The 113604-nt window shown below is 70.2% G+C and carries 104 protein-coding genes and 3 pseudogenes (1 of these 107 only partly in view); 48 read left to right on the top strand and 59 right to left on the bottom strand.

The window, feature by feature from the left end; genetic code table 11:
- Positions 1-258: the end of a TetR/AcrR family transcriptional regulator gene (locus OG504_RS48415; protein ID WP_405995533.1), read on the top strand. 264 nt of this gene lie to the left of the window's left edge; the window shows 258 of its 522 coding nt (coding positions 265-522); its start codon lies off the left edge, out of view; the stop codon is at positions 256-258.
- Positions 259-271: 13 nt separating this feature from the next.
- Here the strand turns inward: OG504_RS48415 and OG504_RS48410 are convergent, their stop codons facing one another.
- Positions 272-1066, bottom strand: coding sequence for a VOC family protein (locus OG504_RS48410; RefSeq protein WP_405995532.1), 795 nt, complete (start codon positions 1064-1066; stop codon positions 272-274).
- A gap of 121 nt (positions 1067-1187) precedes the next feature.
- On the opposite strand from OG504_RS48410, the gene OG504_RS48405 reads away from it, so the two are divergent.
- The 4 genes from OG504_RS48405 (at position 1188) to OG504_RS48390 (ending at position 5917) form a co-directional block, all read left to right on the top strand.
- Positions 1188-2198: a zinc-binding alcohol dehydrogenase family protein gene (locus OG504_RS48405; RefSeq protein ID WP_405996611.1), complete on the top strand. Its 1011-nt coding sequence runs from the start codon at positions 1188-1190 to the stop codon at positions 2196-2198.
- A 294-nt stretch (positions 2199-2492) separates the two neighbouring features.
- A complete protein-coding gene (locus OG504_RS48400) occupies positions 2493-3938 on the top strand; it encodes a family 2B encapsulin nanocompartment shell protein (RefSeq protein WP_405995531.1) in 1446 nt (481 codons plus the stop codon).
- Positions 3939-3954: 16 nt separating this feature from the next.
- Complete coding sequence (locus OG504_RS48395) at positions 3955-4992, top strand: family 2 encapsulin nanocompartment cargo protein terpene cyclase (RefSeq protein WP_405995530.1); 1038 nt, start codon at positions 3955-3957, stop codon at positions 4990-4992.
- Between the two features lie 49 nt (positions 4993-5041).
- Positions 5042-5917, top strand: coding sequence for a geranyl diphosphate 2-C-methyltransferase (locus tag OG504_RS48390; RefSeq protein WP_405995529.1), 876 nt, complete (start codon positions 5042-5044; stop codon positions 5915-5917).
- A 3-nt stretch (positions 5918-5920) separates the two neighbouring features.
- On the opposite strand, the gene OG504_RS48385 is transcribed toward OG504_RS48390, so the two are convergent.
- Positions 5921-6349 (bottom strand): STAS domain-containing protein, encoded by a 429-nt coding sequence (locus OG504_RS48385; RefSeq protein ID WP_405995528.1) that lies wholly within the window; start codon positions 6347-6349, stop codon positions 5921-5923.
- A gap of 232 nt (positions 6350-6581) precedes the next feature.
- Here OG504_RS48385 and OG504_RS48380 point away from each other — a divergent pair, with 232 nt between their 5' ends.
- The 5 genes and pseudogenes from OG504_RS48380 (at position 6582) to OG504_RS48360 (ending at position 12356) form a co-directional block, all read left to right on the top strand.
- Entirely contained in the window at positions 6582-7256 is a 675-nt protein-coding gene (locus tag OG504_RS48380) for a response regulator transcription factor (RefSeq protein WP_405995527.1), read from the top strand.
- A gap of 8 nt (positions 7257-7264) precedes the next feature.
- Positions 7265-8929 carry an ATP-binding protein gene (locus tag OG504_RS48375; protein ID WP_405995526.1) on the top strand — a complete coding sequence of 555 codons (1665 nt, stop codon included), beginning with the start codon at positions 7265-7267 and terminating at the stop codon, positions 8927-8929.
- A gap of 275 nt (positions 8930-9204) precedes the next feature.
- Positions 9205-9648 carry a nuclear transport factor 2 family protein gene (locus OG504_RS48370; protein ID WP_405995525.1) on the top strand — a complete coding sequence of 148 codons (444 nt, stop codon included), beginning with the start codon at positions 9205-9207 and terminating at the stop codon, positions 9646-9648.
- Positions 9649-9769: 121 nt separating this feature from the next.
- Positions 9770-11199: pseudogene (locus tag OG504_RS48365) on the top strand (IS1380 family transposase).
- Positions 11200-11444: 245 nt separating this feature from the next.
- A complete protein-coding gene (locus tag OG504_RS48360; RefSeq protein ID WP_405995524.1) occupies positions 11445-12356 on the top strand; it encodes an SGNH/GDSL hydrolase family protein in 912 nt (303 codons plus the stop codon).
- Here OG504_RS48360 and OG504_RS48355 read toward each other — a convergent pair.
- The 9 genes from OG504_RS48355 to OG504_RS48315 form a co-directional block, all read right to left on the bottom strand.
- Positions 12313-12987 carry a TetR/AcrR family transcriptional regulator gene (locus OG504_RS48355; RefSeq protein WP_405995523.1) on the bottom strand — a complete coding sequence of 225 codons (675 nt, stop codon included), beginning with the start codon at positions 12985-12987 and terminating at the stop codon, positions 12313-12315. The genes OG504_RS48360 and OG504_RS48355 overlap by 44 nt on opposite strands.
- Entirely contained in the window at positions 12984-14990 is a 2007-nt protein-coding gene (locus tag OG504_RS48350) for a CocE/NonD family hydrolase (protein WP_405995522.1), read from the bottom strand. Before OG504_RS48350 ends, OG504_RS48355 begins: the two co-directional genes overlap by 4 nt.
- Positions 14987-16717, bottom strand: coding sequence for a dipeptide ABC transporter ATP-binding protein (locus OG504_RS48345; RefSeq protein ID WP_405995521.1), 1731 nt, complete (start codon positions 16715-16717; stop codon positions 14987-14989). The genes OG504_RS48350 and OG504_RS48345 overlap by 4 nt, the downstream gene beginning before the upstream one ends.
- Positions 16717-17604, bottom strand: a complete 888-nt coding sequence (locus OG504_RS48340) for an ABC transporter permease (RefSeq protein WP_033280774.1) — start codon at positions 17602-17604, stop codon at positions 16717-16719. The genes OG504_RS48345 and OG504_RS48340 overlap by 1 nt, the downstream gene beginning before the upstream one ends.
- Entirely contained in the window at positions 17601-18557 is a 957-nt protein-coding gene (locus OG504_RS48335) for an ABC transporter permease (RefSeq protein WP_405995520.1), read from the bottom strand. The genes OG504_RS48340 and OG504_RS48335 overlap by 4 nt, the downstream gene beginning before the upstream one ends.
- A 2-nt stretch (positions 18558-18559) precedes the next feature.
- Positions 18560-20143, bottom strand: a complete 1584-nt coding sequence (locus OG504_RS48330; protein WP_405995519.1) for an ABC transporter substrate-binding protein — start codon at positions 20141-20143, stop codon at positions 18560-18562.
- A gap of 211 nt (positions 20144-20354) precedes the next feature.
- Positions 20355-21113, bottom strand: a complete 759-nt coding sequence (locus OG504_RS48325; protein WP_405995518.1) for an ABC transporter permease — start codon at positions 21111-21113, stop codon at positions 20355-20357.
- Positions 21110-21919 (bottom strand): class I SAM-dependent methyltransferase, encoded by an 810-nt coding sequence (locus tag OG504_RS48320; RefSeq protein WP_405995517.1) that lies wholly within the window; start codon positions 21917-21919, stop codon positions 21110-21112. The genes OG504_RS48325 and OG504_RS48320 overlap by 4 nt, the downstream gene beginning before the upstream one ends.
- The gene (locus tag OG504_RS48315; RefSeq protein ID WP_405995516.1) at positions 21916-22950 is read right to left on the bottom strand and encodes an ABC transporter substrate-binding protein; all 1035 of its coding nucleotides are present in this window, start codon (positions 22948-22950) and stop codon (positions 21916-21918) included. The genes OG504_RS48320 and OG504_RS48315 overlap by 4 nt, the downstream gene beginning before the upstream one ends.
- A gap of 158 nt (positions 22951-23108) precedes the next feature.
- On the opposite strand from OG504_RS48315, the gene OG504_RS48310 reads away from it, so the two are divergent.
- Both OG504_RS48310 and OG504_RS48305 read left to right on the top strand, forming a co-directional pair.
- Positions 23109-23867, top strand: a complete 759-nt coding sequence (locus tag OG504_RS48310; RefSeq protein WP_405995515.1) for an ABC transporter ATP-binding protein — start codon at positions 23109-23111, stop codon at positions 23865-23867.
- Positions 23864-24295 (top strand): CoA transferase, encoded by a 432-nt coding sequence (locus tag OG504_RS48305; protein WP_405996610.1) that lies wholly within the window; start codon positions 23864-23866, stop codon positions 24293-24295. Before OG504_RS48310 ends, OG504_RS48305 begins: the two co-directional genes overlap by 4 nt.
- A 319-nt stretch (positions 24296-24614) precedes the next feature.
- On the opposite strand, the gene OG504_RS48300 is transcribed toward OG504_RS48305, so the two are convergent.
- Positions 24615-25118: a VOC family protein gene (locus OG504_RS48300; RefSeq protein WP_405995514.1), complete on the bottom strand. Its 504-nt coding sequence runs from the start codon at positions 25116-25118 to the stop codon at positions 24615-24617.
- Between the two features lie 121 nt (positions 25119-25239).
- Here OG504_RS48300 and OG504_RS48295 point away from each other — a divergent pair, with 121 nt between their 5' ends.
- From OG504_RS48295 to OG504_RS48285, 3 genes are all read left to right on the top strand, one after another.
- A complete protein-coding gene (locus OG504_RS48295; protein WP_405995513.1) occupies positions 25240-26448 on the top strand; it encodes an epoxide hydrolase family protein in 1209 nt (402 codons plus the stop codon).
- 114 nt (positions 26449-26562) lie between these two features.
- On the top strand, positions 26563-27216 hold the full coding sequence (locus tag OG504_RS48290) for a ClpP family protease (RefSeq protein WP_390162704.1): 654 nt from the start codon (positions 26563-26565) through the stop codon (positions 27214-27216).
- Between the two features lies 1 nt (position 27217).
- Entirely contained in the window at positions 27218-27820 is a 603-nt protein-coding gene (locus tag OG504_RS48285; protein WP_366492331.1) for an ATP-dependent Clp protease proteolytic subunit, read from the top strand.
- A gap of 9 nt (positions 27821-27829) precedes the next feature.
- Here OG504_RS48285 and OG504_RS48280 read toward each other — a convergent pair whose 3' ends face one another.
- Positions 27830-28222, bottom strand: coding sequence for a helix-turn-helix transcriptional regulator (locus tag OG504_RS48280; RefSeq protein WP_366430607.1), 393 nt, complete (start codon positions 28220-28222; stop codon positions 27830-27832).
- Between the two features lie 88 nt (positions 28223-28310).
- On the opposite strand from OG504_RS48280, the gene OG504_RS48275 reads away from it, so the two are divergent.
- Positions 28311-29090, top strand: a complete 780-nt coding sequence (locus OG504_RS48275; protein WP_405995512.1) for a class I SAM-dependent methyltransferase — start codon at positions 28311-28313, stop codon at positions 29088-29090.
- Positions 29091-29094: 4 nt separating this feature from the next.
- On the opposite strand, the gene OG504_RS48270 is transcribed toward OG504_RS48275, so the two are convergent.
- Positions 29095-29556: an ATP-binding protein gene (locus tag OG504_RS48270; protein ID WP_366492329.1), complete on the bottom strand. Its 462-nt coding sequence runs from the start codon at positions 29554-29556 to the stop codon at positions 29095-29097.
- A gap of 83 nt (positions 29557-29639) precedes the next feature.
- Entirely contained in the window at positions 29640-30887 is a 1248-nt protein-coding gene (locus OG504_RS48265) for a DUF6777 domain-containing protein (protein ID WP_405995511.1), read from the bottom strand.
- A 161-nt stretch (positions 30888-31048) separates the two neighbouring features.
- Between OG504_RS48265 and OG504_RS48260 the strand changes: the two genes are divergently transcribed.
- Both OG504_RS48260 and OG504_RS48255 read left to right on the top strand, forming a co-directional pair.
- Positions 31049-32338 (top strand): streptophobe family protein, encoded by a 1290-nt coding sequence (locus OG504_RS48260; RefSeq protein ID WP_405995510.1) that lies wholly within the window; start codon positions 31049-31051, stop codon positions 32336-32338.
- 31 nt (positions 32339-32369) lie between these two features.
- Entirely contained in the window at positions 32370-32798 is a 429-nt protein-coding gene (locus OG504_RS48255; RefSeq protein WP_405995509.1) for a nuclear transport factor 2 family protein, read from the top strand.
- A gap of 51 nt (positions 32799-32849) precedes the next feature.
- Here OG504_RS48255 and OG504_RS48250 read toward each other — a convergent pair whose 3' ends face one another.
- The 4 genes from OG504_RS48250 to OG504_RS48235 form a co-directional block, all read right to left on the bottom strand.
- Positions 32850-33833 (bottom strand): serine/threonine-protein kinase, encoded by a 984-nt coding sequence (locus OG504_RS48250; RefSeq protein ID WP_405995508.1) that lies wholly within the window; start codon positions 33831-33833, stop codon positions 32850-32852.
- The gene (locus tag OG504_RS48245) at positions 33823-34368 is read right to left on the bottom strand and encodes a hypothetical protein (protein WP_405996609.1); all 546 of its coding nucleotides are present in this window, start codon (positions 34366-34368) and stop codon (positions 33823-33825) included. The genes OG504_RS48250 and OG504_RS48245 overlap by 11 nt, the downstream gene beginning before the upstream one ends.
- A 17-nt stretch (positions 34369-34385) precedes the next feature.
- Positions 34386-36728 carry an FHA domain-containing protein gene (locus tag OG504_RS48240; protein WP_405995507.1) on the bottom strand — a complete coding sequence of 781 codons (2343 nt, stop codon included), beginning with the start codon at positions 36726-36728 and terminating at the stop codon, positions 34386-34388.
- A gap of 70 nt (positions 36729-36798) precedes the next feature.
- Positions 36799-37209, bottom strand: a complete 411-nt coding sequence (locus tag OG504_RS48235; protein WP_365306119.1) for a hypothetical protein — start codon at positions 37207-37209, stop codon at positions 36799-36801.
- A gap of 388 nt (positions 37210-37597) precedes the next feature.
- On the opposite strand from OG504_RS48235, the gene OG504_RS48230 reads away from it, so the two are divergent.
- Positions 37598-37981: a nuclear transport factor 2 family protein gene (locus OG504_RS48230; protein WP_405995506.1), complete on the top strand. Its 384-nt coding sequence runs from the start codon at positions 37598-37600 to the stop codon at positions 37979-37981.
- A 75-nt stretch (positions 37982-38056) separates the two neighbouring features.
- Positions 38057-38344, top strand: a complete 288-nt coding sequence (locus OG504_RS48225; RefSeq protein WP_405995505.1) for a DUF1905 domain-containing protein — start codon at positions 38057-38059, stop codon at positions 38342-38344.
- Here the strand turns inward: OG504_RS48225 and OG504_RS48220 are convergent.
- A complete protein-coding gene (locus tag OG504_RS48220) occupies positions 38334-39260 on the bottom strand; it encodes an AraC family transcriptional regulator (protein ID WP_405995504.1) in 927 nt (308 codons plus the stop codon). The genes OG504_RS48225 and OG504_RS48220 overlap by 11 nt on opposite strands.
- Positions 39261-39365: 105 nt before the next feature.
- Here OG504_RS48220 and OG504_RS48215 point away from each other — a divergent pair, with 105 nt between their 5' ends.
- Positions 39366-40349 (top strand): oxidoreductase, encoded by a 984-nt coding sequence (locus tag OG504_RS48215; RefSeq protein WP_405995503.1) that lies wholly within the window; start codon positions 39366-39368, stop codon positions 40347-40349.
- 23 nt (positions 40350-40372) lie between these two features.
- Here the strand turns inward: OG504_RS48215 and mgrA are convergent, their stop codons facing one another.
- Positions 40373-41365: an L-glyceraldehyde 3-phosphate reductase gene (mgrA, locus tag OG504_RS48210; RefSeq protein ID WP_405995502.1), complete on the bottom strand. Its 993-nt coding sequence runs from the start codon at positions 41363-41365 to the stop codon at positions 40373-40375.
- 126 nt (positions 41366-41491) lie between these two features.
- Between mgrA and OG504_RS48205 the strand changes: the two genes are divergently transcribed.
- Both OG504_RS48205 and OG504_RS48200 read left to right on the top strand, forming a co-directional pair.
- Positions 41492-42382, top strand: coding sequence for a LysR substrate-binding domain-containing protein (locus OG504_RS48205; RefSeq protein ID WP_405995501.1), 891 nt, complete (start codon positions 41492-41494; stop codon positions 42380-42382).
- Between the two features lie 27 nt (positions 42383-42409).
- Entirely contained in the window at positions 42410-42925 is a 516-nt protein-coding gene (locus tag OG504_RS48200; RefSeq protein WP_405995500.1) for a DinB family protein, read from the top strand.
- Here OG504_RS48200 and OG504_RS48195 read toward each other — a convergent pair.
- A complete protein-coding gene (locus tag OG504_RS48195; RefSeq protein WP_405995499.1) occupies positions 42907-43977 on the bottom strand; it encodes an adenosine deaminase in 1071 nt (356 codons plus the stop codon). The two genes, OG504_RS48200 and OG504_RS48195, sit on opposite strands and share 19 nt — an antisense overlap.
- Before the next feature lie 55 nt (positions 43978-44032).
- The gene (locus OG504_RS48190) at positions 44033-44428 is read right to left on the bottom strand and encodes a VOC family protein (RefSeq protein ID WP_405995498.1); all 396 of its coding nucleotides are present in this window, start codon (positions 44426-44428) and stop codon (positions 44033-44035) included.
- 615 nt (positions 44429-45043) lie between these two features.
- On the opposite strand from OG504_RS48190, the gene OG504_RS48185 reads away from it, so the two are divergent.
- On the top strand, positions 45044-45913 hold the full coding sequence (locus OG504_RS48185; RefSeq protein WP_405995497.1) for a putative RNA methyltransferase: 870 nt from the start codon (positions 45044-45046) through the stop codon (positions 45911-45913).
- A gap of 158 nt (positions 45914-46071) precedes the next feature.
- Positions 46072-46785 (top strand): histone-like nucleoid-structuring protein Lsr2, encoded by a 714-nt coding sequence (locus OG504_RS48180; protein ID WP_405995496.1) that lies wholly within the window; start codon positions 46072-46074, stop codon positions 46783-46785.
- 93 nt (positions 46786-46878) lie between these two features.
- Here OG504_RS48180 and OG504_RS48175 read toward each other — a convergent pair whose 3' ends face one another.
- Together OG504_RS48175 and OG504_RS48170 are read right to left on the bottom strand one after the other, a co-directional pair.
- Positions 46879-47820, bottom strand: coding sequence for a MerR family transcriptional regulator (locus OG504_RS48175; RefSeq protein ID WP_405995495.1), 942 nt, complete (start codon positions 47818-47820; stop codon positions 46879-46881).
- 87 nt (positions 47821-47907) lie between these two features.
- A complete protein-coding gene (locus tag OG504_RS48170; protein WP_019057139.1) occupies positions 47908-48279 on the bottom strand; it encodes a BlaI/MecI/CopY family transcriptional regulator in 372 nt (123 codons plus the stop codon).
- A 238-nt stretch (positions 48280-48517) separates the two neighbouring features.
- Here OG504_RS48170 and OG504_RS48165 point away from each other — a divergent pair, with 238 nt between their 5' ends.
- The 3 genes from OG504_RS48165 (at position 48518) to OG504_RS48155 (ending at position 50972) form a co-directional block, all read left to right on the top strand.
- Entirely contained in the window at positions 48518-49597 is a 1080-nt protein-coding gene (locus OG504_RS48165; protein WP_405995494.1) for a sodium-dependent transporter, read from the top strand.
- 118 nt (positions 49598-49715) lie between these two features.
- Positions 49716-50426 (top strand): dienelactone hydrolase family protein, encoded by a 711-nt coding sequence (locus OG504_RS48160; RefSeq protein WP_405995493.1) that lies wholly within the window; start codon positions 49716-49718, stop codon positions 50424-50426.
- A gap of 87 nt (positions 50427-50513) precedes the next feature.
- Complete coding sequence (locus OG504_RS48155; protein ID WP_405995492.1) at positions 50514-50972, top strand: pyridoxamine 5'-phosphate oxidase family protein; 459 nt, start codon at positions 50514-50516, stop codon at positions 50970-50972.
- Positions 50973-51008: 36 nt separating this feature from the next.
- Here OG504_RS48155 and OG504_RS48150 read toward each other — a convergent pair whose 3' ends face one another.
- The 9 genes and pseudogenes from OG504_RS48150 to OG504_RS48110 form a co-directional block, all read right to left on the bottom strand.
- On the bottom strand, positions 51009-51914 hold the full coding sequence (locus OG504_RS48150; protein WP_405995491.1) for an aldo/keto reductase: 906 nt from the start codon (positions 51912-51914) through the stop codon (positions 51009-51011).
- A 42-nt stretch (positions 51915-51956) separates the two neighbouring features.
- Entirely contained in the window at positions 51957-53321 is a 1365-nt protein-coding gene (locus tag OG504_RS48145; RefSeq protein ID WP_405995490.1) for an RICIN domain-containing protein, read from the bottom strand.
- 135 nt (positions 53322-53456) lie between these two features.
- Positions 53457-54512: an NAD-dependent epimerase/dehydratase family protein gene (locus tag OG504_RS48140; protein ID WP_405995489.1), complete on the bottom strand. Its 1056-nt coding sequence runs from the start codon at positions 54510-54512 to the stop codon at positions 53457-53459.
- Between the two features lie 83 nt (positions 54513-54595).
- Positions 54596-55228 carry an SRPBCC family protein gene (locus OG504_RS48135; protein ID WP_405995488.1) on the bottom strand — a complete coding sequence of 211 codons (633 nt, stop codon included), beginning with the start codon at positions 55226-55228 and terminating at the stop codon, positions 54596-54598.
- Positions 55225-55599 (bottom strand): helix-turn-helix transcriptional regulator, encoded by a 375-nt coding sequence (locus tag OG504_RS48130; protein WP_033280734.1) that lies wholly within the window; start codon positions 55597-55599, stop codon positions 55225-55227. Before OG504_RS48130 ends, OG504_RS48135 begins: the two co-directional genes overlap by 4 nt.
- Positions 55600-55658: 59 nt before the next feature.
- A pseudogene (locus tag OG504_RS48125) lies at positions 55659-56990 on the bottom strand (aldehyde dehydrogenase family protein); the annotation flags it as partial.
- 103 nt (positions 56991-57093) lie between these two features.
- Entirely contained in the window at positions 57094-58290 is a 1197-nt protein-coding gene (locus tag OG504_RS48120) for an RNA polymerase sigma factor (RefSeq protein WP_405995487.1), read from the bottom strand.
- Entirely contained in the window at positions 58290-58646 is a 357-nt protein-coding gene (locus tag OG504_RS48115) for a YciI family protein (RefSeq protein ID WP_405995486.1), read from the bottom strand. Before OG504_RS48115 ends, OG504_RS48120 begins: the two co-directional genes overlap by 1 nt.
- Before the next feature lie 72 nt (positions 58647-58718).
- Entirely contained in the window at positions 58719-59207 is a 489-nt protein-coding gene (locus OG504_RS48110; RefSeq protein WP_405995485.1) for a MarR family winged helix-turn-helix transcriptional regulator, read from the bottom strand.
- A gap of 110 nt (positions 59208-59317) precedes the next feature.
- Here OG504_RS48110 and OG504_RS48105 point away from each other — a divergent pair, with 110 nt between their 5' ends.
- The 4 genes from OG504_RS48105 (at position 59318) to OG504_RS48090 (ending at position 64754) form a co-directional block, all read left to right on the top strand.
- A complete protein-coding gene (locus tag OG504_RS48105; protein WP_405995484.1) occupies positions 59318-60400 on the top strand; it encodes a substrate-binding domain-containing protein in 1083 nt (360 codons plus the stop codon).
- Between the two features lie 213 nt (positions 60401-60613).
- Positions 60614-62311, top strand: a complete 1698-nt coding sequence (locus tag OG504_RS48100; protein WP_405995483.1) for a purine-cytosine permease family protein — start codon at positions 60614-60616, stop codon at positions 62309-62311.
- A gap of 91 nt (positions 62312-62402) precedes the next feature.
- Entirely contained in the window at positions 62403-63434 is a 1032-nt protein-coding gene (locus OG504_RS48095) for an acyl-CoA dehydrogenase family protein (protein WP_405995482.1), read from the top strand.
- Between the two features lie 87 nt (positions 63435-63521).
- Positions 63522-64754, top strand: a complete 1233-nt coding sequence (locus OG504_RS48090) for a GNAT family N-acetyltransferase (RefSeq protein ID WP_405995481.1) — start codon at positions 63522-63524, stop codon at positions 64752-64754.
- Between the two features lie 86 nt (positions 64755-64840).
- Here the strand turns inward: OG504_RS48090 and OG504_RS48085 are convergent, their stop codons facing one another.
- The 6 genes from OG504_RS48085 to OG504_RS48060 form a co-directional block, all read right to left on the bottom strand.
- Complete coding sequence (locus OG504_RS48085) at positions 64841-65983, bottom strand: LLM class flavin-dependent oxidoreductase (protein ID WP_405995480.1); 1143 nt, start codon at positions 65981-65983, stop codon at positions 64841-64843.
- Between the two features lie 35 nt (positions 65984-66018).
- The gene (locus OG504_RS48080; protein ID WP_405995479.1) at positions 66019-67215 is read right to left on the bottom strand and encodes an SfnB family sulfur acquisition oxidoreductase; all 1197 of its coding nucleotides are present in this window, start codon (positions 67213-67215) and stop codon (positions 66019-66021) included.
- A 5-nt stretch (positions 67216-67220) separates the two neighbouring features.
- Positions 67221-67775: an NADPH-dependent FMN reductase gene (ssuE, locus tag OG504_RS48075; RefSeq protein WP_200709625.1), complete on the bottom strand. Its 555-nt coding sequence runs from the start codon at positions 67773-67775 to the stop codon at positions 67221-67223.
- Positions 67776-67836: 61 nt separating this feature from the next.
- Positions 67837-69054: an acyl-CoA dehydrogenase family protein gene (locus OG504_RS48070; protein ID WP_405995478.1), complete on the bottom strand. Its 1218-nt coding sequence runs from the start codon at positions 69052-69054 to the stop codon at positions 67837-67839.
- Between the two features lie 29 nt (positions 69055-69083).
- On the bottom strand, positions 69084-70205 hold the full coding sequence (sfnG, locus tag OG504_RS48065; protein WP_405995477.1) for a dimethylsulfone monooxygenase SfnG: 1122 nt from the start codon (positions 70203-70205) through the stop codon (positions 69084-69086).
- A 130-nt stretch (positions 70206-70335) separates the two neighbouring features.
- Positions 70336-70413 carry a putative leader peptide gene (locus tag OG504_RS48060; protein ID WP_351520955.1) on the bottom strand — a complete coding sequence of 26 codons (78 nt, stop codon included), beginning with the start codon at positions 70411-70413 and terminating at the stop codon, positions 70336-70338.
- Between the two features lie 143 nt (positions 70414-70556).
- Between OG504_RS48060 and OG504_RS48055 the strand changes: the two genes are divergently transcribed.
- Positions 70557-71468, top strand: a complete 912-nt coding sequence (locus OG504_RS48055) for a LysR family transcriptional regulator (RefSeq protein WP_390162628.1) — start codon at positions 70557-70559, stop codon at positions 71466-71468.
- Positions 71469-71524: 56 nt separating this feature from the next.
- On the opposite strand, the gene OG504_RS48050 is transcribed toward OG504_RS48055, so the two are convergent.
- Positions 71525-71713, bottom strand: a complete 189-nt coding sequence (locus OG504_RS48050; protein ID WP_033280720.1) for a hypothetical protein — start codon at positions 71711-71713, stop codon at positions 71525-71527.
- A 190-nt stretch (positions 71714-71903) separates the two neighbouring features.
- Here OG504_RS48050 and OG504_RS48045 point away from each other — a divergent pair, with 190 nt between their 5' ends.
- Positions 71904-73280 (top strand): cryptochrome/photolyase family protein, encoded by a 1377-nt coding sequence (locus tag OG504_RS48045; protein WP_405995476.1) that lies wholly within the window; start codon positions 71904-71906, stop codon positions 73278-73280.
- Between the two features lie 9 nt (positions 73281-73289).
- Here OG504_RS48045 and OG504_RS48040 read toward each other — a convergent pair whose 3' ends face one another.
- Positions 73290-74279 carry a MerR family transcriptional regulator gene (locus OG504_RS48040; protein WP_405995475.1) on the bottom strand — a complete coding sequence of 330 codons (990 nt, stop codon included), beginning with the start codon at positions 74277-74279 and terminating at the stop codon, positions 73290-73292.
- A gap of 102 nt (positions 74280-74381) precedes the next feature.
- On the opposite strand from OG504_RS48040, the gene OG504_RS48035 reads away from it, so the two are divergent.
- Both OG504_RS48035 and OG504_RS48030 read left to right on the top strand, forming a co-directional pair.
- Positions 74382-74984, top strand: coding sequence for a sigma-70 family RNA polymerase sigma factor (locus OG504_RS48035; protein ID WP_405995474.1), 603 nt, complete (start codon positions 74382-74384; stop codon positions 74982-74984).
- A 90-nt stretch (positions 74985-75074) separates the two neighbouring features.
- Positions 75075-75515, top strand: a complete 441-nt coding sequence (locus OG504_RS48030) for an SPW repeat protein (RefSeq protein WP_398994788.1) — start codon at positions 75075-75077, stop codon at positions 75513-75515.
- 52 nt (positions 75516-75567) lie between these two features.
- On the opposite strand, the gene OG504_RS48025 is transcribed toward OG504_RS48030, so the two are convergent.
- Both OG504_RS48025 and OG504_RS48020 read right to left on the bottom strand, forming a co-directional pair.
- The gene (locus OG504_RS48025) at positions 75568-76338 is read right to left on the bottom strand and encodes an ArsR/SmtB family transcription factor (protein ID WP_405995473.1); all 771 of its coding nucleotides are present in this window, start codon (positions 76336-76338) and stop codon (positions 75568-75570) included.
- A gap of 102 nt (positions 76339-76440) precedes the next feature.
- The gene (locus OG504_RS48020; RefSeq protein ID WP_405995472.1) at positions 76441-77217 is read right to left on the bottom strand and encodes a phosphotransferase; all 777 of its coding nucleotides are present in this window, start codon (positions 77215-77217) and stop codon (positions 76441-76443) included.
- A gap of 231 nt (positions 77218-77448) precedes the next feature.
- On the opposite strand from OG504_RS48020, the gene OG504_RS48015 reads away from it, so the two are divergent.
- Positions 77449-77625: a hypothetical protein gene (locus OG504_RS48015; RefSeq protein ID WP_405995471.1), complete on the top strand. Its 177-nt coding sequence runs from the start codon at positions 77449-77451 to the stop codon at positions 77623-77625.
- Positions 77626-77636: 11 nt separating this feature from the next.
- Here OG504_RS48015 and OG504_RS48010 read toward each other — a convergent pair whose 3' ends face one another.
- On the bottom strand, positions 77637-79106 hold the full coding sequence (locus OG504_RS48010) for an APC family permease (protein ID WP_405995470.1): 1470 nt from the start codon (positions 79104-79106) through the stop codon (positions 77637-77639).
- A gap of 127 nt (positions 79107-79233) precedes the next feature.
- Between OG504_RS48010 and OG504_RS48005 the strand changes: the two genes are divergently transcribed.
- Together OG504_RS48005 and OG504_RS48000 are read left to right on the top strand one after the other, a co-directional pair.
- Positions 79234-80418, top strand: a complete 1185-nt coding sequence (locus OG504_RS48005; RefSeq protein WP_405995469.1) for an ROK family protein — start codon at positions 79234-79236, stop codon at positions 80416-80418.
- A gap of 102 nt (positions 80419-80520) precedes the next feature.
- Positions 80521-83247 carry a glycosyl hydrolase 2 galactose-binding domain-containing protein gene (locus tag OG504_RS48000; protein WP_405996608.1) on the top strand — a complete coding sequence of 909 codons (2727 nt, stop codon included), beginning with the start codon at positions 80521-80523 and terminating at the stop codon, positions 83245-83247.
- A 49-nt stretch (positions 83248-83296) separates the two neighbouring features.
- On the opposite strand, the gene OG504_RS47995 is transcribed toward OG504_RS48000, so the two are convergent.
- Positions 83297-84727 (bottom strand): hydrolase, encoded by a 1431-nt coding sequence (locus tag OG504_RS47995; protein WP_405995468.1) that lies wholly within the window; start codon positions 84725-84727, stop codon positions 83297-83299.
- Positions 84728-84958: 231 nt separating this feature from the next.
- Here OG504_RS47995 and OG504_RS47990 point away from each other — a divergent pair, with 231 nt between their 5' ends.
- Positions 84959-85222 (top strand): GlsB/YeaQ/YmgE family stress response membrane protein, encoded by a 264-nt coding sequence (locus OG504_RS47990; RefSeq protein WP_019057177.1) that lies wholly within the window; start codon positions 84959-84961, stop codon positions 85220-85222.
- 228 nt (positions 85223-85450) lie between these two features.
- Here the strand turns inward: OG504_RS47990 and OG504_RS47985 are convergent, their stop codons facing one another.
- From OG504_RS47985 to OG504_RS47975, 3 genes are read right to left on the bottom strand one after another with little or no spacing between them, the layout of a single operon-like run.
- Positions 85451-86398: an NAD-dependent epimerase/dehydratase family protein gene (locus OG504_RS47985; RefSeq protein ID WP_405995467.1), complete on the bottom strand. Its 948-nt coding sequence runs from the start codon at positions 86396-86398 to the stop codon at positions 85451-85453.
- 57 nt (positions 86399-86455) lie between these two features.
- On the bottom strand, positions 86456-87232 hold the full coding sequence (locus tag OG504_RS47980) for a GNAT family N-acetyltransferase (protein ID WP_405995466.1): 777 nt from the start codon (positions 87230-87232) through the stop codon (positions 86456-86458).
- Positions 87233-87272: 40 nt separating this feature from the next.
- Positions 87273-87656, bottom strand: coding sequence for a MerR family transcriptional regulator (locus OG504_RS47975; protein WP_405995465.1), 384 nt, complete (start codon positions 87654-87656; stop codon positions 87273-87275).
- 76 nt (positions 87657-87732) lie between these two features.
- On the opposite strand from OG504_RS47975, the gene OG504_RS47970 reads away from it, so the two are divergent.
- Positions 87733-88947, top strand: a complete 1215-nt coding sequence (locus tag OG504_RS47970) for an MFS transporter (protein WP_405995464.1) — start codon at positions 87733-87735, stop codon at positions 88945-88947.
- An 85-nt stretch (positions 88948-89032) separates the two neighbouring features.
- Here OG504_RS47970 and OG504_RS47965 read toward each other — a convergent pair whose 3' ends face one another.
- On the bottom strand, positions 89033-89932 hold the full coding sequence (locus tag OG504_RS47965) for an SDR family oxidoreductase (RefSeq protein WP_405995463.1): 900 nt from the start codon (positions 89930-89932) through the stop codon (positions 89033-89035).
- A gap of 192 nt (positions 89933-90124) precedes the next feature.
- Between OG504_RS47965 and OG504_RS47960 the strand changes: the two genes are divergently transcribed.
- The gene (locus tag OG504_RS47960) at positions 90125-91036 is read left to right on the top strand and encodes a LysR family transcriptional regulator (RefSeq protein WP_405995462.1); all 912 of its coding nucleotides are present in this window, start codon (positions 90125-90127) and stop codon (positions 91034-91036) included.
- Between the two features lie 182 nt (positions 91037-91218).
- On the opposite strand, the gene OG504_RS47955 is transcribed toward OG504_RS47960, so the two are convergent.
- The gene (locus tag OG504_RS47955; RefSeq protein ID WP_405995461.1) at positions 91219-91890 is read right to left on the bottom strand and encodes a chaplin; all 672 of its coding nucleotides are present in this window, start codon (positions 91888-91890) and stop codon (positions 91219-91221) included.
- A gap of 333 nt (positions 91891-92223) precedes the next feature.
- Between OG504_RS47955 and OG504_RS47950 the strand changes: the two genes are divergently transcribed.
- Entirely contained in the window at positions 92224-93810 is a 1587-nt protein-coding gene (locus tag OG504_RS47950; RefSeq protein WP_405995460.1) for an alpha/beta hydrolase, read from the top strand.
- Between the two features lie 9 nt (positions 93811-93819).
- Here OG504_RS47950 and asnB read toward each other — a convergent pair whose 3' ends face one another.
- Both asnB and OG504_RS47940 read right to left on the bottom strand, forming a co-directional pair.
- Positions 93820-95661 (bottom strand): asparagine synthase (glutamine-hydrolyzing), encoded by a 1842-nt coding sequence (gene asnB, locus OG504_RS47945; RefSeq protein WP_405995459.1) that lies wholly within the window; start codon positions 95659-95661, stop codon positions 93820-93822.
- A 289-nt stretch (positions 95662-95950) separates the two neighbouring features.
- Positions 95951-97213 (bottom strand): arginine deiminase, encoded by a 1263-nt coding sequence (locus OG504_RS47940; RefSeq protein ID WP_405995458.1) that lies wholly within the window; start codon positions 97211-97213, stop codon positions 95951-95953.
- 229 nt (positions 97214-97442) lie between these two features.
- On the opposite strand from OG504_RS47940, the gene OG504_RS47935 reads away from it, so the two are divergent.
- Entirely contained in the window at positions 97443-98543 is a 1101-nt protein-coding gene (locus OG504_RS47935) for a chemotaxis protein (protein ID WP_405995457.1), read from the top strand.
- Between the two features lie 94 nt (positions 98544-98637).
- The gene (locus OG504_RS47930; protein ID WP_405995456.1) at positions 98638-99663 is read left to right on the top strand and encodes a Gfo/Idh/MocA family protein; all 1026 of its coding nucleotides are present in this window, start codon (positions 98638-98640) and stop codon (positions 99661-99663) included.
- On the opposite strand, the gene OG504_RS47925 is transcribed toward OG504_RS47930, so the two are convergent.
- Positions 99653-101680, bottom strand: coding sequence for a phosphocholine-specific phospholipase C (locus OG504_RS47925; protein WP_405995455.1), 2028 nt, complete (start codon positions 101678-101680; stop codon positions 99653-99655). The two genes, OG504_RS47930 and OG504_RS47925, sit on opposite strands and share 11 nt — an antisense overlap.
- A gap of 139 nt (positions 101681-101819) precedes the next feature.
- Positions 101820-102233: an SsgA family sporulation/cell division regulator gene (locus OG504_RS47920; RefSeq protein WP_405995454.1), complete on the bottom strand. Its 414-nt coding sequence runs from the start codon at positions 102231-102233 to the stop codon at positions 101820-101822.
- A 252-nt stretch (positions 102234-102485) separates the two neighbouring features.
- Between OG504_RS47920 and OG504_RS47915 the strand changes: the two genes are divergently transcribed.
- Positions 102486-103646, top strand: a complete 1161-nt coding sequence (locus OG504_RS47915) for an MFS transporter (protein ID WP_405996607.1) — start codon at positions 102486-102488, stop codon at positions 103644-103646.
- 183 nt (positions 103647-103829) lie between these two features.
- Here OG504_RS47915 and OG504_RS47910 read toward each other — a convergent pair.
- Positions 103830-104750, bottom strand: a pseudogene (locus OG504_RS47910) (LysR family transcriptional regulator); the annotation flags it as partial.
- 71 nt (positions 104751-104821) lie between these two features.
- Between OG504_RS47910 and OG504_RS47905 the strand changes: the two are divergent.
- On the top strand, positions 104822-105709 hold the full coding sequence (locus OG504_RS47905) for an SDR family NAD(P)-dependent oxidoreductase (RefSeq protein ID WP_405995453.1): 888 nt from the start codon (positions 104822-104824) through the stop codon (positions 105707-105709).
- 42 nt (positions 105710-105751) lie between these two features.
- Here the strand turns inward: OG504_RS47905 and murJ are convergent, their stop codons facing one another.
- Positions 105752-107320, bottom strand: coding sequence for a murein biosynthesis integral membrane protein MurJ (gene murJ, locus OG504_RS47900; protein WP_405996606.1), 1569 nt, complete (start codon positions 107318-107320; stop codon positions 105752-105754).
- A gap of 230 nt (positions 107321-107550) precedes the next feature.
- A complete protein-coding gene (locus OG504_RS47895; RefSeq protein WP_405995452.1) occupies positions 107551-109824 on the bottom strand; it encodes a M4 family metallopeptidase in 2274 nt (757 codons plus the stop codon).
- A 546-nt stretch (positions 109825-110370) separates the two neighbouring features.
- On the opposite strand from OG504_RS47895, the gene OG504_RS47890 reads away from it, so the two are divergent.
- Positions 110371-111798, top strand: coding sequence for a PP2C family protein-serine/threonine phosphatase (locus tag OG504_RS47890; RefSeq protein ID WP_405995451.1), 1428 nt, complete (start codon positions 110371-110373; stop codon positions 111796-111798).
- Positions 111799-111864: 66 nt separating this feature from the next.
- Here the strand turns inward: OG504_RS47890 and OG504_RS47885 are convergent, their stop codons facing one another.
- Positions 111865-113373, bottom strand: coding sequence for a hypothetical protein (locus OG504_RS47885; RefSeq protein ID WP_405995450.1), 1509 nt, complete (start codon positions 113371-113373; stop codon positions 111865-111867).
- Between the last annotated feature and the right edge of the window lie 231 nt (positions 113374-113604).

Here is a 113604-nt window from a genome sequence, read left to right as displayed (position 1 = left end):
GCCCTCGACGACCCGGCGGACAGCGGTGTGTACGAGGCACTCGTGCGCCACTTCGGCGACTACACGCTGGCCCTCATGGCCGACGGCCACCACTCGGGACTCCCCGAGGCCAACCGTCACGTGATAGCGCAGTTCATGGCGCGCGGCTTCGCCGGAGCCATCCGGGCCTGGCTCGACGACCCGTCCGTCACGAAGGAAGACCTGGTCGACGCGGCCGTGGCCTGCGCTCCCGCCTGGTGGGCGGCCGACGGGAGCTGATGAACGGCCTCGGCTAGACGTCCGTGCTCGTCGGGAGGTCACCCTTGGTCGTGGTCACGTCGATCACCGTGAACGCGGCGCCCTGCGGATCGCTCAGCGCCGCGAACCGCCCGAAGGGACTGTCCATCGGGCCGAAGCGCACGATCCCGCCCAGCTCGGTGGCCTTGGCGACGGCCTCGTCGCAGTCCGGGACGGTGAAGTACACGTTGACGTACGACGGCACCTCGGGCGGGAACTCGTCACCCATCTTCATCCGGCCCAGCACCGTGTCGTCGCCGACGTTGTACATCCGGTAGTCCATGTCACCGCCGTCCATCTGCTTCTGCGCGTACGGGAAGACCGCCGCGAAGAACGCGTCCGCCTTCGCCGGCTCGCGTGTGAAGACCTCGGCCCAGGCGTAGGCGCCGGGCACGCCCACAGCCTCGAAGCCCTCGTGGGCGCCGCCCTGCCAGACGCCGAAGACGGCGCCGCTGGGCTCACTGGCCAGGCACATCGTGCCGAAGTCGCCGACCTTCATCGGCTCCATCAGCACCTGCCCGCCGTTCTCCCGGATCTTCGCCGCGGTGGCCGCCGCGTCCGGTGACGCGAGGTACAGGCACCACTGCGACTGACCCTCCGCTCCGGGCATCGGCGGTACGACGGCCGCGACCGCCTTGTCGTCGACGAAGGCCTGGGTGTAGTTGCCGTACTCCGACGACGCGTCGCCGAAGGTCCAGCCGAGGACCTCGCCGTAGAAGCGCTTGGCCCCCTCGACGTCGCTGAACATCGCGTCGGCCCAACAAGGGGTTCCCTCAGGTCGTACGGCCATGATCGCGGCCCTCTCCGGTAGGTCGGGTTGTCCGAATTCTCACGCTAGTCACCCGGAGAGCAGGGCGCGCGCCGAACGCCGCGGTCCGTTCCACACTGGACGTATGGCGGATACGACGACGATGCGCGCGTGGGCCGTGACCGAGCCGGGCCCCGTCGAGGAAGGCGTTCTCCGATGGGTGGAGAAGCCGGTGCCGGTACCTGGGGATGACGAACTGCTCGTGCACGTGCGCGCGTGCGGGGTGTGCCGCACCGATCTGCACGTCACCGAGGGGGATCTCCCGGTGCACCGCCCGGGGGTGACTCCGGGGCACGAGGTCGTCGGGGTGGTAGCGGGCTTCGGGGCCGGGGTGAGCGGCTTCGCGGTCGGCGACCGGGTGGGCGTCGCATGGCTGCGGCATACCGACGGCACGTGCGCGTACTGCCTGCGCGGGGCCGAGAACCTGTGCCCGCGCTCCGAGTACACCGGCTGGGACGCCGACGGCGGCTACGCGGAGTACACGACCGTACCGGCCGCGTTCGCCCACCGACTCCCCGCCGGCCTCGACGACGTGGCCCTGGCACCACTGCTCTGCGCCGGGATCATCGGCTACCGCGCGCTGCGCCGGGCCGCACTCCCGCCGGGCGGCCGACTCGGTCTCTACGGCTTCGGGGGCAGCGCCCATCTGTGCGCCCAGGTGGCGCTCGCCGAGGGCGCCACCGTGCATGTGCTGACCCGGGGCAAGGCGGCGCAGCGGCTCGCACTGGAACTGGGGGCGGCCTCGGCGCGCGACGCGTACGAGGCGCCGCCGGAGCCGTTGGACAGCGCGATCCTGTTCGCGCCGGTCGGCGATCTCGTGCCCGTGGCGCTACGGGCACTCGACCGGGGCGGAGTCCTCGCGGTCGCGGGCATCCACCTCAGCGACACACCGCCCCTGGACTACGAGCACGAGCTGTTCTACGAGAAGGAGTTGCGCAGCGTCACCTCCAACACCCGTGAGGACGCAAGGGAGTTCCTCGATGTGGCCGCCCGGCACGACGTGCGCGCGACCACCCACACCTATCCGCTCTCGCGGGCCGCGGACGCCCTGACGGATCTGAAGGCAGGTCGGTTCGACGGGGCCGCGGTGCTGGTGAACGACATCAACGGGTAGGCAGTGCGCGGAGTTTCACGTGTGGATGACCTCAATAGGGAGGCGGCGCACGGGATTTCATGGGTGGACGACCCCACCAGGTAGGCGGCGCACGGGATTTCGCGCGGGTGAGGCGTGTTCGCGCTCCGCGCGCCGGGGCGCGGGAAGGATCTCTGCCTCGCCCCGCCTCGATCGACGGTTTACACACTCCAGGACGTGAAGCCGCCCCCTGCGCGCGGTTACCGGTCCTGGGCAGGACTGTTTGGCTTGTACACCGACGACGCGCTCACCCCTGTTCACCTCCCGGGAGGGAATGTGTCCACTCCGGAAAGCGCCCACGGACCCGCCACCGACGAACCCGACCCCGCGACCGCCGGCAACGGCCGACAACCCACCAGTCTCAGCACCCTGGCGGCCCGCCAGCTCGCCACGACCACCAAGTCCGAACCGCAGATGCAGGCCATCACCTCACGATGGCTGCTGAAGATGCTGCCCTGGGTGGACGTGCGGGGCGGTGCCTACCGGGTCAACCGGCGGCTCCAGCTCAGTGTCGGCCGCGGCCGGGTCCAGTTCGAGCAGAACGGCGCCGACGACATCAAGGTCATCCCCGAGACGCTCACCGAACTGCCGGTGCTGCGCGGGTACCCCGACACGGAGGTCCTGCGGGAGATCGCGGGCCGGTTCCGGGTCCGGGAGGTGCGGGCCGGCCAGATCCTCTTCGAGGCCGGACAGCCCGTCACCGAGGCCTACTTGGTCGCGCACGGCCGCTTCACCCGCTTCACCGCCGGCAAGTACGACGACGAGGAGGTCCTCGGTGTCGTCACCGACGGTGACCAGATGGGGGACGAGGCGATAGGGCAGTCCGACCCCCTGTGGCTGAGTTCCGTGCGCGCCGAGACCGCGGGCGTCCTGCTCGTGCTGCCCTGGGACGTCGTGGCCGAATTCACCGACCGCGTACCGTCGTTGGCCGCGCATCTGGAGGCGTACGCCGAGCGGCAGCGGCTGCCGATGAACCGCAAGGGCGAGGCCGACGTCCCGATCCAGGCCGGTCATGTGGGCGAGCCGACGCTGCCCGGCGGCTTCGTGGACTACGAACTCGCCCCGCGCGAGTACGAGTTGTCGCTCACCCAGACCGTGCTGCGGGTGCACACCCGGGTCGCCGACCTCTACAACGACCCGATGGACCAGACCCAGCAGCAACTGAGGCTCACCATCGAGGAGATCCGCGAGCGGCAGGAGTGGGAGCTGGTCAACAACCGGGAGTTCGGGCTGTTGCACAGCGTCGACTACACCCAGCGCATCAGCACCTTCACCGGCCCGCCGACCCCGGACGACCTCGACGAACTCCTCGCGATGCGGCGCAAGACGCGGCTCTTCCTGGCCCACCCGAAGGCGATCTCGGCCTTCTTCCGGCAGTGCAACCGGCGCGGTCTGGTGCCCGGCACGGTGAACGTCGAGGGGCACGAGATCCCCGCCTGGCGCGGTGTCCCGTTCTTCCCGTGCGGCAAGATCCCGATCACCCCGCAGCACACCAGCAGCATCATCGCGCTGCGCACCGGGGAGGCCGACCAGGGTGTCGTCGGGCTGTTCCAGACGGGCATCCCCGAGGAGTTCCAGCCCGGTCTGAACGTGCGCTTCATGGGCATCGACCCGGCCGCGATCATCCGCTATCTCGTCACTGCCTACTACTCGATGGCCATCCTGGTCCCCGACGCGGCGGGGATCCTCGAGAACGTCCAGATCGGCCGGACCGCCGAATGACGGCCTGGAGCACCTCATGACCACATCCCTTTCGCTGCCCGGCCCGCCGAACCTGGCCGGCGCCGTACGAGCCCGGCGCACCGGCGCGATCCCCGGCCTCAAGTACCAGCCCGTGGCCCCCGCCGACCCCGAGAAGGCCGCGGAGATCGACCGCAGACTGGAGACCTGGGCCCGCGAACTCGATCTGTTCCCCGCCGCGTGGGACGGGGACTTCGCCGGGTTCCAGTTCGGCCGGGCCGTGGTGCTCCAGCACCCGGGGGCGCTCGGCCTCGAACGGCTCACCGTCGCGGGCAAGTTGCTGCTCGCCGAGAACATCGTCGACAACTGCTATTGCGAGGAGGACGAGGGCAAGGGCGGCTCGCACCGCGGCCTGGGCGGACGGCTGATCTTCGGACAGTCGGCGCTCGACCCGTTCCACTCCACCCCCGAGTACGAGGAGGAGTGGCGGCACGGCGTACAGGCGGACGGCCCTCGGCGCTCGTACCACTTCGCGCTCAAGGACTACGCCCTCCTCGCCACCCCCAGCCAGACCGACCGGTTCGTGCACGACATCGCCCGGCTCCATCTCGGCTATCTCGCCGAGGCCGCCTGGGCCGAGACCCGGTACAAGCCGCGTGTCTGGGAGTACCTGGTGATGCGGCAGTTCAACAACTTCCGCCCCTGTCTGTCGATCGTGGACGCGGTCGACGGCTACGAACTGCCCGAGCCGGTCTACGCCCGGCCCGAGATCCAGCGGGTGACTGCCCTGGCCTGCAACGCCACGACGATCGTCAACGACCTCTACTCCTTCACCAAGGAGCTGTCCGAACCCGACCACCTCAACCTGCCGCAGGTCGTCGCGGCCAACGACCGGCGCGGGCTGAAGGCGGCCTATCTGAAGTCGGTCGAGATCCACAACCGGATCATGGACGCCTTCGAGGAGGAGTCCGCGGTGCTGTCCGCCGCCTCGCCGCTGGTCGAACGCTACACCCAGGGCCTGGCCGCCTGGGTGGCCGGCAACCACGAGTGGCACGCCACCAACAGTCACCGGTACCACCTTCCCAACTACTGGTAGCAGAACGATCCCTGACATCACGTCAGACGTACGACGCTAGGAGTCACCGTTGACCACTGCCGACGCCGGCCCCACCACAGCCCCGGTGCCGACCCAGTCCACGTACCAGAACCGTGTCGCGGACTACTGGAACGCCGAAGAGAACCCGGTCAACCTCGACCTCGGACAGATCGACGACCTGTACCACCACCACTACGGAATCGGCGAGGCCGACGAGTCCGTGCTCGACGAACCCGACCCCGTCCGGCGCCGTGAGCGGCTGACCGCCGAACTGCACCGCCTGGAGCACGCGCAGGCCGAACTCCTCGCCTCCCACCTCGGTCAACTCACCCCGGAGGACCGGGTGTTCGACGCAGGCTGCGGTCGCGGCGGCGGCAGCGTGGTGGCGCATCTGCGGTACGGCTGCCGGGCCGACGGGGTCACGATCTCCGCCAAGCAGGCCGAGTTCGCCAACGCACAGGCACGCAAGCGGGGCATCGACGGCAAGGTGCGCCACCACCACCGGAACATGCTCGACACCGGCTTCCCGACAGGTGAGTTCGCCGCGTCCTGGAACAACGAGTCCACGATGTATGCGGAGTTGGACCTGCTGTTCGCCGAGCACGCCCGGCTGCTGCGCCGCGGCGGACGCTATGTGGTGATCACCGGCTGCTACAACGACACCTACGGCCGGGCCTCGCGCGAGGTGTCCCTCATCAACGCCCACTACATCTGCGACATCCACCCCAGGTCGGAGTACTTCCGGGCGATGGCCCGCAACCGCCTGGTGCCCGTCCACGTCCAGGACCTCACCGAGGACACGATCCCCTACTGGGCGCTGCGCAAGCAGGCCGACCATCTGGTCACGGGGATCGAGGACACCTTCCTCGACGCCTACCGCAACGGCAGCTTCCAGTATCTGCTGATCGCGGCCGACCGGGTCTGAGTCTCAGCGCCCGGCGATCCTGGAGGCCGCCTCCGGGAGGCCGGGCGCCGGGTCCAGCACGTCCAGCGTGCCGTGCGCCCGCAACAGGCGCACGGTACGCGGGGCACACACCACGGCGAACCCCGCCTCACGCTCCAGCACACGGCGGCGGAACCGCAGCACCAGGTTGAGCCCGGTGGAGTCGATGAACGTGGTGCGGCGCAGATCGACGACGTAGGCGGGCGCGCGCAGAGCCACCACCGAGTCCAGCCACTCGCGCAGCGGGGTCGCGGTCGCGAGGTCGACGTCGCCGTGCAGGTCGACGACCAACAGGCCGTCCCGCGCGCCCAGCAGGGCGTGTTCGCCGGGTGCGGGCCAGGCCGGGGTGGGCATCGGCTCCAGGTCGTTCTCGTACGACAGGGCGTTCTCGTACAACAGGCTGTGCTCGTGCAAGGTGTTCCGTCCCCGTTCCGTGCCGTCCGCGCGCGGGCGCGCGATCCGGCGCGGGTCCGTGCGGCGGCTTCGACATCCCCGCACCGCACGAGCCCGCGCCGGAACTCCCCCCGAGCGGCTCCCCCTTGAACCGTGGGTACCAACTGTTCTACCTTCGCCACATGGTCGGGGCATCAACGCCCGCTCATCAGCGACACAACGAGCGGGCAGCAGTTGGGCCAGGTGATCCGGAATGCGTCCGCACCTCGCCCTGATCGAGGACGAACCCGATTTCGCACTGATGTGCCGTTCCTATCTGGAACGCGAGGGATTCACCGTCACCTGGGCCATGGACGCCCGCGCCGGCAAGTCCGTCCTCCACGAGAGCCGCGTCGATCTCGCCGTACTCGATCTGGGCCTGCCGGACGGCAGCGGCCTGGAACTCCTGCGGGCACTGCGGTCCACCAGCCGCCTCCCGGTCATCGTGATCACCGGCCGGGGCGCCGAGGCCGACCGGGTCGCGGGACTGGAGATCGGCGCCGACGACTACCTGGTCAAGCCGTTCTCGCAACGGGAGTTGGTGGCCCGCATCCGGGCCGTACTGCGCAGATCCCAACCACCGGAGGTCCCGGCTGTGTTGCAGATCGGCTCGCTGCGCATCGACACGGCGGCCCGCCAGGCGTCCGCCGACGGCATCTTCCTGACGCTACGGCCCAAGGAGTACGCCCTGCTGGAGATGCTCGGGGAAGCACCCGGCCGGGTGTTCTCCACGGAGCAGGTGCTGGAACGCATCTGGGGCGCGTCCTGGCAGCAGCCCGCGACCGTGATCGAGCATGTGTACCGCCTGCGCGGCAAGCTCGCGGCACTCCCCGCGCCCGCACCCCGGATCACCACGGTCCGCGGCTACGGCTACCGCCTCGACCCCTGAGAGCCGCCATGCCGCCCCTCGCCACCCCGGACTTCCGGCTCCTCTTCGACTCGGCGCTGTCCCCACTGCTGGTGCTCAGCCCCGACTTCACGATCGTCGAAGTCAACCGCGCGTACCTCGCCGCCACCCGTACGAGTCGCACGATTGTCGGGCAGCGCGTCTTCGACGTCTTCCCCGACAACCCGGACGATCCATCGGCCGACGGGGTCGCCAATCTGCGCCGCTCGCTGGAGTCGGTGGTGGCGACGGGCCGCAAGGACACGATGGCCCTGCAGCGCTACGACATCCCCGGCGGCGAGGCGGGCACCTTCGCCGAGCGGTACTGGAGCCCCGTCAACTCCCCCGTCCTGGACGCAGAAGGACGCGTCACGCACATCATCCACCGGGTCGAGGACGTCACCGACTTCGTGCATCTGCGCCACGTCGGCCGGGAACAGGAACGCGCGGCAGCCGAGGCCCAGATGCGGGCGGAGGGCATGGAGATCGACCTGTTCGTCCGGGCCCGGGAGATCCGCGAGGTCAACGAGCAGCTGAGCCGCGCCAACGCCGAACTGGACGCGGCCGGGCGACAGTTGAGGGAGGAGCAACGGGCCAAGGACCGGTTCATCGCCACGCTGTCGCACGAGCTGCGCAACCCCCTCGCCGCCGCGACAGCGGCCGTAGAACTGCTCGCGCTGGATCTGCCGGACGGCGGCCATCCCGCACTGCCGGTCCTGGAACGGCAGTTGGGCACGCTGGTCCGGATGAGCAACGATCTCCTGGACGGGACAAGGGCGTTGACCGGGCGCCTGGAGCTGGTGCCCGAGCGGGTCGACGTGCGGTCCGTGGTCGAGAGCGCGTGCGCCGACATCCGGAGCCTGTTCGGACACGAGGAGCGCACCCTCCAACTCACCTTGCCCGACAAACCTGTTGTGGTCGACGGCGACCGGCTGCGGCTGACGCAAGTACTGACGAACCTGCTGTCCAACGCGCTCAAGTACACCCCGCCCGGCGGACGGACGGAGGTCCACCTCGCGACAGCGGAGGGACAGGCACGGCTCACCGTCCGGGACGACGGCATAGGTTTCCAACCCGCCCAGGCCGAGGACCTGTTCGGCGTGTTCACCCGCGCGGCCCCGGCCGGCCCCAACACACCCGAGGGGCTTGGCCTGGGGCTCGCGGTCGCCCGCACGGTGGTCGAGCTGCACGGCGGCCGGATCAGCGCGCACAGCGAAGGACCCGGCAAGGGAGCGGAGTTCACCGTGCTCCTCCCGCAGGCCGACGCAACGACCCCGGACCCGCTACGACCGTCCGCGCCCCGACGTGCCCGGCGCCAACTGGCCATCCTGATCGTCGAGGACAACACCGACCTGGCCGCGACCTACCGCACCCTGCTGGAGCGGCAGGGCCACCACGTCACGGCCGTCCACACCGGCGCCGACGCGCTCACCGCGACCGAGTCCGACGTCTTCGACGTGGTCCTGTGCGATCTGGGCCTGCCCGACACCGACGGCTACACGGTGGCCCGTACGGTACGCGCCCGCCCGCACGGCACCCGGCCGCGCCTGATCGCGGTCTCCGGGTTCAGTCAGGGCACCGACCGCTCGCTGTCCCGGGCGGCCGGCTTCGACGCCCATCTCGCCAAACCGCTCCCGCTGACCGATCTGCTGGAGTTCCTGGAGAGTCCCGAATAGTCGGGCGTTCCAGCCTCGGGCTTTCACGAGCGGTGCCGTCTACCGCTTGCTCAGAGACGCGAGAAGTACTCCTGAGCTGCAACGATGAGACCTGTGGAGGGTCCTGGCCGTTGCTGTCGAAGGAGCACTTCCCAGGTGAAGACCGCATGTCCGCGTCCAGCGCCACGGGTGGAATCGGACGGGTGGGGTGCTGCTGGTCGGGACAGTCCGCAGTACGGGCCCGCATCAGGCGATAATGATCGTCAGCTGCCTGTGCGTATCACTTGGGGGGTCTTGTGAGTCTGAGTCCGCGCGAGGTGTTTCTCCGGCTTGTTCATGGGGTCGCCGACGGGAACTCAAGCGAGTTGCCTGACTTGTATGGCGAGGTCACCGATGTCCGGCATCCGATGGCAACCCCGGAGTCCGAGCCGTTGACGAGTCGGCGTGCGCTCCGGGAGCACTTCACGGTGCCGCCGCAAGTTCGGGAGTCCTTGCCGAAGAGGAGTGTCGTCGATGTCGTCGTTCACGAGACCGCCGATCCTGAAGTGATCGTCGCCGAGTTCGCCTACGAGTTCACGTTGCCGGACGACTCCATGGCCAAGGTTCCCTGCATCTTCGTCATGCGTGTGCGGGACGGTCAGATCATCGAGTCACGCGACTACATCGACCCGATCCGTACGTACACGGCACGCGGGGATCTCGACCGCCTCATCGCGTCGTTGCGCAAGGGCGTTTCCTGACCTCGCGCTCTCACGTGGCAGAGCGTCCGGTAGGTGATCAGAAACGCGGAGAGCGCTCCTGACCTGCAACGACGGGACTCGTCCAGGGTCCAGGTCGTCGCGTGGAAGAAGCGCTCTCCAGGTGAAGAAGCGTATCGGGTCCTACCCGCGTGTCCGTACCGAAGGCGGTGGTCGCGGGGTGGTCTCCCAGGCCGGCGGTGTGCTGCTGGTGGAGACGATCCGCAAGGGCGGCCCGGACAGGACGATATCGGCGGCGTCGGCGCCGTGGCGCGGGGCGCGGGGCGCGGGGCGCGGGGCGCGGGGCGCGGGGCGCGGGGCGCGGGGCGCGGGCGGTGCATGATCCGGGCAAGGTCCTGCTTGATGTGGCGCTCGCGGTCGCGCTGGGCGGGGACTGCCTGGCGGATGTGGGCATGCTTCGGGCCGAGCCTGCGGTGTTTGGGCCGGTGGCCTCCGATCCGACGGTGTCCCGGTTGACCGACACCCTCGCGTCGGGCGGGGATCGGGCCCTGACGGCGATCCGTACTGCCCGGGCCGAAGTACGTGAACACGTCCGGACGTTGGCCGGTCAGGCCGCTCCGGATGCCGACGGTCAGGTGACCGCGGACCTGGACGGGGTACTCGTCATCGCACACTCCGAGAAGCAGGATGCGGCCACGACCTGGAAGAAGACCTTCGGACACCACCCGCTGACGGGGTTCGTCGACCACGGCCGGGGCGAGTCCGGCGAACCCGTGGCCGGTCTGCTGCGGCCGGGCAACGCGGGGAGCAACACCGCGGCAGATCACATCGAAGCGGCCGGACTCGCCCTGTGGCAGCTGCCGAAGAAGTACCGCCGTGGACGGCGGACGCTCATCCGCACCGACTCGGGCGGGGGCACCCACGAGTTCGTCAACTGGCTGTCCGCACGCGGCCGGTGGCTGTCCTACCTACCCGGTCGGCATGACCATCACCGACGCCATCCATCAGACCGTCTTGAAGGTTCCCGCCTCGGCCTGGACGATGGCCGTCGAACCCGGCGGCCGGATCCGCGACGGCGCCCGGGTGGCCGAACTCGACGGAGACTGCCTGAAAGGCCGGCCCGAAGGGATGCGGCTGATCGTCCGCAGGGAACGCCCGCACCCCGGCGCCCAGCTGCGCCTCACCGACGCCGACGGCATGCGCTTGACCTGCTTCGCCACCAACACCAAGAACGTCCCGATCGTCGCGCCGGAACTGCGTCACCGCCGGCGCGCCCGTGCCGAGGACCGCATCCGCGCCGCCCGCGCCACCGGCCTGCGCAATCTCCCGCTTCATGACATGGCGCAGAACCGGATCCGGCTGGAGATCGTCCAGATCGCCCTGGACCTGCTCGCCTGGATGCCGATGCTCGCCCTGACCGGCAAGCCCCGTCTCCGGGAGCCCCGCCGCATCCGGTTGCGGCTGTTCTCCACCGCCGCCCAGTTGGTCACCACCGGCCGCCGGCGCATCCTCCGACTCGCCCACCACCGGCCATGGAGCGGTGTGATCGCTGAGGCCCTGACCCGCCTCGAAGCCCTACCGAACCCCGGCTGACCAGCGCGTTCCCTTCCCTGCGAGCAGCACCACCCCGCCGGAGCCGTGGAACCCGGCGCCCACCCGACGCGACAGCCGGACCCTCGCGCTGCCCACCATCAGCCCAACACGCCGAAACGGCACGCCAGTTGCACCGACGACCCGTCATGAAATGTCGAGGCCAGTTGGTCGGGCGTCTTCCTCCCGCCGCTCGGCTGTGCTTGCCTGAGGGGCCGTTTTCCGGTGCCCGGGGCGGGAGTTGGCGTATGCGGAAGCCGTGGATCGTGGGTGTGGTGCTGGCCGCGGTGCTGCTCGGCGCGTGCACGGATCCGGCGTCCGGGCCGGAGGTCGCGCCGCCCACCCCCTCCGTGCCGACGACCACACGCCAGCAGGCGCCGGTCTCGCCGAGCGGTACCCCGGTGAAGTCGGCGCCCAGCGTGCTGTATCTCGGGGACTCCCTCGCCATGGAGAGCCAGAAGGTGCTCGGATCGGAACTACGCGGCGAGTTGGACGCGGCGTACACGAGCGCCCCGTACTCCGGGACCACGCCGTGCGACTACCTGGAGGGCACCAAGAAGGGTTCGCTGGTCCCGGACGCGGAGAAGGCGGCCGTGCTGGTGCGCGCCCTGCACCCGGACTTCGTGGTGCTGCAGTTCTGGGGCAACGCGTGGGGCTATACGCCCTGCATGGACGGGATCACGTACGACGCCGACCGGGAGACGTACTTCGACCGGTACGCGGCCGACCTCAGGAAGCTCACCGCGCAGATCGCGAGCGCCGGGGGCGCCCAACGGCCCACGCTCGTCTGGGTGTTGCAGGGCCCCGACCCGATCACACCCGAGCGCGTCCGGAACGTGAACGCGCTCTACGAGTCCCAGGCCAGGACCGCGGGCGACCTCGTCGCCGACGCGGGCAGCACCGTGAGCCGCGCCGGAGCCCGCTACACCTGGACCCAGTACCTCCCCTGCACCGCCTACGAACGCGCCCACCCGGACTACTGCACCCAGCCGGGCAACGGCCGCACCGCCCTGCACCTCGACTCGGACTATCTGCACTTCTGCCTGGCGCCGACGACCTCGACGCCCAGGCCGTGCCCGGTCCCCTCCCCCGGCATTCTGCGGATCGCCCGGGAGATCACTCGGGTGATCGGCGCCCAGACCCCAGTTCCGTCTCGATGAGCCGGTTGAGGTGCCGGCGGGCGTCCTGGGTGCTCAACGGGGGTGCCTGGCGCAGGCGTTGCAGGGCGAGGCCGTCGGCGAGGGCGGCGAAGCGGACCGTGAAGCCGTCGAGGTCGTCGGCGTCGAACTCGCCGTCGGTGACGCCCCGTTGGGCCAGTGCGCGGATCTGCTGGTGCCAGGTCTCGTAACGGTGGGCCTGGCCGCCGCTGAAGGCCTCGTCGGTGCCCTGTTCGCCCGCGTTCCAGTAGTCGAACCACATCCGCCAGTGCCGGTCGGTGTCCTCGGTGAACAGCGCGTCGACGAGCAGCCGCAGCGCCTCGGCGCCGCTCGTCGCCTGCTCGGCCGCCTCGCTCAACTCGGCGTAGTAGCGCTCGATATGGAGGACCATCGCCTCGGAGAGAATCTCCTGCACGCTGCCGAAGTGGTACGTGACGGTGCCGACGGAGACCCCGGCCGCCGCCGCCACGTCCCGGACGCCGACCGAGGCGTAACCGCGTTCCGCTATCAACGGGACGGCCGCCTCGACGATGAGCCGGCGGCGCACCTCGGTGGGCTGCCGGGTGCGGTCGGCGGCGGCGACGGCGCGGCGCGGGGACTTCGCGGCCGGCTGAGGCTGCTTGGCGGCCGTCATCCCGACGTCCTCGGGGTGGTGCGGTGCCATGCTCGCTCGGCCACTGTCTCTCCGTTCGCCCGTGCTTCGACGCGACTGTCCATGACGAAGTCCGCGGCCGTGGCGCGCAGCTCCGTCCGCGCCATGATCTCAGCGTCGTAGTCGTCCCCGCGGCGCAAGCGGATCCGCCACTCCGACACGGCGTGCGCGGACAGCGGGTCGTCGCCACGGATGCGGTACGTCTCCCGAGCGCTCTCCTCGTAGCGCAGGCCGTCCGGATACGTCCGCGATCCCCCGTAGTTGGGGTCGACCTCCAGCGTCCACTCCCCCTTGGCCACGTCGTGCGTGACGAGTCGCTCGGGAGTCGGCTCGGCGGGCCGGTCGTACGTCACGTCGAGCGGTACGGCCTGTTCGGGCTCCTCGAAACGGATCTCCGGCTCAACTCCCGCTCCCCGAACGGGCAGTTGTACGGCGCTCTCGGCCGGGACGACCCTCAACCCGCCGCGCTCTCCGTGCGGCCAGGCCCACGGCCAGTAGGTGTCGGAGACGGCGAGGCGGATGCGGTGGCCCGGCGGGACGGCGTAGCCGATGCCGGTCAGTTCCAACTCGACGTCCTCGTACGTCCCCGGTGTCCACTCGACGGCCCGGTCGCGGCCGTGCCTGCTCAGCAGGTTGAGCACGCCTCGGGTGACGAGCGTGGACGAGCCGTCCGGGGCGACGTCGCACAGCCGGGCGATGACATGGGCGCGCGGGGTGCTGCTGTCGAGGCGGAGCCGGACGCGCGGGCGGCCGAGGATCTCGACGCGTTCGGTGAGCGGTTCGGAGTCGAAGCAGACCGAACGGCCGTCCTCCTCGCGCTGGTCCGGCGGCAGGTCGCTCGCGTTGCCGAAGGGGAAGAAGCGTCCGGCGTCGAGTCCGGTGTGCTGCGGCGAGCGTACGAGGACGGGCTCCGCACTTGCGCCGAGGGGACGTGAGTCCCAACTGACCTTCTCGCTCGGCCACTTGGCGTCACCCACCCAACGGCCGGGCAGCACGTCGTACGACGTCGCCGGCGGGACCGGGTCGGTGATCCAGGCCCTCAGCAGGGGCTCCGCCATGGCTCCCGTGTCGATGCCCTTGAGGTGCTGGTCCCACCAGCGCAGGGTCTCCTGGAGGAAGCCGATCGCCGGGCCGGGAGGCAGTCCCCGGTCGGGGTACTGGTGCGACCACGGGCCGACGATGCCGCGGACTCGATCCTCGGGCAGGTGCTCGACGAGCCGCAACACGGCGTCCCGGTACGGGTCGTTCCAGCCGCCGACCGCGAGGACGGCCGCGTCGATCGCGGAGTAGTCCTCGCAGACGCTGCCGTGCTTCCAGTACTCGTCGCGCTGTTGGTGTTCGAGCCAGGTGTGGAGGAAGGGTTCGAGGGCGTCGAGGCGCTCGCGCCACATCGGCACCCAGCGGTCCGAGCCGACGCTCGCCGGGTCCGGCGGGCGGGACGCGAAGGCGAGCATGGTGCCGGCCCAGGCGAGCATGTCGATGCCGAGGACGGCGCCGCCCGTGTAGTGGACGTCGTTGTCGTACCGGTCGTCGGTCGAGCAGACGGTGACGATCGCCTTGAGGGGCTCGGGGGCGAGCGCTGCGATCTGCAGGGAGTTGAAGCCGCCCCACGAAATACCGAACATGCCGACCTTGCCGGTGCACCAGGACTGCGCGGCAAGCCAGTTGACGACGTCGACGCCGTCGGCGAGTTCCTGCGCGTCGTACTCGTCGCCGGGCAGGCCCTCGCTGTCGCCGTGGCCCCGGATGTCGACGCGGACGGAGGCGTAACCGTGTCCGGCGTACCAGGGGTGGCGCTGGGCATCGCGCGGTGCGGTCCAGTCGCTCTTGCGGTACGGGAGGTATTCGAGCAGCGCGGGCACGGGCTCCGACTCGGCGTCATCGGGCCGCCAGATGCGGGCGTGCAGCCGGGTCCTTCCGTCCCGGGTGGGGATCCAGACGTCCTCGCGGACGACCCGGCGCTCGAACTGCTCGCGGTACTTCACAAAGCTCCTTCCGCCACGGGGGCGTTGAGGGGACGCCAGCGACGGACGCGGTGGCCGTCGTCGCCCTGGTCGGTCCAGATGTCGTCCCCGTCCACCGCGTCGGCCCAGTCGGCGGTGCCGTCGACGTAGGGCTGAGCGTCGGGGTCGGGTTCGAGGGCGGCGGCCATGAGTTGGCGGGTGTAGGGGTGCTGGGGGTCGGCGAACACGGCTTCCGTCGGGCCCTCTTCGACGACGACTCCGTGGCGCAGGACGACAACCCGGTCCGCGATGCCTCGTACGACGGCCAGGTCGTGGCTGATGAACAGGCAGGCCAGGTCGCGTTCGCGCCGCAGGTCGTCGAGGAGCCGAAGGACGTCCGCCTGGACCGACACATCCAGGGCGGTGGTGATCTCGTCGGCGATGAGGACGTCCGGTTCGCCCGCCAACGCCCGTGCGATGCCTATGCGTTGGCGCTGGCCGCCGGAGAGTTGCGCGGGCAGTCGGTCGGCCAGGGCCGGGTCCAGGCGTACGTCGGCGATGAGTTGGCGGGCCCGCTCGGCGGCCTCCGTCCGGTCGGTCACCGTGCCGAAGAAGCGCAGGGGGTGGCGGACCGCGTCGCCCACGGAGCGGCGGGGGTTGAGCGAGGTGTCGGCGTTCTGGAAGACGAGCTGCACCCGGCGCCGCAGGGACAGCGGGCGTTGCTGCGCCGGGCGGGCCAGGTCGCCGTCCGCGTGCTTCATCGTGCCGCCGGACGGGGTGCGCAGTCCGGCCAGGGACCACGCGAGGGTGGACTTGCCGCTGCCCGACTCGCCCACCAGGGCGAGGACTTCGCCGCGCCGGACGTCGAAGGAGACGCCGTGCACGGCACGGGTGCTGCCGTAGTCGATGGTGACGTCCTGCGCGGAGACGGCGACGGGGGCGTCGGCGGGGACTTCCGCCCTGGGCCTGACCTCCCGCTCCCCCGTCTCTCCGACGACGGCGAGCCCGATGTCGTCGAGGCGCGGCACGCTCGCCAACAGGCGCTTGGTGTACGGGTCTTGGGGCTGGGCGAACAGCTGCCTCGTGGGCGCCGACTCCACCACGCGACCCGACCGCAGGACGGTCACCTCGTCGGCCATGTGCGCGACGACGCCGAGGTCGTGGCTCACCAGCACTGCGGCCAGGCCGAGTTCGTCGCGCAGGGCGGCGATCAGGTCGAGGACGCTGCGCTGGGTGACGACGTCCAGGCCGGTGGTCGGCTCGTCGAGGACCAGGACCTTGGGGCGGGCCGCGATGGCCATGGCGATGGCGACGCGTTGTTGCTGGCCGCCGGAGAGTTCGTGCGGGTAGCGGCGGGCCAACTCCGCCGGGTGCGGCAGCCGGACCTGTTCGAGGAGTTCCACTACGGGCACGTCGCCGCCCGCCTCGGCGATCTGCCGTCCGATGCGCATGGAGGGGGTGAGGGCGTGGCCGGCGTTCTGGCCGACCATGGCGACCGTTCCGCCGCGCAGCCTTCGCAACTCCCGTGCGGGCAGGGCGAAGACGTCGGCTCCGGACACCTGGACCGAGCCCCCGGTGATCCGGGAACCGTGGCGCAGGTGCCCGAGGAGGGTCGCGGCGATGGTCGACTTGCCGCTGCCGGACTCACCGACGAGGGCGTGGGTCTGCCCCTCGGCGACGTCCAGCGACACCTCGTGCACGACGGGCACGTCCTGGCCGCCCGAACGGTAGGCCACGGAGAGGGAGTTGACGGACACGATCGAGGCCATCAGGAGCCCTCCCTGATCCGGTCGACGCCCCACGCCTTGGACAGGCCGTCGGCCGCGAGGTTGAGCCCGACCACGAGCGTGGCCAGGGCGATGATGGGGGCGAGGCTGGCCATCGGGACGACGGTGATGGCGGTGCGGTTCTCCGCAACCATCAGGCCCCAGTCCGGAGTCGGCGGGTCGGCGCCGAAGCCGAGGAAGGACAGCGAGGAGATCAGCAGCACGACCCAGGAGGCCCGCATCGCGAACTCCACGCACACCACGTCCGTGATGTTCGGCAGGATCTCCCGGCGCAGGATCGACCAGGTGCTCTCGCCGCGGGCGCGGGCCGCGGTCACGTAGTCGGCCGGGACCACCGCGAGGGCGGCGCCGCGCACGACGCGGACGACCTGCGGGACGTAGGTGATCGCGACGGCGAGGACGATGACCGCCGGGCCGGTGCCGAGGGCGGTCACGACGACGAGCAGCGCCAGCACGGACGGGATGGACAGGATCGCGTCCAGGACCCGGCCCAGTACGTCGTCGAACCAGCCGCCGCGCAGGGCCGCCGCGCAGCCGATGACCGTGCCGAGGGCGACGGTCAGCAGGGTCGCGGTCACGGAGATACCGAGGGCGTACCGGCCGCCGTAGAGGACGCGGGCCAGGACGTCGCGGCCGTACTGGTCGGTGCCGGCCCAGTGGCTCCAACTCGGGCCGAGCAGCGCGTGGTTGGCGTCGTTGGCGATCGGGTCGTAGGAGGTGAGGAGGGGGGCGAGCAGCGCGATCAGGACGTGTACGGCGACGATCGCGAGGCCGACGAGCGCGGTGCGGGAACTGCTCACGGTGCGCCAGGCGCGGACGGTGCGGGCGCCTCGTACGGTGGTCGGCGCGGCGGTGTCGAGCGTGGTCATCGGGTCCTCCCTCGGGTGCGGAGCCTGGGGTTCAGGGCCATGGTGGCCAGGTCGGCCGCGAGGTTGCAGACGACGTAGACGACCGCGCTGATGAGGGCGATGGCCTGGATGGTGGGCAGGTCCCGGTTCTGCACCGAGGAGAGCATCAGCTTGCCGATGCCCGGGTAGTTGAAGACGTTCTCGACCACGGCGACCCCGCCGACCAGCCAGGCGACGTTGAGCGCGATGACGTGCAGCGTGGGCAACAGGGCGCTGGGCAGGGCGTGTCGGGTGACGACCCGCCAGGTGGAGAGGCCCTTGAGGCGGGCGGTGGTGACGTACTCGGTGGCCATCACGTCGATGACCGAGGTGCGGGCCATGCGGACGATGTACGCGGCCATCACCACAGCGAGGGCGAGCGCGGGAAGCCATACGGCGGGCAGGAGTTGGGAGACGCCGGCGTCGGGGCCGTAGAGGACGACCGCCGGGAACCACGGGAGGGCGACCGAGAAGCACAGGACGAGGACGGTGGCCACGACGAACTCGGGGACGCTCATGCCGACGAGGCTGACGGTGGAGATGACGTGGTCGGGCCAGCGGTCGCGGTAGAGGCCGGCGAGGATGCCGAGGACGATCGAGCCGGTGACCGCGAAGAGGACGGTGACGACGGCGATCAGCGCGGAGTTGCCGAGATACATGGACACTTCGCCGCCGACGGCCTTGCCGGTGACGAGGGAAGTGCCGAAGTCGCCGTGGAGCGCACCCCACACCCAGTGGCCGTACCGCTCCCAGGCGGGCTGGTCGAGGTTGAGCTTGGTGCGCAGGGCAGCCACGGCGTCCGGGGTCGCGTCCTTGCCGAGGATCTGGGTGGCGACGTCGCCGGGCAGCGCCTGGACGGCGAGGAAGACGAGGACGGAGGAGAGGAAGAGGGTGCCGACTGCCGCCGCGATACGGCGGGTTATGAAGGAGAGCATGGTCAGGCTCCCTTCAGGCCGATGTTGAGGTAGTCGAACTCGAAGCCGTGCTCGGCGTATCCGCGCACCTTGCGGGAGATGCCGACGAGCCGGTCGGCGAACATCGGGGTCATCGCCCCGCCCTTCTCGATCACCAACGTCTGCGCCTCGCCGTACAGTTCGCGTCTCTTGGTGTCGTCGATCTCGGCACGGGCCCTGTCGAGCACCGCGTCGAATTCCTTGTCGGACCAGGCGGTCTCGTTGTAGGAGGAGCCGCTGCGGAAGATCTGCGTGAAGAGCTGGTCGACGGGCCGGCCGGTGAACCAGTAGGTCGCCATCAGCGGCTTCTTCATCCAGATCTGCGTGTAGTACGAGTCCGCGGAAGCCGTCTTGACCTTGATCCGGATACCGGCGCGCTTCGCCGAGTCCTGGTAGGCGAGCGCCATCGGCGTGAACAGCGGGTCGTAGGAGGAGGTGTAGAGGTCCATCGCCAGACCCTCGTGGCCCGCCTGCTTCAGCAGGTACTTCGCCTTCTCCGGGTCGTGCTTCGGGTGCGCGGAGATGTACGCGGGGTCGCTCGGCGGCACGGGGTTGTCCCAGCCGGCGGTACCCGCCCCCTGGAGGGCGACCTTGACCACGTGCTCGGGGTCGTAGGCGAGCTTCATCGCCTGGCGGACGCGGACGTCGGTGAAGGGCTTCTCGGTGGTGAGCATCGGGAGGACGTACCACTGGGCGTTCTTCACGCGGGCGATGGTGGCGCGGTCGGAGGCAGCGACGACGCGGGCGGTCGCGAAGTCGAGGTTGGTCTGTGACAGCAGGTCAACCTGGCCTGCCAGCAAGGCGTTTGAGCGGGCCGACATGTCGGCGACCGAGTAGAAGGCGATCGCGTCGAGGACGGGCCGGCCTGCGAAGTGGTCCTTGTTCGCGGTGACGCGGCCGGGACCCGCCGGTGCGAACGACTCCAGCTTGAAGGGGCCGGTGCCGATGCCGGTGCGACCGATCGACTTCGCGCTGCCGTCGGGGATGACGTAGCAGTTGTAGTGCGTCAGCAGGCTCGGGAACTCGGCGTTCGGGCTCTTCAGCGGGACGACGAGGGTGTGGGCGTCGGGCGTGCCCAGCTTCGCGGGGTCGATGAGCGGGGCGAGGACGGCGGCCTGCGGGGACGCCGTCGCCTTGTCGAGGATGTGGCGCAGCGTGTAGGCGGCGTCGGCGGAGGTGAAGGCGCGGCCGTTGTGGAAGGCGACGCCCTTGCGGAGGCGGAAGGTCCAGGTGCGGGCCTTGGCGTCGGTCTCCCAGGACTCGGCGAGGTCGGGGGCCAGCTCACCGTTCGCGGCGACGCGGACGAGCCGGTTGTAGAGGGCGCCCAGGTACTCGTACGCGGACAGCGAGCCGGCCGGGTCGAGGGTCTCGGCGTCGGAGGCGGGCGGCCGGGCGATGCGCAGGGTGCCGCCGCGGTCGGGGGCGCCCTTCTCTGCGGCGACCGGCAGGACGGGGGCGGCCTCCGCCCCACTGCAGCCGGTCAGCAGCCAGGACCCGCCGAGCGCGGCGGCCGAGGCGACGCCCGCGGCGAGCACCGACCGGCGGCCCGGGTGGTGGATGTCGGACATGTACCGACCGTCCTTGTCGCTATTCGTTCAGCCGAACGATTGAGTGAAGTTGGTGAACGATAACGAGGGGATGGTTTCCCGCCAACCCTTTGGGCCCGGAAATTAACGTCCGAAACGCACTGGTTACGCGGAGGGGGCGTGCGAGGGGTTACGGAAACGGGCGGCGCGAGGGTGCGGGGACGGACCGTGCGATTGCTCCGAGGTCGGTCGCTCAGCCGGTGATCTCGCGGGCCCAGGGCAGCAGCACCCGCTCCATGACGACGACGGCGTAGAAGAGCAGCACGCTCATCGCGCTGAGCAACGCCATCGCGGCGAAAGCGAGGGGCGTGTCGGCGTTGCCGCCGGAGGCGACGATGACGTAGCCGAGGCCCTGGTCGCCGCCTGCGAACTCGCCGACGACCGCGCCGACGACGGCCAGGGTGACGCCGAGGCGCAGGCCGGTGAAGACCTGGGGCAGGGCCCAGGGGATGCGGAGTTTGCGGTAGGTCTGCCAGCGGGAGGCGGTGAGGGAGTGGGCCAGTTCCGTCAGTTCCAGGGGGACCGAGGTCAGCCCGGCCATGGTCGACACGACGACGGGGAACCAGGCGAGCAGGGCCACCATGAACACCTTCGGGGCGGTCCCGAAGCCGAGCCAGACCACGAGGAGCGGTGCCACCGCGATCTTGGGTACGGCGTTGACGGCGACCAGGAGCGGCATGACCGCGCGTTCCACGCCATGGGACGCGGTGAGCAGGACGGCGGTCGCGAGTCCGGCGCCCACGGCCACGCCGAAGCCGACGGCCGTCTCGGTGAACGTCTGCCAGGTCTGCCGGAGCAGATAGCCGGGCAGCCGGTCGAAGGCGCGGACGACGTCGGGCGGTGACGGCAGCAGGAACGGCCGGATACCGAAGGCGACGGTCGCCAGCCACCACCCGGCCAGGGCGCACCCGGCCGCCAGGACCGGTGGTCCCGCCGCCAGGACGCGTCTCACGCGGCGGGCCTGCGGCCGATGGTCGAGTAGGTGAAGTGGCCGCGCACCAGAAGTCGAGGATCGGCCACCAGCCGGTCCAGTTCGTCGAGTTGGGCCTCCGTCATGCCGGCCGCCAGGAAGTCCTCCCGCGCCTGTGCGATGTTCGCGCCGATCAGCAGCGCGCCCGGGCTACCGCCCGGCCAGGACCGGGCCTCGATCACGGTGTCCACGTCGGTCAGGCCCGCCTCCAGCATGGCGGCGGGCACCCGGCCCGCCCAGGTGGGGTCGTTGCCGTGCGCGGGCAGGACGCTCTCGACGAGCAACTCGTGGTAGCGGTCGACCAGTTGGGCCGCCTCCGGGGTCGGGGCCGCGAGCACCAGCTTGCGGAAGGTCGTCTCGAAGTCCTCCACCACCAGCGCGCCACCGGGTGCGAGCGCCGCCGCGAGCCGTCGGAGAATGGCCTCCCGTCCGGGCAGGTGCAGCAGCACCAGCCGGGCGTGGATCACGTCCCAGGGCCCGTCCGGCACCGGTTCGCTCTCCAGGTCGTGCACGAGCACGTCGTACGGCGGACTCGGCGGCAGGTGACGGGTGTTGACGTCGGTGGCGAGCACCCGCCCGGTCGGTCCCGTCGCGCGGGCGAGCCAGTCGGCGATGCTGCCGCCCCCGGCGCCGGTCTCCAGACAGCGCAGGCCGGTCAGGTCGCCGAGGGAGGTCAGTCGCGAGATCGTGAACTCGTCGAGGATCGCGGGGAGTTGGCCGTGGCGGTCGACAGCCTCGGGGTGGTCGTTGTCGAAGACGTACGGGAGCGGGGTCTCCAAGTCCGTCAACTCCCCTTCATGGCAGCGAAGTCGACGACATCCTGCGGGGTCATCCCGGGCTGGATGACCCCGGCGTTCTGGAGGCTGGTGATGGCCCGTTGCATCCGTGCCTCGGTGATCAGGCCGATCGACGACTCGCCCTCGGCCGTCACGGATGGTGTCATCAGCTTGATCTCCGCGGTCGCTGCCGTGGCGTCCGTCTCCGGGTGCTTGGCGTGCAGCAACTTCCCGGCCTCGTCGGGGTGTTGGATCGTGTACTTCAGCCCCTTGAGCAGCGCGGTGCGGAAGCGCTTGACCAGGTCCGGTTTCTTCGCGGCGATGGCCGCCGTGGTGACGGTGGCGTTGCCGTAGAGGTCGGGCAGGTAGGTGCTGTAGGGGAACACCACGACGTGCTTCGACCTGGCCTGCACGGTGGCCTTCTCGATCGTGGGCCGGCCGATCAGGAACGTGCTGAGCGCGTCGGCCTTTCCGCTCGCGAGGGCCGGGCCCAACTGGACGGGCTGGACGGCGATCCATCGGATCCCGGCGGAGTCGATGCCGGCGAGCTTGGCGTAGCCGGGGAAGAGCAACTGGTTCACGGAGTTCGCGGCGGCCGCGATCCGCTTGCCCTTGAGATCCTTCGGAGTCGTGATCCCCGAACCCTGCATCGCCATGATGGAGACGAGGGTCCGCTGGTGGATGGCGAGTACGGCACGGAAGTCGCGGTAGGCCGTGGAGTTCTTGGCACCCGCGGAAATCATCGCGCCCGTGAAGTCCAAACTTGCGAACTGCGCATTTCCGGAGGCAAGGACCTTGAGGTTCTCACCGGTGGCCTTTCCGAGTTCGATCTTCACGTCGATTCCGGCCTGCCGGAAATAGCCTTTCTGCTCGGCCACCCAGGCGAAGGCGTCCCGCCCCGCCGCACCGAAGGCGGTGACGTAGGTGATGTGATCCTTGGCCGAACTCGTGCCCTTGGACGAGGAGTTGGAGTCACAGGCAACGGCGGCCAGGAGCGTGACCGCCGCACAGAACACCGTCGCCGTACGGTATGAGCGGATCATGCGACCTCCCCTGAGGGGGGGAATGGGTGAGGGGGACGGCGGCACTTGACGGAGCTTTATCGCCGGGGTCGCGATCCGGAAAATCGTACGCGAGCATGTCACAATCCAGCAGAGCGATTTTCGGTACTCCGCGCACGGCGGCCGACGGGAGTCGACGCGTGATCGAATTACGGGGCGTGTCCAAGGAGTTCGCGCACCGGCGAGGCTCCGTCGAAGCGCTTCACGGCATCGATCTGGAGGCGGCCGACGGCGAGTTCGTGGCGATCGTCGGGCGGTCCGGTTGCGGGAAGTCGACCTTGCTGCGGCTGATCGCCGGGCTGGTGCCGCCGACGCGGGGCGAGGTGCTGATGGGCGGCCGGGCCGTCACCGGTCCGCGCCGCGACTGCGCCGTCCTCTTCCAGCGCCCGGCGCTGCTGCCGTGGCGGTCGGTGCTGGACAACGTGCTGCTGCCTGCGGAGATCTCGGGGAACCGGAAGAACGGCTCGCGCGAACTGGCGCTGGGGCTGATCGAGACGATGGGCCTCGACGGCTTCCAGCGACGCCTGCCGCACGAGTTGTCCGGCGGGATGCAGCAGCGGGTGGCGCTGTGCCGGTCGCTCATGCTGCGCCCCCGGGTGCTCTTGATGGACGAGCCGTTCTCCGCGCTCGACGCGCTCACCCGGGACGAGCTGTGCGCCGAGTTGCAGCGGACACATCGCGAGCATCCGTCCACCGTCGTCCTCGTCACGCACTCCGTGGACGAGGCGGTCCTGCTCGCCGATCGGGTGGTCGTCCTCACGCCCCGGCCCGGCCGGATCCGTACGGTCCTCGACATCACCCTGCCCCGGCCGCGCACCCGCTCCGAGGCCGGCCAGGCGGAGCAACTGGCGCGGCGGGCGGCCGAGTTGCACGCGCTGCTGCTGGACAGCGAGAGCTGATCCCACCGGGCCACGACTTCATCCACGCGGAGGCCAACGTCGGCTCCCGCAGCTCCTACCTCGACCTCACCACGGAGGCCGGACGGCAGCGGGGCCACCGGCTCCTCGCGGAGACCGACGTGGTGGTGAACAACCACCGCGGCGACAGACTCGAAGCCCTCGGCCTCGACCCCGCCGCCCGCGCCCGGCAGTACCCGGGCATCGTCTGCGTCTCGGTCACCTGCTACGGGGCCACCGGCCCCTGGGCCGGGCGCGGCGGCTCCGACATGAACGGCTCGGCGGCCTCCGGACTCATGACCGTCGAAGGCACCCCCGAAGCCCCCCGCCTCCCGGTCACCGGCATGATCAACGACTTCATCACCGGGTACATGGGAGCGGTCGGCGCCACGGCCGCCCTGCTCAAGCGCGCCACCGAGGGCGGCTCCTGACCCGTCACGGTCAACCTGACGAGAACCGCGATGTGATACCAGGACCTCGGCCTCGTCGGCCCGGCGGCGGCCGGCAGCGACGAGGAACACTCCCTGCGCGAACCGGGTGCCTACGACGCGCCCAGCCCCCTCGGCGACATCCACAGGCTGGCACCACCGGTCCGGTTCTCCCGGACACCGCCCGCCTGGCCCACCCCGGTCCTGGTGCCCCGGGGATCGAGCGGGCCCCGGTGGCTTCCCTGAGCCGGAGCCCGCTCCCCGCGATCACCCGTCACCCGTCACCCGTCACCCGTCACCCGTCACCTGTCCGGTCCGGCCGTCACTCCCCCGCGAAGGCCTTCTCCAGCGCGGCGAGGTCGAACTTGCTCATCGCCATGAAGGACTCCGTCGCGCGGGCGACCTTCGCGGGGTCCGGGTCGGTGATCATCTCGATGAGCCGGCTGGGGACGACCTGCCAGGACACGCCGAACTTGTCCTTGAGCCAGCCGCAGGGGCCCGGCTCGCCTCCGTCGGTGAGCTTGGTCCAGTAGTAGTCGATGTCCTCCTGGTTCTCGCACGGGATCTGGAAGGAGATCGCCTCGGTGAACTTGAACTCGGGGCCGCCGTTCAGCCCGACGAACTTCTGGCCGAAGGCCGTGAACTCCACGGTGAGCACCGTGCCGGCCGGCAGCGGGGCGCCCTCGCCGTAGTGGCTGATGCGGCCGATGCTGGAGTTCTTGAAGATCGACACGTAGTGGTGGGCGGCTTCCTCGGCCCGGCCGTCGAACCAGAGACACGTGGTGAATCCGTCGGTGGGTGCGTCGGTGGTCATGAGCTCCTCCATGGGCTCCGGGTGCATCGAACACGGTCATCTGTATCGACCGCCGCCCGCCACGAAACTCATCGGTCGGACGGCCGGATAGTCCGGGTGGCCGCACCCCCGCCCGCAACTAGGCTCGGATTCCATGACGTCCTCGCAGGCAGACAGCGTTCAGCCGTTCCGTATCGACATCCCGCAAGCCGACCTCGACGACCTCCACACCCGCCTGGACCGCACCCGCTGGCCCGACGACCTGCCCGGCACCGGCTGGGCGTACGGCGTACCGGCCGGCTACCTGCGGGAACTGGTCCGGTACTGGCGGCACACGTACGACTGGCGCGCGGCCGAGGCGGAGCTGAACGCGTGGCCGCAGTTCACGACCACCATCGACGGGTCGAACGTCCATTTCGCGCACATCCGCTCCCCCGAACCGCACGCCACCCCGCTGATCATCACGCACGGCTGGCCGGGCTCGATCGTCGAATTCGTGGACGTCGTGGGCCTGTTGACCGATCCGGCGGCTCACGGCGGCGACCCCGCCGACGCCTTCCACGTGGTGGTCCCCAGCATCCCGGGCTTCGGGCTGTCGGGGCCGCCGGCCGACACGGGCTGGGAGGCGGGCCGGATCGCCGACGCCTGGGCCGAGTTGATGCACCGGCTCGGCTACGAGCGGTTCGGCGCGCAGGGCGGCGACTGGGGTTCGGTGATCTCCCGCGAGCTGGGCCGCGCCCACCCCGACCGGGTCATCGGCGTCCACCTCAACCTGCTGCCGGGCGCGCAGGCACTCACCGAGCCCACCGCAGAGGAACTCGCCGAACTCGGCCCGGAGGAGCGGGCGGACGCGCTTGAGTCCTGGCGCCGCTGGACCGCCTGGTCGCGCGAGGGCACCGGATACGCCGTCCTCCACGCCACCCGCCCACAGACCCTGGCGTACGGCCTCACGGACTCGCCGGTCGGTCAACTCGCCTGGATCGTCGAGAAGTTCAGGGAGTGGACCGACTCGGAGGAGCTGCCCGAGGAGGCCGTGGACCGGGACCGGCTGCTCACGAACGTGATGCTGTACTGGCTGACGGGGACGGCCGGTTCGGCCGCCCGCATCTACTACGAGCGGGCCCACGCCACCGGCGCGAGGGCCGCAGCGCCCACCCTCCCCTCCACCGCCCCCACGGCGCTCGCCGTCTTCCCGGCCGAGATCCAGATCCCGCTCCGCCACAAGGCCGAGCGCACCGAGAACATCGTCCGCTGGACCAGGCTCGACCGGGGCGGCCACTTCGCCGCGATGGAGGAACCGGACCTGCTGGCAGCGGACGTACGGGCGTTCTTCCGGCAGCTGCGCGAAAAGGACGCCGGCTGATCCGTCTGCTCACGGCGAATCTGCTGAAAGCCTAGAAACCCCCAGGCCGGGGCGTTGTCGGCCGACAGTGGAGACAGGTCACGACACTCTCGACACCCTCGACAAGGAGTGCCCATGTCTCCACTCACGGCCGGTTTCGCACCGGCCCTCATGCCACGCGCCGAGGAGCTCGACACCCCGTCCACCCACTTCGACGACCACCTCGCCGCCCAACTGCTCGGCCAGCGCATCGTGTTCCTCGGTACGCAGGTCGACGAGGTCTCCGCGAACCGGATCTGCGCCCAGTTGCTGCTCCTGTCCGCGGAGGACCCGCGCACGGACATCAGCCTGTACATCAACAGTCCCGGCGGCTCGGTGACGGCGGGCCTCGCGATCTACGACACGATGCAGCTGATCCCGAACGACGTCGCCACGCTGACGATGGGCTTCGCGGCGAGCATGGGCCAGTTCCTGCTCAGCGTCGGCACCCACGGCAAGCGCTACGCCCTCCCCCACGCCCGGGTCATGATGCACCAGCCGTCGGCGGGCATCGGCGGCACCACCGCCGACATCGAGATCCAGGCGGAGAACCTGGACTTCACGAAGAAGACCATCGAACGACTGACCGCCCAGCACACGGGCCAGAGCGAGGAGACCATCTCCCGCGACGGCGACCGCGACCGCTGGTTCACGGCCGAACAGGCCAAGGAGTACGGCATGGTGGACCGGGTCGTCGCATCGCTGGACGATGTGCGCCCGGCCGCCTCCAAGCGACGGATGGGGCTCTGACATGGGGACGTACACGATTCCGAACGTCGTCGAACGGACCCCGAACGGCGAGCGTTCGTACGACGTGTTCAGCCGGCTGCTGTCCGAGCGGATCATCTTCCTCGGCACCGACATCGACGACGGCGTCGCCAACGTCGTCATCGCGCAACTCCTCCATCTGGAGTCGTCGTCCCCGGAGAGCGAGATCGCGATCTACATCAACTCGCCCGGCGGATCGTTCACTTCACTGATGGCGATCTACGACACGATGACGTACGTACAGGCCCCGATCTCGACGTTCTGCGTCGGTCAGGCCGCGTCGACGGCGGCCGTGCTGCTGGCCGGCGGAGACCCCGGACGGCGGTTCGTCCTGGAGCACGCGCGCGTGCTGCTCGGCCAGCCGGCGAGCGGCGGGCAGCGTGGCATGGTCTCCGATCTCGCCCTCCAGGCGAAGGAGATGGTGCGGATCCGCTCCCAGGTGGAGGAGGTGCTGTCGCGGCACACCCACCACGACATTCCCACGCTGCGCGCCGACATGGACCGCGACAAGGTGTTCACCGCGCCGGAGGCCGTGGCGTACGGCCTGGCCGACGAGGTGGTCAGCCGACGCCTCGGCCCGCTCTGAGCGGCGCCGTCAGGCGGCGACCAGACTGAGCTGCCCGTTGTACGGCGAAGTGACCCTGCCCTGACGCCTGTTGCGGTGCCGGCCGAGTTCGTCCCCGGCCAGCGACAGCAGGTCGCCGAGGTCGAGACCGAGGGCGTGGGCGGCGGCCGCGATGACCTCCGAGGAGGCCTCCTTGCGGCCCCGCTCCACCTCCGAGAGATACGGCATGGAGATCCGGGCGGCGTCGGCCACATCCTTCAACGTGCGTTCCTGGGCGAGGCGTTCGCGGCGTAGGACGTCACCGACCAGGTCGCGCCACAGAGGCTCCTTGGGCGCGGGAACCTGTGGCTCCGGCAGGTGAGGGGCCGGCTCGTGCGGGCGCAGCGGAATCACGCGGGCTTGGTTCGGCGCTTGGTTGCTCACCCCCTCAGACTAAAAGCCGTGGACGTGAGGGCAAGGGATCAGCATTCTGCCCTGGGGGGAATCGCCGATACGAAAGGGTGCCGGAACGGTGCTGCGCGACACATTCGACGGAGCTGCGGAGCGCTACGACCGGGCCCGCCCCCGGTATCCGCGCCCTCTGGTCGACGAACTGGCCCGTACGGCGGACCTCGGCCCGAACAGCCGGGTCCTGGAGATCGCCCCCGGCACCGGTCAACTCACCGTCCCGCTCGCCGAGTTCGGCTGCCGGCTGACCGCCGTGGAACTGGGGCCGTCGCTCGCGGCGGTGGCCCGGCGCAATCTGAGCGCGTTCCCGCGGGTCGACGTACAGGTCGCGGACTTCGAGCTGTGGGAGGTGCCGGACGAGCCGTTCGACCTGGTGGTGATCGCGACGGCGTACCACTGGTTCGATCCTGGAAGGTTCCTCGCGAAGGTGGCGTCCGCGCTCCACCCCGGCGGGCACCTCGCGGTCGTCACCACCCACCATGTGGCGGGCGGCACCCAGGACTTCTTCGACCGGATGCAGGAGTGCTACGAACGCTGGGACCCGGCCACCCCGCCCGGCTTCCGGAGCCCCACCGAGGACGAAACGGCAACGGAAACCGGGGAGTTCGAGCACTCCGAGCACTTCGAGGACGTCACGGTGTGGCGCGGGGCGCAGGAGATCACGTACACGACCGACGAGTACCTCGACGTCGTGCTCACGTACTCGAACCATCTCGCGATGGACGAGCCCTCGCGCCAGGGCCTGCTGACCTGTCTCCGGGAGCTGCTGGAGACGCGGTACGGCGGCCGGGTCACCAAGCGGTACCTGCACGAGCTGATCACGGCCACCCGGAGCGGGGTGTAAGGGCCTAGCGGTCCTCGCCGTTCAGGTACACCACGGCGCGCACCCGCTTGCCGACCGGTACCCGTTCGACGCTCACCTGCGCGGCCAGGGCGTGGACTATCTCCAGGCCGTGCCGTCCGATGCGCTCGGGGTCCCGGGCGAACAGCCGGGGCAGGGCGACGCTGCTGTCGCAGACGGACACCGTCACCGAGGTGTCCGTGCCCTCCAGCTCCAGGATGTACGGCCCGTTGCTGTGGCGATCCGCGTTGGTGACCAACTCACTCACCACCAGCAGCAGTTCACCGTCGGACTGGTCGTCGATCGTGGCGCACCACTCGGTTCTGAGCTGTTCCAGGAACTGGTGGGTGAAGTGCCGGGCCGCTGAGATGCAGCCCGGTTCGCCGGTGTAGTGCGCCGCCCGCCTCAGCGGTTCCACGGGCACGTCGAAACGAGTCGGTATCACTACCCCGTCCCGGTGGTCGATCATGCGTGTCTCTCTCGGAAGGCGGCACTGCCGGTGGCTGTCGTACCAGTGCTCGTACCCAGCCCCACGCCCGGCAGTCCCCCCGATCAGAGTGACGGTGAAATCGACCCCGGCGAAACCGGCGCGCTGAAGCTGGACGACGAGGTCGTGGTCGTGTCGGAAGCCGGCGATTCGGGTGGGGAGGACGAGGCCGAGGAGGCGGAAGAGGCGTCCGACGACGCTGTCGACGGCGGCTCGGAGGACGGGGACTCCGAACTCGGCGACGAGGAGGACGGCGAGGACGGTGCGCTCGACGTCGGCGGGCACGGACTGGTGGACGTGCCGGGCGTTCCCGGCGTACCGGGGGCCGTGGAGGCGCACGCCGACGGGGAGTCGGAGGACGGCGAGGTCGGCGGGGACACGGTGACCGAGGGGCTGGCCGGGTTCACCGGCGCCGGGGTCTTGTGGTCGTGCTTGCCCGTGTCGCCGTGGTGGCGGCCGAACCAGTGGTGGTTGTCGGGGTCGTAGATCACGAAGATGTTGATGATCTGGGGTGCGGGGGTGACCACGACGACGTTCTGCGGGCGGTACGAGGACCAGGTGTCGCCGGTGCGCTTGGGGGTGGTCTGCTGGGCGACGGGCGGCGACAGCGGGTTGCCGCAGGCGCAGCGGACGCGGGGCACGCCGTGGTTGTCGACGAGGACCGCGGTGCCTGCCTGGAGGACGGCCTGGTAGCTGGTGGCGGCGCCGTCGCGGTAGCCGTGGTTGGTGACGCGGGTGTCCATGCGCAGTTGTACGGGGGTGAGCGAGCGCAGGTAGGCGGGGACTCCGGCGGGCTGGACGCCGGCGACGGACGCGAACGCGGTGTTCTTCGCCGGGGCTGCCCGGAGGGCCTTGATCTGCTTCTCGACGTCACAGCTGGAGACGTTCTGGGTGCCGCCGTAGAGACCGGGGGCGCCGCCGTCGACGCCGCGCACCGCGTTCACCGGTTCCGAGGCGGTGGGGGACGCGGAGACGGGCGGGGCGGAGCTCTCGGTGGCGCTGGACTCGGTGAACGGGTCGGGCCCGGTCTTGGCCGCGGCCTGGAGGAAGACCTCGCCCTTGCTCGCGGTGTTGCTCGAACCGCCGTCGGACCGGGTGAAGACGAGACCCAGAACCACGGCGGCCACCACGACGGCCGTGAGGATCGCGACCCGCGGCACCGACTTCCACCAGGGCCTGTGCGGCTCCGGCGCCCCGGCACCACCGCTGCCCGAGGGCTGCGAGGGCGGGCCCGAAGGCGGCTGGGAGGGTCCCGACAGCGGGCCGGAGGGCGGTCCGGTGGGGCGGCCTGAAGACGGAGGTTCGACGCTCACGAGCTCTTCTTCCCGACGCGGGTGACAGCGGCACTCGTACCGATTTACGCCGCTTTATCCACAACGAACCCATTGTGTGCTCCGGTCATGGTCCGCCCGCAAGCCGACGCGGACGGCCCTCCCGGCGGGCGCGCTCCCCGGCCGCTGCTTAGCGTGACCATGTGACCCCCCGAACCCCCTCTGACCAGGCAGTAGCCCGCCACGGCTGGCTCCAGGCGCTCGGCACGGTGCTGGCAGGAGCACTCAGCATGGGCCTGGTGTCCGCGCTGGGCCTGTGGGCGGCGGGCGCGGCGGACCTCCCGGACGGCGCGTTCCCCCGGGTCGTCACGGCCACGGTGGTGACGGCGGTGGGCGGCACGCTCAAACTCACCGGCAACGCGGGCTCCCTGGCCGACACCAAGGCAGGCCTGACGGTCATCCCCCTCTCGGTGACACTGACCGGCGCCCTGACGACCGCAGCGGGTTTCCTACGGCCCCTGCGGCACCGCGCGGTCGCCTCGGCGGCGGAACTGGCCGGCTGGGCCGCCCGCATCGCCGTCCTGTGGCTGCTCGCCCTGATCGGACTGGCCCTGGGCGCGCGCCAGAAGTTCTCGATCTCCCTGGGCACCGGAACCCTGGGCGACATCGGCGACCTGCTCGGCACGTCTCCCGAGGTCGGCTTCGAGGCGGACATAGCACAGACAGTGCTGTTCGGCCTGCTGTGGCTGGCAGGAGTCCTGGTCCTGGCCCTCCTGGTGTCACCGGGCGCCCCCCTCCCCGCCCGCCTCCTCCGCTTCCACGCGTCGGTACGCCCGGCGGCATTCGCGGTGGTGGCCCTGCTCCTCACCTACGTGACACTCGGCGTCGTCCTGGCGCTCGTCGTAGCGGCGACACGCGGCGAAGCCGCCCAGACCTTCGCGCTCATCCTCCTGGGCATGCCGAACCTGGTCTGGCTGGCCCTCACCATCGGCCTGGGCGTCACCTGGAACGGCCGTGTCGACGGCCCCTTCGGTCTCCCCGTCCCCCGCCTCCTGAACGAGGTCCTGCGCACCCCGGACGTCTCCACCCTGAACCTGCGCTCGCTCGCCGCCCACGACAGCGGCGTGTGGTGGCTCCTGGCCGTGAACGCGGCCCTGCTCCTCGCCACCGCGTTCCTGATGGCCGCCCGCTCCCCGGCCCACGTACGCGCCTGGCAACACGCCCTCCACCTGGCCATCGCCTTCGCCCTCGCGGTCCTCATGATCTGCCTGATCGGACGGATCTCGGCCCACTACGGCCTCTCCCTCCTAGGCATCGGCGACGTGGGCGGCGGCCTGTCGGGGGACCTGTTCCTGAAGCCCGAGTTGTGGTCGGCGGTGGGGTTGGCCGCGCTGTGGGGGTTGGTGGCGGGGTTCCTGGGCGCGTTGTTGGCGAAGCCGGTCCACCGACGGGGCGAGGTCGAAATCCCCGCGCAGCCGCAACGCCAGGCATGAGAGTGTGCGCCCACCCAAAGGAAGGGCAGACATGGCATTGCCACTCGAAGACCGCCTGGCCATAACGGAGTTGATCGCACTTCACGGCCACCTCGTCGACGAGGGCGAACTCGACCGCCTGAACGAGGTGTTCACCCCGGACGTCGAGTACGACCTCACCGACTTCGGCCAGGGCACACTCACCGGCCTCACCCAACTCACGGACGCGTCCCTCACGTTGGGCGCCGCGAACCCCGTCGCGCACCACGTGACGAACGTGGTGATCGAGGAACTGCCCGACGACCGAATCCAGGCGCGATCGAAGGGCCTGGGCATCAGAACGGACGGCTCGTGCGGATCGGTGACGTATGTGGACACGGTGGTGCGGGTGGGGGTGGGTTGGCGGATCGCGCGACGAAGGATCACGGCGCGGCGGGTACCCCTGAACGGCCTGACGCCGGGGACCACAGCGCCCCTCTAGGGGCGCGGGGAACTGCGCGACCAGCCACAAGGCACCCGCAGACGAAACACCTCAGTCACGCCGCCTGAACACCGGCTCCGCCCACCGAGGCGGCGCAGGAGGCCCCTCATCCCGCCCCCGAGCCACCGCCACCCGCCGGTCCACCTCAGTCGCCGCATGCCCGGCCTCACCCCCGCGCAACTCCGTGACAAACGCAAGACAAGACTCGTACCGATCATCAGGACTCTTCGCCAACGCCCTCGCGAAAACCCCGTCAACATGCCCCGGAAGATCACCCCGGGCCTCGCTGACCGCCGGAGGCATGTCGTACTGGTGCGCCCACAACAGCGCCATGTCGTCGTCACGACGGAACGGCGGCCGCCCCGCCAGGGTCTCGTAGACGACGCACGCCAGCCCGTACACATCGCACCGCCCGTCCACCGGCCGCCCCGAGATCTGCTCGGGAGCCACATAGTCGAGCGTGCCGACGAACTGCCCCACGGTCGTGAACCCGGTCAGGGACAGCGACTTCTTCGTCAGACCGAAGTCGGTGAGGTACACGTGCTCGGGATGATCGCTGTCGGTTCCGCGGGCCACCAGGATGTTCCCGGGCTTCACATCCCGGTGGACCAGCCCGTGTTCGTGGGCCGCGTCCAGCGCGGACGCGACCTGCGTGGCGATGCGTACGGCCGTCGGGAGCGTCAACGGGCCCTCCCGGTCCAGGAGATGACGCAGGTCGCTGCCGGCGACGTAGCGCATCGCGATGTACAGGACGCCGTCCGTCTCGCCCGCCTCGAAGACGGGGACGATGTGCGGGTGGTCGATCGCGGCGGCAACCCGGGACTCGTGGGTGAAGCGTTTGCGGAAGGTGTCGTTGCGGGCGAGTTCCGGGGCGAGGAGCTTGAGGGCGACCGTGCGGTCGAGGCGGAGGTCGTGGGCGCGGTAGACGACCGCCATGCCGCCGCGGCCGATCTCGTCCTCGATGCGGTACCCGGCGATCTGCTGCCCGATCAGTTCGGAGGGGCGGCCGGAGAAGAGGCTCGCGTCACGGACCATCGGGGCTCACGACCTGGGTGGGGGCGTGGCCGGGGTCGGCCGGTTCGGCGCGGGGTCCGTCGTCGGAGGCGTAGGTGCTGAGGCGGGTGCCGTCGCCGTACACCCAGCGCTCGTGGTCGGAGTCGTAGAGCCAGACGGATTCGCCGTCGACGACCACGCCGATCCGCAGGCCCTTGGTGCGGGCCTGGAAGGTGGCGCCGTCCAGGCCGCCGCCCACGAGGTCCTCCACCGCGCTGCGGTAGCGGGCGAGTGCCTGTTCGGCGCGGGCGAGCAGCGGGCGTGGGTCGGCGGTGCGGGTCAGTGGGCCGCCCGCCGCCGGCGGGTCCTGGGAGACGGAGATCAGATGGCGGCCGTCGACCCAGGCGGACCAGCCGTTGGAGCACAGGGCGTGGGCCCAGTCGCCGCGCCGTTCCAGCAGCTGCACCGGGAGCAGCGCGTCCAGCGGCACGGTGGGGCGGGCGGGGTCCGGGGCCTCCCAGGCGGGCATCCCGTGCTCGGGGACGACGTGCGTGGGCCGGAAGCCGGGGGGCGGGATCGTCATCGTGGCGGCCCCTATTTCCGCATCACTGCGGGTTCGTGCCGCCGCAGCAGCCGGGAGACCAGGAATCCGAAGAGCAGCGACAGCACGACCAGCATGCCCATGTTGAGGAGCCACACCCCGGCCGAGTGCCGGAACATCGGGTCGCCGGTCAGTTCGCCCGGCACGATCCGGGCCAGCCCGATGGTGCCGGCCATCCCGCCGAGCGCCCACCGGGAGGGCACCAGCCAGGACAGCTGTTCCAGGCCGGGTACGCCGTGCAGCTTCAACAGGGCGCCGCAGAACACCACTTGGACGATGGCGAGCAGCACCAGCAGCGGCATCGTCACCTCCTCCTTGCGCACCATCGCGGAGACCAGCAGCCCGAGCATCATCGCGGTGAAGGCCAACAGGGCGACGGCCACGGTGATTTCGATCAAGGGTGGCATCAACACCCCTTTGCCACCTGGCGCGTTGAGGTCGACGCCGAAGAGCCCGACCAGGGTGAGTACCACGGCCTGTGCCACGGTGATCGCGCCCAGGACGACGACCTTGGAGAGCAGGTAAGCCGATCTGGAGAGGCCGACGGCTCTCTCGCGCCGGTAGATCGCGCGTTCCTTGACGAGTTCGCGCACGGCGTTGGCCGCGCCGGTGAGCACGCCGCCGACACAGAGGATGAGCAGCGCGTTCATCGCCGTCTCCCGGGTCAGCTCGCTCCCGGCAAGCGCGCGGGCCATCGCGCCCATGACGAACGGCAGCGCGATCATGATGACGAGGAACGTGCGGTCGGCGGCGAGGGCCGCCGTGTACCGGCGGACCAGGGTGCCGAGTTGAGCGCTACGGCTGCGCGGCCGGGGCGGCGGCGGGGCCGCGGCGACCGCACCCGAGCCCAACTGGTGGGGTTGCGCGGTCGAGTTGACGATGTACTGGCGCTGGAAGGGCGAGTCCCTGAACTCCCCCGCCCAGTCCCGCTCCTGGTCCCGTTCGAACGCCTCGAAGGCCTCCGGCCAGTGCTCGAAGCCGAAGTAGGCGAGGGCGTCGTCGGGCGGCCCGTAGTAGGCGACCTTGCCGCCGGGCGCGAGCACCAGCAGCCGGTCGCACACGTCGAGGCTGAGGACGCTGTGGGTGACGACGATGACGGTACGACCGTCGTCGGCGAGGCCGCGCAGCATGTGCATCACCGAGCGGTCCATGCCGGGGTCGAGTCCGGAGGTCGGCTCGTCGAGGAAGAGCAGCGAGGGTTTGGTCAGCAGTTCCAGGGCCACGCTGACCCGCTTGCGCTGGCCGCCGGAGAGGCTGTGCACGGGCTGCGTTGCCCGCTGTTCGAGGCCGAGTTCCCGTACGACCTCCTCGACCCTGGCCTGGCGTTCGGCCTTGGCGGTGTCCTGGGGGAAACGGAGTTCGGCCGCGTAGGACAGGGCGCTGTGCACGGTGAGTTGGGCGTGCAGGATGTCGTCCTGTGGGACCAGGCCGATGCGCTGGCGGAGTTCGGCGTAGTCGCGGTAGAGGTCGCGGCCGTCGTAGAGGACGGTGCCGCGGTCGGCGGGGCGCTGGCCGGTGAGCGCGTTCAGGAGGGTGGATTTTCCGGCGCCGCTGGGTCCGACGACGGCGAGCAGACATTTCTCGCCGACCGGGAACGACACCTGGTCGAGAAGAATCTTGCGGCCTCGGTCGACAGCGACCGTGAGGTCCTGTACGTCGAGGGAGACCTCGCCGGTGTCGACGTACTCCTGCAGCTGGTCGCCGACGAGACAGAACGCGGAGTGTCCGATGCCGACGATGTCACCCGGTCCGACCGGGGCGCGGGCGACGGGCTGGCCGTTGAGGTAGGTGCCGTTGTGGCTGCCGAGGTCGACGATCTCGTACGTCCCGTCCGGCATGGCCCGTAGCTCGGCGTGACGGCGGGAGACGATCAGGTCGTCGACGACGAGGTCGTTGTCGCCGGCCCGGCCGATGCGGACCGTACGGCTGGGCAGCGGTCGTACGGTGGTCGGCTGCCGGAAAGTGCCGGTGAAGGCGGGCATGGACACCGCCGAGGGGCGTTCCGGGGCCGGGGCGGGGCGGTCGGCCAGGGTGACGCACGGGCCGTCGGCCGGGTTGCCGAAGCGGATCACGCTGCCGGGGCCGACGCCCCACTCCTGGACGCGGCGGCCGTCGGCGTAGGTGCCGTTCGTGCTGTGCTCGTCCTCCAGCGTCCAGTGGTCGGCGTCGGGCCGCAGGATCGCGTGGTGCCAGGAGACGCGGGCGTCGTCGATGACGATGTCGCTGAGGGGATCGCGGCCGACGTGGTAGTCGCGGCCCGGGGTCATGACCGTGGAGCCCGATTCCGTCTCCAGGAGGAGTTCGGGCGCGGTCGGCACGTTCGGCCGCTCTGACATGCCCCGAATTCTACCGATTCGTTCACCCGTGCGCCCGGTCAGCGGTCAGGGGGGCGATGGCCGACACGTGTCAGGCGACGGGGACGACCAGTGCCGGAACGGTCCGCTGCATCCGGAGGGCGTCGACCGACTCGGCAAGAAGTTCGTACTCGGTGGTCTCGTCGCTGATGGCGATCTGAACCAGCCGTCCGGCCGCCAACTCGTAGGCCACCTGCTCCTGTTGACCCACGTCACGCGACCAGGTGCGTAACGCGCGGGGCACGTCGGGGGCCGTGTCCGAAACCGGTACCAGGGCACCCCGGGGGAAGCGCGGGTTCTCCGGTTGCGGGTCCAGCCGGTCGGCCATCCACACCGCGCGGTCCCGTAACCACCACAAGGCGAGCGCCAGGGTCGGCGCACGGTAGGTTCCCAGAGGCACCCCGACGCGCTGTCCGTCGCAGGTACCGTACGCGGTGACATGGCACAGGAATTCGTCGTGCACGATCACTCCCCCGTCGCGTGTCGATTGCCGGTCGGGCCTCGCTTTCCATGCGGCTCTGATGGCGGCTCGGGTGGCTCAGTTGGTGCGCACGATGGCGGATTTGCCTCGTGAAGCTATGCCCTAGCATTCAGGAAGTTATGCCCTAGCAGACGAGTATGTTCACTCCTGAAACACTGTCACCACGACTTTTTAGCCACTCTCTTGGCATATTCACAGCCTTAGTTGGCCGAAAAGCTTCGGAGCCCGTTCCGTGGTGTTCTCCCGCCGTCATTACCCGAGGGGTAATCGACGCCTTCCGCGCGCCCCGGCAGGGTGGAGTCACCGGGCCGGCAGGCAGCTGATCCGGTCCCTGACCAGTACGAACGACCTCGCTGGAGGCTGATTCACCATGTCCGTGAACACCGACCGATACGAGAGTGCCGTCGCCCGCTACTTCGAGGCCTGGAACGCGGGCGAACCGGAGGCGCTGGCGAAGGCGGTCGCCGCCGCCTGGTCCGTCGAGGGTACGTACACCGACCCGCTGGCGGCAGTCACCGGCCACACGGAGATCGCGGGGCTGATCGCCGGGGCACACAAGCAGTTCCCCGGGTTCGCCTTCCGTCCGCTGGGCGCAGTCGACGGACATCACAACACCGTGCGCTTCTCCTGGGAGTTGGTGAGCGAGGCCGACGGCTCGGCGCCCGTCGCCGGGTTCGACGTGATCACGCTGGACGGGGACGGCCGTATCCGCTCCGTGCTCGGTTTCCTCGACCGGGTGCCCGCAGGGGCCTGAGAGCCGGCGTTCGCGATGAGTTTTCCCGCTCGGGGTGGTCTCTTGTACGACAGGCCATCCCGAGCGGAGGACATCATGAGTACCGGCACCCCGTTGAACGAGGAATTCACCGCCGAATTGATCAAAAGCCCGCAGGACGGCGGCTGGACCTATCTTGTCTGGCCCGAGTCCGTCGCGTTCTTCGGCACCCGCGGTCTGGTCAAGGTCCGCGGCACGGTCGACGGACACCCTTTCCGCAGTTCGTTCATGGCTCTCGGGGACGGCACCCACAAACTCCCCGTGAAAGCCGATCTTCGAAAAGCCATCGGCAAAGGCGAGGGCGACCAGGTCACCGTGTGCCTCGAAGAACGGCTCAGCTCCTAGCCAGGGCTTCCTCGCGGTATCGTCGCGGCGCCACCCCGACCGCCCGTTTGAAGGCGTTGCTGAAGGCACTCTCGGAGGTGTAGCCGACGGAACGGGCGAGCGCGCCGACCGGGGCTGCGTCCTGGCGCAGGGCCCGGGCCGCGAGGTTCATGCGCCAGTTCAGCAGGTAGGTCAGGGGCGGCACACCGGCCGCCTCCTTGAACCGTACGGCGAACGTCGTGCGGGACATCGCGGCCGCCCGGGCCAGCTCCTCCAACTGCCAGGGGTGGGCCGGGTCGCCGTGCATCAGGCGCAGCGCGGGGGCGAGGCGTTCGTCGGCGAGGGCGCGCAGCCAGCCGGGCGGCAGCCCGTCCGAGTCGGTCAGACAGACCCGCAGCACCTGCACGAACATCAGCTGCGCGAGCTGCGCCGAGACGAACTCGACCCCGGCCCGGCGCGTGCGCATCTCGGCCGCCAACTGCCCGATGAGCCACCGCAGTACACCCGCCTCGGGCGAGTCGGCCCGCACGTGGACGAGCTCCGGCAGCGCCCGTCGCAGCAGATCGCCGCGGTCGCGGCTCAGGTCGATGTGCCCGGACACGCAGGCGACGTCCACCGCGTCGCCCTGCCCGAGCCGGCCCATCCGGGTCGCCGGGTCCATGACGACGTCCGCGGAGTCGGTCGGCGCGACGCCGGGCCGGCTGCACAGGGTGTACGGCTTGCCGCCGTCGGAGATCACGACGTCCCCCTCGACGAGGCGCAGGGGTTCGCCGCCGTCGCGGACCAGCAGACAACCGCCCTGCACCACCGCGTTGACCTTCAGCCGGTCGCGTCCACGCAGTTCGATGGCCCAGTCGCCGCCGGCCGTGAAGCCACCGGAGAACACGCTGCGGGCATCGGCGACGGCGAGGGCGTCGGACAGGGGATCCACGGTCATGTTCGAACTATCACGCAAGTTATACGGATTCTCAAGTATTCATCGTACGGATCGGTCGACCTACGGTGGTCTCAACAGCTCAAGCTGATGAGGGAGAGAGCAGACATGACCACCGCACAGCAGCCCCTGAATTCCGGCTTCGGCGCCGCGTCCACCGCCGAGGAGGTGATCAAGGGCGTCGACCTGACCGGCAAGGTCGCGATCATCACCGGCGGCTACTCCGGCATCGGCCTGGAGACGGCCCGCGTGCTGCACGGCGCCGGGGCGCAGCTCGTCGTACCGGCGAGGGACGTGGAGCGGGCCAGGACGGCGCTCGCGGTCCTCCCCGGGACCGAGGTCGAGTACATGGACCTGCTGGACCCGGCGTCCATCGACGCCTTCGCGGAGAAGTTCCTGGCCTCCGGGCGTCCGCTGCACCTCCTGGTGAACAACGCCGGGATCATGGCGACCCCGCTGGCGCGGGACGCTCGCGGCTACGAGTCGCAGTTCGCCGCCAACCACCTCGGGCACTTCCAGCTGACCACCAAGGTGTGGCCCGCGCTGGTCGCGGCGGACGGCGCGCGGGTCGTCGTGCTGTCGTCGCGGGGAATCCGCTTCGCCGGCGTCGACTTCGACGACCTGCAGTTCGAGCACCGGAAGTACGAGCCGTTCCTCGCCTACGGCCAGTCGAAGACGGCCAACGCGCTGTTCGCCGTGGAGGTCGACCGGCGCGGACAGGCGCAGGGCATCCGCGCGTTCGCCGTGCACCCGGGCCTGATCGTCGACACCGGGCTGGTCAAGCACCTCGACCCGGCGGCGCTCCAGGCCGCGGGGGCGCTCGACAGCGAGGGCAAGCCCATCCGTGACCCCGAGCGCCAGATGAAGACCGTGCAGCAGGGCGCGGCCACCAGCGTCTGGTGCGCGACCAGCCCGCAGCTCGACGGTCTCGGCGGGGTCTACTGCGAGAACGTCGACATCAGCCCGCTGCTCGCCCCTGAGGACGAAGCCGCCTGGGCCGGCGGGGACACCACCCCCGGGGTGCTGTCCCGCGCCGTGGACCCGGAGGCGGCGGCCCGGCTCTGGGAGGTCAGCGAGCGGCTCACGGCCTGACGGCCGTAAGAACGGTCTGTCGTCTACGGCCTGACGATCGCGTCGATGCGGGCCAGCTCGTCGGCGTCGAAGTCCAGGTTGCGGGTCGCCGCGACGCTGTCCTCGAGCTGCTGCGGGCTGCTCGCACCGACCAGCGCGGAGGTCACCCGGCCACCGCGCAGCACCCAGGCGAGGGCGAGCTGGGCGAGGGTCTGACCGCGCCCCTTGGCGATGTCGTCGAGGGCGCGGAGCTGACCGACCAGGTCCTCGGTGACCGCGTCCGAGTTCAGGAACGGGCTGTCGCTCGCCGCCCGGGAACCCTCCGGGATGCCGTCGAGGTAGCGGGAGCTGAGCAGCCCCTGCTCCAACGGCGAGAAGACGATCGACCCGACCTGGAGCTCGTCGAGGGCGTCGAGCAGGCCCTCGTCCTCGGGGCGGCGGTCCAGCATCGAGTAGCGCGGCTGGTGGATGAGGAGCGGGGTGCCCAGCTCGCCCAGGATGCGGGCGGCCTCCCGGGTCTGCTCCGCCGAGTAGTTGGAGATGCCGACGTAGAGCGCCTTGCCCTGCTGGACCGCGGAGTGCAGGGCGCCCATCGTCTCCTCGAGGGGAGTCTCCGGGTCGGGGCGGTGCGAGTAGAAGATGTCGACGTAGTCCAGGCCCATGCGGCTGAGGCTCTGGTCCAGCGAGGACAGCACGTACTTGCGCGAACCCCACTCGCCGTACGGGCCGGGCCACATCAGATAGCCGGCCTTGGTGGAGATCACCAGCTCGTCGCGGTACGACCCGAAGTCCGCCTTCAGCGCCTCGCCGAGGGCGGACTCAGCGGCGCCGGGCGGCGGGCCGTAGTTGTTGGCCAGGTCGAAGTGGGTGACGCCGAGGTCGAAGGCGCGGCGCAGGATGGCGCGCTGGGTGTCGACCGGGCGGTCGGGCCCGAAGTTGTGCCACAGGCCGAGCGAGATCGCGGGCAGCTTCAGACCGCTGCGTCCGGTGCGCCGGTAGGGCAGGTCCGCGTAGCGGTCGGGGTGTGCGGTGTACAACGCGACTCCAGAGGGGTTGGCACACGGGATACCGGTTCCAGGGAACCACCACCCACTCTGTCGTGACCTGCGGGCAGTGGTCCAACAGAAGAATCCGATGGAATTCAGCGGCTACGCTTCTCAATCATGGAACTGCGTCATCTCCAGCATTTCATCGCCGTCGCCGAGGACCACCACTTCACCCGCGCGGCCGAGCGGCTGATGGTGTCCCAGTCGGGCCTGTCGGCCTCGATCCGCGCCCTGGAACGGGAGTTGCAGACCCCGCTGTTCGTCCGCACCACCCGCCGGGTCACGCTCACGGAGGCCGGCCGGGCCCTCCTCGGCGAGGCGGAACGCATTCTGGCGCAGGTCCGCTCGGCGCACGAGGCGGTGGCCGCGGTGCAGGGCGTCCTGCGCGGCACGCTGTCACTGGGCACCGAGCAGTGCATCGCCGGGGTGCATGTGGCGGGCCTGCTCGCCGCGTTCCGGCGCCTGCATCCCGACGTGGAGATCCGGCTGCGGCAGGCGGGCTCCGGCGCGCTGGCGGAGGAGGTCGCGGCCGGACGCCTCGACCTGGCGTTCGCCTACCGGACCCAGGCGGACACCGACCAGCTCCGCTCCGTATCGCTGACCAGCGAGCCGATGACCGTGCTGTGCCATCCCAGCCACCGGCTCGCGGAGACCGGCGCGGCGGTGACTCCGGACGACCTCGGCGGCGAGGTCTTCGTCGACTTCCACCCGGACTGGGCCTCGCGCCGCACCACGGACGCCGTCTTCGCCGCGGCGGGCGTACGGCGGACGGTCGCGCTGGAGGTCAACGACGTGCACAGCCTCCTCGACCTGATCGACGAGAACCTCGGCATCGCGGTGGTCCCCCAGCACTTCCGTCACAAGCGCGAGCCCCTCACCGCGCTCCCCCTCAAGGGCACCGGCGAGGAGGTCTACGAGACGGTGGCGCTGCTCCCGCCCCCGCAGGCCACCAGCCCAGCGGCCCGCGCCCTGATGACGCTCCTGGAAACCGGCACTCCGGCCGCATGACGGACACCGATGCGCGATGGTGGTCGTATGCATGCCAACGACATCCTCATTGACGCGTACGGCCGCATCCAGGAAGAAGTCCATGCCGCGGTCGACGGTCTCACCCCTGACCAACTGCACGCCCGCCTGACCCCCGACGCCAACTCCATCGCCTGGCTGATCTGGCACCTCACCCGCGTCCAGGACGACCATGTCGCCGACGCCGCGGGACTCGACCAGGTGTGGCTGACCCAGGGCTGGGAGAAGCGCTTCGGCCTCGACCTGCCGGCCAGGGACACGGGCTACGGCCACACCGCCGCGAAGGTCGGCAAGGTGCGCGTCGAGTCGGCCGGGCAGCTGACCGGGTATTACGACGCCGTGCACGACCAGACGCTGGCGTACCTGCGCGGCCTGACGGCGAAGGACTACGACCGGATCGTGGACGAGCGCTGGGACCCGCCGGTCACCCTGGGCGTACGACTGGTCAGCGTCCTGTCCGACGATCTGGAGCACGTCGGACAGGCCGCGTATGCGCGCGGGCTGCTTCAGAGCGCGGAGGCGTAACCCGGCAGGACGACGTCCTCGATGAGGACCTTGCGCTCGTCGTACGGGATGAACGCGCTCTTCAGGGCGTTCACCGTGACCGTGCGCAGGTCCTCGACCGTCCAGCCCGCCTCGTCCACCAGAAGGGACATCTCGCGCGTCATCGTCGTACCGGACACCAGTCGGTTGTCGGTGTTGAGGGTGACGCGGAAGCCTAGGTCCTTGAGGGCGGTGATGGGGTGCTCGGCGATCGAAGTGGCCGCGCCCGTCTGGAGGTTGGAGGTCGGGCACATCTCCAGGGCGATACGGCGGTCACGGACCCAGCCGGCCAGGCGGCCGAGCTTGCCGTCGACGATGTCCTCGGTGATGCGGACGCCGTGGCCGATGCGCTGGGCGCCGCACACCTGGAGGGCCTGGTGGATGCTGGGCAGTCCGTGCGCCTCACCGGCGTGGATCGTGAACGGCACGCTCTCGCGGCGCAGGTGCTCGAACGCGGCGAGGTGGTCGGCGGGCGGGAAGCCGTCCTCGGCACCGGCGATGTCGAAGCCGACGACACCGGCGTCCCGGAAGGCCACCGCGAGGTCGGCGGCCTCGCCGACCCGGTCGAACATCCGCATCCCGCACAGCAGCGTCCGCACCTGGACCGGCGTTCCGGCCGCGGCGGCCTTGGCCATACCGGCCGCGAGCCCCTCCTGGACGGTCTCGACGACCTCGCTGAGCGTGAGTTCGCCGTTGGTGTTCAACTCGGGCGCGTAGCGCACCTCGCCGTAGACGACACCGTCGGCCGCGAGGTCGAGCACGTACTCCTCGGCGGTCCGCAGCAGGCCCTCGCGGCTCTGCATCACGGCGAGGGTGTGCTCGAAGGTGGCGATGTAGCGCACCAGGTCACCGGAGTTGGCGGCGTCGAAGTACCAGGCGGCCAGTTCGTCCGGGTCGGTGGTGGGCAGCGAGTGCCCGACCGCCTCCGCGAGCTCCACGACGGTGGCGGGGCGCAGACCGCCGTCGAGGTGGTCGTGCAGCACGGCCTTGGGGAGCCGGCGAAGAGTGTCGGCTTCTATGCGCGTAGATGACATGTGCGGTGGTTCCTCGGTCGTCGTTCGGTGAGCGGGAGGGCAGGCGCTACGGGGGTCAGGCGGCGGGCTGGAGGAGGTCCCAGCGGTTTCCGTACAGATCCTGGAACACGGCGACGGAACCGTACGGCTCGTGCCGCGGCTCCTCCAGGAAGGTCACGCCTGCGGCGAGCATACGGGCATGATCGCGGGCGAAGTCCTCGGTGTGGAGAAAGAACCCGACACGGCCGCCGGTCTGGTCACCGACCCGGGCACCCTGACCCTCCCCCTTGGCACGGGCGAGCAGCAGGCCGGTCCCGGAGACGTCCGCACCGGGCGGCGTCACGACGACCCAGCGGGACCCGTCGGGCCGGGGCGCGTCCTCGACGAGGCGGAAGCCGAGGGCTTCCGTGTAGAAGCGGATCGCCTCGTCGTAGTCGTCGACGACGAGGGTGACCAGGGCGATACGGCTCATCGGGGGTCTCCGTGCGGGTTCCGGTCGGTGGGATTGACGTGGGATTGACGGGTGAGGTTATACGTAAAACTTCACTCGCGCCAGTCGGATTCGGAGGGGGTTGAGGAAGGGGTGGGGAGGCGAGGCTTTTGGGGTGTCGGGAAGGTGGGGGCGGCTGAGCGAATCGGCAGGTCAGCAGGGTGCCACGTGGGTTTGGAGGGCTCGGCGGGCACGCGGGGCGGATGCGCGGGGTCCATGGCGGGCGGGAGACACTAGGTGGGCACGGTCTCGCCCGAGAGGGGCGTGGGGCCGATGCGTGGGGTCTGCGGGTCTGCGGGTCTGCGGGTCATGACCGATACCGGCCAAGGGTCGGTTGCCTCGGCCGCGGCTCCTGACGTCGGCGACCCGAGCGGCTTCGCCGATGCTCGTAGACTCACGGCGTGGCATTCACGAGCACCCCGCACTGCTTCCTGTAACCGGAAGGCGTTGAGGGCGAGGCCGGACGGCGTCGCCCTCCTTGGTGTGCCTGCTGCGTGAGCCGCATTTCCGGCGCTGCCCGTTCCTGTTCGAGGCAGTGACGTTCCGAGCGCGCGTAAAGGCACAGTCCCTTCCCCTCGCCCTTGCCAGGAGCGCCTCGTGCCTACGTCGTTTCCCCCTGCCCTCGATCTGTCCCTCGACCTGCTGCGCTGCCCGACGTGCCACACGCGCGGCCTGTACCGTGACCGCGGCGCGTTGCGCTGTCCGGCGGGTCACACCTTCGACATCGCCCGCCACGGCTACGCCGGCCTGTTGACGGGCGCCCGCGCCACCAGCGGCGACGACGCGGCCATGACCCAGGCCCGGGAACGGTTTCTGTCGACCGACGCGTACGCGCCCATCCGTAAAGCAGTTGCCCGGCTGGTGGCCGGCTCCGCGCCTGAGCAGGCCACGGTTGTGGACGTCGGGTGCGGTACGGGCTACTACCTGGCCGGCGTGCTCGATCAGTTGCCCGGCGCCCGCGGTCTGGGGCTGGACACGTCGGTGCGTGCGTTGCGCTCGGCGGCGCGTGCCCATGAACGGGCCGCCGCAGTGGCCTGGGACGTCTTCCGTCCCTTCCCGCTGGCCGACGGAGTGGCCGAGGTCGTGTTGGACGTGTTCGCCCCGCGCAACCCGGTCGAGTTCCACCGAGTACTGCGCCCGACCGGCCGATTGATCGTGGTCCGACCGACCAGGCGACACCTGGCCGAACTGCGCGGCCGCGTGTCGGCGATGGTCACGATCGACCCGGCCAAGGAACAACGCCTGCACCGGGCACTGGATCCCTACTTCGAATCCGCCGTCACCGAAGAGGTCGCGTACACCGCGCCCTTGACCAGGCAGGAGGCCCTCGACCTGGTCGGGATGACGCCGAGCGCACGCCACTTGAGCCGTCTGGACCTGAACAATGCCGGCCCCTTGCCCGACCACGTCACCGTCTCCGTGCTGGCCACCGCCTACCGGCCTCGGTGCCGACAAGCAGGCGCATGAGCCTGTTGATCCCTGGAGAGATGGGCCACGCCAGACGTTCCGGCCCTGGCCGGCAACGCGAAACTCCTTCCGCGTCCGTCATTGTCAGTGGTCCCGCCTACGGTTCTGGGTGAGCGTGCTCCGCGTGAGGGCGCATCCCGCCGGAGGGGAGATCACACGTGAGCGATATTCCGATGCACGAGGCAGGAGACGTACGAACGGCCTGGGGTCGGATCACCGCCTGGCTTGAGCGGAACGACCCGGAAGCGTTCGCCGCGCTCGGCGGCCCGGGTAGCCCGACAGCCATTGACGAAGCCGAGCTGCGCATGGGTCTGGAGCTGCCAGGGGAGATGCGGCAGTGGCTGCTGACGACCGACCTCGATGCCGGCAGGCAACCCGACGCTCGATCATGTCTGGTGGCGCTGGGGTGCGAGGCAGTCGTCCCCAGCGGCCATCTCCTTCTGGGACTGACAGACATCCAACGGGTCTACCTCAGCCAGATGGGCTTGGAGGAGATGCAGCCGTCCGAAGACCCCGACCATCCGTTCTGGCGTCGTGAGTGGGTGCCTGTCGCCGCGGAGCGCGACGGTCTCTACGGAACGTTCCTGGACACGCTCAGCGGAACCGTCGGAACGTGGGCTGAAGCACACGGTCCCGAGGAGGGCGTATACGCCTCGTTGTTCGCTTTCCTCCAAGAGACAGCGGACCAGCTGGAAGAGGTCTCCTCGGGAGACTGGAGAGGCCCCGGCAGGTCTGCTGGACTCCGTAAGCTCGATCCCCGTCCGGAAGACGAGCCGATACGCCTCTGGGCACGCGCCAACGGTTGTCTCGTAAATGATCGTGGTCGTATCCCTCGGAGCGTCCGTGAGGCCTACGAGGCATCACAGAGGTGAGCACCGGCCCGGTCTGCGGGCCGACCGCAGCGACTCCAGGTGCCGCTCGGCAAGGACGCGACGCGCAGCCGCTGTTGCAGTCGCACTGGGTGGCTATGCGGCAGCACGGTCATTTCGCAGGGCCCGGATGAGCCAGGGGTACGCCGGGATCAGGTTCGGTACCAGCTGCCAGCCGTTGACGATCCACACCAGCCGCCAGTATCGGTCCGCCCGGGGATCGTGTGCTTCTTCGAACTGCCGGGCCATCCAGTCCCGGAATTCCGCGTCAGGGGTACGCGCGAACACCTCGGCGAAGCGGTGCACGAGGTCGTCGATGACGGGAGCGCCCCCGTCGTCGAGCGGGTCGATGCCCGACTCCATGGCATCGGCCACCTTCTGACGGGTGAACTCCATCAGTTCCTCGCCTACCTCGCTCTCGATGTCGAGCGTGCGTCCGGTGGCCTGGCGTACGGCAGTCCGGCGCATCCGGGCCCGGAAGTCCTCGTCGCCGATCAGCTCCACGAGTTCCACCCAAGCGGTGACCTGCTCGCTGGAGGGATCGTCAGGGAGGTCGGGCGTGGCAGCGCGAACCATGGCCGCCGCGGCCGGGTCGGCATCCGCTGTGCCGAAGGTGCCCTCCACGAAATCGTCGATCAACCGCCGGCGTTCCTCGCCGGACAACTGCGTGAGCCTGTGCACGAGCTTGATCTCCTCGGGATCGGACCCGTATCCGGCCACGGCTCGCAGAACGCTCCGACGCAGTTGCAGCACCCGGATCTGGACGTCCATGGCGTCGGCGTGCGCGGCGGCGACTTCCGCCACCGAGATCTCACGGTCCAGCACCCGTTGAATCGTGGCGAGGTCCATGCCCAACTCGCGCAGTGTGCGCAGGAGTTCCAGACGAAGCAGTGCGTCGAGGTCGTAGAGCCGATAACCGGCAGGGCTTCGGGTGGTCGGCGCCACCACTCCCGAGTCGGAGTAGAACCGGATGGTCCGCACGGACAGGCCGGTCCGCCGGGAGAGTTCCCCGATCGAGTAGCGGGTCGTGGCGTCCATGTCCCCCACTCTGCAGTCTCCAGTCACTGGAGACTCAAGGCCGTTCCCCGCCGTCCTCGACCGAGGCGCCTTCCGAGATGCCGGACTTCACGCCTCCCCGGATTCCAACAGGTCCCGCAACACCCGCTCGTCATCAGGACTGAGCTGGGCGACGAACCGGGCCAGCACCGTCTCCCGGTCCCCGTCCCGGTCGAGTTCCGTATGCATCCGCCGCGCGGTGAGCCCCTGCGCGTCCTGCACCGGAAAGTACGCGTACCCGCGCCCCTGCCGCCGCCGCTCCACCACGCCCTTGTCGTGCAGCCGGGTCAGGATCGTCGTCACCGTGGTGCGGGCCAGACCCGTGTCGAGGCTCAGCTGCACCTCGCCGGGGGTCTGCGGGTCGCCGGCGGCCCAGAGGGCGGCCATGACGGTGGCCTCCAGCTCACCCGCCGGTCGGCGTTCGTCCTTCTCGTCGGCCATGGGAACGATCCTCACCCCGTCTTCGTCTACAGTTCAGTAGACCGTCTACAGAATTGTAGTCACTCGGGTGCCGTCTCGTCACCGCGCCCGTGTGTCCGCTTCCGCCCGCCCATTATGGAAGGACCGTCGACGATGACCGCAGGGCTTCACTCACTCACCCCCTCTCGCGTGTCGGCGAGCTTCCACGCGATACCGGCGCTCCGTCTCCGCCCAGGTCCTACGACGGAAGAGCGCCACGATGTGTCCCCAGTCATCCAGGATCCCCGCCGGGTTCCCCTCCGTACCCCGCCTGCTCGCTCTGCTCCGCCGCCACCTGGGCCGAGCCGTCGCCGTGACGTACCTGGCGGCGGCGGTGCTGCCAGGGCCCGGCCTGTGGCTCCGGCACCCGCACGCGACGGGCATCGCCGAACTGTCCCTGCGCACACCCCAGTTACTCCTCGCCCTCGTCCTGTTCGGCGCCGGCCTCCAGGTCCCGCTGCGCGAACTGCGGCTGCTTCTACGGCGTCCAGCCGCCCTGCTCGCGGGCCTCGCCCTGCACATCCTGGTGCCGCTGCTGATCGTCCCCGGGGTGGCCCTCGCGCTGCGGCTGTCGCCGGACCACGACGGCGGCAGCGGGATGATCGCCGCGATGATCCTCGTCGTCGCCATGCCGGTGGCCGCGGGGGCGACGGTGTGGACCGCGAAGGGGGACGGCGACCAGCCCACGGCGGTGGGCCTGGTGCTCGCCTCCACTCTCGTCAGCCCGTTGACCGTCCCGCTCACCCTGGCCGTCCTGTGCCCGCTGCTCCAGGGCGACTACGCGGGCAGACTCGCCGTCGCCGCCCACTCGGCCGGGGACGCCTTCGCCCTCACCTCGGTCGTCCTGCCGTGCGCGGCGGGCATCCTGTGCCGCCTCGCCCTGCCCTCACGCGCACGGGACGGACTCATCGGCGTGGCCGTCCCCGCCGCGCTCCCGGGTTCACTGCTGCTGACGTACGTCAACGCGAGCGGGGTGCTCGGCCCCTTCGTGCGCCACCCGCGCCCGGTGCTCCTCCTGGCCGCGCTCGGTGTCGCCGCGACGGTGTGCGGCCTGTCCTTCGCCCTGGGCCGGGTGGCCGCGCGGGCACTGCGCCTCGACGCCCGGGCCGGTGCCTCGGTGACGCTGGCCTGCGGGATGAACAACAGCAGCGCGAGTGCCGTGCTGATCACGACGACCCTGCCCGACCGCCCGCACGTCCTGCTGCCGGTGCTGGCGTACGGGCTGCTGCAGAAGGTGGCCGCCGGACGGGTGGTCCGCATAGGACAGGAACCGAACCCCGCGACGGCCTCCGCGCAATAGCGGGATCGAGGGGCCGAAGCGCCCTCCGGACCCGGCCGTGGCAGGCTGGAGATCACGTCGGGTCCCGCCCCGACGGCGCCACCCCCAACCGAGCACTGCTGTACAGGAGTTGAGCCCCATGTCCTCCGAGCTGCCGAAGTCGACCGGAGCCCCGGCCCACCAGAACGTCACCTTCCCCAGCGCCGGGGGCACCGCCCACGGCTATCTCGCGCTGCCGCCGTCCGGGAGCGGACCGGGCGTGATCGTCATCCAGGAGTGGTGGGGCCTGACCGACCACATCGCCGACGTGGCCGACCGCCTCGCCCAGGAGGGCTTCGTCGCGTTCGCCCCCGACCTCTACGGCGGGAACGTGGCGCACGAGAGCGACGAGGCTCTGCGCATGATGCTGGCCCTTCCGGTCGCCCGCGGTGTCGAACTGCTCTCCGGCGCGGTCGACCACCTGCTGTCCCTGCCCGAGGTCACCTCGGACACGGTCGGCGCGGTCGGCTTCTGCATGGGCGGCGGCTTCGTCCTCTACCTCGCCGCGGCCGACCCCCGGGTCAGCGCGGCGGTCCCCTTCTACGGCGTGATCCAGGGCGAACTCCCCGACTTCTCCGGCCTGAAGGCACAAATCCAGGGCCACTACGGCGAGTTGGACGAGAGCATCCCGGTCTCCGGCCTCGACGCCCTGGCCAAGCACATCCAGGAACAGTCCGGCATCACCCCGGACCTGCGCCTCTACCCGGCCAACCACGCCTTCTTCAACGACGGCCGCCCGGTCTACGACGCCGACTCCGCCACCCGCGCCTGGTCGAGCACGGTGCCGTTCCTGCACGAGCAACTGGGCTGACGCCCCGACGTCCCCGACGCCCTCGGGCCAAAGTCCTACGCCCCTGGCCCGAGGTGCCGCGCGGGCGACGCCGGTAGCGTCCCGAGCATGAAGGTCACCGTGCCGCCCCGAAGTCCCGACGAGCGCAGGCGTGACGTACTGGCCCGGCTGGGGCGGGAGTTGGACATCTGGGTGGCCTCGGCGGATGCCGACGGGGTGCCGTGTCTGGTGCCGTTGTGGTTCGTCTGGGACGGGCGGTCGGTCTGGCTCTCCACCCGGGCCACGAACCCCACGGGCCGCAATCTCACCGACGGGCGGCGGACCCGGCTGGCGTTCGCGGACACCCGGGACGTCGTGCTCATCGACGGCGAGGCAGCCGCCTTCACCGCCCAGGACGTCCCGGCCGCCGCGGCTGAGGCCTTCAACGGAAAGTACGGCTGGGATCCCCGTGAGGACCGCGCGGCCTACTCCTTCTTCCGGGTCCGGCCGCTCGCCGTCCAGGCGTGGCACGAGCAGCGCGAGCTGCCCCAGCGTCATCTCATGCGGGACGGGATCTGGGTGGTCTGAGCCCCGCTGCAGCCCCCGCCGCGACCCCGCTGTCGCTCAACCCGCCTTCCTGTGCAGCTCGTTGAGCCGGACCAGTTCGTCCTCGGTCAGCCGGATCGCGCCCGTGGCCACGTTCTCGGTGAGGTGGTCGGGGTTGCCCGTGCCCGGGATCGCGAGGACGTGCGGGCCCTGGGCGAGGGACCAGGCGAGGCGGATCTGGGCGGGGCTGGCGTCGTGAGCGTTCGCGACGGCCAGTACCTCGTCGTCGTGGGCGGTGGTCGCGCCCTGCGGCCCGGCCTCGCCCGCGATGGCGAAGAACGGGACGAAGGCGATGCCCTGTTCCCCGCAGATCCGCAGCATCTCGTCGGTGTCGGGGCTGGACGAGTCGAGCCCGAACCGGTTCTGCACACTCACCACCGGCGCGATCGCCTGCGCCTCGGCCAGATGGCGCGGCTCGACGTCGGAGATCGCGAGGTGCCGGACCAGTCCCTCCTCGCGGAGTTCGGCGAGGGCCCCGAAGTGCTCGGCGATCGAGTCCTGTCGCATCCGGCGGAGGTAGACCACGTCGAGGTGGTCGCGCCCCAACTGCCGCAGGTTCTCCTCGACATGGCCGCGCAGGTCGTCCGGGCGGGCCGAAGTGCCCCACTCCCCCGAGTAGTTCCGGAAGGGTCCGACCTTGGTGGCGATCACCAGGTCGTCGGCGTAGGGGGCGAGTGCGGAGTTGATGAGTTCGTTGGCGGACCGCAGGGACGAGAAGTAGAAGGCGGCCGTGTCGATGTGGTTCACACCGAGCTCGATCGCCCTGCGCAGCACGGCGATCGACCGGTCGCGGTCGCTCGGTGTCCCGAGGTTGAAGGCTGCGCTGCCCGTCAACCGCATCGCGCCGAAACCGATGCGGTTGACGGTCAGGTCGCCGAGTTGCCAGGTGCCCGCGGCGGCCGCGGTGATCTTCTCAGAGGTCATCAGCGGAGTTTCGCACACGTCCGCCGAAGGACCGACCGCACTTTACGGATACGTGTAGCTGTTCAGGGAGTTGACCGCGGCGGCCGGGTCACCGAGGTCGTAGCGGTCCACGGCAAGGAAGTTGGGCTTCTTGCGGGCGGCCGGCTGGCAGAACCGCTGGGCCCGGTCGAGGACCTTGGTGTTGTCGGTCTGCGCCGTCCCGGCGATGGTGGCATCGCGGAAGTGGTTCATGACGAACAGCGGCCGGAACGCCGAATAGGTCTGCGTCAGTGGGACGTTGAGGTCGCTGCCGTACCAACGGCTGTAGCAGGACCAGTCGGAGGAGCTCGCGCCGGAACCCATGGACCAGTAGTTCTCGACGGTCCAGTCCCGCTGGTACATCACGCCGAAGCTGTCCCGGGTCAGTCCGGCGGACTCGTCGGAGGCGCGGCTGTGGTCGGTGAAGATCAGCAGGCGGTGGTTGGCGGCGATCAGGTCGGCCATCTTCGGCCAGCCGTTCTGCCGCACTCCGGTCTGGTCGGGGCGGTACAGCACGTCGTACAGGCCGTTGACGCGGGCGAGTTCGCTGCGCAGGACGCCCGGGTCGACGTAGTCCTCCAGGAAGACGGTGACGAACTGGTCGGGGTGCGCCTTGAGGAAGTCGACCATGCGCTGGAGGTCGACGTTCAGGGCGACCGGGCTGCTGACCAGGGTGCAGCTGTCGTGGCAGAGGATCGCGCCGTCGGAGGTCTGGTGGATGTCCAGCATGAACCCCCGTACGCCGTCGGAGAGTTGCTGGTTGATGCCCCGGGACTGGTTCGGGAAGAAGTTCACGAAGGGTGGGGCGAAACCGCCGTCGACCCCGTTGGCGTAGGCGTTGTGTGCGGTGAGGAACGTGACCTGGTCCAGGGTGCGTTGGTCCTGGGCCGGCATCGGGTTGGTGGGTGACGTGATCGGCGTGAGGTACCAGGAGGCGAGTCCGCCGGAGGAGCCGACGGCCAGCTGGGCCGGGTAGTTGGCGCCGGAGGGCTTGGCGCCGACGGTCAAGTAGCTTTCCGCGCCCGGGACTTTGAGCGTGTACTGCTCGCCGCCGGTCGGGGTGATCTGCCAGGCGGCGTCGGCGCTCGTGCACGCGACGGTCTTCGCCGTGCTGCCCGAGCGGCCCAGACAGCTGCCGGCCGTGTCGGTGCTCTCCAGGACGTACGACGATCCGCTCGTCCGGAGGTTCCACTGCTGGTGGTCCTCGTTGCCCTTGGGGTTGTGCTGTTCCACCGCTCCCCCCTTGTCGGCCGCGTCGAGCCCGGTCGTGGCGCTCTGGACGTAGTAGGTGCCCGGAGCGGGGACCGCGTCGGCGGCTCCGGCCGGTGGAGCGACGATCGCCGCCGACAGCGCGGCGGCGACTGCCAGCAGGGCGTGGGGGGTTCGCATGGGTGCCCTTCGGGTTCGAGTGTGGTCAGGCTCATGACACCGAAAAGGTGATCGGCCACACCCAAGCGCCTGTGGTCTGAACCAGTCAAGAGGGGTGACCCGTCGGTGGGGTGAACGACGAAGGGCGAGACACGATCACCCCGATTTCCTCAACTCCCGCCAGGCCAGGTGGTGATCGAGGAGGGTCTCCTCCAACGGCCGGTAGTCGATGCCCAGTTCCTTCACACCGCGCCGGTTGTCGACGGGGAACCTGATCCCGAGGTGCTTGCGGATGTAGTCCTGGGTGAGCCCGAACGCCGGGCCCAGGACGCGCACCGGCCAGTGCGGCAGGCCGTGCCGGGGCAGCCGGTGATCGCGCGGGTGGTGCTGCCGCAGGGCGCGTGACATGTCGAGGAAGGACGCCATCCGGGCGGCCGCGACGATGTAACGGCCGTGCGCGTCGGGGTTCTCCGCCGCCGCGATGTGCGCGCTCGCGACGTCCCGCACGTCGGCGACGGTGAAGCTGAAGTCGGGTGCCCCGTAGAAGAAGTAGCCCTTGAAGAGCTCGTCGAGGAGGAACAGGCTGCCGGAGTCGGAGGCCGGGGTGAGTGAAGGGCCCAGGATCAGACCGGGGTTGACGGACACCATGCGCCAGCGGTTCTGCGCCTGTTGCGCGTCCCAGGCGGCGCGTTCGGCGACCGTCTTCGCGTAGTGGTACGGGTTGTTCTCGACCGTGCTGGTGGTGTTGAAGTAGTCCTCGGAGAGCGTCTCGTCCTTCATCGCCAGGACGTCCACGTAGTCGCCGAAGATCGCGCCGACCGTCGAGGTGAACACCAACTTCTCGACGCCGGGCGTGCGTTCGATGCCGGCGAGGACGTTGCGGGTGCCGGCGAGCGCCGGCTCGACGACGTCCTTCTGACCGTCCTTGATCTTCTCCGGCATCAGGAACGGCGAGGCCACATGGAAGACGACCCGGCAGCCGTCCATCGCCGCGTCGAAGGAGCCCTCCGCCAGCAGGTCGGCCTCGAACAGCCCCAGCGCGCCCGGGAATTGCTCCCCCATGGCCCGCAGCGGCGCGACCTTCGCCTCGTTGCCGAGGGAGCGCACGGTGGTGTGCACCCGGTAGCCGCGCTCCAGCAACTGCCGGACCAGATGGCTGCCGACGAAGCCGCTCCCGCCGGTCACCAACACCGTCTCGCCGCCGACACTCATCCCTGGCTCCGATCACCGTGGCGTCCAGCGCGCACGCTACAACGGTGATCGGTGTCAGGTCAGCGCTTCGGTCGCTACGACTCTCAACTCCCGGCCCCCGTATAGGCGGCGGTGGTCCGGTCGGCCGCCTCGCGGGCCGCCGACTCGTCCTCGCCGCTCGCCACGTTCGCCGCGAACCACGCCTCGCTGCTCAAGGTGACGAAGCGGCGTCCCTCCTCGGACCCCAGCCAGGCCATGGCGTCCTCGGGCTTCACGGAAGCCTGGCCCGACAGATTGCCGTCCAGCCCCAGAAGGATCGAGTCCCAGCCGACACCGACCGCGCCGGGCCCGAACTCGGCCCACTTCGTGTCGTCGACATGGGCGATGTGCTCCAACTCGAAGCGCGTCCCGTCGCCCTCGGGCGTCAACCTCAGCTCGATCCAGCTCACTTCACCGCCGAACTCCCAGGTCGCGAAGAAGGAGTTGGGCGGGTCGCAGCGCTCGACGGTGCCGCCCGCGTTGCCCTGCAGCTGATACTTCCCGCCCACGTGCAGCTCTCCGGTGACCGGCAGGAACCAGCGCGGGATGCGCTCGGGGTTGGTGCAGGCGTCCCAGACGTCCTCGACCGGTGAGCCGTAGGACTGGCCGATGGTGATCACGCGGGCCTCGCCGGCCTGGAAGTCGCGTCGGCCGACCGTGCGGCTCACGGAGTTGATCTGGTGGGTCACGTCGATCATGGGGTGCTCCTCGACTCTTCGGGGCTGTCGTCGTCGGACTCGCGGAGCCGGCGCTCGCGCTTGCCCCGGGCCAACTCGGTTGCCAGGGCGTCCAGATGAGGGGTCCAGTAGCGGCGGAACCGGTCGAGCCAGGCGTCGATGTCCCGCAGCGGCCCGGAGTCGACCGCGTAGAGGCGCCGGGTGCCGTCCGGCCGTACCGTCGCGAATCCGTTCTCCCGCAGCACCTTCAGATGCTGGGAGACAGCGGGCTGCGTTATCCCGAACTCGCGCCGGACGACGTCGCTGACCGTGCCGGCGGGCTGCTCGCCCTCGGCGAGCAGCTCCAGGATGCGGCGGCGCACGGGGTCTCCGAGCACATCGAAAGCGTGCATGTACCCAAAAGTATCACCGGCCGCTTATATAAGCGACCGGTGATAGAGGAGACTGCCCGTCAGACGAGCGGCTTCTCCAGCAGGGCCTTGCGGTGGCTGAACGTCTCGATGGAGTAGCGGCCGTGATAGTTGCCCATGCCGCTCTCGCCGACCCCACCGAAGGGCAGGTCGGAGACGGTGAGGTGGGCGAGCGGGAGGCCGTAGCCGATGGCGCCCGAGGAGGTCTCGGCGGCGATGCGGGCGCGGGTGTCGTCGGAGTCCGTGAAGACGTACAGGGCGAGGGGCTTGTCGCGGTCGGTGATGAAGGTGATCGCCGCGTCGAGGTCGGGGACGGTGACGATCGGCAGGATCGGGCCGAAGATCTCCTCCGCCATGACGGGCGCCTTCGGGTCCACGTCGGCGAGGACGGTCGGCGCGATGTACTTGTCGCTCCGGTCGCTGCGCCCGCCGACGACGACCCGGCCGGAGTCGAGCAGTCCGGCGAGCCGGTCGAAGTGCCGTTCGTTGACGATCCGGCCGTACTCGCCGGAGGTCTGCGGGTCGGCGCCGTAGACCTTCTCGACCGCGCTCACGAGGAGGGGTTCGAGCGCGGCGGCGGTCTCCGGGTCGGTCAGGACGTAGTCGGGGGCGACGCAGGTCTGACCGGCGTTGAGGAACTTGCCGCGTGCCAACCGGTCGGCCACGACGGCGAGATCGGCGTCGCGGTCGACGAACGCCGGTGATTTGCCGCCGAGTTCGAGGGCGACCGGGGTCAAGTGCTCGGCGGCGGCGCGCAGGACGATACGGCCGACGGCGCCGTTGCCGGTGTAGAAGATGTGGTCGAAGTGCTCGGCGAGCAGGGCCGTGGTCTCGGGGATGCCGCCTTCCACGACGGCGACCGCGTCGGTGTCGAGGTAGGCGGGCAGCAGCCGGGCGATGGCGGCGGAGGTGGCCGGGGCCATCTCGCTGGGCTTGACGACCACCGCGTCACCGGAGGCGAGCGCGCCGACGACCGGGGTCAGCAGCAGTTGGAGCGGATAGTTCCAGGGCGCGATCACGAGGACGACGCCGAGCGGGTCGTACTGCGTCCAGGCCGTCGCGTCCGTGCCGAGGTGGGCCGGTACGGGGGCGGACTCGGGGCGCAGCCATTCCTCGAGGTGGTCGAGGGTGTGGTCGATCTCGCGGACCGTGAAGCCGATCTCGGTGCGCTGGGACTCGGCGGCGCTCTTGCCGAGGTCGGCGTGGAGGGCGGCGGCGAGGTCGTCGCCGTGCTCCGTGAGCAGGTCGCGCAGGCGGCGCAGCTGGGTGGTGCGCCACTCGACGGGCTTGGTACGGCCGGTACGGAAGGTGGCGCGCAGCCGGGCCACGATGTCGGCGGGCTGCTCGGGGCTGGACTGGTTCACGGTGCCTCGCTGCTGGTGCGTGGGGGTTCTCGACGGTCAGGTGTATATAGCAACCATTCATACACCAGGAAAAATTCCGGTGCAGTCATGGTCGCCCTCCGCCTCGCGGCTGTCACATCCGGACGAGCTCCCGGCGCCGGCGTTCCAGGTAGCCGCGCTCGGCCGCGCTCCCGGTGCGCGCGATGGCCGCCTCGTACGCCTCGACCGCCTCGGTCTGGCGACCGAGCCGACGCAGCAGATCGGCGCGGACGGCGTGCAGGACGTGGTACTCGCCGAGATCCAGCGCGTCCACGAGGTCGAGGGCCTTGCGCGGACCGTCGACCTCGGCGACGGCGACGGCCCGGTTCAGGGCGACGACCGGACTCGGGGCGACGGCCGTCAACTGGTCGTAGAGCTGAAGGATCTGTCCCCAGTCCGTCGCGTCGGCGCTCGGGGCATCACTGTGTACGGCGTTGATCGCGGCCTGGATCTGGTACGGCCCGGGGTTGTTGAGCCGCAGGCACCGCCGTACGAGTGACTGGCCGTCGGCGATCAGCTCGCCGTCCCACCGCTCGCGGTCCTGCTCGGGCAGCGGCACCAGCTCACCGTCCGGGCCCTCCCGCGCGGCCCGGCGCGACTCGATGAGCAGCATCAGCGCGAGCAGACCGGTGACCTCGGGCTCGTCCGGCATCAGTTCGGAGAGGAGGCAGCCGAGGCGCAGGGCTTCGGCGCACAGTTCGGGCGAGTCCGTGTAGCCCTCGTTGAAGATCAGGTAGACGACGGCGAGGACGCCCCCCAGCCGGTCGGGAAGGTCGGCGTCGCGTGGCACCCGGTACGGGATCCTCGCGTCGCGGATCTTGGCCTTGGCGCGGACGAGGCGCTGGGCCATCGTCGGTTCCGGCACCAGGAAGGCGCTGGCGATCCGGGCGGTGGTGAGGCCACCGAGCAGGCGCAGGGTGAGCCCGACCTGGGCCTGGGTGGCGAGCGCCGGGTGGCAGCAGGTGAAGATCAGGCGGAGCCGGTCGTCGCGCACGGGTCCCTCCTCGGCGGGCGCGTCGGACGCGTACAGCAGGGCGGCCTCGGTGTGGCGGGCCTCCCGGGAGGCCTCGCGGCGCAGCCGGTCGACGGCGCGGTTGCGGGCGGTCGTGATGATCCACCCAGCCGGGCTCGGCGGCACACCGGCCTCCGGCCACTTCTGTACGGCCGTGGTGAAGGCGTCCTGGACCGCTTCCTCGGCGAGGTCGATGTCGCCGAGGAAGCGGACCAGGACCGAGACCGCCCGCCCGTACTCGGCACGGAAGACGGCCTCGATGTCGGTGTCGAACGGCATCAGTCCTCGGCCGTGTTCATGAAGGGCCGCACCTCGACGGGCAGAGTGGTGGCCCAGGTCGCCCGCTTCCCCCACTCCAGGGCCGCATCCAGATCGTCCGCCTTGATCAGGCACAGCCCGCCCAGATACTCCTTGCCCTCGGCGAACGGCCCGTCGGTGATCAGCACGTCGCCGTCCTTGGGCCGCAGCACGGTGGCCGTCTCCGGCCCGTGCAGCCCACCGGCGAAGACCCAGGCCCCGGCGGCCTGCAGTTCGTCGTGGAAGATCTCCAGCTTGCGGCCGATCTCCGCCAGCTCCTCGGGCGAGGGCATCTGTCCGTCGGTCGGGGTGATCACGCTGAGCAGGTAATGCTGCATGACGTCCTCCAGGGCGTAGGGGGTTCTCTCACCTCCTACACGAACGTCATGGTGCCCGATCGACACCTCGCCTCAGGAAACCGGCAGGATTTTCTCCGCGGGTCCGTCCGCGACCTCGTCCCCGATGGCCTCCGCAGGGTCCTGGTCGAGCGCCGCCGTAAGCCGGGCCAGCAGTCGTACGAGATCCCCCTGGTCCTCGATCGCGCCGAGAAGCCGTGTCTGATCTGTGAGCAGACGGTGGGCCGCACGCTGGTGGAGAGCACGGCCGCGGCCGGTGAGGTGGAGCAGGACGCGGCGGCGGTCGGAGCTGTCGGGGCGGCGGTAGACCAGGTTGTCGGCGACCATCCGGTCCACCAGTTTGGTGAGGCTCGGCGCCGGCATCAGCACCTGGTCGGCGATCTCGGTCATCGGGTGGCCCTTGCCGTCGGCGATGACCGACAGGACGCGCCACTGTTCGAGCGAGCAGTTCTCCTCGGACAGGACGGCGGTCATGCGCAGGCCCAGCCGCCGCTCGGCGTGGCTCAGCAGGTGGGCGAGGGCCGGCGACGGTACGGACGACATTGCCGCTGTCCTTCCGGTAGGTCTACTGTGCGGTTCAGATTACGAGCCTCTGCGAGGGCGCCGGGGCCGGCCCGGCTTCCGTGCCCTCATGCCCTCACGGAGGTGGTCTGGTGCATCCCCTGCCGCCCGGGCGGATCAGCGGCCCGGTCAAGACGTTGGTCGTGGCCCTGGTCGTACCTCTGCGGGGTCCTGCGGGCGTCTTCGGCCCGTCCTGCGAACTGGCCGCACAGCTCGCCGTGGAGGAACTCAACGCCACCGGCGGGGTGTTGGGCCGCGAGGTCCGCCTGATCGTGGTGGACGGCGGCGCGCCGGCGGAGCAAGTGGCCGCCGAGGTCGAGATGTTGGTGTCGATGCGCGCGGTCGACGCCGTGGTCGGCTGGCACACCTCGGCGGTCCGCAAGGCGCTGGTGCCGCGTATCGCGGGCCGGGTGCCGTACGTCTACACCGCGCAGTACGAGGGCGGCGAGCGCACGCCGGGCGTGTTCCTGACCGGCGAGACCGACGCGGCCCAACTCCTGCCCGCCATGCGGCTGTTGGCGGAGGAGACCGGCGTACGGCGCTGGTGCACGGTCGGCAACGACTACGTGTGGCCGAGAGTGACCGCCCGGGCCGCGCGCCGCTACGCCCGGGACTGCGGCGGCCGGGTGCAGGGCGAGGCGTTCGTGCCGCTGGGGACGTACGAGTTCGGGCCGGTGCTGCGCCGGATCGAGCGCTGCGAGGCGGACGCCGTCCTGATGCTGCTGGTCGGGGACGACGCGGCGCGCTTCAACCGGGCGTTCGCCGAGCGCGGGTTGCATCAGCGGTGTCTGCGGCTGAGCACGCACATGGACGAGAACATCCTGCTGGCCACCGGCGCGGAGGCGACCGAGGGACTGTGGGCCGCGGCCGGTTACTTCGAGACCCTCGCCACCGCCGAAAGCCTTGATTTCAGCGGGCGTTACGCGGCCCGCTTCGGCGTGGAGGCACCCGTCGTGGGCAGTCTCGGCGAGTCGTGTTTCGAAGGCGTACGACTGCTCGCGGCCCTGGCCGAGCAGACACGGTCGCTCGATGTGGGCGCCATGTGCACGGTCGACGGCACCGTCTCGTACGAGGGCCCTCGGGGTGTACTGCGTCTGCACGGCAATCACCTCCGCCAACGGCTGTACCTGGCGCGGGCGGACGCCTTCGACTTCGACATCGTCGCCCAACTCTGACCTTCCCACCTGCTCGGATCGAGACTACCTTCCCCTAAAAATAGTTTCCACAGGAAGCATCAATTGAATCTACGCGCGTCGCGAAAAGAATTTTGAAAGGCTTCCTCATTTAAAGGAGGCGAAACGAACGGGAAACAATTCGGCGTGACTCTTCCGTGCAACTCCCCCGGGCCGTCCGGGAGATGACCCACACCCGTGGAAGAGGGAAGCGTCGTGACGGAGATCGTCGACAAAGAGGCGCCGGCAACGGCTGCCGGACGGACCTACAACGACTGGGCGAAGAACGACACGCTGGAGGACTACTCGCTGCGCTACGCGCCGAAGTCCTTCCGCCGCTGGACGCCCTACGTGGTGGCCACCACCGCCCTGGGCGGCATCGCGTACCTCGCCGACTTCGCCATCGGCGGCTCCATCGCCATCTCGAACGGCTTCTCCAGCGCCATGGTGGCGATCCTGGCGGCGGCGGTGACGATCTTCCTGACCGGCATCCCGATCTCGTACTACTCCGCCAAGTACTCCATCGACATGGACCTGTTGACCCGGGGCGCCGGTTTCGGCTACCTCGGCTCGACCCTCACGTCGGTCATCTACGCCAGCTTCACCTTCATCTTCTTCGCCCTGGAGGGCTCGATCATGGCGCAGGCATTGGACCTGGGCCTCCATATCCCCCTCGCCGTCGGCTACTTGATCTGCTCGCTGATCATCCTGCCGCTGGTGATCTACGGGATGACCGCACTCTCCAAGATGCAGGTGTGGACGCAGCCGGTGTGGCTGGTGCTGATGGTCGCGCCGTTCGTGTCCATCGCGATCCAAGAGCCCGGCAAGTTCTCGGAGTTCACGCATTTCGCGGGCAACTCCCCCACCGGTTCCAGCATCAGCATGCTCGGTGTCGGCGCGGGTGCGGGTGTCGCACTGTCGTTGATCGCGCAGATCGGTGAGCAGGTCGACTACCTGCGCTTCATGCCCGACAAGACGCCCGAGAACGCCAAGAAGTGGTGGGGCGCGGTGCTTTCGGCCGGCCCGGGCTGGGTCGTCCTCGGTGCGGCGAAGCAGATGGGCGGCGCGTTCCTCGCCTTCTACATCGCCGGCAGCGTGGGCCTGGCCAAGGCCAACGAGCCCATCCAGCAGTACGTGCACGGCTTCAAGACCTTCGCCGCCCCGGTCGCCCTGGGCCTCGCCACGTTCTTCGTGATCCTGTCCCAGGTGAAGATCAACTCGACGAACGCGTACTCCGGTTCGCTGTCCTGGTCGAACTTCTTCTCCCGCCTGACACACCGTCACCCGGGCCGCGTGGTCTACATCTTCCTCAACGTCGGCATCGCCCTGGCTCTGATGGAGGGCGGCGTCTTCGGCTTCCTCAACACTGTGCTCGGCTTCTACTCCAACGTGGCCATCGCCTGGATCGGCGCGGTCGTCGCCGACCTCGTCATCAACAAGCCGCTCAAACTCAGCCCCTCCTACATCGAGTTCAAGCGCGCCCACCTGTACAACTTCAACCCGGTCGGCTTCGGCTCGATGCTCATCGCGTCGGCGGTCTCCATCGCCGCGTACTACAACGCGTTCGGCGACTACGCCAAGGCCTACTCCCCCTTCATCGCCCTGTTCCTGGCGATGGTCCTCTCCCCCCTGTTCGCGTACCTCACCAAGGGCAAGTACTACATCGCCCGCCTCGACGACCTGGAGGAGCCGCTGCTCGACGCGGACGGACTCCCCTCGGCCGTCATCCTCAACTGCACTGTCTGCACGACGGACTTCGAGCGTCCCGACGTGGCGAACTGCCCCTTCCACTCCGGCCCGATCTGCTCCCTGTGCTGCAGCCTGGAGAAGGACTGCCACGACTCCTGCAAGAGTGCCCCCGGCGCCACGGGCCCGGTCGACCTGGCGATGCCCGCCGTCCGCTCGGCGGACTGACCCCCGCGCTCCCACGGCTCCGGCCCGCGTCCCACGACACGGGCCGGAGCGTCGCGCGTGCCCGGGCCGCCCGATCGGCAGAATCTCCCGCATGACCTCCCACCTCCTCGCCTCCCGCGCCCGACACCTCGCGGACGACCTCCTCGCTCCGCACGCCGAACAGGTCGACCAGGAGGGCGTCCCGGCAAGCCACATCGAGGCGATCAAACAGTCCGGTGTGCTGGGCGTGAGCGCCCCCGTGGCCTACGGCGGCTCGGCGGCACCGGCCGCGGTGGCCCGGGAGACGGCGGAGATCCTGGCGGGTGCATGCTGCTCGACGTGGTTCGTGCAGACGCAGCACCACACACCGGTACTGACCCTGACGAAGACCGAACTTCCGGTGCGGGAACGCCTGTTGGGCCCACTCGCACGAGGCGAGCTGATGTCCGGGGTGGCCTACGCACACCTGCGGGCGTACCCCCGGATCCCGGTACGGGTGACGCGGGAACGGGGCGGCTGGCGCTTCGACGGAACCGTGTCCTGGTACACGGGCTGGGGCCTGAACGACGTCATGCTGCTCGCGGGGGTGACGGACGCGGACGAGGCGCTGTTCGCGTTCACGGAGGCGCGGGAACAGGAGGGGCTACGGCCGTCCGCCCCGATGCGCTTGGCGGCACTCACCGCGTCCCGCACGGTGTCGCTGGAGCTGGACGGCCTGTGGCTGCCGGAGGACGCGGTGGCCTCGCGGACGCCGTACGCGGAATGGGCGAAGGGCGACCGGCCCAGATCGACGAACGCGTCACCGGCGGTCTTCGGCGTCGCGGAGGCGGCCCTCGCGCTGCTGGACGAGGACACGTCCGGCCCGATCCGCACGCGTCTCGACAACGTACGCAAGCAGGCCTACGCCCTGGCCGAACACCCCGTACCTCATGAGCACTTGGAGGAGCGGCTGTCGCTCCGGACGCAGGCGTACGAGGTGCTCATGACGGCCACCACTGCTGCGGTGGTGGCCGGAGGCGGCAGGTCACTGTCGTTGACGAACAGGGCCCAACGCCTCGCACGGGAGGCCCTGTTCCTCCTCGTTCAGGGTCAGACGGCAGAGTCGAGAAGGGTTCACCTGAAGGCACTGGCCGACCGGCCGTAATTCGCTTGACCTGCTCCCGGGGCAACGCTGCACTGGGGCAAGACACCACGGGTGGTGGTGCCGGTATCCGGAGAGGCAGCGGCAGCGATGGAGATCCGTCCCACGACCGACGAGGATCTTGACGTCTTCGTCAACACGGTCCATGCCGCGTTCGGGCTCTTCCCGGAGACCCCGGTCGAGGGTGGTGGGCTGTGGTGGTCGGCGCTCGAGATGGACCGCTGTCTGCTCGCCCTGACGGCGGACGGGCGGCCCGTCGGCACCGCGGCCACGTACCCCTTCGAACTCACCCTGCCCGGCGAGACCCTCGTCCCTGCCCCCGGGGTGACCGCCGTCGGCGTCCTGCCCTCGCACCGGCGCCAGGGCGTGCTCAGCGCGATGATGCGGCATCAGCTCACCGAACTGCGGGCCCGTGGAGAGATCCTCTCCGTGCTGCTGGCCTCCGAGGCCACGATCTACGGCAGGTTCGGCTACGGACCGGCGACCTACACGGCACGGCTCACGGTGCCGCGCCACAAGGCCGACCTCTCCGTTCCCCGGGCGCGCGGAGTGGCCGACGCACCAGCCGCCGTCGCGGACGACGGCTCGGTCGAGGTACTGCGTCGTGCCGAGTGCGGCGAGATCCTGGAAGAGGTCTACGACCGGTACCGCCGCGCCCAGCCCGGCGCGTTGTCCCGGCCGCACCGCTGGTGGGCCCTGCGCGCGGGACAGCCCCCGATCTCGCCGGCGCCGCGCTACATCGCCCTCCACCGGGACGCGGACGGCGTGCCGGACGGATACGCCAGCTACTCGATCGCGGAGGGCAAGACCCTGACGGTCGACGAGACCATCGCCACCGACGACGCCGTGTTCACGGCCCTGGCCCGGTTCGTGCTCGGCCACGACCTCGTCTCCCAGCTCGTGTTCAAGCACGTCCCGCCCCAGCACCCCCTGCGTTGGCAGCTCACGGACTTCCGCGCCGGTGAGGTGAGCGGCGACATGGACTGGCTCTGGGTGCGGCTCCTGGACGTACCGCGTGCACTGACCGCGCGCGGCTGGTCCACGGACGGAGAACTCGTCCTCGCCGTCGACGACCCGTTCCTGGACGACCACGGCCGCTACCTGCTGACCGTCCGGGACGGCAAGGCCGACTGCGTGCCGACGGGCCGGGAGCCCGACCTGTCCCTGGACGTGTGCGACCTGGGCTCCGTCTACCTCGGCGGCACCGACCCGAGCACGCTCGTGCGGGCCGGCCACATCCGGGCCCACCGCCCGGGCGCGGCCGCACTGGCCGACGCCCTCTTCCGCACCGACCGCTCCCCGCACTGCCTGCACTGGTTCTGAGCACGCGCCCGCCGACCCCGCAACGACGCTCAAGGGGCGCGGAGTTGGGCCGTAGGCCGCGGGCACCCGCACTCAACCGGCACCCGTCAACTGGCGAACGGCACCTGTGCCGCGGAAGCCTTCCGCTCACCGACAGGGTGCTGCCACACCCCGTCCGCCGCGAGCCTCGGCAGCACGCCCTCCCCGAACCAGTACGCCTCCTCCAGATGCGGATACCCGGACAGCACGAACTCCTCGATGCCCAGCGCCGCGTACTCCTTGATCCGCTCGGCGACCTCCTCGTGGCTGCCGACCAGCGCCGTCCCCGCTCCACCCCGGACGAGCCCGATCCCGGCCCACAGATTGGGATGGATCTCCAGCCCGTCCCGGCTCCCGCCGTGCAGCGCCAGCATCCGCTGCTGCCCCTCGGACTCGCTCCGCGCGAGCCCGGCCTGTACGGAGTTCACGGTCTCGGAGTCGAACCCTTCGAGCAACCGGTTCGCCTCGGCCCACGCCTCCGCGGACGTGTCACGCGTGATGACGTGCAGCCGGATGCCGAAGCGGAGCGTCCGGCCCTGCTTCGCAGCCAACCCCCTGATCCACGCGATCTTCTCGGCGACCTGAGCAGGCGGCTCGCCCCAAGTGAGGTACACGTCAACGTACTTGGCGGCGATCTCCCCCGCGATCGGCGACGATCCCCCGAAGTACACCTCGGGCACCGGGTCGGGCAGCCGCGCCAACTTCGCTTCCTCGACGCGCAGATGCTCACCGGCCAGATCGACGGTCTTCCCGTCCCACAACTGCCGTACGATCTCCAGGAATTCGCCGGTACGGCGGTACCGGTCGTCCTTGTCGAGGAAGTCGCCGTAGGCCCGCTGCTCGTGGCTCTCGCCGCCGGTGACGACGTTGAGGAGCAGGCGTCCGCCGGTCTGCCGCTGGAACGTGGACGCCATCTGCGCGGCGAGCGTCGGCGAGACGAAGCCGGGGCGGAAGGCGACCAGGAACTTCAGGCGTTCGGTGTTCTGGCTGACCATCGCGGTGGTGAGCCACGCGTCCTCGCACCAGGCGCCGGTGGGCGTGAGGGCACCCACGAAGCCGAGGTCCTCCGCCGCGCGGGCGATCTGGCTCAGGTAGGCGACCGTCGGCGGCCGGTCCCGTCCGGAGGCGGTGGCGGGGGTGCCGTGACCGCCGCCCACGACATGGCGGCTGTCCCCGTTGGTGGGGAGGAACCAGTGGAAGGTGAGAGACACGTGGGGGCTCCTGTCTGGACTGTCCTGCAGGTGAGTTAGAGGAGGCCGTGGCGGGGTGGCCTGGTGCCGTTCAGCACGTAGCGGCCGATGTGCTGGATCTTCCAGCGCGCCGGATCGTGCAGAGTGTGGGTGCGGGCGTCGCGCCAATGCCGGTGCAGGTTCAGGGAGTTGAGGGCGGAGCGGGTACCCGAGACCTCGAACAGCGCACCCGCCACCTCCACGGCCGTCTGCGCCGCGTGCACCTTGGCCGCCGCCACCGCGATGGAGGCCTCGGCGGCCGAATCGTCGTTCAGGTTGGCGCGTGCCACGTCCACGGCCTTGGCCGCCTGGATCAGCAGAGCCTCGGACGCCCTTACCTGGATGGCGAGTTCACCGAACCGCTGGATCAGCAGCGGGTCCTCGGCGGCGGTCTCGACCCCGCTCTCGAACCAGGGGCGGCTCTTCGTCCGGACGAACTCGGCGGCCTCGGCCAGCGCTCCCCCGGCGATCCCGGCGTCGATGGCCGCGTGCAGCAACTGGGCCACAGCGCCGTGGAGTTGGGGTCCCCCGAAGGTGAGGTGGTGCGGCAGGACCCGGTCGGCGGGGACGGCGACCGCCTCCAGCCGGACCGTGCCGCTGGCCGTCGTACGCTGGCCCATTCCGTCCCAGTCGTCGACGACCGTGACGCCCTCGGCGTCGCTCGGGACGTACGCGACATGGAGGTTGTCGTCCTCGGTGCGGGCGAGGACGGGGATCCAGTCGGCGAAGAGGGCACCGGTGGAGTAGTGCTTGACGCCGGTCAGTCGGTAGGAGCCGTTGGGTTGGAGTGTCAGGCGGGTGCGGATGTCCTGGACGTGTTTGGTGCCGGCCTCGGACTGGGCGTTGCCGAAGCGGCGGCCTGCCAGCAGCTCGGCGAAGAAGAACTTCTGCTGGTCCGGGGTCCCCTGACGGCGGATCACATTGACGTAGGCGAAGTGGCTCTGCGGGATCTGGGCGAGGCTGCCGTCGGCCGAACCGAGCAGGCGGAAGATCTCGGCGAGGGTCTCCGCGCTCACGTCGGCGCCGCCGTACTCGGCGGGCACGGTGACGGCGAGCAGTCCGGAGCCGGAGAGACGGTCCAACTCGGCGCGCGGGAGCCTGCGTTCGGTGTCGCGTGCCGAGGCCCCGGCCCGGAACTCGTCGGCGAGCGCGGCGGCGAGGGCGAGGGCCTCGGCGTCGTCCCCGATCACATGGGCGGTCGCCCGGTCGGTCATGATGGTCAGCTCGCCGCGGCCAGCAGCGGGGTGCGGCCGAGGGCCGCCGAGAACTGGTCCACCACCTGGGTGAGCGCCTCGGTGGTGGCCGGGGCCACGGTGAGCGAGCCGTCCTCGTGGGCGGTGATGTCCTTGTCGAGGGTGAACCAGCCCTGGACTATGTGGGCCGCGCCCATGGAGTTCAGCACCGGGCGGAGCGCGTAGTCGATGGCGAGCACATGTGCGGTGGACCCACCGGTGGCGAGCGGCAGCACGGTCTTGCCGGTGAGGGCGTACTGCGGGAGCAGGTCGAGCAACGCCTTGAGGACTCCGGAGTAGGAGGCCTTGTAGACGGGGGTGCCTACGACCACTCCGTCGGCGCGGGCGAAGAGTTCGGTGGCCTCGACGATGGCCGGGTGGCGGAAGTCCGCGCCGAGCAGGGCCTCGGCGGGGATGGTGCGCACGTCGAGCGGGATCACCTCGTGGCCCTGGGCGATCAGCCGCTTGTCCAGGTGCCGTAGAAGGCGGTTGGTGCGGGAGGAGACGGAGGGGCTGCCGGAGACGGACAGGACGGTGGCCATGGGTCCTCTTTCGGGGAGGCGGGGCGCCCGCTCGACTGGCGGGCGCCCCGGGGCAGTTCGGTCAGGAGTACCAGGTGGGTTCGGGCAGTTCGCCATCGAGGACCCAGCGGCCGACCTCGCGCCGCTTGTAGGCGACGGGGTCGTGCAGGGTGTGGGTGCGGACGTTGCGCCAGAACCGGTCGAGGCCCTCCGAGGTGGCGGTAGAGCGGGCGCCGGTGACCTCGAAGATGCGGTTGCCGATCTCCAGGGCGACATCAGTGGCGCGTGCCTTGACGGCGGCCACCCGTACCTCGAAGTCGCCGCGCGTCTTCTCGGTGACGGCGTCGGGGTCGTCGTGCAGTCGCTGTCCCTCTGCGGCGACGGTGTCGGCGAGGGCCTCGACCGCCCAGAGCTTCGCGGTGAGGTCGCCGTAGGTGTCGATGACGTAGGGCTCGTCGACGGCGCGTTCGTAGCCGCCGTGGAGCCAGGAGCGGGCCTTGGTGCGGGTGTAGGTCGCGGCCGTCTCCAGGGCGCCGGCGGCGATGCCCAAGTAGAAGTTGACGAAGACGAGTTGGATGGTGGGGACGTTGAGCGTGTTGTAGGTGCGCGGCCGGAATTCCTTGTCGACGTAACCGGCCGCCGAGGACCACGGGGTACGGACGCCGTCGAGGATGACGCCCCCGCTCTCGGTGAGGCGCTGGCCGATGTTGTCCCAGTCGTCGAGGAAGGTCAGGCCCTCGCTGTCGGAGGGGACGATCGCGAAGACGTGCTGGTCGGTGCCTTCCAGGACGCCTTCGAGGACGGTGACGTCGGAGACCTTGCTGCCGGTGGAGAAGGACTTGCGGCCGGTGAAGACGAGGTCGTCGCCGTCCTCGGTGACGGTGACGTCCTTGTCGCGGGGGTTGACGGCGCCGCCGAAGAACCAGCGGTTGCGGGCGGCCTCGGCCTCGACGTGCTCCCACTGTTCGCGGGTGCCGACGAGACGGGCGGCCCAGTTCCACAGGTAGTGGTAGCCGAGGAGCTGGCCGATGGAGCCGTCGGCCTTGGCGATCTCGCGGACGACGCGGTAGGCGGTGGGCCAGTCCTGGCCTCCGCCGCCGTGCTCCGTGGGGCCGAGCAGGGTGACGAGGCCGGAGTCCTTGAGGAGTTGGACCTCGGCGTACGGGGTGGCGCCGGCCCGGTCGCGGGCGGCGGCGTCGGTGTCGAGGAGGGCGGCGACCTCGACGGCGCGGGCGATCCAGTCCTGGGCGGACTGCGGGGCCGGGCGGGTCTGCCAGTCGGCGGGCGTGACAGTGCTCATGCGCGTGACCTCTTTCGCAGTGGGGGCGATCAGGCGTGCACGGAGACCGACTCGGCCTCACTGTCCGGGAGTTGGGTTTCCAGTTCACGCACCAGCGGCAGCACCCGCTTGCCGAAGTACTCCACCTCCTCGTGGTAGTGCAGGAAGCCGAGCAGGAGAAGGTCGACTCCCAACTTCTTGTAGGCGACGATCCGTTCGGCGATCTGCTCCGGGGTCCCGATGAGTCCCGTACGGAAGCCGTCGTTGTACTGCACGAGGTCCTCGAACGTGGAGTCCTGCCACATGCCCTTGCCGTCGGCCGAGGACTGCCCGGCCTGCTTCACCGCGGCCCCGAAGCCCTCGACGGCCTCGCGGTCGGCCTTGGCGACGATCTCCCGGAGCGTGTCGCGGGCCTCGGCCTCGGTGTCGCGGGCGATGAGGAAGCCGTTGAGGCCGAACTTCGGTGCGGTACGGCCGACTTGGGCAGCGGAGTGGCGTACGTCGGCGAGCTGCTCGGTGACGCCGTCGAAGTCCTTGCCGTTGGAGAAGTACCAGTCGGAGACGCGGCCGGCCATCGCGCGGGCGGCGGTGGAGTTGCCGCCCTGGAAGATCTCCGGGTGCGGGCGTTCGGGCGTGTTGAGGGGCTTGGGCTTGAGGGAGAAGTCGCGCAACCGGTAGAAGTCACCGGCGAGTTCGGTGTGGTCCTCGGTCCAGATCTGGCGCAGGGCCTGGATGAACTCCTCGGAGCGGCGGTAGCGCTCGTCGTGCTCAAGCCAGGGCTCGCCGAGGGCGGTGAACTCGCCCTTGAACCAGCCGGACACGACGTTCACGGCGAAGCGGCCGTTCGACAAGTGGTCGGCGGTGGCGCCGAGTTTGGCGAGGACGCCGGGGTGCCAGAGGCCGGGGTGGACGGCGGCGATGACCTTCAGTCGCTGGGTGGCTAGGAGCAGGGCGAGGCTGAAGCTGGTCGACTCGTGCTGGAACTCGGCGCCGTAGCTGGCCATGTAGCGGACCTGGCTGAGCGCGTACTCGAAGCCGTTGTTCTCGGCGAGGACGGCGAGTTCACGGTTGTACTCGTAGCCCCAGTCGGTGCGTTGCTCGATCTTGCTGGTGACGAGTCCCCCGCTGACGTTGGGGACCCAGTAGGCGAATTTCACGGGCTCTGCGGGCATGCGGAACTCCTGTTGCGGAATGCGGTTCCGGGCGCGCCGAATTCCGGGCACGCAAGACGACGTGCGAAAGGACGGAATTCAGGCGGGGAAGGAGAGAGGGCGGCGGATCACAGGACGGAGGTGACGGGGATCAGGCCGCGGTGCAACAGGAGGCGCTGGAGACGCGCGCGAGGTCGACATGGCGTCGCCGCGTGAGGTCCAGTCGCATCATCATGCCGTCGATCGTGGCAGCCGCCTGCGGGGACCGTCAAGGAAAACCCGACCGGTCTCGTATCGCGGACCATTGAATTTCACGAACGTGTGACAGGGAAACCCTTGAACAGCCCGGGAAATCCGCCGCATTCTGCGGGCATGCGCACCGAACAGCTGGAATACATAGCGGCCGTCACCCGGCTCGGCTCCCTGCGCCGGGCCGCCGAGGAACTGCGCCTGTCGCAGCCCGCGTTGAGCGAGACCGTGCGCAATCTCGAACGCGAACTCGGCGTCGACCTCCTGGAGCGCAAACGGTCCGGCGCGACGATGAGCGCGGAGGGGCGGGAGCTGCTGCCGAAGATCGTCGACGTGCTGGACGCGGTGGACCGGCTGCGGGCGGCGGCGGGCGAGCAGCACCGGATCAGCCGCATGGTGCGCGTGGGCACGGTCAACGCGGCGACCGTGCCGCTCCTGCTGCCCGTCGTCCGCGAGTTCCGCGCCTCGCATCCGCTCACCCAGGTCGAGGTGGTCGGCGCGCAGCAGACCGACATCCACCGGGCGCTGTCGGAGGGCGGGTTCGATCTCGGGCTGGTCAATCACCTCGACGGCGACGACATGCCGGCCGACTTCGAGTCCACCGAGCTGCTGTCCGGGCTGCCGGTGGTGTGCATGCGCCCCGACAGCCCGCTGGCGTCCCGGCCCACCGTGAGTGTGGACGACCTACTCACCGAGCCGCTGATCGGTATGCGGTCCGGCTATGTGATGCACCGCTACGTCCACCGGCTGCTCGACGGTCGGGGTCCCGCTTTCGCGTACTCGACCGACGGCGCCGAGATGGGCAAGCTCATGGTCGCGGAGGGGCTCGGGGCGACGGTCCTGCCCGACTTCAGCGTGGTCGGGGACCCGCTGGAGCGGCTCGGCGCGATCACCTACCGGCCGATCGCCGGCGACACGGCCCGCGTCCTGCTGATGCTGCGCCGCCGCCGCGCGGACTCCGTACCGCAGGCGGCCGGGGATCTGCACGAGGCGTTCGTACGGCGAGCACGGGAGCTGAGCGGAACACCCGCCTGAGGCGGTGGGCATCGCCTGAGGCGACAGCCCTCTCGCCTGAGACTGTGGCCGTACGGTCAGTCCTCGTCGCCCATCGGAACCACCACGAGGAACGCGTCGGACTTCAGGTCCATGACGACCCTGGCGGGCTCACCCTCGGCGCGGCGCCGGGCCGCGAACTCCTCGGCAGGCCATGATCCGCGCGGAGCCCCCGCCGAAAACCGCTTCAACACCTTCGCGCCCATGTCCGCAGACACCTCCAGCATCGTTCCTCGGCTCCCCACGGGGACCGTCGTACCTGTCCACCTGCCCCCGATCGACGCCGACATGCCAAGTTCCTCGGCGGCGGGAAGGCTCCGGGAGCGCGTACGCCCGTCGGGTGACAGCCGCATCCGCCGGGCGCGCCGGACCGGAAGCACCTCACGACCCCCTTTCCCGTCTCACGGAGTGCGCACCATGAACGTCTCGGTCGTCCTGTTCACCGCCGATCTGCGCCTGCACGACCAGCCCGCGCTGCGCGCCGCCACCGAGGCCCGCCAGGTGGTGGTCCCCCTGTTCGTCCGCGACCGGGGCGTGACGGACGCCGGGTTCGCCGCGCCCAACCGGCTGGCGTTCCTCGCCGACTGTCTGCGCGACCTCGACACCGGCCTGCGCGAGCGGGGCGGCAGGCTGGTGATCCGGTCCGGTGACGTCGTCGACGAGGTGTGCAAGGTCGCCGCCGAGACGGACGCCGACGAGGTGCACATGGCGGCCGACGTCAGCGACTACGCCCGGCGGCGCGAGCAGCGGCTGCGGCAGGCACTGGAGGCGGAGGGGCGACGACTGCACGTCCACGACAACGTGACCACGGTCGTCGCCCCGGGCGCGGTGACTCCGGCCTCCTCGGACCACTTCGCGGTCTTCACGCCGTACTTCCGCCACTGGTCCGGGGAGCACCTGCGCGCCCCGCTCGCCGCACCGCGCACAGTGCGGGTCCCGGACGGTGTCGGTTCCGAGGAACTGCCCACCCGTACCAGCATCGTTGGGCTGTCGCCCGGCCTGGCGACCGGCGGGGAGACCAACGGCCGCAAGATGCTGGGCCGTTGGCTGCGCAACGGCATCGCGTCGTACGAGGACCTGCACGACGCCCTCGCCGCCGATTCCACCTCCCGCCTCTCGCCCCATCTCCACTTCGGCACCCTCTCCCCCGTCGAACTGGTCCACCGGGCACGGCAGTCGGACGGCCCGGGAGCCGAGGCCTTCGTACGGCAGCTCGCGTGGCGGGACTTCCACCGCCAGGTGCTGGCGGCCCGGCCCTCGGCCGCGGGCGCCGACTACCGTACGAAACACGACCGTTGGCGGTCCGCACGCACGGCCGGCGAGGACATCGCGGCCTGGAAGGAGGGCCGCACCGGCTATCCGCTGATCGACGCGGCGATGCGCCAGCTGCTCCACGAGGGCTGGATGCACAACCGGGGACGGCTGCTGACGGCCAGCTTCCTCACCAAGACGCTCTACGTCGACTGGCGCGTCGGCGCCCGGTACTTCCTCGACCTGCTGGTCGACGGCGATGTGGCGAACAACCAGCTCAACTGGCAGTGGATGGCGGGCACCGGCACCGACTCACGTCCCAACCGGGTACTGAATCCCGTGACTCAGGCGAAGCGGTACGACCCGGACGGCGCTTACGTCCGCCGTTGGGTGCCCGAACTCGCCGAGGTGGACGGACCGTTGGTGCACGAGCCGTGGAAACTCAAGGGACTTGAGCGGGCGGCGCTCGGCGACTATCCGGATCCGATCGTCGAACTCGCCGACGGGCTCACGCGGTTCAGGCGAGGTCGGGCGGGTGACTGAGGCCTCCCGTCAGCGCTGCGCCCCGTACACCTCCGAAACGATGTCCACGGCGTCCATCAGGGTCACCGGCCGGATCGATCCCCGCGTCGATGCGCCGGACCAACCGGGACCGGCCAGCATCACCGAGGGGTGTCTCCACGCCCCTCTCACTCCCCAGCGGATGTCGGCGAGGTGCCGGGCCAGCGGCGGGCTCGCCGTGGAGCGTGCCTGCGCCCACAGGACGACCACCGCCGGTCCCAGCCGCCGTACCGCCGCGGCGAGTGCCTCGGCGGGTACGGCGGCGCCGAACATCCTTGTGGGCAGGCCGAGTTCACCCAGTGCGGCGTTGAACGCCTCGATGGGGAGCGTGTGTTGTTCGCCGGGCACGCAGGCCAGCACGACAGGCCCGACGGGCGAGACGTCCACCTGTCGCCCGGGAAGCGGGGTGTGTCGGCGCAGGGCGGTGGAGACGTGCCAGGACAGCAGGTGCTCCACCTCGACGTAACGGTCCCCGGACGAGGCCCACTTGCGTCCCACCGCGTGCAGGGTCGGCACCATCACCTCCTGCCAGGCGACGACGATGCCGTACTGGCCGACGGCATCGGCCAGTTGACGCTCGACGGCGGGCGCGTCGAGCCGGACGGCGGCGCGCGCCAGCCCTCGGCACTCCTGGCGCACGTCTCCGAGGGGCAGGGCGCCGGGGGCCTGTGACGTCCCGTTCCGTCCGGGCACGAGCTCCGCATGCGAACCGGCCGCCCCCTTCGCAACCTGTGCCGCCTCGGCCGGGGGCACGCCCGACGCGGTCAGCCGGCACATCTCCTCCAGCAGCGCCACGTCCCGCCGGGTCCAGCGCCGGTGCCGCCCCTCGGCGCGGACCGCGGGCCCGATGCCGTAGCGACGCTCCCAGGACCGCAGCGTGGTCGGCGCCACGCCCAGTCGGCGGGCCAACGCACCGGTCGTCAGGGGCAGTTCGCCCGCGGACCCGTTCGCCGCGGACCCGTCGGCGGGCAATTCGCTCATCCGGTGACTATACGACGCACAATCGATGCGAGTTGATGGCCTTGATCCCCGGCTCCCACGATGACCGGACAGTCGCCGTCCGACGCGTGAGGAGCCGTAGCCATGAGCCCGCAGCCCGGCGCCGTCCGCCCGAGCCCCGCGACGGACTCGCTCACCGATGAGGAGCTGGCCAGGGGGCTGGTGGCAGGCGACGAGGATTGTCTGGCCGCCGTGTATCACCGCTGGTCGCCGCTGGTGCACGCCCTGGCCCGGCGCTCACTGGGGGACGCCAAGGAAGCGGAGGACGTGACGCAGCAGGTATTCCTCGGGGTGTGGTGCGGGCGGCGGGGCTTCCGTCCCGAGCGCGGCGCGATCGGCGGCTGGATCGTGGGCATCACCAGGCGCAGGATCGCCGACGCGCTGTCCGCCCGCACCCGTCGCCTGCACCTCGCGGCCGCTGCCGGCTCGTCGCTCGCCCTCGTCGATCCCGTCGCCCGGAAGCCCGAGACGGTTCTCGACCGCGTCCTGGTCCTGGGTGAGCTGGCCAGGCTGCCCGCACCGCAGCAGCGGGTCCTGCGGCTGACGTACTACGAGGACCTGACCCAGACCCAGATCGCGCGGCGCACCGGCTGGCCGCTCGGGACGGTCAAGAGCCACGCCCGACGTGGGCTCCACCAGTTGCGCCGCCGCCTCCAGGGCGACGAACAGGCTGACCACTACACATAAAGGCGAAATAAGAGCACTATGGAGATAGGCGGCTTTTGCCGCATACCGCACCAGACGCGGTCAGGCCAGCGAAGTCAAAGGAGACGAGTCATGGCCAACGTCTCGCACACCAGAGGTGACATAGCGAGCCACCCTGATGTCTCCGAAATGCAGGCGCGCTACGCCCGCATGCTCGGTGGACGCGATGTGGCGCTCGTGGACGGACCGGTGTTCCTCCTCGGTCTGTACTGCGCCGTGTCCCCGTGGATACTCCACTACACGACGAGCCAGCCCGCGCTCGTGCCGCACAACCTGATCGTCGGCATCGCGATCGGCCTGCTGGCCCTCGGGTTCACCAGGGCACCGGAACGCATGTACGGCCTCAGCTGGGCGATGAGCGCCCTGGGTGTCTGGATGATCGTCTCGCCGTGGATCGTCGGCACCAACCCCGACAAGGGCGTCATCCTGAACAACGTCATCATCGGCGGACTGGCCGTGCTGATGGGCCTGGTGTGTGCCGGTACGGCGGCGCGGAGCACTCCCAAACCGTAGAGACCGACCCCCGGGACAAGCCGCAGGAATCCGGAAGGAAGCCACGCCCCCTTCAGTGGTCGCCCGGCACCAGCCAGGGCGCCTGCGGGAGGGGGCTGCCGGTTTCGAGAACCGACTTCAGGTTGGACAGCACGGCCGGCCAGCCGCCCGACACGTCGGACAGTTCGCCCTCGTCCGCGAGGTCCTCGTGGGTGACGGTCAGGCGCACGATGTCCTCGTGGCGCCGGATGTCGTAGGTGACGCGGGAGTACGTGTCCTCCTGACCCTCGTTCTCCGGTGAGGTCCAGGTGGTCACGAGGCGGGTCGGGCGTTCGCTCTCGACCACCGTGCCGACGACGTCGGCGATGCCGGAACCGTCCGTGCGCACGTGTTCCCAACGGGAGCCCGGCTGCCAGTCGGAGACGTTGCTGTGGCCCCAGTAGGCGGCGGTCAGGTCGGCGTCGGTGAGCGCGTCCCAGACCTTCTCGGGGGTGCTCGCGATGTAGGTGACGTAGACGAATGTCGGCTTGTCGGTCATGGCTTCCTCGGCTCGTCGCTTCAGGGCCCCGAGTGCGCGCAGGCGCGGGCGCTCGAACTTGTCGATCCAGCGCTCCTGGATCTCGTGCAGCGGGACCGGATTGAGGTAGTGCAGCTTCTCCCGCCCGCGCCGCACCGTGCCGACCAGGTTGGCGGCCTCCAGGACGGCCAGATGCTGGGTCACCGACTGGCGGGTCATGTCGATACGCCCGCACAACTCGCCGAGCGTCTGCCCGTTCTCCTCGTGCAGCCGGTCCAGCAGACGTCTGCGGGTCTCGTCGGCCAGGGCCTTGAAGACCGCGTCCATCCCTGAGTCATGTTCGGATCGCACACTCAACGTTATGCAGGCAGTTACCTGCATGTCAAGGCGGGCGGCTTCGTCCGACTCATTCCGATCTTCTACGACGCCTCAGCGCAGCAACGCGCCCAGCTCGCGGCGGTGCGCGGCCACCCAGTCGTACGCGTCCTGGATCTCCTCCACGACCCCGCTCGCCCGCAGGCCGGCCATGCCCCGTTCCCCGCGCTCGGCACCGGCCTCGATGCCTCGCCGGCAGCGGTCCTGCCACCACAGGACCGTGTCGAGGAGCCGGTCGGCGCCGTCGAGTTCATCGAGGCCGTACGCCTCGCGGATCAGCGCGATCCGGCGGGCGGCCTCGGGCACGTCGGTGACGCCCGGGCCGAGGTCCAGGTACTGCCAGCAGACGTGGGCGACGTCGTGGACGCGCTCGCCGGGGGCGGCGAGGTCCCAGTCGACGAAGGCGAGCGGGTGCCACGCGCCGTCGTAGACGGTGTTCTTGGGGGCGAGGTCGTTGTGGCAGACGACGTCCTGGTCACCGGCCTCCGGCGTGCCGTGCGTCAGGTCGTGGAACGTGCGGACGAGCTGCGCGAGGCGCACCAGGCTGTCGTCGGTGCGGGCGGCGGACCGTTCCTCGGGGCCGACGGCCGCCCGGCCCTCGATGTACCGGAACACCTCCCGCCCCCGCTCGTCCGCGCCGAGGAAGCGCGGTGCCCCGGCCCACCCCCGCCGCTCGAACAGCGCGAGCAGTCCGGTCACGAAGGGCGACCGCTCCGCCGGGGGCGGAGTGCGTCGTACGGTCTCCCCGACCCGCACGACCACGTTGATCACCCCTCCGCCGAGCGCCGATTCCTCCACGTGGCCCGCCTCCCCGAAATCGTTCGACCGCACGAGTATCGCTTGGCACGCTGCTCGGATGGATCATGCGGAGGCACTGCCCATCGGGAGGCGAGGCAGGTGGTGGTCGGCGAGACCAACTTGGCCACCACGTAGGGGAGTTGCGCTACACCTAGGTATCAGCGACTCGTGTGCGCGAACCACGTGAGCGTGCTCAGTGAAACGTCTGAAGAGTTTCGTCAGGCGTTGGGGGGACTTGCGGATCGCACGGGTGCTGCTCATCGCATGAGACGAACACCTCAACAGATCAACAGACGTGGCGAGTTGGAGCACGAGCTCGCCAACAGCGCCCGTAGAGCACGCCTGTTGGACGAGCGGGCGCCCACCGACACTGTGCGGGTGGTGACCGACGGGCGCTCCGTCGTCGATGTCGCGGAGGACGTGCCGGCCGCGACCGGTTGAGTCAACAGGCCCTAGGCGCCTGCGGGTTCAGGGTCCGGGGTCGTCTCCGTGAGGTACTCCTCCGTGATCTCCTTCGGGCCGAACGGCCAGACCTTCTCGAAACGGGCCCAGATGACGAACGCGACGCAGCCCAGGGCCAGCCAGGCGAGGGACCACTCGATGGGGTGACGGCCCGGCGAGTTCTTGTCGGCGTAGCCGTAGATCACGCACCAGCCGACGAACGCGACGATGCTCGGCACGGGGTAGAGCCACATGCGGTACGGGCGGCGCAGGGCCGGCTGGCGTTTGCGCAGGACCGTGAGGGCGATGATCTGGGCCAGTGCCTGGACGATGACCATGACCGTGGTGAGGAGTTGGATCAGGGTCGCCAGGTCCGTGTGGCGGCCGATCAGGAAGCCGATCGCCGTGATCACACCCATCGTGGCCAGGCCCAGCATCGGGAAGCGGTGCTTGGGGTGGAGCTTGGCGTAGGGGCGGAAGAAGACGCGTTCGCGGGCCGCGTCGTAGGGAACCCGGGAGCCACCGAGGAGGCCGGTGAAGACCGAGGCGAAGGCCGTGATGAGGATCAGGACGGTGACCGTGTCGGCGGCACCCTTGCCCCAGGTCTTCTCCAGTACCGCCGAGGCCACCGAGGTGGAGGCGATGTCGTTCACGTTCGTCATCCGGTGCCAGTCGATGACGCCCAGCGTGCCGATCTGCAGCATCAGGTAGATCGCCATGATGCCGACGATGGAGAAGAGGATGGAGCGCGGGAGCGTGCGGCCCGGGTCCTTGATCTCGGCGCCCATGTACGCGGTGGTGTTGTAGCCGAGGTAGTCGTAGATGCCGATGGTCAGGCCGCCGGCGAAGCCGAGCCAGAATTTGTCGCTGCCGAGGTCGAAGGCGTGCGCCGGGTAGGTGAAGGCGAGGTGCGCGCTGAAGTCGCTCGCGGCGGCCACGATGACCAGGAACACCGCGGCGATCATCACCACCCACATCACGGCGGTGATGCGCGCGATGTTCTCGATGCCGCGCCACAGCAGGAGGACCACCACGGCGATCACGCCGAGGCCGATCAGGTCGCCGGACGTCTTGCCCAAGTCCGGTGCCAGATAGCCGAGATACTGCACGAAGCCGACCACGCCGGTCGACATGATCAGCGGGATGAAGAGCATCGCCGTCCACACGAACAGGAACGGCATCAGCCGGCCGGTTCGGTACTGGAAGGCCTGGCGCAGATAGACGTAGCTGCCGCCGGAGCCGGGCATCGCGGCGCCCATCTCGGCCCACACGAGCCCGTCGGCCAGCGCGAGGATCGCCCCCGCGACGAAGCCGATGACCGCCTGCGGGCCGCCGAACGCGGCGACCATCAGCGGGATCGTCACGAACGGACCGATGCCGCACATCTGGCTCATGTTGATGGCGGTGGCCTGGAAGAGGCCGACGCGGCGGACGAACCCGCCGTCGGGGGGCGGGCTACCGGGAGGCGGACTACCGGACATGGGAACTCCTGGGGCTTGTCACGGGGAGAGGGAGACGGGGTGGCCCGGTGCGGGTGACTGGGCGATAAAGTTAAGGAGCCTTACTAGACTCGTCAAGAGGCTGTCCCGGATACCGGAGAATGATGCGATGCCCGTCAGTGACGTCGTGGAGCGGCCGGACCAGCCCTGGAGTCGTCAGCGACTGCGCAGTACCAACGCGCGGCTGCTGCTCGACCGGCTGCGCACCGCCGGTGCCGCGTCCCGCGCCCAACTCGCCCGCGAGACAGGCCTGTCGAAGCCGACGGTCTCCAGCGCGCTCGCCGCACTGGAGGAGGCTGGACTCGTGCACGAGGTCGGCACGCAGGCCCCCGAGCGCGGCCGGACCGCCGTGCTCTACGCCCCCGACCCGTCCGCCGGGTACGCGCTCGGGATCGACGTCGGGCGCAGCTGGCTGCGGGTCGCGGTCGCCAATCTGGACGGCGAGGTGGTGGCCCGCGCGGACGTCCGCAACCGGGCCCGCAGTTCGGGCGCCATGGCCGAGCTGGTGGTCGCCACCGCCCACCAGGTCGTCGCGAACTCCGAGGTCGAACCGGCCGCGGTCGTCCACGCCGTGGTGGGCACGCCCGGTGTCTACGACGAGCAGCGGCGCCGGGTGCGGTACGCGATGCATCTGCCGGGCTGGGGCCGGGCCGGCCTGTTCGACCGGATGCGGGAGGAGCTGGGCGTCCCGCTGGAGGTGCACAACGACGCGAATCTCGCGGCGCTCGGCGAGTACACGTACGGCGTCGGCGCGGGCAGCCGGCTGTTCGCGTACATCATGATCGGCACCGGTCTCGGCATGGGCGTGGTCAGCGAGGGGCGGCTGTTCACAGGGGCGCACGGCAGCGCCGGGGAGATCGGGTTCCTGCCGTGGCCGGGGCAGCAGAAGCCGGAGACGCTGGAGGACGCGGTGTCCGGGGTGGCCGTCGTGGAGGCCGCCCGAAGATTCGGCATGAGCGGGCAACAGCTCACCGCGAAGGCCGTCTTCGACGCGGCCCGGCAGGGAAACGCCGCGGCGATCAAGGCGGTTGAGCTGGAGGGCGAGCGGATCGCACACACGGTGGCGGCCGCCGCGGCCGTCCTCGATCCGGACCTCGTGGTGTTGGGCGGCGGAGTCGGACACAGCGTGGATCTGCTGCTGCGCCCGGTGCGGGAGAACCTCCGCGCACTCACTCCACTCAGGCCGAAGATCGTGCCCAGCGCACTGGGCGAGGACGCGGTGCTGCTGGGTGCCGTGGCCACCGCGCTCGGCACCGCGCGGGACCTCGTCTTCAAGCGCCACTCGGCGACCTGAGCAACTCACTCACGGACACAGGTGTTTGACAGGCATCGTCGGGCGCCCTACCTTCTGGTGCGGTTAGTAAAGCTTCCTAACTTGACGAGGCTGGAGACCGCCGTGTTCCACCGCCCCGCCGTCCCTCCACTCCGCAGAAGCCGTCTCGCCACGGCCGCAGTCGCCCTGGGCCTCCTGGGTTCCCTCACCACCGGCGCGTGGGCGGGGGCCCGGGAGTCGTCCCCGCCGCAGCGCGAGCAGGTCCCGGTGACCGCCGTACGCTCGACCGCCGGGACCGCCACCCCGCTGTCCGGCTACGCGATCCAGTCGTCCGCCAAGGTCACCGACTCCGCCACTGCCGTCTCCTCCCCCGGCTACCCGGCGACCGGCTGGTACCCGGCCGGTGCGCGCTCGACCGTCCTCGCGGCCCTGATCGCCGACGGCGTCTACCCGGACCCCTTCTACTCGACCAACCAGCAGAAGATCCCCAAGGCCGACTTCCAGGTGCCGTGGTGGTACCGCAGCGACTTCACGGTCGCCGACCCCGGCAAGCGCACCTACGTCGACTTCAGCGGGGTGATCTCGGCGGCCGACGTCTACGTCAACGGCAAGCGGATCGCCAAGGCCGCGGACGTCAACGGTGCTTATACACAACATGAGTTGGACGTCACCTCGCTCGTCCGCTCCGGCACGAACACGGTCGCCTTCCGCATCCGGCCCAACGACCCGAACAAAAACCTCACCATGGGCTGGATCGACTGGCTCCAGCCGCCGCCCGACGAGAACATGGGCATCGTCCGTGACGTCCTCGTCCGCCGCGGCGGCCCGGTCGCGCTGCGCGACGCACATGTGGTGACGAAGCTGGCCGTGCCGTCGCTGGCCTCCGCGGACCTGACGGTGAAGGCACAAGCCCGCAACGACTCGAACGCGCCCGTCACCACGAAGGTCAGGGGCAGCATCGGCACGACGACCTTCGAGAAGACGGTCTCCCTCGCCGCACACGAGACGAAGACCGTCACCTTCGGCCTCCACCTGGCCTCCCCCAGGGTCTGGTGGCCCGCGGGCATGGGCGGCCAGCCGCTCTACGACCTCGACCTCACCGCCTCCGTAGCGGGCACCCCATCCGACACCGCGCACCAGACCTTCGGCATCCGCAACGTGCAGGCCCCGCTGAACTCCGCCGGCGACCGCCAATACCGCATCAACGGCCGCAAGTTGCTGATCAAGGGCGGCGGTTGGTCACCGGACGAGTTCCTGCGCTGGGACAGGACCTACGTCGAGGACCGCCTGAAGTACGCCCTCGACCTGGGCCTGAACACCATCCGCCTGGAAGGGCACATCGAGCCGGACGAGTTCTTCGACCTGGCCGACCGCTACGGCATCCTCACCCTCCCCGGCTGGGAGTGCTGCGACAAGTGGGAGGGCCAGGTCAACGGGGACGAGACCGGCGACAAGTGGACCGCCGCCGACTACCCGGTCGCCAAGGCGTCGATGGCCGCCGAGGCCGCCCGACTGCGCGACCACCCGAGCGTGATCTCCTTCCTCATCGGCAGCGACTTCGCCCCTGACGCGAAGATCGAGAAGACGTACCTCGACGCACTGAAGGCCGCCGACTGGAAGACTCCGGTGGTCGCCGCCGCCTCCGACAACTCCTCGCCGGTCAGCGGCAGTTCGGGAATGAAGATGACCGGACCCTACGACTGGATCCCGCCCAACTACTGGTACGCCAAGCGCGAGGGCGGCGCCACCGGCTTCAACTCCGAGACCAGCGCGGGCCCCGACATCCCCACCCTGGACACCCTGCTCCGCATGATGAGCCCGGCCGAACTGGCCACCCTCTGGAAGGACCCGAGCGCCAAGCAGTACCACCGCTCGCCGTCCTCCACCTTCAACACCCTCAAGCTCTACGACAACGCCCTCACCGGCCGCTACGGCCCGCCGACGAGCCTCACCGACTACGTCCGCAAGGCGCAGCTCGCCCAATACGAGAACGTGCGGGCCCAGTTCGAGGCGTACGAGCGCAACGCCACCGACGCCTCGAAGCCGGCGACCGGGGTCGTCTACTGGATGTTCAACAGCGGATGGACCTCCCTGCACTGGCAGTTGATGGACCGCTACCTCGACCAGGGCGGTGCCTACTTCGGCGCGAAGAAGGCGAACGAGCCGCTGCACATCCAATACTCGTACGACAACCGCTCGGTCGTCGTGGTGAACAACAGGAACGCCTCCGCACACCGACTCACCGCCCGTGCAACCCTGTTCAACACCGACGGCACGCGGAAGTACGACAAGAAGGTGCCCGGGGTGAAGGTCTCCGGCGGCGGCGCGCACAGTACGGCGCTCACCCTGCCCTCGCCCTCGTCGGTGCGCGGGCTGTCGACGACGTACCTGGTACGGCTGACCCTGACCGACGCGTCCGGCAAGGAGGTGAGCCGGAACGTGTACTGGCTCTCCGCCAAGCCCGACACGCTCGACTGGGCGCACACCGACTGGTACTACACGCCGACGACGAGCTACGCCGACCTCAAGGGGCTCAACTCGATGGCACAGGCGCCGGTTTCGGCGACGGCGTCGACCGAGGCGGGCCCGCACGGCACCTCGACCACCACGGTCACGGTGCGCAACTCCGGGAAGGGTAAGACGCCTTCACTCCTCACCGACGTCCATCTCGTAGACTCGGCGGGCAAGCCGGTACTGCCGGTGCGGTGGTCCGACAACGAAGTGAGCCTGTGGCCCGGGGAGTCGACGACACTGACGGCGATCTACCGGACGGCGGATCTGCACGGGTCGGCGCCACGGGTGCGGGTCTCCGGGTGGAACACACCGGAGCGGACGGTCGCGGCACGGTAAACCGGTGAACCCGTGGGACCCGGCCGCCGCCGGGCCCCACGGGTCGTCGTCAGCTGACGTTCAGCGCTGTGTCGTCGATGACGAAGGATGTCTGGAGGGTGGACCCTTCGACACCGGTGAATTTGATGGTGGCGGTGGTGCCGGCCAGGGAGGAGACGTCGAAGGACTTCAGGACGTATCCGGAGGCCGCGTTCAGGTTGGAGTACGTGGCCAGGGTGGTGGAGCCGGCGGTGACCGTCAGCTTGTCGTAGGCGGTGCTGGTGGTGGTCTCCGCGGTGTCGATGTGTAGATAGAAGCTGAGGGTGGCAGAGCAGCCGGACGGGATGCTCACCGACTGGGACAGGGTGTCGGTGGTGGCGGTTCCGTAGCCGTCCAGCCAGGCCTTGTACGAACCGGTGCGGGCGGCCTCGCTGCTGGAGGTGGTGATGACGCCGCTGCTGGCGGTCCAGGTGGTGTTGCCGGACTCGAAGCCCGGGTTGCCGAGCAGTTGGGCGGCGGTGCAAGTGCCGCCACCGCCTCCTCCTCCGCCCCCGCCGCTGCTGCCGTCGCCGGCCAGCCACGCGGTGGCGTTCAGGGCGAGGGCGGCGTTGGTCGCGCCGGTGTCGTTCCAGCCGTCGTAGAGCGTGTTGCCGGACTGTCCGGTGCCGTCGTCCATGGGTGAGCTGTCGCCCCAGAAGGCGACGCGGCCGCTGCCGAAGGTGCTGGTCGCGAAGAACGCGCCGGTGTTGCCGGAGTAACCGCTGCGGTACACAAGGCCCTTGACGTTCGCGTTGTCGGCGGGCTTGAGGGTGGCCGTCGTGCCGTCGGCGATCAGGCTCTTGGTGACCGTTCCGAAGGCGCCGTTCAGGACCTCGTTGGTGCTGTCGCTGATCGCGGCGGGGTAGCCGGAGCTGATGTCGAGGGTGTCGATGGAGAAGCCGAACGGGTCGGTCGAGTCGACGCTGTTGTTGGTCATCAGGTCGTTGAGGATCTCGACCGCGTCCTCGCCGTCACTGTTGCGGTCGGCGCCGGTGTGGTCCGAGATCATGAACAGGCCGCCGCCGTTCTGGACGAATGTCATGATCGCGGTCTTCTCGGCGGTCGTGAACAGCGTGTTGGGCTCGGGCAGGACCAGCGTGTCGAAGTTCGACAGGTCGGTCGTCGACGAACCGCCGTACGTCAGCGCGCTGGTGGCGGTCTTCAGGCTGTAGTCGCCGGTCTTCTGCAGGGCGACGCCCCAGGACGAGAGCGCCCCGGTCCAGTCGGTCTCGGAGGACGGGGAGGAGTCCTGGGACAGCGGGTCGGGCTTGCTGGTGGAGATGATCCAGTCCGCGTTGCCCGCCTCCTCGGCGTGGCCGTCGTCGAACAGGACGCGGTTGGTGGTGGCCGCGTGCGCGGGCGTGGCCGTGGTGGTGACCTGGAGGGCGGCCCCTGTGACGAACAGCCCCAGGCCGGCGAGGGCGGTGGTGAGTCTACGGCGGGATCTTCTGGATCCAAGCATCCGACGAACCTCCATGAGGGGATGGGGAAGGGTGCGGTGCGGGCGCCTGATCTGCGCGCGTAGAACGGTAGTTGGGGAGTTCTACACGCGTTGAACGATTGAAAGGTACATGGCATGAAGGGGTGGTGAACAGAAAGTCCCGGCAATAACAGGCAACAAAACTCCGGCGGACTGCCTTGGCGTCCAGCGGGCACATGAAGAGAGCAGGACTATCGACAAAGAGGGGCGGAGATGGAGATCTCGGGCATCATCAGTGCCATCATCATCGGCATCATCATTGGCGTGCTGGGACGGCTCGTCGTCCCTGGGCGCCAGCACATAGGCGTTCTGCTGACGATCGTCGTCGGCATCGTGGCCGCGCTGATCGGCGCGGCGATCGCATCGGGCCTGGGGGTCGCCGACACGAAGGGCATCGACTGGATCGAGTGGCTCATCCAGATCGGCCTGGCAGCGGTCGGTATCGCCGCGCTGGACCGGTCGAGGGCGCGCCGCTGAGCCTGAGGCGGGACATGCGTCACGGGTGAGACCGGGCGGCGGCCGGCATCTGCGGGCCTGCCGCCCGATCCCCGCGTCCCGCACTCCCGACTCTCCTCACGGAGAACCCTGTTCACCGAGCAAAACTCCGCTCGTCGATCCGGGGCCCGGCCCGTCGGGTCGGCTTCGCTGCGCCTGTTCCTCCGTTCTTCAGGGAGGGGCAGGCGCAGTCGGCGTAGCCGAACGCCCTTACCGCGAGGACGAGTTGACGGAGTCGGCGCGCAGCGCCGCGAGACCGTCGCCGCTGGACGGGTACACAGGCGTCCAGCCCAGTTCCCGCTCGGCCTTCGCGCTGGACACGCGCAGGTTGCCGGTCATCACCGTGTGCGCGTACGCCATCGGCCGAACCGTCCACAGGGGTACCGCCATAGGCTTCGGCAGGCCGAACTCCCGTGCCACGCACAGGACATGGGCTCGGAAGCCGAGCGGTGTGCGGTCGGTGATGTTGTACGCCTGTCCGGGGCGCCCACGCTCGACGGCGGCGGCCACCGCGCGGGCCGCGTCGGTGAGTTCGACCCAGGGCAGGACCCGGCCGTGGTCGTCCGGGACGGGCAGTCGGCGCCTGCGCAGCATGGGGAACAGGGCGTCGGTGCCGCCGGGGCCGTAGAGGAGGCCGAAGCGGAGTGCGATGCCCTCCAAGTCCTGCGCCTCGAAGGTGAGTTGCTCCTTGGTGCGCATGCCCTCGATGTGTTTCTCCAGCTCCGGTGTGGTGCCGTGCGGGCCGAAGGGGTCGTCCTCGGTGAGGGGGCGGGTGCCGAAGTCCCCGTAGCCGTAGCCGAAGACCATCGACTCGCTGATGAAACGGCGGGCGCCGGTGGCCCGCGCGGCCTCGACGAGGTGCGCGGTGCCTTGGATGCGCAGGGCGTCGGTGGCGTGCATGTCGCGGTGGCGCAAGGGTGCCTTGTGCAGCGCGGTCGCGGCGTGGATCACCGTGTCGAAGTGGTGTCCGTCGACCGCGCGGAGCAACCCGTCGCGGTCCATGAGGTCGGCGCGGATGCCGTTGCCGGGTCCTCGGCCGAGGCCGGTCACCTTGTGGCCCGCGTCGGTCAGGGCCTTGGTGATGTGGCCGCCGAGGACGCCGGTGGCACCGGCGAGGAGGATGCTCCGGCTGTTGTCATGGGGCGCGTTCGTCGTCATGACCGTGCGACGGATCGGGTCGGCGCGGATGTGACATCAACTGCTTGAGCTGCGGGTCTACGGCTCGTACACGTACGGCGTGGTCGTGGTCAGCGGGGAGAAGCCGAGGCGTTCGAGGATGGGGCGGCTCTGGTCGGAGGCGTCGACCTGGAGGTAGCGGTAGCCGCGGTCGGCGGCGATGCGGGCGCGGTGGGCGATCAGGGCGCGGTAGATGCCGCGGCCCCGCCAGGCCTCCACGGTGCCACCGCCCCACAGGCCGGCGAACCGGGTGCCGGGGACGAGTTCCATGCGGGCCGCGCTCACCGGTTCGTCACCGGCGAGGGCGACGACGGCGACAACTGTGTCGGGTTCGGCGGCGAGTTGGGCGAGCAGACGGGCACGGAGCCGGGAACTGTCCGTGCCGAAGGCCTTCTCGTGGACGTCCGCGACGAGGTCGATGCCGGCCCGGTCGGTGGCGGGCAACAGGCGGATGCCGTCCGGCAGTTGGGCGTCGAGGGTGAGTGCGGCGACCTCGCCGATCATCAGGGTCTCCTGCGGCTCCGGCGTGAACCCGGCCGCCGACAGCCGCTGTCCGAGATCCGTCGGCAGGTCGTGGCCGTAGAGCTTCCACTCGAAGTCGCGGCCGAGCGCGGTGAAGTACGCGATCTGCTCGGCGATGGCCGCGTCCGCGTCCGTCTCGTCGAGGTCCGACCACAGGACGCCGTTCCAGCCCTGCGCGTCGGCGACCTGGCGCACCACTCCGCCGACCCGCTCGACGCGGGACCCGGGGCCGTCGGGTCGGGCGCCTTCGCGCAGGTCGCGGTCGTGGAGGGCGAGTACCGAAACGTGATCCATACGCTCACTTCAACATCCGCGGGCGACCCCGGCAACGGGATTACGCGCCCCGCGCCGGCACGTCCGCCCGTACCGCCGCGAGATACGCGCTCAGCCGGTCGCGGTTGCGGGCCAGGCAGTCGATGCGGGCCTGGATCCGGTCGACGTGGTCGCTGAGCAGCGCGGCCGTCTCCGGGGAGAGGCAGTCGGCGGGGACGTGGATCTCGTCCGGGCCGGAGAGATACGGCAGGATCGCGCGGATCATCTCGGTGGTGAGCCCCGAGTCCAGCAGGCCGCGGATCTGCTGGACGTCCCGGACCGCCGGCTCGCCGTAGGAGCGGTAGCCGTTCTCGGTGCGGTCGGGGTGCAGCAGGTCCTGTTCCTCGTAGTAGCGCAGGAGACGGGTGGGGACGCCGGTGCGGCGTGAGAGCTCGCCGATCTTCATGTCTGCCTCCGGAAACGGCGTGCCGGCGCGGGGCTCGCTTGCCTTCACACTGATGTGAGGGTTCGACCATGGTCCCATGACCACCGCATCCCCGGCCAAGGGCACCGCTCTGCCCTGGTCCGGGCTCCTCGCCCTGTCCACGGCCGCCTTCACCGCCGTCCTGACCGAACTCCTCCCCGCCGGTCTGCTCCCCCGGATGGCCCCGGCCCTCGGCGTCTCCGAGGCGCGGGTCGGCTTCCTCGTCACCGGTTACGCGGTCGCCTCCTTCCTGGCCGCGATCCCGGTCACCGCGGCCCTGCGCGGGCTCCCGCGCCGCCCGGTCCTCGTCGGCACGCTGCTGGGCTTCGCCTGCGCCAACGCGGTGGTCGCGCTGTCGCCGTCGTACGCCGTCACCTTCACCGCCCGCCTCCTCGCCGGGGTCATGGGCGGCACGATGTGGGCGATGCTCGCCGGGTACGCCGCCCGGATGGTGCCGGTCGAACGGCGCGGCCGGGCGATCGCGATCGTGCTGGCCGGCATCACCCTCGCCCTCTCCCTGGGCGTACCCGCCGGCACCGCGCTCGCCGGGGCGGTCGGCTGGCGCACGGCGTTCGGGATGCTGGCCGGTCTCGCGGTCCTGGTGGTGGTCTGGATACGACTGCGGGTCCCCGGCTTCCCCGGTGAACTCCCGGGCGCCCGCGTCCCGTTGAGGGGTGTCGCCGTACTCCCGGGGATTCCGGCCGTCCTGTCGGTCACGCTGTTCCTGCTGCTGGGGCATCAGGTGATGTACACGTACGTCGCCCCGTTCGCGGCGCACTCCGGCTACGGCCGTGCGGACGTCGTCCTGCTGGTGTTCGGGGCCGCCACGGTCATCGGGATCTGGGCCACCGGGATGCTCGTGGACCGGTGGGCGCGGCCCACACTCCTGGGCGCGACGGCGCTGTTCGTCGCGGTCATGTGTGTCCTCGGCCTGTATGCCGACTCCCCCGCGGTGCTGCTGACCTCCGTCGCCGTGTGGGGAGTTGCCTTCGGCGGGGCGCCGACCCTGATCCAGACCGCACTCGTCACCGCCTCCGGCCCCGAACACGCCGACGTGGCAACGTCGTTGCAGACCACGGTGTACAACGCGGGCATCGCCGGGGGCTCGTTCACCGGCGGACTCGCACTGTCGAGGTGGGGCGCCGGGGCCTTGCCCTGGACGGCGCTGCCGTTGGTCGCGGCCGCACTCACCGTGGTCGCGCTGGGCCACCGGCACGCGTTCCCGTCGACACCCGTGGAGGCCGAGCAGCGCGTCAACTCCCCTTGCCCGTAAGCGCCCTAAAGGGGCGCGGGGAACTGCGCGACCAGCCCCCACCGCCCCGCAGACAACTGACAACGGACCGCGCCCGTCCTGTCCCCTACGCCTCCCCGAAGTAGTGCCCCGTCTCAAGATCGGCGATCAACCCGACCTCCACCGGCTCCCACCCCGTCTGCTTCCGCGTCAACGTGCTCGACGCCGGGCAGTCCAGCGAAGCGACAAGCCCGAGGAAACCGAAGTGCTCGACCGCCTGCTCCGGCGACACACTTCCGGTCGGAACATCGAGACGGCGGGCGATGACCTCCGCAAGCTCACGCAGCGGCAGCGCCTCATCGCCGACCGCGTGGTACTGCGCGCCCGCCGGGGCCGACTCCAGAGCCCACCGGTACAGCCGGGCCGCGTCGAGCCGGTGCACGGCGGGCCAGCGGGCGGCACCCTCACCGACGTACGCCGACAGGCCCTTCTCCCGGGCCACGCCGATGAGTTGGGGGACGAATCCCTGGTCTCCGGTGCCGTGCACGGACCGGGGCAGCCGGATGACCGACGACCGCACCCCGCGCTCCGCCAGCGCGACCGCCGCGATCTCGGAGGGCTGCCGGGTCGCCGCGAACGACCCGGGTTCGACGTGGTCCTCCTCCGTCGCCACCCGCCCGTCGGCGAGCCCGGGCGTGCCCGAGGTGACGACGAACGGCTTGTCGGTGCCCGCGAGTTGCTCACCGATCGTCTCGATGGCGCGCAGGTCGGTGGCGCAGTTGGCGGCGAAGTCCGTGAAGTCGTGGATGAACGCGAGATGGCAGACCCCGTCCGCCGCGACGGCACCCGCGCGCAGGCTGTCGAGGTCGTCGAGCGATCCTCGGTGCACGGCGACCCCGGCCGCGGTCAGCGCCTCGGCGGACGCGTCCGAGCGGGCCAGTCCGGTGACCGTGTGCCCGGCGTCGAGCAGTTCACGGACCACGGCGGAGCCGATGAAGCCGCTGGCGCCGGTGACGAAAACACGCATGGTGCGTTCCTTCGATGAGATGGGGTGAGCCTGCGCCGCGATGTGCTGTGGCGCGGTGTGGTTCCATCGTGGGCGGGCACGGATTCCAGGTCCAAAGCCTGTTTCGCATGAAGCAATACGGATCAGGCATCACAGCAGGTGAGAACACCTGTCACCGGAGTCTCCGCAGTCCACACGCCGTACACTTCAGGCATGACGGACCTGCCTCCCGCGCCCGATCTCGAACTGCGTCTCGTGCGGTACTTCATCGCCGTCGCCGAGCAGCGTCACTTCGGCCGTGCCGCCGAGGCGCTGCACATCACCCAGCCGTCCCTGAGCCGTCAAGTCCGGCGCCTGGAGGACCAGTTGGGGGCCCGACTACTGGACCGCACCCCGCAGGGCACCCGACTCACGGAGGCCGGCGAGGTCTTTCTGCCGCGCGCCAAGGCACTGCTGCGCTCCACCGCCCAGGCCGCCGCCGAGACCCGCGCCGCCGCGGAACCCAGTCGCCTCACCGTCGGGTACATGGCGAACCTGTTCGTCACCCCGGCGGTGCGCGAGGTGCGGCGCCGCCATCCGGACGCCGACGTGCACGTCGTACACCTGGCCTACGACGATGTGCGTACGGCCCTGTTCGACCGTCGGGCGGACGCGGTGGTGGCCCGACTGCCGTTCCCCACCGACCAGTTGGACGTCACGATCCTCTACGACGAGCCCCGCTTCCTGCTCGTGCCGCTCGACCACCGCCTGGCCGGCAAGGAGTCCGTCACCCTGGACGACATCGCCGACGAGCCCCTTCCCCAGATGCCCGGCGCGGACCCGGCCTGGACCGCCTTCTGGCGCATCGACCCGCGGCCCGACGGCCGACCGGCACCCGGGGGTCCGGTCATCCGGGCCCTGGAGGACAAGTTCGAGTTCGTCGCCGACGGGCAGGCTGTGGCCATCGTGGCCGGTCTCCGCCCCGGCCAGACGATCCGCCCCGACATCGCGCCGATCCCCCTCCACGGCGTCGAACCGAGCCACGTCGCCCTCGCGACCCGCGCCGGCGAGCACAACCGGCTGCTGACCGCGTTCCGCAAGGCGGCGCACGCATTTCTCAGGGCTCCGGCGGAGCAGTCCGAGTAACTCCCCTACGGTCGCCGGGAGTTGCCGTACACCGACCTGTCCCTACTGGAACATCGGCATCGGCCTGCTGCCCGAAGCCCGCGGACAGGGCGTCCTCCGCGACGACCATGTCGCGCCGGACGACGGAGGCCCCACCGGTCGCGTAGCCGGTGGGGCCTTCCGTCCTGGTGCGGGTACCGGCGTCAGCGTCCCGCCCTGGGGCGGTGGCGCCGATACAGGGCGGCGCCGCCCAGGAGGAGGGCCGCACTCGTGACGGCGGCCGGTACGGTGCCGTCGGCGCCCGTGTGGGCGAGTGACGCCTGGGCCGCGGGCCGGGCGGGGTGTCCCTTCACCTCCGTCATCGGTTCCGGGCCGGGGTGCGGCTTCGCCGGTGTGGGCGGCGCGGGGGTCGGCGGCGCGGGGTGGCGGGGGTGGTCGCCCGAGGTGTTCTCGGAGTGGTTGCCCACGGTCGGGTTGCCGACGCCGACCACGCTCACGGAATTGCCGCTGAGGTTCACCGGGAGGTGGATCGGGAGCTGCACTCCGTTGCCGGAGAGCACACCCGGCGAATCCTTTTCACCGCCCTGTGCGACAGCACCGCCGTGCGGTCCGCCGGTGTTCTTCCCGCCGCTCCGCCTGCCACCGTCCGCTTTCGCGCCGCCTTCGTTGGCGCACGTGTTCCCAGCGGCGGGATTGAGGAGCCCGACCACGTTCACGGTGTTCCCGCACACGTTCACCGGCACATGGACCGGGAGCTGAATGGTGTTGCCGGAGATCACCCCGGGCGAACCGGCCGCAGCACCGTCCGCGCCGGAATCCGCGAACGCCGGCATCGCCGCGGCCAGCGCACCGGATGCGGCGGCGACGGCGATCACACCGTTTCGGGTAACCCGTTTCATAGGGTCCCTGCCTTCCAGAGATGTAGCGGGCACTCACCCGCACCCGATAAAACGCGGGCGCACCATCCGAGTTATGGCTTATCGGCCTTTCACTCCATCGAGCGTCCCGGTTATCGAACTACTCATAACGACTCCCCATCGGTCGGACACCACATCGGTCGGAAACCGTTAGTAGGAAAACCGCTTAGGCCTATTGAAGGGGCGCAGAATACGGCATCGATCACCACTCCGCCCGCCGAGAGGCGGGGCCCGCGAGGCCCGCTTATCGTGATCGAAGGCGCTGGTCACGGCGCGTTCTTGGAGGCATTGATGCTGGCCAAGCTGTCATCGCGACCCGCGTTCCGGCAGTGCGCGTTCACCGGGGCCCTCACGCTGGCACTGCTCGGCGCGGGACTGCCCGCGCTCGCCACGGCCGACGACCGGCCGCAGGCCGACCTGTCCCGGTTCTACCGGCAGAAGGTGAAGTGGGCCGCGTGCGACACCCCGGACGCGCCCAAGGACCTGCAGTGCGGGAAGGTCACCGTCCCGCTCGACTACGCGAAGCCCGGCGGTGGGACGCTCGATCTGGCGCTGGCCCGTTACCGGGCGACCGGGAAGTCGAGGGGGTCGGTGCTGCTGAACTTCGGCGGTCCCGGCGGTGCGGGTGTCAGTGAACTCGCCTCGGACGGCAAGGACTTCATGGATCTGACGAACGGCTACGACGTCGTCACGTTCGATCCGCGCGGCGTCGGCCAGTCCTCGCCGGTGAGTTGCGGCGAGGGCTCCGACCAGGGCTCGGCCGCGATCGACGAGGACACCACGGAGAGCACCGATCCGAAGGTCGTCCTCAAGCAGTTGCGCAAGGCGGCCGCCACCTGCGCCGAGTACTCCGGCCCGGTCCTGCCCCACATCGGCACGGTCAACGCCTCCCGGGACCTGGACGTGATGCGCCAGGCCCTCGGCGACAAGAAGCTCAACTACCTCGGTTTCTCCTACGGAACGCGGCTCGGCGCGGTGTACGCGGCCCAATTCCCCAAGAAGGTGGGCCGGTTGGTGCTCGACGGCGTCGACACCCTCACCGAACCGCTGTCCGAGCAAGGGATCGCGGGTGCCGAGGGGCAGCAGACGGCGCTGGAGGACTTCCTCAACTGGTGTGTGCAGGACATCGCTTGTCCTTTCGGGACGGACGCCCGCGAGGCGCCGGACCGGGCCGTACAACTCGTCCGCTCGCTCGACCAGGACCCGGTGCAGACGGACTTCGGCGACCCGTTCTCCGGTCAGGACCTGGTGGGCGCCATCAGTCAGGCGCTGTACAGCAAGCAGATGTGGCCGACGCTGGAGCGGGCCATCGCCTCACTGGTGGAGGACGGCGACACGCGCGCCATCATGGCGTTCTCGTCGGGCGGCACCGGTCTGCCGCACCTCGGCGGGGGCGGCGGGATCGTCGACGCCCAGGACGTACCGCTCGACAACCTCCCGGCCGCGCTGATGGCCGTCAACTGCGCGGACGACCCCGACCGCCCCACCGCCGAGCAGATCACCAGGAACCTGGCCGGCCTGCGCGCCCAGTACGAACAGGCGTCACCGGTCTTCGGCCGCTACCGGCTCACCGAGGTGCTGATGTGCTACGGCCGTCCCAAGGGCACCGACTACATCCGCGACGACGTCAAGGACGTGCACGCGGCGAAGATGCTGCTCGTCGGCACCCGGGGCGACCCGGCGACGCCGTACCGCTGGACCGTGGAGACGGCCCAGCGGCTCGGTTCCTCGGCTGTGGTGCTCGACAACAAGGGTGAGGGCCACACCGGTTACTCGTCGTCCAAGTGTGTCCACACCAAGGTCAACGACTTCCTGCTCTACGGCTCGCTGCCGCCCAGCGGGAGTTCGTGCCAGCCGGACAGCACCGTGGTCCCCTGAGGGACGCGTTCAGCCGAGGACGATCTCGGGCTTGTAGAGGTCCATCCAGAGCGCCAGGTCGAGGGCTCGTTCCAGGCCCCGGCGGCCCGCCTGGGCGGTGATGGGTGTGTCGCGGTGGGCGGCCTGCCGGAGCCTCTCCCGGTCGACGAGGTCGAAGACCGGGTGGGAGGGCCTGGCGAGGAGGTCCTTGGCGTGGTCCTGGAGGGCGACCGCGTACTTGGGGTCCTGCGTGGACGGGTACGGGCTCTTCACGCGGTCGTAGACGGACTTCGGGAGGACGTCCGCGGTGGCCTCCCTGAGCAGGGTCTTCTCCCGGCCGTCGTAGGACTTGAAGGCCCAGGGTGTGTTGAAGACGTACTCGACGAGCCGGTGGTCGCAGAACGGGACGCGGACCTCCAGGCCGACGGCCATGCTCGCGCGGTCCTTGCGGTCGAGCAGGATGCGGACGAAGCGGGTGAGGTGGAGGTTGCAGATGCGCCGCATGCGGTACTCGAAGTCGCTTTCCCCGTCGAGGCGTTGGATGCCCGCGACGGCGGCGCGGTAGCCGTCCGCGATGTACGACTCGGTGTCCAGGGCCTTGGTCAGGTCGGGGCGCAGGACGTCGGAGTCGTCCCCGAAGTGCCGGCCGAAGCGCACCAGCCAGGGGAAGGTGTCGGCGCGCCGGGCCTCCTCGTCGAAGAACTGCAGGTATCCGCCGAAGACCTCGTCGGCGGACTCGCCGGACAGGGCGACGGTGGACTGGTCGCGGATGGCGCGGAACAGCAGGTACAGCGAGGAGTCCATGTCGCCGAAGCCCAGGGGGAGATCGCGGGCCCGGAGCATCTTCGCGCGGACGTCGAGGTCGGCGAGGGCGTGCGCGTCGAGCACGATGTCCTGGTGGTCGGTGCCGGAGGCGCGGGCCACGTCGTGGACGTACGGGGTGTCGGGGGTGCCGCGCAGTTCGTCGGCGACGAAGTTCTCGTTCTGGCCGACGAAGTCGACGGCGAAGCTGCGCACCTTCTCGCCGTGCTCGGCGAGTTGGCGGGCGGCGATCGCGGTCATGGCGGAGGAGTCGAGGCCGCCGGAGAGCAGGGTGCAGCGCGGTACGTCGGCGACGAGCTGGCGGCGCACGATGTCGTCGAGGAGGGTGCGCACGTGGGCGACGGTGGTGTCGCGGTCGTCGGTGTGCGGGCGGGTCGCCAACTGCCAGTAGACGCGCCGCCGTAGGCCCGAGCGGTCGACGGTGACGACGGTGCCGGGCTCGACCTCGTGCATGCCGTCCCAGATGGCGTGCCGGGGTGTCTTGATCATGGTGAAGAGTTCGCGCAGGCCGTCCAGGGTGACCCGTGCCCGGGCCAGCGGGTTGGCGAGGATCGCCTTCGGCTCGGAGCCGAACAGGACGCCGTCGGCGGTCGGGTGGTAGTAGAAGGGCTTGATGCCCATGCGGTCGCGGATCATGACGAGCTGGTCGCGCCGACCGTCCCAGATGGCGAAGGCGTACATGCCGTTGAGGCGTTCGGCGACCGCGTCGCCCCATTCGAGATAGCCGCGCAGGACGACCTCGGTGTCGGAGTCGGTGGTGAACCGGTGTCCCCGGTCGGCGAGTTGGCGGCGGAGCTCGGTGAAGTTGTAGGTCTCCCCCGAGTAGACGAGCGCGACCGTGCCGTCCGCCGTGTCGACGGTCATCGGCTGACGGCCGCCGGGCAGGTCGATGATCGCGAGCCGGCGGTGCCCGAGGGCCGCGGGACCCTGGACCCAGGTGCCGCGGTCGTCCGGGCCGCGGCAGGCCATCGTCTCCGTCATTGCATCCAATGTCGCGGCCTCGGTGCGCAGTTCACGGTCGAAGGAGACCCAGCCGGTGATGCCGCACATGCGTTACCTCCTGCGTTCGGCCCGCCGGAAAGAGGTCGTCCACCTGCGTTTTCCCGCACGCCCGACCCGCACCCGCCGAACCAGTTGTATCTAGCACCTACATGACGAGCGTGTGTCACACCCACAGGGCCGGTCAACATGCCCGTAACCTGAACGGCCTTGCCGACACCGGGTTTTCGGCCGCGTTTTGCGCTCCCGAGATCCCCGGACCGGGGCCCCACCGGGCAGCGCTCGTCAGGAATCGGCCATGGGCAAAGAGTTGCTCAACAACCCGTCTGCGCCCGGAACTTCAGAACTCGACCGGGTCCCGCACGATCGGGCAGGTCATGCAGTGCCCGCCACCCCGGCCGCGTCCCAGTTCGGCGCCGACGATCGTGATGACCTCGACGCCGGCCTTGCGCAGCAGGGCGTTGGTCTGGGTGTTGCGGTCGTAGGTGAAGACCACGCCCGGCTCCAGCGCGACCGCGTTGTTGCCGCTGTCCCACTGCTGGCGTTCGGAGGCGTAGACGTCGCCGCCCGTCTCGACAACGCGCAGTCCGGGCAGGCCGAGCGCCTTGGCGACGACGTCGGTGAACGGGGTCGGGCCCTCGTCGACGATGTCGATGCCGGGGCCCTTGTCGCCGGGGCGCAGCGAGAAGGTGTGGACGCCGTCCATGACGGCCGGGTACAGGGTCACCAGGTCGCGGTCGGCGAAGGTGAAGACGGTGTCGAGGTGCATCGCGGAGCGCAGCTTCGGCAGGCCGGCGACGACGACGTGCTCGGCGGCGCCCAGGTCGAAGAGGGCCTTGGCGACTTGGGTGACGGCCTGGCGCGAGGTGCGCTCGCTCATGCCCATGAGGACCACGCCGTTGCCGACGGGCATGATGTCGCCGCCCTCGAACGTGGCCTGCCCCCAGTCGAGTTCGGGGTCGCCCCACCAGACGACGGAGCCCGCGAAGTCCGGGTGGAAGGTGTAGATCGCCTTCATCAGGAGGGTCTCACCGTGCCGGGCGGGCCAGTAGAGCGGGTTGAGGGTGAGGCCACCGTAGAGCCAGCAGGTCGTGTCGCGGGTGTAGAGGGTGTTGGGCAGGGGCGGCATCAGGTATTCGCTGACGCCGGTCGACTCGCGGACGAGGGCGACGAAGTCGGTGCGGTACTCGTCCGGGAGGTCGGTGGTGGCGAGGCCGCCGATCAAGTACCGCGCCAGTTCGGCCGGTTCGAGGCTCTCCAGGTAGGCGCGGGTCGCGTCGACCATGCCGAGGCCGACCTCGTTCGCGACGATCTTCCGGTCCAGGAGCCAGTCCTTGGCGGCGGGGATCGTCATGGTCTGGGCGAGCAGTTCGTGCAACTCGACGACGTCGACGCCGCGTTCGCGGAGTTCGTTGACGAAGTCGGCGTGGTCGCGCTGGGCGTTCTCGACCCACATCACGTCGTCGAAGAGCAGGTCGTCGGAGTTGGTCGGGGTGAGCCTGCGGTGGGCCAGACCCGGCGCGCAGACCAGCACCTTGCGCAGCCGGCCGACCTCGGAGTGGACGCCGTACGTGTGCCGGTCCACGGTGTCCTGACTGGTCACGGTGCACGCACCCTTCCGGAGGTCGGAGGACGGAGAACAGGGGCGCGCTTGTGTCCCGGGGCGCTGCTCACGTCCGTCCAGGGCCGAGGTGCGGGGCGCCGGGGGCCGAGGTACGGGCGTCTGCGGTGGCGACCCGCGTGACCCGAGGGACGTTAGCAATGAATTGCACCGTTTGCCTGGCGGGCTTCCCCCATATGCCCCGTCCGCCGATCGGCCCTATCGTGCTGTTATGGAGCACGCACTGAGTCCCGCCACTCTTACCGAACTGCGGCGCCCGCGCCCCTACCCCGCGGTCTCCGTGCTCACCCCGACGCATCGTCGCGAGCCCGACAACGCCCAGGACCCTGTCCGGCTGCGCAATGTGCTGGCCGAGGCCAAGAAGCAGCTGGAGGCCGATCCCGCGGTCCCGCGGGAGCGGCGCATCGACGTGTCCCGGCAGCTCGACCAGGCCCTCGCCGAGGTCGATCTGGCGCATGCCGAGGACGGGCTGGTGATCTTCGCCGCGCCGGGCGAGCACCAGGTGTGGTCCCTCGCCAGGTCCGTGCCGGAACGTGTGGTGCTCTCCGACACGTTCCTCACCCGCAATCTCGTCTCCGCGCAGGCCTCCGAGCGCCCGTTCTGGGTGCTGTCGCTCGCCGCGGACCGGGTCACGCTGTGGAACGGCGGCGTCGACCGGGTCACCGAGGCCCACGTCGGCGGTTTCCCGCTGACCCGCGACCACCGGGACAACTTCGACGCCGAGCGCCAGGAGCGGATCGGTGACATCCCGAGCACCTTCCGCGACGAGGACACCCGCCACTTCCTGCGTGAGGCGGACACCGCGATGGGCCGGATCCTGCGCGAGCACCGGCGCCCGCTCTACGTCACCGGCGACCAGGCCGCCCTGTCCGCCTTCGACGAGGTCGGCAGCGCCACCAAGGACGCGGTGCACATCGCGCACGGCGGCCTCGCGCACGGCACACCCGACGCCGTGTGGCAGGCCGTACGGCCGCTGGTCGACGCCGAGGCGCGCAAGAACACCGTCACCGTGACCCGCGAGCTCGAATCGGCGCGCGGGCGCAAGGAGTTCGCGGCCGGCGTCGACGAGGTCTGGCAGAACGCCCGCGAGGGCCGGGTCCGGCTGCTGGCCGTCGAGGAGAACTACCGTGTCACGGTCCGCGACGACCACGGCGACCATCTGGTCCCCGCCGACAGCGACGATCTGGACGCCCGCGAGGACATCGTGGACGAGATCGTCGAACAGTGCCTGGAGACGGGCGCCGACGTCCGCTTCGTCCCCGACGGCACCCTGAACGACGCGGACGGCATCGCGGGCGTGCTGCGCTACTGAACCCACCTCGCTGTCGGCCCCCGCGCATTCCGGAGGCCCCCTCCCCCTACGGCGTACGCTACGGCGTGATCGTCGTCGGAGAGGGAGTGCACACGTGGGTGACCTGCTGGGCGTGGCCGTGCTGGGTGCGGGACACATGGGAGCCGACCACATACGACGCCTCGACCAGGTGGTGAGCGGCGCCAGGGTCGCCGCGGTGGCCGACCCGGACACGGATCGCGCCAAGGAGGCGGTGGCCGGTCTGGACGCGGTCACGGTGCACGAGGAGGCCGTGGCCGCGCTGGACGCCCCCGGGGTCGAGGCGGTGCTCGTCGCCTCGCCGGGTCCCGCGCACGAGGAGGCGCTGCTCGCGGCCTTCGCGCGCGGGCTGCCGGTGCTGTGCGAGAAGCCCATGGCGCCCGACTCCCCCGGAGCCCTCCGGGTGGTGGAGGCGGAGACACGCCTCCGGCGACGGCTCGCGCAGATCGGGTTCATGCGGCGCTACGACGCGGAGTACCAGGGCCTCAAGTCCCTGCTGGACAGCGGGGAGTTGGGGCGCCCGCTGATGCTGCACTGCACGCACCGCAATGTGTCGTCGCCGCCGTACTTCACCTCGGCGATGCTCATCGACAGCTCGGTGTCGCACGAGATCGACGCGGCCCGCTGGCTGCTCGGCCAGGAACTCACCGCGGTGACCGTGCTCAGCCCGCGCTCCTCGGCGAACGCCCCCGCGGGCCTGCTCGACCCGCAGCTCGTACTCTTCGAGACCGACGGCGGCGCCCTGGTCGACGTCGAGATCTTCGTCAACAGCGGCTTCGGCTACCAGGTGCGCTGCGAGGCCGTGTGCGAAGTGGGCAGCGCCCGGATCGGCGAGGACCACGCGATGGTCGTCACCACCCGGGGCAGCGCCCACGAGGACGTGCCGCTGGACTACCTCGTCCGGTTCGCCGACGCCTACGACCGCGAGGTGCAGTCCTGGGTCGACGCGACCCGGCAGGGTGTGGTCACCGGCCCGAGCGCGTGGGACGGCTACGCGTCCTCCGCGATCGCCGAGGCCGGGGTCCGGGCGCTGGAGAGCGGCGGCCGGGTGGCCGTCGAACTCGCCCCGCGCCCGGAGCTGTACGCCGACGTCAGCCGCTGACGCTTGCCGCACCCGACTCCAGGTGCCCGGTGAACCGGCGCGACCAGGTCGCGTCGGAGTCGACGGTCACCGTGAAGTCGTACCAACCACCCTGGTACGCAACGGCGTTGTAGAAGTCCTCCGTCGACGCGCCCGCGGCGACCGGGTAGGTCCACGGTCCGTCGCCGCGGTAGTGGTTCGAGGTGATGGTGAACTTCACCGACGCGGCGGACGAGTTGGACATCTTGAAGTAGATCGCGAGCTTGCCCGTGCTCGGCTCGGCGGCATAACGGGTGCCCACCTCGACGGACTTGCCCGCCTTGGTCGCGTCGCCCTGGAAGTGGCGCAGGAAGCGGTTGGGGCCGACCATGGTGATGTCGTACTTGCCGCTGCCGTAGCCCGTCCCGATGTTGAAGTAGTCGGAGGCGGTGCCGCCCGGGTCGATCGTGTACTGCCAGGGCGTGGTGTCACGGTAGGCGTTGGGGTGGATGGAGAGATGGGCGGCGCTCTTCGCGGCGCCACCCTGGTTGGACATGGCGAACCAGGCGAGGATCTTGCCGCTCGACCCGAACTCCAGATGATCCAGGTACCCGTTGGGCTGGTACGGCAGTGCGCGGGCGGGCCGGGTGCCGGTCTCCTGGACGGGCAGGGCGTTGTTCGTCGGCACCGGGTTGGGCAGTGGGCCGCAGGTGGAGATGCCGATGACGCTGGTCGCGGGAAGCGAGACCGAGCCGTAGACCGGGTTGGCGAAGTCGAAGACGCCGGTCAGGTCGCCGCTGACCTTGCGGCGCCAGGTGCTGATGTTGGGACAGGGGGCGGGCTTGCCGAAGGACGAGGTCCAGGCCTCCAGGAAACGCAGGACCGACGTGTGCTCGAAGACCTCCGAGGAGACCCAACCGCCGCGCGTCCAGGGCGAGATGACGATCATCGGGACGCGGAAACCGAAGCCGTACGGGACGCCGTTGAGGAACTCGCCGTCGGTGCCGGCGGGCGGGGCGGGCGGCGGGACGTGGTCGAAGTAGCCGTCGTTCTCGTCGTAGTTGAGGAACAGGACGGTCGAGTCGAAGACGTCCGGGTCGGCGGCGAGGGCCTGGTAGACGAGGCTGACGAAGTGGGCGCCGTCGCCGGGCGGGGCGTAGGGGTGCTCGGAGAAGGCCTGGTTGGGGACGACCCAGGAGACCTGTGGGAGGGTGCCCGCGAGGACGTCGGCCTTGATGGCGGCGGCGATGTCGTCGGGGGTGGAGCCGGTGGTGGCCGGGACGGAGGACATGCCGCGGTCGTAAAGGGGGCTGCCCGCCTTGGAGTTGGCGAAGTTCTTGAAGTAGGCGCAGCCGTTGTCGCCGTAGTTGTCGGCCGCGTTCTGGTAGACCTTCCAGGTCACTCCGGCGTTCTGCAGGGACTCGGCGTAGGTCTGCCAGGTGAGGCCGGACTCGTCACCGCCGTCGTAGCTGGAGGAGTCGACCTTGCCGCTCCACAGATAGGTGCGGTTGGGGCCGGTCGCGCTGAGGGTGGAGCAGAAGTAGGCGTCGCAGATGGTGTAGTTGTCGGCGAGCGCGTAGTGGAACGGGATGTCCGAGCGGTCCAGATAGCCCAGCGAGCGGACATTGCCCACGCCCGAGACCCAGTTGTCGAGGCGGCCCTTGTTCCACGCGGAGTGCTGCGACGACCAGGAGTGCGGCAGGTCGCCGTTGCACTGGGCGAGGGTCTCGCCGTCCTGGCCGCCCGCGGCCGGGGTGGCGCTCAGCTTCCACGGGTACTGACGGCCGCCGCCACTGGGCTGGTCGAAGACCGGGTAGCCGCCGCTCAGGGTGATGCCGCTGCGGTCGTCGAAGCCGCGGACGCCCTTGAGGCGCCCGAAGTAGTGGTCGAAGCTGCGGTTCTCCTGCATGAGGATCACCACGTGTTTCACGTCCGAGATCGTGCCGGTCGCCGCCGCCCGCTGCGCCGCGACCGCCGGCCGTGCGCCGGTGCCCGTCGCCATGCCCGCCGCCACGGTGGCACCGAGCCCCACGAAGCCTCTTCGGCTGATCGGTGTCATTCGCCCCACCCTCGTCACAGGCGTGCCCGAGCGGCACACCGCGCGCAAGGGTGCACGGGGTGATCGCCAAGGTCCATACCAGGACGGTGAGATGGAGGTGAACAAAAGTCAAAGTCGGCTCCAGGATGCCGAGTTGCCGTCACACGATCCCGAACAGGGCGCTCAGGCCCTGGTCGACGAGCGCGTCCATGTCCTCCTGTCCGGTGGCCACCACGTCGTAGGTCCGCAGCAGGAAGCGGCGCAGTTCCGGGGTCTGGAAGTGGAGCAGGGCGAGTCCGAAGGGCGAGTGGAACTCCAGCACCGTGCGGGCCCGCCCGCACGGCCACAGGTGCACGTCACCGCCGCCGGCCGGCCTGCGCAGCCCCTCCTCAAGCAGCGCCCGGGCGAAGGTCCAGGTGACGCCCTCGCCGTCGAGGGAGACCTCGGGCGGGAAGTCGAGGTGCACGGCCAGCGGGTCCGAGGCGAGGTAGCGGAGCGTGGCGGACACGGGGATCTCCGTGTCGTCCGCCGTGATCAGCCGGGCTCGGGTGGGCTGTTCGAGGGTGATGTCCATGGTCGGTCTCCACTGCGGGCGTGAGGTCGGCCGGATTGCCGTGTGCCTGTACGACCTCGCAGGTGCCCTTTGCATTACGCGGAGGCCCGAACGAATTGATGTGACCTGCGTCACTCTGCGGTCGATGCGTGGGGCTGCCGGTGAATTCGTTTGCGGTGGGACGGACGGGTCCGGTGGGGTGGGCCCATGGACGGGGCAGCGGAGCGGGCGCGACGGACTCGGTGGCACAGGCCGGCGGTGCTCGCGGCGCTGATGCTGGCGGCCTTCACCTTCAACACCGCGGAGAACCTGCCGATCGGCCTCCTGGAACTCATCGCCGACAGCCTGCGGGTCTCCGTGCCGGCGGTCGGACTGCTGGTCACGGGTTACGGCGTGACGGTGGCCGTCGCGTCCGTCCCACTCGCCCACGCCATGCGAGGTGTGGCCCGACGACATGTGCTCACCGCACTCCTGGCCGCGCTGGTCGTGTCCAGTGTGGTGGCGGCCCTGGCCACGTCGTACTGGCTGCTCCTCACGGCCCGCCTCCTCACCGCACTCGCTCAGGCACTGTTCTGGGCCGTGCTGGGACCGGTCGCGGTGGGCCTGTTCGCACCCGAGGTCCGCGGGCGGGTCATCGGCGCGCTCTCCGTCGCCGGTTCGCTGGCCCTCGTCCTCGGGGTGCCCGCCGGCACCTGGCTGGGCCACCGCGAGGGCTGGCCCGTGCCGATCGCCGTACCGGCGGCCCTGGGGTTCGTGTCCCTGGTGACAATCGCGGCCCTGCTGCCGACCTCACGTCCGGACGAGGAGAAGGCGGCCTACGGCACCCGCCCCGACGCCCGCCGCTTCGGGACCGTCCTGGCGGCCGGGACCCTGTCCGCCACCGGGGCGTTCGCGGGATTCACTTACATCGTGAAGTTCCTCGGCGACGTGAGCGGTTTCTCCCCGAGCGCGGTCGGCATCCTGCTGGTGGCCTTCGGCCTCGCGTGCCTGGCCGGGGTGACGGTCACCGGAGCGGTCCTCGACCGCTTCCCGCAGGCGGCACTGAACACCGCCGTAGCCGTACAGGCGGTGGGCATGCTCGGCCTGTACGCGGCGGGCACGGAGCCGGTGGCGGCGGTGGCGTTCCTGACGCTGATGGGCGGTGCGCTCGGGCCGGTGTTCATGACCGCCCAGAACGCGATGCTCCAGTGCGCACCGCGACGTACGGACATCGCTCTGGCGGCCAACTCCGGTTCCTACAACGCGGGTATCGCGGCCGGCGCGGCGCTCGGGGGGCTCGTGCTGCGGCTCGCGGACGTACGGGGGACGTTCCTGGCCGGCGGGTTGCTGACCCTGGGGGCCTGTGTGGTGTTGGCCGGCGCGGGGGTGTTGGGACGCGGGGCAATGTCCGCCGGGCGGCGGTGTGTTGGGGACGAGGGGCGGGTTGGCGGCTGAGCAACTCCCTCTTGCGCGGGGACCGTAGTTACAGCGACGGACCGCTGACCGGCACCGGCGGGTCTGCCGGAACCCTCCGCTCGGCACACTGGTGGCGCATCGCGGACCAAAGACCGCCCGACATCGCCGAGTTGGGAATCCCGGCCGGGCCGACCGAACCGCTAACTCCTGCGCTGGTGTCGTGCTCGGGGTGTAGGCCTCAAGGGCGGCGAGTCGGAGAGCAGCCCCCACTCGGGTAACCGCTTCGGTGGGCGGATGCGGAAGGCGGGCCAGCAGGAGGCGGCGTTGTTCCTGGGGGCCGCCGCGTACCGGCAGGACCCGTACGCCCGGCGGGACTGCGGGGGCCAGCGAGCCTGTCACCGTGGTCAAGCCGAAGCCCGCTGCGACGAGTTGGAGCTTGGCCAGCCAGTCGCGGGCGGTGTGGACGATCTCGGGGCGCTCGTCCAGCCCCGGCCACACGCCCATCAGCCGGTCCTCGCCGGAGGAGGGGCTCGCGATCCAGCGCCGGCCGCGCAGGTCGGCCACGTCGATGTAGTCGCCGCGGGCCAGCGGATGCGTGGCGGGCACCGCCAGGTACAGCGGGCGCTCGGTGAGTGTGCGCAGCACCAGCGGTGGGGATTCCGTGTCGGGTGGGCGGAACGGCGGCGCCGACGCCAGCAGGGCCAGGTCGAGGCTGCCGGCACGGAGGGCGCGCACCAGCGCCGGGGTGCCGCCCTCCCTACTGACGACGTGCAGGTCCGGGTCGGTGCGGCGCAGGGCGGCCAGGGCGCGGGGCAGCAGGACCGCTCCCGCGCTGGGGAACCAGCCCAGGCGGACGGTCGCGGCCTCCGTCGGCAGACCGGACAGTTCGCGCGCGGTCGCGTCGATCTCGTCGAGTACGACCGTCGCCCTGCGCATGACGATCCGGCCGGCCGGGGTCAGCCGTACGCCGTCGCGGCGCCGTTCCAGTAGTTCACCACCCGCGGCCCGTTCGATCGCGGCGATCTGGCGGGACACCGCGGACTGGGTGTAGCCCAGTGACGTGGCCGCCGCGGTGAAGGTTCCCTGCTCGGCGACCGCGCGGAAGACCCGCAACGCGGTGAGTGACACATCCGTGAAGTCCATGACGATCACGCATGCTAGCGGTGCGTAACTCTCGTTGGACGCACACCCGGCGGGTTCCTACCGTGGCAGTCATGAACGTTTCGCGCATCGCCCTCGTCACGGGCGCCAACCAAGGACTCGGCCGCGCTCTCGTCGAGGGCCTGGCGGCCCGCATGGGCCCCGACGACCTGGTCCTGCTCACCGGACGCGACGAGCGGCGCGTCACCGACGCGGCCCACGAGGTCGCGAGCCTGCCCGGCACCCGCAGCCGCGTCGAGGGCCGGGTCCTGGACGTCACCGACACCGACGCGATCACCCACCTGGCCGACGATCTCCGGCAGCGTTACGGCGGGGTCGACATCGTGATCTCGAACGCCGTGGCCCGGGTACTGCCCGGGGAGTCGCAGGCAGCCCGCGCCGACGAGTTCATCGACGTGTCCAACACCGCCACCCACGCGATGCTGCGCTCCTTCGGCCCCGTGCTGCGCCCGGGCGGCCGGTTCCTCGTCGTGGCCAGCGGCCTCGGGACGCTCGGTCACCTGGACCCAGCGCTGCACGACCTGTTCGACGGCGCGAGCCTGGACCAGGTCGAGTACGCCGTCGAGTCCTGGCGCGGCGCCGTCCACCACCGGACCACGGCCGAGGTGGGCTGGCCGCTCTGGCTGAACGTCCCCTCGAAGGTGGCCCAGGTCGCCGCCGTCCGCGCGGTCGCCGCCGAACGCCGCGAACACGACCTCGCGACCGGCACGTTGATCGCCTCGGTCTGCCCGGGCATGGTCGACACGGCCACCTCCCGCCCCTGGTTCAGCGACTTCAGCCAGGCCCAGTCCCCGGCCGAGGCGGCGGGCCCCGTCCTCGACCTCGTCCTCGCCGAGCACGTCGACCCCACCCACTACGGCGAGTTGGTGCGCTTCGGCAAGGCCCTGGACTGGTACGGCGGCACACCGCCGGTGGAGCAGGACCGGCTGATCACGCCGTGACGGCACCAGCAGCCGTTCGCAGGTAACGGGGCCGCCCGGTGCTCATCCCAGCCCGGGCAGGCTCCGCAACTCCCCGATCCTCAGGAACCGGGCCAGGAGAACGAACAGCAGCGCCATCGCGGTACCGCCCGCGCCCAGCGAGAGCGCCGGCGCCCAGGAGGTCGAGGCCAGGGTCTCGGCGCAGACCCGGGCCAGGAGCCATCCGGCACCGCCCGCAGCGACGGCGGCCGCAGTCAGTTTCACGTAGGTGCGACAGATCCGGCGTCCGTCGAGCAGTCCTTCCGTACGGCGCCGAAGGCGCAGCGCGGTCAACAGCAGACCGACCCCGTACGACAGGGCATAGGCGCCGGCCATCCCCGTGACCGCCCAGCCCGCGGGCAACAGGAAATGGCATGCCGTGGCGAGGCCGATGTTGATGCCGCCGATCCACACCGCCATCCGGAACGGCGTACGGGTGTCCTCGAAGGCGTAGAAGCCCCGGAGCAGGAGGTACTGGGCGGAGAACGGGATCAGTCCCAGGCCGAAGGCCTGCAGCATGTGGCCCAGCGGCACGGTGGCCGAGGCGTCGGCGGAGCCGTGGGCGAACAGGAGTCGGGCCGTCTGCGGGCCGAAGGCGAGGAAGAAGAAGGCGGCCGGGACGATGACGACACCGCTGACCCGCAGCGCGCGGGACAGATCGGCGCGCAGGTCGTCGACGCGGTGTTCGGTCACGGCCCGGCTCATGCGCGGGAGCAGCGCCGTCACCAGCGAGACGGTGACGATCGACTGGGGCAGCATCCAGATCTGCTGGGCGTAGCTGTAGGCGGTGTACCCGACTCCGTCACGGGGACGGGCGGCGTCCGCGTCGGAGGCCAGCCGGGTCACCACCGTGCTCGCCGCGAGGTTGGCCAGCACGAACAGCAGGGTCCAGCGCGCGGCGTTGACGCTCTTGCGCAGCCCGGTGCCGCGCCAGTCGAACCGCGGACGGAGCCGGAACCCGGCCGCCAGAGCGTAAGGGACCAACGCGAGTGCCTGGACGGCCAGCGCGATCGTGGTCCCGACTCCGAGCAGTCGGACCTGGGCGCCCGTGATGTCCGAGACCTGTTCCGGCGCGGTCAGCAGCCCGAGGTAGAGGCCGAACATGGCGATCAGGACGAGGTTGTTGAGCACCGGGGTCCACATCATCGCGCCGAACCGGCTCCGGGCGTTGAGGACTTGGCCGAAGATGCTGAAGACGCCGTAGAAGAAGATCTGCGGGAGCAGGAAACGGGCGAACACCACGGTCAGTTCGAAGGCGTCGTGCGTGGCGGGTGTGTCGTGCTGGTAGACGGAGATGATCTCCGGGGCGGCCCACGTGGCCAGTGCGGTGCCCGCGCCGAGGACGCACAACACCAGGGTGACCAGGCGCTGTTCGAAGGCCGCCCCGCCGTCGGGGTCCTCGGCTCGGGCGCGGACCAGTTGGGGTACGAGGACGGAGTTCAGCGCGCCGCCGATCAGCAGGAAGTACAGGCTTGTCGGCACCGTGTTGGCCTGGTTGTACGTGGTGGCCAGCAGCCCGGTGCCCAGTGCGGCGCCCTGCAGCACCATCCGTATCAGCCCGGTGGCGCGCGACACGATGGTCCCCGCCGCCATCAGCGCGGTCGAACGCAGCAGTCCCCCACCGCCTTTGGGCCTCCTCTGCGCGGCGTGCCTGCGTCGTGTCGGTAACCGGTCCGACCGCTCGGGCGAGCTCTCCTCGATCATGGGCACAATCTACGATCCCGTGTTGCCGGTGCCGACTCCGCGGTCGGCACCGACAACACGGTCACCTGTCAGGGGACTTGAACTGATGGTCCCCTGACTACCGGACTACGAGGGTCGGTTCACGGAGTGAGCTGCCACTGCTCGATGTAGCCGACGTCGAGCGCGGCACGGTCCTGCACCCTCAACTTCCAGGTGCCGTTGACCAGTTGGGCGGAGGCGTCGACGGTGAAGGTCTGGTCGACGTTGTCGGCGGAGCCGCCGGAGCGGTTCAGCAGGGAGTAGACGGTTCCGTTCGGGCCGACGAGGTCGACGGTCAGGTCGCCGCGGTAGGTGTGGACGATCTTGACGTAGACCTGGGTGGTGGCCGAGGCGTTGCCGTCGCGGCCGGTGACCGTGATCGGGGACTCCACTGCGGCGGCGTTGTCGGGGATGTCGACGCGGGTGCCGCTGGCGTAGATGTTGGCGATCCGCCAGCTGAAGGCGACAGCGGCGGTCGCACCCGTGTCGTCGGTGACGGTCACCGTGACGTCACTGGTGCCGAGGGTGGTCGGGGTGCCGGAGATCAGACCGGTGCTGCTGATGGTCAGTCCGTCGGGCAGTCCCGTGGCCGAATAGGTCAGCCCCGCACCGGAGTTGGTGGTGTACGCGTCCGTCTGCAGGGAAACGGACTGGCCGACTCCGCTGATCTGGGCGGCGACCGGGGCCACGTTGACGCCGAGCGCGATCCGGCTGCCGACGTTGATCGCCGCCCACGCGTCGGCCACGGCCAGGTAGGTCGGGCTGTAGGCGCCGAAGAGGTCCGCGGCGGCCTGCAGGGTCGCGGTGCGGGCACCGGCGTAGTTCGTGGACGAGGTCATGTACGTGCTCAGCGCCCGGTACCAGACCTTCTGGGCGTTGTCGATGCCGATGCCGGTGACGGGCACTCCGTCGTAGGTGGGGCTGTCGTAGGCGACGCCGTTGACGGTCTTCGCGCCGCTGCCCTCGGACAGCAGGTAGAAGAGGTGGTTGGCCGGGCCCGAGGAGTAGTGGACGTCGACGCTGCCGAGCGTCGAGCTCCAGTAGTCGCGGGACGCGCCGTCCTTGGAGGGCTTGTCCATGTAACGCAGCGGTGTGCCGTTGCCGTTGATGTCGATCTTCTCGCCGACCATGTAGTCGGGGACGTCGGCGGGCAGGTTCTCGTGGAACTCCACCGCGGCGGCGAAGATGTCCGAGGTCGCCTCGTTGAGGCCGCCCGACTCACCGGAGTAGGTGAGTCCGGCGGTGGCGGCGGTGACGCCGTGGCTCATCTCGTGCGCGGCCACGTCCAGCGCGGTCAGCGGGTGGGTGTTTCCCGAGCCGTCGCCGTAGGTCATGCAGAAGCAGGTGTCGTCCCAGAACGCGTTGACGTAGCCGTTGCCGTAGTGGGCCCTGCTGTAGGCGGCGACCCCGTCGTTGCGTATGCCGTTGCGGCCGAAGACGTCCTTGTAGTAGTCCCAGGTCGCCGCCGCGCCGAACGCGACGTCCACGCCCGCGGTCTGCCGGTTGGCCTGGGTTCCGTCGCCCCAGACATCGTTGTCATCCGTGAAGAGGGTGCCGGTGCCGGAGGTGCCCTGGTTCAGGTCGTAGGTCTTGTGGCCGGCGCGGTCGCCGTCCACGAGTTGGTACGTCGAGCCGGAGAGCGTGGTGCTGAGCGGGACCGATCCGTTGAACTGGCCGGTGCCGGTGCCCGTTTCGATGCCCTGGTACTGGAAGACGGCCTTGCCGGAGTCGGCGTCGGTGATCACGTGGAGCTCGCTGGGCGTGCCGTCGTCCTGGAAGCCGCCGACCACCGCCTCCCAGGCGAGGACGGGCTTGGCTCCGGCGGCCCAGACGACGAGCCGCGGGGCGCCGTCGAGTTGAGCCTTCTCGCCGCCCGCCTTGGACGCTGCCGCGAGCGCCTTGGTCTTCACCGTCGCCGACGTCACGTTGGGGGTGATGTCCGGCAGGGTCAGGTCGGCCTTCGCGGCCTTCGTGACCGTGAGGCGGCCGCTCTTGGCGTGGACGACCAGGTCGCCGCCGAGGACGGGCAGCCCGGCGTACGTCCGCTCGTAGCGGGTGTGGGTGGTGCCGTCGGCGTCCTGGCTGACGTCCTTGACGACGAGCTTCTCCTTGGCGCCGAGGCCGAGGGTCGTCGCCGTGCTCTTGACGGCCGCGCCGGCGCTCTTGAGGAGGGCGGCGTGCTTCGACGGCGACAGGGCGGCCGGGGCCGCTCCGGCCCGAGGCGTGGCCAGGATCTTCGCGGAGGCGGTGTGCCCGCCGGGAGCGGCGGAGGCGGCCCCGGTCTGCATACCGGCGGCCAGCAGGGTGCCGACCGCGGTGAGCACGAGGGCGGCGGTGTATCTGGGGTGGTGCGGATAACGGTCATGCCGGGTCAAGGCGTTCTCCTTATGTGGGGTGGTCGGACTCGGTGGAGTCCTGGAGAGCGGGTCGGGCCGGGGTACGGCCGTCCGGCGGGCGCGCGGGTGCGGGGAGGAAAGGTGAGGGAGGAGTGAACGCTCGGTGAGCGTGGTGCACAGCAGCGTGGCATCACGTCCACAGAATTGTCATGGCTATAACAAAGCAACGGCTCAAAATGACCGGTGCGTACTGCGGATCACTCGCTCGAGCGACACTTTTCAGCCGCACGCCGGACACCGGACGCCTGTACCACGCGTGAACGCGAAGCCGTCGAACAGGTGGTTGAATGACAGGCCGGAAGGGTAATCAGTCCTTCAACTCACGTACGGCGCATACGACTTGCCCCACCAGGGTGGCTGCGCCACGAGCACGGCACCAGCCGCCCGCATAGACGCTGGCATATGCCAGAAGCACCACCGGATCGTGTGTTGCCAAATCCCTTACAGGGCGTCGCAGCCTGTGCGACAGTCGTAACCGGTCCCTCCATCCGCCTTGGTCGTACCGCCCCCGCATCGGAGTGCTTCATGCCGTCCCACCTCTCTGCGGACCGCCCCGCCGCCCAGCCGCCCGCGCGCGGCTCGGTCGACGCGCTGATATCGCAGGCGCGCCGGCTCATGGGTGACGTGGACGCCGTACGACGGGACGCGCAGCACGACGGTGCGGACCCGCGGGAGCGGTGGCAGCGGGCGCTGTGCGATCTGGCGCTGCATCAACTCAACGACCTCGACGAGCACTTGGCCCAGCTGCGGGACGGCCCGCCGCCCGTGCCGGCGGCCGTGGAAGCACCGCTCGCCCCAACTGCCGTACCGGAAGCGCCTCGTGACGAGTCACTGCTCAGCCGCGTCGGCAGCGCCGAGTGGAATCTGCTGACGGACGAGGCGACTTGGTCCGGGGAGCTGTATCAGATCCTCGGTCGTGACCCGGCCGCTCCCCCGCTCACCCTCGACGAACTGCCGTCCCTGGTCCTCGACGAGGACCGCCCTGCGCTGACCGCGATGGTCACGGACTGCCTGATCGACGCCAAGCCGATCGACGGCGAGTTCCGTATCGTCCGGCCCGACGGCGCCGTACGGACGGTGCACATGATGGGCGAGCCCGTGCTCGGCGCCGACGGCGGCACCGCCTCGATGTGGGCGGTGCTGCGGGACGTCAGCGAACTGCGCCGCAGCCAGCGGACGGTGAGCGAGACCCGTGACTCGCTGCAGCTCCACCGGCACCACGCGCAGACCGAGCGCCGGCTCGCGGTCGAGCTGCAGGAGGCCGTGCTGCCGCCGTGGCGCGGCTCCCTGCGGCTCCCGCACCAGGGTCCGGAGACACTGGACCTGGCCGCCCGCTATCTGCCCTCCTCGACGAGCGCGCTGATCGGCGGCGATTGGTACGACGCGCTCCAACTGTCCGACGGAGCAACGCTGTTGAGCGTCGGCGACCTCACCGGACACGGTGTCGCCGTCACCTCGGGCATGGCGATGCTGCTGGGCGCCCTGCGCGGGATGGCGATGGCGGGCACCGAACCCGGTCAACTGATGTCCTGGCTCAACCAGTTACTCGACGCCACCGTCCAACCGGCCCTGGGCAGCGCGGTGTGCTGCCGCTACCGGCCCGAGACCCGCACCCTGGCGTGGGCGCAGGCAGGACACCCCGCCCCGCTGCTGTTCCGCGGCGGGACGGGGCGCATGCTGAGCGCACCGGACGGCGTCCTGCTCGGCGCCACCTCGGGAGCGGCCTACGGACAGGCCGAGGAGACCCTCGAGGCGGGCGACGTACTGCTGCTGCACACCGACGGACTGGTGCCGGGGCACAGCGGAGAGGCCGCCGTGCGCCAACTCCTGGACCTGGCACCGCGGTTCGGCGAGGCGCGCACCGCACAGGACTGCGTACGGATGGTCGTGGAGGAGTTCGGCGACACCGAGCGCACGGACGACGCGTGCGTGCTCGTCGCCAGGACGACCTGAGAAAGAAGCGCCTGAGAAAGAAGCGGCTGCACGAACTCCTTGTGCGGAAGGAGCCGTACAAACCCCTTATGCCTGTGCGCTGTTGCCGCCCTTGGCCCCCCTCGTCTTCGACTGGGTCTTCGGCAGCGCGAGTGCGATCTCCTCCCGCAGTTCGTGGATCTTCGGATAGCCGGCGTACTGGGCGGTGAGCCGGTACATCTCGCGCAGCCGGTCCCAGGTGCGATGGGAGGAGTTCGATCCCATCGACGCCAGGGCCAACCGCGCGTACCTGTCGGCCTGTTCGGGGTCGTCGGCGATGAAGCAGGCCGAGGCCATCGACAGGAAGTCGAAGATCTTCGACCGCTGCCGTCCGTCGACCCGCAGCGCCAGGGCCTTCGCCGCGAAGTACTGGGCGTGCACGGCCGCTCCGGGCTCGTGCTCGGCCAGGGTGCGGTAGGCCAGGGCCTGCATGCCGTAGAGATCCTCCTCCTTGAACGTCTGCATCCAGCTCGGGGGCGGTACGTCGCCGCGGTCGGAGACGAAGAGGTCCTCCGCCTGGCCGAGGGTGCGGCGCATGGCCTGGCCCTTGCCCATCGACGCCTGTGCCCAGGCCTCGATGGTGCACAGCATCGCCTGGGTGCGCGGCAGCACCTCGTCGCCGGAACCGGTCTTGGCGAGTTTCATGAGATCGAGTGCGTCGTCGGGCCGGCCCAGGTGCACCATCTGGCGAGCCGCCCGTGAGAGCGCCTCCCCGGCGCGGGGCCGGTCGCCGCCCTCACGGGCCGCGTGGGCGGCGATGACGAAGTACTTCTGGGCCGTGGGCTCCAGGCCGACGTCGTGCGACATCCAGCCCGCGAGTACGGCGAGATTGGCGGCGACGCCCCACAGGCGCCGCTGCACATCGGTCGGATGCCGGTAGGCGAGCATGCCGCCCACCTCGTTGAGCTGTCCCACCACAGCCTTGCGCTGCAGCCCGCCGCCGCGGGCCGCGTCCCAGGCCCGGAACACCTTGACGGACTCCTCCAGTTCCTCGATCTCCTGCGACCCGATGGGGGCGGCCTCATAGCGGTCGAACCCAGCGGGGTCGGCGTGCAGGGGATCGTCGAACCGGGGAGCATCGGCGGAAAGAGTCGGATCGGAGTGCAGCCATGCGTACATGGCGCTGCTGAGTGCGGAGCCTGCGGCGAGCGCGGCGCCCGCGCCCACCAAGCCGCGTCGGTTGAGCATGAGGTCCATTCCCGTGAATTCGGTGAGGACCGCAGCAGTCCGTTCGGGCGCCCACGGCACACCGTCGGGATGTTCCACACTCCCGTCGTCGGGCCGTTTTCCCGTACGCCCGTGCCGGACCAGACCGAGGTCCTCGATGGTCACGACACGGCCGAGACGCTCGGTGAACAGAGCCGCCAGCACCCTCGGCACCGGATCGCGCGGGATCTCTCCCGTGTCGATCCAACGCCGCACCCGCGAGGTGTCGGTCGACAGCTGGGGGTGACCCATGGCCGCCGCCTGCCTGTTGACCCGCCGCGCGAGTTCGCCCTTGGACCAGCCGGCCAGGCCGAACAGGTCCGAGAGACGGGAGTTGGGTTGTCCGTTCACGTCAAGCCCCCAGGTTCTCGGCTGACTTGAACATAGCCCGGTGCGCCTTGCCGGGCGACTATTCGCCAGGGTTCGCCAGGGTGCGCCAGATGGTGTGCCACTGCGCATCTGGTGTCAGGTAGGAACGCGCCACCCCGACCCGGTCACCGAGGGACATTCCCCAGGGTGCACCCGTGGGACCGGGCCGGGCAGCGCACTTGCTTGGACAGGCACTGCAGGCACACGAAGGGA

Source organism: Streptomyces sp. NBC_00986 (genome assembly GCF_045162565.1).
GTDB lineage: Bacteria > Actinomycetota > Actinomycetes > Streptomycetales > Streptomycetaceae > Streptomyces.
Note: the sequence above shows the minus strand (reverse complement) of the source record. Positions and strands in the feature narration are given on the sequence as shown.

Coding starts and splice junctions, on each gene's coding strand:
- asnB (WP_405995459.1), bottom strand. CDS start 95,661: ATGTGCGGCATCACCGGCTGGGTCTCCTTCGACCGTGAACTGCGCACC.
- OG504_RS48380 (WP_405995527.1), top strand. CDS start 6,582: ATGCGTCCGCACCTCGCCCTGATCGAGGACGAACCCGATTTCGCACTG.
- OG504_RS48170 (WP_019057139.1), bottom strand. CDS start 48,279: ATGGCCGACGAGAAGGACGAACGCCGACCGGCGGGTGAGCTGGAGGCC.
- OG504_RS48270 (WP_366492329.1), bottom strand. CDS start 29,556: ATGATCGACCACCGGGACGGGGTAGTGATACCGACTCGTTTCGACGTG.
- OG504_RS48015 (WP_405995471.1), top strand. CDS start 77,449: ATGAGACGAACACCTCAACAGATCAACAGACGTGGCGAGTTGGAGCAC.
- OG504_RS48195 (WP_405995499.1), bottom strand. CDS start 43,977: ATGTCATCTACGCGCATAGAAGCCGACACTCTTCGCCGGCTCCCCAAG.
- OG504_RS47990 (WP_019057177.1), top strand. CDS start 84,959: ATGGAGATCTCGGGCATCATCAGTGCCATCATCATCGGCATCATCATT.
- OG504_RS48110 (WP_405995485.1), bottom strand. CDS start 59,207: ATGTCGTCCGTACCGTCGCCGGCCCTCGCCCACCTGCTGAGCCACGCC.
- OG504_RS48335 (WP_405995520.1), bottom strand. CDS start 18,557: ATGCTCTCCTTCATAACCCGCCGTATCGCGGCGGCAGTCGGCACCCTC.
- OG504_RS47925 (WP_405995455.1), bottom strand. CDS start 101,680: ATGACACCGATCAGCCGAAGAGGCTTCGTGGGGCTCGGTGCCACCGTG.
- ssuE (WP_200709625.1), bottom strand. CDS start 67,775: ATGGCCACCGTCCTGTCCGTCTCCGGCAGCCCCTCCGTCTCCTCCCGC.
- OG504_RS48395 (WP_405995530.1), top strand. CDS start 3,955: ATGACCACATCCCTTTCGCTGCCCGGCCCGCCGAACCTGGCCGGCGCC.
- OG504_RS48040 (WP_405995475.1), bottom strand. CDS start 74,279: ATGAGCGAATTGCCCGCCGACGGGTCCGCGGCGAACGGGTCCGCGGGC.
- OG504_RS48220 (WP_405995504.1), bottom strand. CDS start 39,260: ATGACCGTGGATCCCCTGTCCGACGCCCTCGCCGTCGCCGATGCCCGC.
- OG504_RS48010 (WP_405995470.1), bottom strand. CDS start 79,106: ATGTCCGGTAGTCCGCCTCCCGGTAGCCCGCCCCCCGACGGCGGGTTC.
- OG504_RS48115 (WP_405995486.1), bottom strand. CDS start 58,646: ATGCAGCATTACCTGCTCAGCGTGATCACCCCGACCGACGGACAGATG.
- OG504_RS48360 (WP_405995524.1), top strand. CDS start 11,445: ATGCGGAAGCCGTGGATCGTGGGTGTGGTGCTGGCCGCGGTGCTGCTC.
- OG504_RS47935 (WP_405995457.1), top strand. CDS start 97,443: ATGGAGCACGCACTGAGTCCCGCCACTCTTACCGAACTGCGGCGCCCG.
- OG504_RS48160 (WP_405995493.1), top strand. CDS start 49,716: ATGTCCTCCGAGCTGCCGAAGTCGACCGGAGCCCCGGCCCACCAGAAC.
- OG504_RS48130 (WP_033280734.1), bottom strand. CDS start 55,599: ATGCACGCTTTCGATGTGCTCGGAGACCCCGTGCGCCGCCGCATCCTG.
- OG504_RS48300 (WP_405995514.1), bottom strand. CDS start 25,118: ATGGAGGAGCTCATGACCACCGACGCACCCACCGACGGATTCACCACG.
- OG504_RS48285 (WP_366492331.1), top strand. CDS start 27,218: ATGGGGACGTACACGATTCCGAACGTCGTCGAACGGACCCCGAACGGC.
- OG504_RS48215 (WP_405995503.1), top strand. CDS start 39,366: ATGACCACCGCACAGCAGCCCCTGAATTCCGGCTTCGGCGCCGCGTCC.
- OG504_RS47950 (WP_405995460.1), top strand. CDS start 92,224: ATGCTGGCCAAGCTGTCATCGCGACCCGCGTTCCGGCAGTGCGCGTTC.
- OG504_RS48405 (WP_405996611.1), top strand. CDS start 1,188: ATGCGCGCGTGGGCCGTGACCGAGCCGGGCCCCGTCGAGGAAGGCGTT.
- OG504_RS47920 (WP_405995454.1), bottom strand. CDS start 102,233: ATGGACATCACCCTCGAACAGCCCACCCGAGCCCGGCTGATCACGGCG.
- sfnG (WP_405995477.1), bottom strand. CDS start 70,205: ATGCCCGCAGAGCCCGTGAAATTCGCCTACTGGGTCCCCAACGTCAGC.
- OG504_RS47975 (WP_405995465.1), bottom strand. CDS start 87,656: ATGAAGATCGGCGAGCTCTCACGCCGCACCGGCGTCCCCACCCGTCTC.
- OG504_RS48240 (WP_405995507.1), bottom strand. CDS start 36,728: ATGTCAGAGCGGCCGAACGTGCCGACCGCGCCCGAACTCCTCCTGGAG.
- OG504_RS48030 (WP_398994788.1), top strand. CDS start 75,075: ATGGCCAACGTCTCGCACACCAGAGGTGACATAGCGAGCCACCCTGAT.
- OG504_RS47985 (WP_405995467.1), bottom strand. CDS start 86,398: ATGACGACGAACGCGCCCCATGACAACAGCCGGAGCATCCTCCTCGCC.
- OG504_RS48295 (WP_405995513.1), top strand. CDS start 25,240: ATGACGTCCTCGCAGGCAGACAGCGTTCAGCCGTTCCGTATCGACATC.
- OG504_RS48035 (WP_405995474.1), top strand. CDS start 74,382: ATGAGCCCGCAGCCCGGCGCCGTCCGCCCGAGCCCCGCGACGGACTCG.
- OG504_RS48255 (WP_405995509.1), top strand. CDS start 32,370: ATGGCATTGCCACTCGAAGACCGCCTGGCCATAACGGAGTTGATCGCA.
- OG504_RS48230 (WP_405995506.1), top strand. CDS start 37,598: ATGTCCGTGAACACCGACCGATACGAGAGTGCCGTCGCCCGCTACTTC.
- OG504_RS47960 (WP_405995462.1), top strand. CDS start 90,125: ATGACGGACCTGCCTCCCGCGCCCGATCTCGAACTGCGTCTCGTGCGG.
- OG504_RS48225 (WP_405995505.1), top strand. CDS start 38,057: ATGAGTACCGGCACCCCGTTGAACGAGGAATTCACCGCCGAATTGATC.
- OG504_RS47980 (WP_405995466.1), bottom strand. CDS start 87,232: ATGGATCACGTTTCGGTACTCGCCCTCCACGACCGCGACCTGCGCGAA.
- OG504_RS48050 (WP_033280720.1), bottom strand. CDS start 71,713: ATGCTGGAGGTGTCTGCGGACATGGGCGCGAAGGTGTTGAAGCGGTTT.
- OG504_RS47995 (WP_405995468.1), bottom strand. CDS start 84,727: ATGCTTGGATCCAGAAGATCCCGCCGTAGACTCACCACCGCCCTCGCC.
- OG504_RS47915 (WP_405996607.1), top strand. CDS start 102,486: ATGCTGGCGGCCTTCACCTTCAACACCGCGGAGAACCTGCCGATCGGC.
- OG504_RS48140 (WP_405995489.1), bottom strand. CDS start 54,512: ATGAGTGTCGGCGGCGAGACGGTGTTGGTGACCGGCGGGAGCGGCTTC.
- OG504_RS48340 (WP_033280774.1), bottom strand. CDS start 17,604: ATGACCACGCTCGACACCGCCGCGCCGACCACCGTACGAGGCGCCCGC.
- OG504_RS48190 (WP_405995498.1), bottom strand. CDS start 44,428: ATGAGCCGTATCGCCCTGGTCACCCTCGTCGTCGACGACTACGACGAG.
- OG504_RS48315 (WP_405995516.1), bottom strand. CDS start 22,950: ATGATCCGCTCATACCGTACGGCGACGGTGTTCTGTGCGGCGGTCACG.
- OG504_RS47970 (WP_405995464.1), top strand. CDS start 87,733: ATGACCACCGCATCCCCGGCCAAGGGCACCGCTCTGCCCTGGTCCGGG.
- OG504_RS48200 (WP_405995500.1), top strand. CDS start 42,410: ATGCATGCCAACGACATCCTCATTGACGCGTACGGCCGCATCCAGGAA.
- OG504_RS48055 (WP_390162628.1), top strand. CDS start 70,557: ATGCGCACCGAACAGCTGGAATACATAGCGGCCGTCACCCGGCTCGGC.
- OG504_RS48120 (WP_405995487.1), bottom strand. CDS start 58,290: ATGCCGTTCGACACCGACATCGAGGCCGTCTTCCGTGCCGAGTACGGG.
- OG504_RS48205 (WP_405995501.1), top strand. CDS start 41,492: ATGGAACTGCGTCATCTCCAGCATTTCATCGCCGTCGCCGAGGACCAC.
- OG504_RS48080 (WP_405995479.1), bottom strand. CDS start 67,215: ATGACCGACCGGGCGACCGCCCATGTGATCGGGGACGACGCCGAGGCC.
- OG504_RS48005 (WP_405995469.1), top strand. CDS start 79,234: ATGCCCGTCAGTGACGTCGTGGAGCGGCCGGACCAGCCCTGGAGTCGT.
- OG504_RS48175 (WP_405995495.1), bottom strand. CDS start 47,820: ATGGACGCCACGACCCGCTACTCGATCGGGGAACTCTCCCGGCGGACC.
- OG504_RS48090 (WP_405995481.1), top strand. CDS start 63,522: ATGGAGATCCGTCCCACGACCGACGAGGATCTTGACGTCTTCGTCAAC.
- OG504_RS48045 (WP_405995476.1), top strand. CDS start 71,904: ATGAACGTCTCGGTCGTCCTGTTCACCGCCGATCTGCGCCTGCACGAC.
- OG504_RS48135 (WP_405995488.1), bottom strand. CDS start 55,228: ATGATCGACGTGACCCACCAGATCAACTCCGTGAGCCGCACGGTCGGC.
- OG504_RS48355 (WP_405995523.1), bottom strand. CDS start 12,987: ATGACGGCCGCCAAGCAGCCTCAGCCGGCCGCGAAGTCCCCGCGCCGC.
- OG504_RS48250 (WP_405995508.1), bottom strand. CDS start 33,833: ATGGTCCGTGACGCGAGCCTCTTCTCCGGCCGCCCCTCCGAACTGATC.
- murJ (WP_405996606.1), bottom strand. CDS start 107,320: ATGGCGGCGGGGACCATCGTGTCGCGCGCCACCGGGCTGATACGGATG.
- OG504_RS48145 (WP_405995490.1), bottom strand. CDS start 53,321: ATGCGAACCCCCCACGCCCTGCTGGCAGTCGCCGCCGCGCTGTCGGCG.
- OG504_RS48025 (WP_405995473.1), bottom strand. CDS start 76,338: ATGGACGCGGTCTTCAAGGCCCTGGCCGACGAGACCCGCAGACGTCTG.
- OG504_RS48095 (WP_405995482.1), top strand. CDS start 62,403: ATGACCTCCCACCTCCTCGCCTCCCGCGCCCGACACCTCGCGGACGAC.
- OG504_RS48290 (WP_390162704.1), top strand. CDS start 26,563: ATGTCTCCACTCACGGCCGGTTTCGCACCGGCCCTCATGCCACGCGCC.
- OG504_RS48150 (WP_405995491.1), bottom strand. CDS start 51,914: ATGACCTCTGAGAAGATCACCGCGGCCGCCGCGGGCACCTGGCAACTC.
- OG504_RS48375 (WP_405995526.1), top strand. CDS start 7,265: ATGCCGCCCCTCGCCACCCCGGACTTCCGGCTCCTCTTCGACTCGGCG.
- OG504_RS47965 (WP_405995463.1), bottom strand. CDS start 89,932: ATGCGTGTTTTCGTCACCGGCGCCAGCGGCTTCATCGGCTCCGCCGTG.
- OG504_RS48060 (WP_351520955.1), bottom strand. CDS start 70,413: ATGCGACTGGACCTCACGCGGCGACGCCATGTCGACCTCGCGCGCGTC.
- OG504_RS48345 (WP_405995521.1), bottom strand. CDS start 16,717: ATGGCCTCGATCGTGTCCGTCAACTCCCTCTCCGTGGCCTACCGTTCG.
- OG504_RS48410 (WP_405995532.1), bottom strand. CDS start 1,066: ATGGCCGTACGACCTGAGGGAACCCCTTGTTGGGCCGACGCGATGTTC.
- OG504_RS48330 (WP_405995519.1), bottom strand. CDS start 20,143: ATGTCCGACATCCACCACCCGGGCCGCCGGTCGGTGCTCGCCGCGGGC.
- OG504_RS47905 (WP_405995453.1), top strand. CDS start 104,822: ATGAACGTTTCGCGCATCGCCCTCGTCACGGGCGCCAACCAAGGACTC.
- OG504_RS48070 (WP_405995478.1), bottom strand. CDS start 69,054: ATGAGCACTGTCACGCCCGCCGACTGGCAGACCCGCCCGGCCCCGCAG.
- OG504_RS47890 (WP_405995451.1), top strand. CDS start 110,371: ATGCCGTCCCACCTCTCTGCGGACCGCCCCGCCGCCCAGCCGCCCGCG.
- OG504_RS48155 (WP_405995492.1), top strand. CDS start 50,514: ATGAAGGTCACCGTGCCGCCCCGAAGTCCCGACGAGCGCAGGCGTGAC.
- OG504_RS48165 (WP_405995494.1), top strand. CDS start 48,518: ATGTGTCCCCAGTCATCCAGGATCCCCGCCGGGTTCCCCTCCGTACCC.